The sequence below is a fragment of the Halomonas sp. A29 genome, from assembly GCF_046723295.1.
In the GTDB taxonomy this organism is placed as follows: Bacteria; Pseudomonadota; Gammaproteobacteria; order Pseudomonadales; family Halomonadaceae; genus Halomonas.
Genome location: NZ_JAXQPR010000010.1, coordinates 1 through 114,534 on the forward strand (window position 1 = coordinate 1; position 114,534 = coordinate 114,534).

Annotated in this window: 102 protein-coding genes and 2 tRNA genes (1 of these 104 only partly in view); 51 read left to right on the forward strand and 53 right to left on the reverse strand. The window is 62.7% G+C overall.

All coding sequences use genetic code 11. The features are described 5' to 3' along the window. Positions 1-575: 575 nt before the first annotated feature. Positions 576-1,172 carry a hypothetical protein gene (locus SPH52_RS18270; protein WP_411796489.1) on the reverse strand — a complete coding sequence of 199 codons (597 nt, stop codon included), beginning with the start codon at positions 1,170-1,172 and terminating at the stop codon, positions 576-578. A gap of 674 nt (positions 1,173-1,846) precedes the next feature. Between SPH52_RS18270 and SPH52_RS18275 the strand changes: the two genes are divergently transcribed. Together SPH52_RS18275 and SPH52_RS18280 are read left to right on the forward strand one after the other, a co-directional pair. Further along, entirely contained in the window at positions 1,847-2,509 is a 663-nt protein-coding gene (locus SPH52_RS18275; RefSeq protein ID WP_411796490.1) for a histidine phosphatase family protein, read from the forward strand. Positions 2,510-2,517: 8 nt separating this feature from the next. Beyond that, the gene (locus SPH52_RS18280) at positions 2,518-4,665 is read left to right on the forward strand and encodes a putative bifunctional diguanylate cyclase/phosphodiesterase (RefSeq protein WP_411796491.1); all 2,148 of its coding nucleotides are present in this window, start codon (positions 2,518-2,520) and stop codon (positions 4,663-4,665) included. Positions 4,666-4,876: 211 nt separating this feature from the next. On the opposite strand, the gene SPH52_RS18285 is transcribed toward SPH52_RS18280, so the two are convergent. The 4 genes from SPH52_RS18285 to SPH52_RS18300 all read right to left on the reverse strand — a co-directional run bounded on the left by SPH52_RS18285 (position 4,877) and on the right by SPH52_RS18300 (position 7,051). After that, complete coding sequence (locus SPH52_RS18285) at positions 4,877-5,239, reverse strand: DUF1304 domain-containing protein (protein WP_411796492.1); 363 nt, start codon at positions 5,237-5,239, stop codon at positions 4,877-4,879. 149 nt (positions 5,240-5,388) lie between these two features. After that, positions 5,389-6,231 carry an alpha/beta fold putative hydrolase EstX gene (estX, locus tag SPH52_RS18290; protein WP_411796493.1) on the reverse strand — a complete coding sequence of 281 codons (843 nt, stop codon included), beginning with the start codon at positions 6,229-6,231 and terminating at the stop codon, positions 5,389-5,391. Between the two features lie 106 nt (positions 6,232-6,337). After that, positions 6,338-6,631, reverse strand: coding sequence for a YciI family protein (locus tag SPH52_RS18295; RefSeq protein ID WP_411796494.1), 294 nt, complete (start codon positions 6,629-6,631; stop codon positions 6,338-6,340). 93 nt (positions 6,632-6,724) lie between these two features. Further along, on the reverse strand, positions 6,725-7,051 hold the full coding sequence (locus SPH52_RS18300; protein ID WP_411796495.1) for a DUF6678 family protein: 327 nt from the start codon (positions 7,049-7,051) through the stop codon (positions 6,725-6,727). Between the two features lie 718 nt (positions 7,052-7,769). Between SPH52_RS18300 and SPH52_RS18305 the strand changes: the two genes are divergently transcribed. Beyond that, the gene (locus SPH52_RS18305; RefSeq protein ID WP_411796496.1) at positions 7,770-9,149 is read left to right on the forward strand and encodes an NCS2 family permease; all 1,380 of its coding nucleotides are present in this window, start codon (positions 7,770-7,772) and stop codon (positions 9,147-9,149) included. Positions 9,150-9,398: 249 nt separating this feature from the next. Next, positions 9,399-10,400: a cytochrome-c peroxidase gene (locus SPH52_RS18310; RefSeq protein ID WP_411796497.1), complete on the forward strand. Its 1,002-nt coding sequence runs from the start codon at positions 9,399-9,401 to the stop codon at positions 10,398-10,400. A gap of 82 nt (positions 10,401-10,482) precedes the next feature. Here SPH52_RS18310 and SPH52_RS18315 read toward each other — a convergent pair whose 3' ends face one another. From SPH52_RS18315 to SPH52_RS18340, 6 genes are all read right to left on the reverse strand, one after another. Then, the gene (locus tag SPH52_RS18315) at positions 10,483-11,478 is read right to left on the reverse strand and encodes an adenosine deaminase (protein ID WP_411796498.1); all 996 of its coding nucleotides are present in this window, start codon (positions 11,476-11,478) and stop codon (positions 10,483-10,485) included. 60 nt (positions 11,479-11,538) lie between these two features. Further along, positions 11,539-13,233 carry a thiol reductant ABC exporter subunit CydC gene (gene cydC / locus SPH52_RS18320; RefSeq protein ID WP_411796499.1) on the reverse strand — a complete coding sequence of 565 codons (1,695 nt, stop codon included), beginning with the start codon at positions 13,231-13,233 and terminating at the stop codon, positions 11,539-11,541. Then, the gene (gene cydD, locus SPH52_RS18325; RefSeq protein WP_411796500.1) at positions 13,226-14,917 is read right to left on the reverse strand and encodes a thiol reductant ABC exporter subunit CydD; all 1,692 of its coding nucleotides are present in this window, start codon (positions 14,915-14,917) and stop codon (positions 13,226-13,228) included. The genes cydC and cydD overlap by 8 nt, the downstream gene beginning before the upstream one ends. 4 nt (positions 14,918-14,921) lie before the next feature. Then, positions 14,922-15,932, reverse strand: a complete 1,011-nt coding sequence (gene cydB / locus SPH52_RS18330) for a cytochrome d ubiquinol oxidase subunit II (protein WP_411796501.1) — start codon at positions 15,930-15,932, stop codon at positions 14,922-14,924. Positions 15,933-15,934: 2 nt separating this feature from the next. Further along, a complete protein-coding gene (locus tag SPH52_RS18335; protein ID WP_411796502.1) occupies positions 15,935-17,347 on the reverse strand; it encodes a cytochrome ubiquinol oxidase subunit I in 1,413 nt (470 codons plus the stop codon). Positions 17,348-17,676: 329 nt separating this feature from the next. After that, positions 17,677-18,663: a calcium/sodium antiporter gene (locus SPH52_RS18340; RefSeq protein ID WP_411796503.1), complete on the reverse strand. Its 987-nt coding sequence runs from the start codon at positions 18,661-18,663 to the stop codon at positions 17,677-17,679. A 144-nt stretch (positions 18,664-18,807) separates the two neighbouring features. Between SPH52_RS18340 and SPH52_RS18345 the strand changes: the two genes are divergently transcribed. From SPH52_RS18345 to SPH52_RS18405, 13 genes are all read left to right on the forward strand, one after another. Continuing rightward, the gene (locus SPH52_RS18345) at positions 18,808-20,154 is read left to right on the forward strand and encodes a PqiA/YebS family transporter subunit (protein WP_411796504.1); all 1,347 of its coding nucleotides are present in this window, start codon (positions 18,808-18,810) and stop codon (positions 20,152-20,154) included. After that, positions 20,151-21,827 (forward strand): intermembrane transport protein PqiB, encoded by a 1,677-nt coding sequence (gene pqiB, locus SPH52_RS18350; RefSeq protein WP_411796505.1) that lies wholly within the window; start codon positions 20,151-20,153, stop codon positions 21,825-21,827. The genes SPH52_RS18345 and pqiB overlap by 4 nt, the downstream gene beginning before the upstream one ends. 57 nt (positions 21,828-21,884) lie before the next feature. Beyond that, a complete protein-coding gene (locus SPH52_RS18355; RefSeq protein WP_411796506.1) occupies positions 21,885-22,472 on the forward strand; it encodes a membrane integrity-associated transporter subunit PqiC in 588 nt (195 codons plus the stop codon). Between the two features lie 61 nt (positions 22,473-22,533). After that, positions 22,534-23,052 (forward strand): helix-hairpin-helix domain-containing protein, encoded by a 519-nt coding sequence (locus tag SPH52_RS18360; RefSeq protein ID WP_411796507.1) that lies wholly within the window; start codon positions 22,534-22,536, stop codon positions 23,050-23,052. A 166-nt stretch (positions 23,053-23,218) separates the two neighbouring features. Next, positions 23,219-24,535 carry a DEAD/DEAH box helicase gene (locus tag SPH52_RS18365; protein WP_411796508.1) on the forward strand — a complete coding sequence of 439 codons (1,317 nt, stop codon included), beginning with the start codon at positions 23,219-23,221 and terminating at the stop codon, positions 24,533-24,535. Between the two features lie 93 nt (positions 24,536-24,628). Then, positions 24,629-25,177 carry a hypothetical protein gene (locus tag SPH52_RS18370; protein ID WP_411796509.1) on the forward strand — a complete coding sequence of 183 codons (549 nt, stop codon included), beginning with the start codon at positions 24,629-24,631 and terminating at the stop codon, positions 25,175-25,177. Continuing rightward, positions 25,167-26,381 carry an MFS transporter gene (locus SPH52_RS18375; RefSeq protein WP_411796510.1) on the forward strand — a complete coding sequence of 405 codons (1,215 nt, stop codon included), beginning with the start codon at positions 25,167-25,169 and terminating at the stop codon, positions 26,379-26,381. The genes SPH52_RS18370 and SPH52_RS18375 overlap by 11 nt, the downstream gene beginning before the upstream one ends. A 94-nt stretch (positions 26,382-26,475) precedes the next feature. Continuing rightward, a complete protein-coding gene (locus SPH52_RS18380) occupies positions 26,476-27,231 on the forward strand; it encodes an ABC transporter ATP-binding protein (protein ID WP_411796511.1) in 756 nt (251 codons plus the stop codon). Between the two features lie 16 nt (positions 27,232-27,247). Next, positions 27,248-29,611, forward strand: coding sequence for an ABC transporter permease (locus SPH52_RS18385; protein WP_411796512.1), 2,364 nt, complete (start codon positions 27,248-27,250; stop codon positions 29,609-29,611). A 36-nt stretch (positions 29,612-29,647) separates the two neighbouring features. Then, positions 29,648-30,856, forward strand: coding sequence for an efflux RND transporter periplasmic adaptor subunit (locus SPH52_RS18390; RefSeq protein ID WP_411796513.1), 1,209 nt, complete (start codon positions 29,648-29,650; stop codon positions 30,854-30,856). Positions 30,857-30,932: 76 nt separating this feature from the next. Next, positions 30,933-31,985: an asparaginase gene (locus tag SPH52_RS18395; protein WP_411796514.1), complete on the forward strand. Its 1,053-nt coding sequence runs from the start codon at positions 30,933-30,935 to the stop codon at positions 31,983-31,985. Between the two features lie 73 nt (positions 31,986-32,058). Then, a complete protein-coding gene (locus tag SPH52_RS18400; RefSeq protein ID WP_411796515.1) occupies positions 32,059-32,295 on the forward strand; it encodes a DUF2789 domain-containing protein in 237 nt (78 codons plus the stop codon). 117 nt (positions 32,296-32,412) lie between these two features. After that, complete coding sequence (locus SPH52_RS18405; protein WP_411796516.1) at positions 32,413-33,933, forward strand: diguanylate cyclase; 1,521 nt, start codon at positions 32,413-32,415, stop codon at positions 33,931-33,933. A gap of 93 nt (positions 33,934-34,026) precedes the next feature. On the opposite strand, the gene yegQ is transcribed toward SPH52_RS18405, so the two are convergent. After that, positions 34,027-35,442 (reverse strand): tRNA 5-hydroxyuridine modification protein YegQ, encoded by a 1,416-nt coding sequence (yegQ, locus tag SPH52_RS18410; protein WP_411796517.1) that lies wholly within the window; start codon positions 35,440-35,442, stop codon positions 34,027-34,029. A gap of 335 nt (positions 35,443-35,777) precedes the next feature. On the opposite strand from yegQ, the gene queC reads away from it, so the two are divergent. Genes queC through SPH52_RS18430 form a run of 4 tightly spaced genes read left to right on the forward strand, consistent with a single transcriptional unit; the run spans position 35,778 to position 38,339 of the window. Then, positions 35,778-36,542, forward strand: a complete 765-nt coding sequence (gene queC, locus SPH52_RS18415) for a 7-cyano-7-deazaguanine synthase QueC (protein ID WP_411796518.1) — start codon at positions 35,778-35,780, stop codon at positions 36,540-36,542. Further along, complete coding sequence (queE, locus tag SPH52_RS18420) at positions 36,542-37,186, forward strand: 7-carboxy-7-deazaguanine synthase (protein ID WP_411796519.1); 645 nt, start codon at positions 36,542-36,544, stop codon at positions 37,184-37,186. Before queC ends, queE begins: the two co-directional genes overlap by 1 nt. Continuing rightward, positions 37,186-38,031, forward strand: a complete 846-nt coding sequence (locus tag SPH52_RS18425; protein ID WP_411796520.1) for a 6-carboxytetrahydropterin synthase — start codon at positions 37,186-37,188, stop codon at positions 38,029-38,031. Before queE ends, SPH52_RS18425 begins: the two co-directional genes overlap by 1 nt. Then, positions 38,028-38,339, forward strand: coding sequence for a YkgJ family cysteine cluster protein (locus SPH52_RS18430; RefSeq protein WP_411796521.1), 312 nt, complete (start codon positions 38,028-38,030; stop codon positions 38,337-38,339). Before SPH52_RS18425 ends, SPH52_RS18430 begins: the two co-directional genes overlap by 4 nt. Positions 38,340-38,346: 7 nt before the next feature. Here SPH52_RS18430 and SPH52_RS18435 read toward each other — a convergent pair whose 3' ends face one another. Genes SPH52_RS18435 through SPH52_RS18445 form a run of 3 tightly spaced genes read right to left on the reverse strand, consistent with a single transcriptional unit; the run spans position 38,347 to position 43,430 of the window. Further along, on the reverse strand, positions 38,347-42,282 hold the full coding sequence (locus SPH52_RS18435) for an AAA family ATPase (protein ID WP_411796522.1): 3,936 nt from the start codon (positions 42,280-42,282) through the stop codon (positions 38,347-38,349). Positions 42,283-42,312: 30 nt separating this feature from the next. After that, positions 42,313-42,948, reverse strand: a complete 636-nt coding sequence (locus SPH52_RS18440; RefSeq protein ID WP_411796523.1) for a tRNA-(ms[2]io[6]A)-hydroxylase — start codon at positions 42,946-42,948, stop codon at positions 42,313-42,315. Positions 42,949-42,950: 2 nt separating this feature from the next. Continuing rightward, the gene (locus tag SPH52_RS18445) at positions 42,951-43,430 is read right to left on the reverse strand and encodes a DUF1289 domain-containing protein (protein WP_411796524.1); all 480 of its coding nucleotides are present in this window, start codon (positions 43,428-43,430) and stop codon (positions 42,951-42,953) included. A 252-nt stretch (positions 43,431-43,682) separates the two neighbouring features. Between SPH52_RS18445 and acnB the strand changes: the two genes are divergently transcribed. From acnB to SPH52_RS18465, 4 genes are all read left to right on the forward strand, one after another. Beyond that, the gene (gene acnB / locus SPH52_RS18450) at positions 43,683-46,286 is read left to right on the forward strand and encodes a bifunctional aconitate hydratase 2/2-methylisocitrate dehydratase (RefSeq protein WP_411796525.1); all 2,604 of its coding nucleotides are present in this window, start codon (positions 43,683-43,685) and stop codon (positions 46,284-46,286) included. Between the two features lie 371 nt (positions 46,287-46,657). Then, a complete protein-coding gene (locus SPH52_RS18455) occupies positions 46,658-47,266 on the forward strand; it encodes a porin family protein (RefSeq protein WP_411796526.1) in 609 nt (202 codons plus the stop codon). Between the two features lie 137 nt (positions 47,267-47,403). Next, positions 47,404-47,892, forward strand: coding sequence for a ribonuclease E activity regulator RraA (gene rraA / locus SPH52_RS18460; RefSeq protein ID WP_411796527.1), 489 nt, complete (start codon positions 47,404-47,406; stop codon positions 47,890-47,892). Between the two features lie 99 nt (positions 47,893-47,991). Next, positions 47,992-49,863, forward strand: coding sequence for a glycerophosphodiester phosphodiesterase family protein (locus SPH52_RS18465; RefSeq protein ID WP_411796611.1), 1,872 nt, complete (start codon positions 47,992-47,994; stop codon positions 49,861-49,863). 37 nt (positions 49,864-49,900) lie between these two features. Here the strand turns inward: SPH52_RS18465 and ggt are convergent, their stop codons facing one another. After that, positions 49,901-51,670, reverse strand: coding sequence for a gamma-glutamyltransferase (ggt, locus tag SPH52_RS18470; protein ID WP_411796528.1), 1,770 nt, complete (start codon positions 51,668-51,670; stop codon positions 49,901-49,903). Between the two features lie 166 nt (positions 51,671-51,836). Further along, the gene (gene ppsA / locus SPH52_RS18475; RefSeq protein ID WP_411796529.1) at positions 51,837-54,209 is read right to left on the reverse strand and encodes a phosphoenolpyruvate synthase; all 2,373 of its coding nucleotides are present in this window, start codon (positions 54,207-54,209) and stop codon (positions 51,837-51,839) included. A gap of 276 nt (positions 54,210-54,485) precedes the next feature. Here ppsA and SPH52_RS18480 point away from each other — a divergent pair, with 276 nt between their 5' ends. Both SPH52_RS18480 and SPH52_RS18485 read left to right on the forward strand, forming a co-directional pair. Next, positions 54,486-55,319: a pyruvate, water dikinase regulatory protein gene (locus SPH52_RS18480; RefSeq protein ID WP_411796612.1), complete on the forward strand. Its 834-nt coding sequence runs from the start codon at positions 54,486-54,488 to the stop codon at positions 55,317-55,319. A gap of 19 nt (positions 55,320-55,338) precedes the next feature. Continuing rightward, positions 55,339-56,121 (forward strand): DUF3750 domain-containing protein, encoded by a 783-nt coding sequence (locus tag SPH52_RS18485; protein WP_411796530.1) that lies wholly within the window; start codon positions 55,339-55,341, stop codon positions 56,119-56,121. Between the two features lie 16 nt (positions 56,122-56,137). Here SPH52_RS18485 and SPH52_RS18490 read toward each other — a convergent pair whose 3' ends face one another. From SPH52_RS18490 to SPH52_RS18515, 6 genes are all read right to left on the reverse strand, one after another. Beyond that, a complete protein-coding gene (locus tag SPH52_RS18490; protein WP_411796531.1) occupies positions 56,138-57,358 on the reverse strand; it encodes a CaiB/BaiF CoA transferase family protein in 1,221 nt (406 codons plus the stop codon). 100 nt (positions 57,359-57,458) lie between these two features. Then, positions 57,459-58,640: an acyl-CoA dehydrogenase gene (locus SPH52_RS18495; protein ID WP_411796532.1), complete on the reverse strand. Its 1,182-nt coding sequence runs from the start codon at positions 58,638-58,640 to the stop codon at positions 57,459-57,461. A gap of 71 nt (positions 58,641-58,711) precedes the next feature. Next, complete coding sequence (locus SPH52_RS18500; RefSeq protein WP_411796533.1) at positions 58,712-60,133, reverse strand: MATE family efflux transporter; 1,422 nt, start codon at positions 60,131-60,133, stop codon at positions 58,712-58,714. Positions 60,134-60,206: 73 nt separating this feature from the next. Next, complete coding sequence (gene mmsB, locus SPH52_RS18505) at positions 60,207-61,103, reverse strand: 3-hydroxyisobutyrate dehydrogenase (RefSeq protein ID WP_411796534.1); 897 nt, start codon at positions 61,101-61,103, stop codon at positions 60,207-60,209. 53 nt (positions 61,104-61,156) lie between these two features. Further along, the gene (locus SPH52_RS18510; protein WP_411796535.1) at positions 61,157-62,311 is read right to left on the reverse strand and encodes an enoyl-CoA hydratase/isomerase family protein; all 1,155 of its coding nucleotides are present in this window, start codon (positions 62,309-62,311) and stop codon (positions 61,157-61,159) included. Between the two features lie 36 nt (positions 62,312-62,347). Continuing rightward, complete coding sequence (locus SPH52_RS18515) at positions 62,348-63,514, reverse strand: acyl-CoA dehydrogenase family protein (RefSeq protein WP_411796536.1); 1,167 nt, start codon at positions 63,512-63,514, stop codon at positions 62,348-62,350. A 224-nt stretch (positions 63,515-63,738) separates the two neighbouring features. Here SPH52_RS18515 and SPH52_RS18520 point away from each other — a divergent pair, with 224 nt between their 5' ends. Beyond that, positions 63,739-64,179, forward strand: a complete 441-nt coding sequence (locus SPH52_RS18520) for a MerR family transcriptional regulator (RefSeq protein WP_411796537.1) — start codon at positions 63,739-63,741, stop codon at positions 64,177-64,179. 111 nt (positions 64,180-64,290) lie between these two features. After that, entirely contained in the window at positions 64,291-65,994 is a 1,704-nt protein-coding gene (locus SPH52_RS18525; protein WP_411796538.1) for an AMP-binding protein, read from the forward strand. A gap of 72 nt (positions 65,995-66,066) precedes the next feature. Here SPH52_RS18525 and gcvA read toward each other — a convergent pair whose 3' ends face one another. Further along, entirely contained in the window at positions 66,067-66,954 is an 888-nt protein-coding gene (gene gcvA, locus SPH52_RS18530) for a transcriptional regulator GcvA (protein ID WP_411796539.1), read from the reverse strand. A gap of 121 nt (positions 66,955-67,075) precedes the next feature. Here gcvA and SPH52_RS18535 point away from each other — a divergent pair, with 121 nt between their 5' ends. Both SPH52_RS18535 and SPH52_RS18540 read left to right on the forward strand, forming a co-directional pair. Continuing rightward, entirely contained in the window at positions 67,076-68,569 is a 1,494-nt protein-coding gene (locus tag SPH52_RS18535; RefSeq protein WP_411796540.1) for an aldehyde dehydrogenase family protein, read from the forward strand. Between the two features lie 73 nt (positions 68,570-68,642). Next, positions 68,643-69,923 (forward strand): NAD(P)/FAD-dependent oxidoreductase, encoded by a 1,281-nt coding sequence (locus tag SPH52_RS18540; protein WP_411796541.1) that lies wholly within the window; start codon positions 68,643-68,645, stop codon positions 69,921-69,923. Between the two features lie 33 nt (positions 69,924-69,956). Here SPH52_RS18540 and SPH52_RS18545 read toward each other — a convergent pair whose 3' ends face one another. Next, positions 69,957-70,445: an Lrp/AsnC family transcriptional regulator gene (locus SPH52_RS18545; protein WP_411796542.1), complete on the reverse strand. Its 489-nt coding sequence runs from the start codon at positions 70,443-70,445 to the stop codon at positions 69,957-69,959. A gap of 333 nt (positions 70,446-70,778) precedes the next feature. Here SPH52_RS18545 and nhaC point away from each other — a divergent pair, with 333 nt between their 5' ends. Beyond that, the gene (gene nhaC / locus SPH52_RS18550) at positions 70,779-72,302 is read left to right on the forward strand and encodes a Na+/H+ antiporter NhaC (protein WP_411796543.1); all 1,524 of its coding nucleotides are present in this window, start codon (positions 70,779-70,781) and stop codon (positions 72,300-72,302) included. 128 nt (positions 72,303-72,430) lie between these two features. Here the strand turns inward: nhaC and SPH52_RS18555 are convergent, their stop codons facing one another. Further along, the gene (locus SPH52_RS18555; protein ID WP_411796544.1) at positions 72,431-73,351 is read right to left on the reverse strand and encodes a LysR family transcriptional regulator; all 921 of its coding nucleotides are present in this window, start codon (positions 73,349-73,351) and stop codon (positions 72,431-72,433) included. Positions 73,352-73,521: 170 nt separating this feature from the next. On the opposite strand from SPH52_RS18555, the gene SPH52_RS18560 reads away from it, so the two are divergent. Both SPH52_RS18560 and SPH52_RS18565 read left to right on the forward strand, forming a co-directional pair. Then, complete coding sequence (locus SPH52_RS18560; protein WP_411796545.1) at positions 73,522-74,862, forward strand: aspartate aminotransferase family protein; 1,341 nt, start codon at positions 73,522-73,524, stop codon at positions 74,860-74,862. 36 nt (positions 74,863-74,898) lie between these two features. Further along, complete coding sequence (locus SPH52_RS18565) at positions 74,899-76,389, forward strand: CoA-acylating methylmalonate-semialdehyde dehydrogenase (protein WP_411796546.1); 1,491 nt, start codon at positions 74,899-74,901, stop codon at positions 76,387-76,389. Between the two features lie 93 nt (positions 76,390-76,482). Here SPH52_RS18565 and SPH52_RS18570 read toward each other — a convergent pair whose 3' ends face one another. From SPH52_RS18570 to SPH52_RS18585, 4 genes are all read right to left on the reverse strand, one after another. Beyond that, positions 76,483-77,061: a hypoxanthine-guanine phosphoribosyltransferase gene (locus SPH52_RS18570; RefSeq protein WP_411796547.1), complete on the reverse strand. Its 579-nt coding sequence runs from the start codon at positions 77,059-77,061 to the stop codon at positions 76,483-76,485. Between the two features lie 49 nt (positions 77,062-77,110). Continuing rightward, positions 77,111-78,124, reverse strand: a complete 1,014-nt coding sequence (gene nagZ / locus SPH52_RS18575; protein WP_411796548.1) for a beta-N-acetylhexosaminidase — start codon at positions 78,122-78,124, stop codon at positions 77,111-77,113. A gap of 119 nt (positions 78,125-78,243) precedes the next feature. Then, the gene (locus SPH52_RS18580; RefSeq protein WP_411796549.1) at positions 78,244-78,762 is read right to left on the reverse strand and encodes a L,D-transpeptidase family protein; all 519 of its coding nucleotides are present in this window, start codon (positions 78,760-78,762) and stop codon (positions 78,244-78,246) included. Then, entirely contained in the window at positions 78,762-79,430 is a 669-nt protein-coding gene (locus SPH52_RS18585; protein WP_411796550.1) for a TetR/AcrR family transcriptional regulator, read from the reverse strand. Before SPH52_RS18585 ends, SPH52_RS18580 begins: the two co-directional genes overlap by 1 nt. Positions 79,431-79,628: 198 nt before the next feature. Between SPH52_RS18585 and lexA the strand changes: the two genes are divergently transcribed. Both lexA and dinB read left to right on the forward strand, forming a co-directional pair. Beyond that, positions 79,629-80,276 carry a transcriptional repressor LexA gene (gene lexA, locus SPH52_RS18590; protein ID WP_411796551.1) on the forward strand — a complete coding sequence of 216 codons (648 nt, stop codon included), beginning with the start codon at positions 79,629-79,631 and terminating at the stop codon, positions 80,274-80,276. Between the two features lie 141 nt (positions 80,277-80,417). After that, complete coding sequence (gene dinB, locus SPH52_RS18595) at positions 80,418-81,467, forward strand: DNA polymerase IV (RefSeq protein WP_411796552.1); 1,050 nt, start codon at positions 80,418-80,420, stop codon at positions 81,465-81,467. A gap of 2 nt (positions 81,468-81,469) precedes the next feature. Here dinB and SPH52_RS18600 read toward each other — a convergent pair whose 3' ends face one another. Both SPH52_RS18600 and purU read right to left on the reverse strand, forming a co-directional pair. Continuing rightward, a complete protein-coding gene (locus tag SPH52_RS18600) occupies positions 81,470-82,141 on the reverse strand; it encodes an energy-coupling factor ABC transporter permease (RefSeq protein WP_411796553.1) in 672 nt (223 codons plus the stop codon). Positions 82,142-82,174: 33 nt separating this feature from the next. Continuing rightward, on the reverse strand, positions 82,175-83,029 hold the full coding sequence (gene purU, locus SPH52_RS18605; protein ID WP_411796554.1) for a formyltetrahydrofolate deformylase: 855 nt from the start codon (positions 83,027-83,029) through the stop codon (positions 82,175-82,177). Positions 83,030-83,274: 245 nt separating this feature from the next. Between purU and SPH52_RS18610 the strand changes: the two genes are divergently transcribed. Next, positions 83,275-84,858, forward strand: a complete 1,584-nt coding sequence (locus SPH52_RS18610) for a ribonuclease J (RefSeq protein WP_411796613.1) — start codon at positions 83,275-83,277, stop codon at positions 84,856-84,858. A gap of 120 nt (positions 84,859-84,978) precedes the next feature. Here SPH52_RS18610 and SPH52_RS18615 read toward each other — a convergent pair whose 3' ends face one another. From SPH52_RS18615 to mobA, 6 genes are all read right to left on the reverse strand, one after another. Continuing rightward, positions 84,979-85,269 (reverse strand): H-NS histone family protein, encoded by a 291-nt coding sequence (locus SPH52_RS18615; RefSeq protein ID WP_111412080.1) that lies wholly within the window; start codon positions 85,267-85,269, stop codon positions 84,979-84,981. A 152-nt stretch (positions 85,270-85,421) separates the two neighbouring features. After that, positions 85,422-86,435, reverse strand: coding sequence for a GTP 3',8-cyclase MoaA (moaA, locus tag SPH52_RS18620; RefSeq protein WP_411796555.1), 1,014 nt, complete (start codon positions 86,433-86,435; stop codon positions 85,422-85,424). Further along, the gene (gene moaE, locus SPH52_RS18625; protein WP_411796614.1) at positions 86,419-86,886 is read right to left on the reverse strand and encodes a molybdopterin synthase catalytic subunit MoaE; all 468 of its coding nucleotides are present in this window, start codon (positions 86,884-86,886) and stop codon (positions 86,419-86,421) included. Before moaE ends, moaA begins: the two co-directional genes overlap by 17 nt. A gap of 5 nt (positions 86,887-86,891) precedes the next feature. Beyond that, entirely contained in the window at positions 86,892-87,701 is an 810-nt protein-coding gene (gene moaC, locus SPH52_RS18630) for a cyclic pyranopterin monophosphate synthase MoaC (protein ID WP_411796556.1), read from the reverse strand. A gap of 55 nt (positions 87,702-87,756) precedes the next feature. Then, positions 87,757-88,335 (reverse strand): molybdopterin-guanine dinucleotide biosynthesis protein B, encoded by a 579-nt coding sequence (gene mobB, locus SPH52_RS18635; RefSeq protein ID WP_411796557.1) that lies wholly within the window; start codon positions 88,333-88,335, stop codon positions 87,757-87,759. Then, complete coding sequence (gene mobA / locus SPH52_RS18640) at positions 88,335-88,964, reverse strand: molybdenum cofactor guanylyltransferase MobA (RefSeq protein WP_411796558.1); 630 nt, start codon at positions 88,962-88,964, stop codon at positions 88,335-88,337. Before mobA ends, mobB begins: the two co-directional genes overlap by 1 nt. Positions 88,965-89,107: 143 nt before the next feature. Between mobA and SPH52_RS18645 the strand changes: the two genes are divergently transcribed. Beyond that, a complete protein-coding gene (locus SPH52_RS18645; protein ID WP_411796559.1) occupies positions 89,108-89,689 on the forward strand; it encodes a cupin domain-containing protein in 582 nt (193 codons plus the stop codon). A gap of 7 nt (positions 89,690-89,696) precedes the next feature. Here the strand turns inward: SPH52_RS18645 and SPH52_RS18650 are convergent, their stop codons facing one another. The 7 genes from SPH52_RS18650 to SPH52_RS18680 form a co-directional block, all read right to left on the reverse strand. Next, the gene (locus tag SPH52_RS18650) at positions 89,697-90,938 is read right to left on the reverse strand and encodes a uracil-xanthine permease family protein (protein ID WP_411796560.1); all 1,242 of its coding nucleotides are present in this window, start codon (positions 90,936-90,938) and stop codon (positions 89,697-89,699) included. Positions 90,939-91,080: 142 nt separating this feature from the next. Next, positions 91,081-91,710, reverse strand: a complete 630-nt coding sequence (gene upp / locus SPH52_RS18655) for a uracil phosphoribosyltransferase (RefSeq protein ID WP_411796561.1) — start codon at positions 91,708-91,710, stop codon at positions 91,081-91,083. A 116-nt stretch (positions 91,711-91,826) separates the two neighbouring features. Continuing rightward, positions 91,827-92,510 carry a uracil-DNA glycosylase gene (gene ung, locus SPH52_RS18660; protein ID WP_411796562.1) on the reverse strand — a complete coding sequence of 228 codons (684 nt, stop codon included), beginning with the start codon at positions 92,508-92,510 and terminating at the stop codon, positions 91,827-91,829. 23 nt (positions 92,511-92,533) lie between these two features. Beyond that, complete coding sequence (gpt, locus tag SPH52_RS18665) at positions 92,534-93,013, reverse strand: xanthine phosphoribosyltransferase (protein ID WP_411796563.1); 480 nt, start codon at positions 93,011-93,013, stop codon at positions 92,534-92,536. 7 nt (positions 93,014-93,020) lie between these two features. Beyond that, a complete protein-coding gene (locus SPH52_RS18670) occupies positions 93,021-93,566 on the reverse strand; it encodes an adenine phosphoribosyltransferase (protein WP_411796564.1) in 546 nt (181 codons plus the stop codon). Between the two features lie 22 nt (positions 93,567-93,588). Continuing rightward, positions 93,589-94,890, reverse strand: coding sequence for an NCS2 family permease (locus SPH52_RS18675; protein WP_411796565.1), 1,302 nt, complete (start codon positions 94,888-94,890; stop codon positions 93,589-93,591). Between the two features lie 204 nt (positions 94,891-95,094). Then, the gene (locus tag SPH52_RS18680; RefSeq protein WP_411796566.1) at positions 95,095-95,724 is read right to left on the reverse strand and encodes a riboflavin synthase subunit alpha; all 630 of its coding nucleotides are present in this window, start codon (positions 95,722-95,724) and stop codon (positions 95,095-95,097) included. A gap of 436 nt (positions 95,725-96,160) precedes the next feature. Between SPH52_RS18680 and SPH52_RS18685 the strand changes: the two genes are divergently transcribed. From SPH52_RS18685 to SPH52_RS18700, 4 genes are all read left to right on the forward strand, one after another. Beyond that, entirely contained in the window at positions 96,161-97,252 is a 1,092-nt protein-coding gene (locus SPH52_RS18685; protein WP_411796567.1) for a methionine ABC transporter ATP-binding protein, read from the forward strand. Then, on the forward strand, positions 97,233-97,886 hold the full coding sequence (locus SPH52_RS18690) for a methionine ABC transporter permease (RefSeq protein ID WP_411796568.1): 654 nt from the start codon (positions 97,233-97,235) through the stop codon (positions 97,884-97,886). The genes SPH52_RS18685 and SPH52_RS18690 overlap by 20 nt, the downstream gene beginning before the upstream one ends. Positions 97,887-97,911: 25 nt before the next feature. Then, positions 97,912-98,727: a MetQ/NlpA family ABC transporter substrate-binding protein gene (locus tag SPH52_RS18695; RefSeq protein WP_411796569.1), complete on the forward strand. Its 816-nt coding sequence runs from the start codon at positions 97,912-97,914 to the stop codon at positions 98,725-98,727. 92 nt (positions 98,728-98,819) lie between these two features. Beyond that, a complete protein-coding gene (locus SPH52_RS18700) occupies positions 98,820-99,299 on the forward strand; it encodes a GAF domain-containing protein (RefSeq protein WP_411796570.1) in 480 nt (159 codons plus the stop codon). Between the two features lie 57 nt (positions 99,300-99,356). Here SPH52_RS18700 and SPH52_RS18705 read toward each other — a convergent pair. From SPH52_RS18705 to glpK, 3 genes are all read right to left on the reverse strand, one after another. Further along, positions 99,357-99,433, reverse strand: a tRNA-Val gene (locus tag SPH52_RS18705). Between the two features lie 18 nt (positions 99,434-99,451). After that, positions 99,452-99,528: transfer RNA gene (locus SPH52_RS18710), tRNA-Val, on the reverse strand. Between the two features lie 145 nt (positions 99,529-99,673). Beyond that, the gene (glpK, locus tag SPH52_RS18715) at positions 99,674-101,161 is read right to left on the reverse strand and encodes a glycerol kinase GlpK (RefSeq protein WP_411796571.1); all 1,488 of its coding nucleotides are present in this window, start codon (positions 101,159-101,161) and stop codon (positions 99,674-99,676) included. A gap of 150 nt (positions 101,162-101,311) precedes the next feature. Here glpK and SPH52_RS18720 point away from each other — a divergent pair, with 150 nt between their 5' ends. The 3 genes from SPH52_RS18720 to SPH52_RS18730 all read left to right on the forward strand — a co-directional run bounded on the left by SPH52_RS18720 (position 101,312) and on the right by SPH52_RS18730 (position 104,870). Next, on the forward strand, positions 101,312-102,070 hold the full coding sequence (locus tag SPH52_RS18720) for a DeoR/GlpR family transcriptional regulator (protein WP_411796572.1): 759 nt from the start codon (positions 101,312-101,314) through the stop codon (positions 102,068-102,070). A 161-nt stretch (positions 102,071-102,231) separates the two neighbouring features. Beyond that, positions 102,232-103,734: a glycerol-3-phosphate dehydrogenase gene (gene glpD, locus SPH52_RS18725; protein WP_411796573.1), complete on the forward strand. Its 1,503-nt coding sequence runs from the start codon at positions 102,232-102,234 to the stop codon at positions 103,732-103,734. 65 nt (positions 103,735-103,799) lie between these two features. Then, on the forward strand, positions 103,800-104,870 hold the full coding sequence (locus tag SPH52_RS18730) for an endonuclease/exonuclease/phosphatase family protein (RefSeq protein ID WP_411796574.1): 1,071 nt from the start codon (positions 103,800-103,802) through the stop codon (positions 104,868-104,870). A 9-nt stretch (positions 104,871-104,879) separates the two neighbouring features. On the opposite strand, the gene SPH52_RS18735 is transcribed toward SPH52_RS18730, so the two are convergent. Further along, complete coding sequence (locus tag SPH52_RS18735; protein WP_411796575.1) at positions 104,880-106,259, reverse strand: class II fumarate hydratase; 1,380 nt, start codon at positions 106,257-106,259, stop codon at positions 104,880-104,882. Between the two features lie 302 nt (positions 106,260-106,561). On the opposite strand from SPH52_RS18735, the gene SPH52_RS18740 reads away from it, so the two are divergent. Beyond that, positions 106,562-107,053, forward strand: coding sequence for a hypothetical protein (locus SPH52_RS18740; RefSeq protein WP_411796576.1), 492 nt, complete (start codon positions 106,562-106,564; stop codon positions 107,051-107,053). Here SPH52_RS18740 and SPH52_RS18745 read toward each other — a convergent pair. Further along, entirely contained in the window at positions 107,041-107,820 is a 780-nt protein-coding gene (locus SPH52_RS18745; protein ID WP_411796577.1) for a helix-turn-helix domain-containing protein, read from the reverse strand. The genes SPH52_RS18740 and SPH52_RS18745 overlap by 13 nt on opposite strands. 233 nt (positions 107,821-108,053) lie before the next feature. Here SPH52_RS18745 and SPH52_RS18750 point away from each other — a divergent pair, with 233 nt between their 5' ends. From SPH52_RS18750 to SPH52_RS18760, 3 genes are all read left to right on the forward strand, one after another. Next, the gene (locus SPH52_RS18750) at positions 108,054-109,055 is read left to right on the forward strand and encodes a diguanylate cyclase (RefSeq protein WP_411796578.1); all 1,002 of its coding nucleotides are present in this window, start codon (positions 108,054-108,056) and stop codon (positions 109,053-109,055) included. A 123-nt stretch (positions 109,056-109,178) separates the two neighbouring features. Then, the gene (locus SPH52_RS18755; protein WP_411796579.1) at positions 109,179-109,550 is read left to right on the forward strand and encodes a phasin family protein; all 372 of its coding nucleotides are present in this window, start codon (positions 109,179-109,181) and stop codon (positions 109,548-109,550) included. A 138-nt stretch (positions 109,551-109,688) separates the two neighbouring features. Then, complete coding sequence (locus SPH52_RS18760; protein WP_411796580.1) at positions 109,689-110,234, forward strand: carboxypeptidase-like regulatory domain-containing protein; 546 nt, start codon at positions 109,689-109,691, stop codon at positions 110,232-110,234. Positions 110,235-110,241: 7 nt separating this feature from the next. Here the strand turns inward: SPH52_RS18760 and hda are convergent, their stop codons facing one another. Together hda and SPH52_RS18770 are read right to left on the reverse strand one after the other, a co-directional pair. Beyond that, positions 110,242-110,943, reverse strand: coding sequence for a DnaA regulatory inactivator Hda (gene hda / locus SPH52_RS18765; RefSeq protein ID WP_411796581.1), 702 nt, complete (start codon positions 110,941-110,943; stop codon positions 110,242-110,244). Next, on the reverse strand, positions 110,940-112,016 hold the full coding sequence (locus SPH52_RS18770; RefSeq protein ID WP_411796582.1) for an AI-2E family transporter: 1,077 nt from the start codon (positions 112,014-112,016) through the stop codon (positions 110,940-110,942). The genes hda and SPH52_RS18770 overlap by 4 nt, the downstream gene beginning before the upstream one ends. A gap of 159 nt (positions 112,017-112,175) precedes the next feature. Here SPH52_RS18770 and purM point away from each other — a divergent pair, with 159 nt between their 5' ends. Together purM and purN are read left to right on the forward strand one after the other, a co-directional pair. After that, complete coding sequence (gene purM / locus SPH52_RS18775) at positions 112,176-113,252, forward strand: phosphoribosylformylglycinamidine cyclo-ligase (RefSeq protein ID WP_411796583.1); 1,077 nt, start codon at positions 112,176-112,178, stop codon at positions 113,250-113,252. Further along, on the forward strand, positions 113,249-113,974 hold the full coding sequence (gene purN / locus SPH52_RS18780; RefSeq protein ID WP_411796584.1) for a phosphoribosylglycinamide formyltransferase: 726 nt from the start codon (positions 113,249-113,251) through the stop codon (positions 113,972-113,974). Before purM ends, purN begins: the two co-directional genes overlap by 4 nt. Positions 113,975-113,978: 4 nt before the next feature. Here purN and dcd read toward each other — a convergent pair whose 3' ends face one another. Continuing rightward, a protein-coding gene (gene dcd / locus SPH52_RS18785; RefSeq protein WP_411796585.1) for a dCTP deaminase crosses the window boundary here: on the reverse strand, positions 113,979-114,534 show its 3' portion. Its footprint extends 11 nt past the window's final position; 556 of the gene's 567 nt are visible here — the last part of the coding sequence; its start codon lies beyond the right edge, outside the window — the gene reads right to left on this strand; it ends in the stop codon at positions 113,979-113,981.

Below are 114,534 nucleotides of genomic sequence, written 5' to 3' on the forward strand. Positions count from 1 at the left end.
CCGACGGGCGCGTCACCTTGAACGAGTAGTCGGTACCGAACTCATCGGTCACGACAGGAATCACACCCAGAATCTCAACGAAGGCTGTTTGGTCCCAAGAGAACATGTGTAAGCGCCTAACGCCTGCAGCTGCGGCAAATTGCGAGCGAAGCGAGTAATTTGTCCGACAGCCTGCACTTGTTAGGCAATAAATAATTCATGTTCAATTGAAGCACTATGCGTGCCCCTCCCGTTCACTTCCCCATCTGCGCACCTGGGCATAATCTGGTGCAGTATCTGGGGCCTCCCAGTAGACGAATACTGAAATTTTATCCGGAAGCTCGGCGCCTCGCGACTCGTACCACTCAACTAGAAGATTACAGAATCCATCATCGATCATTGCGCGTCTCATAGCGTCGAATTCAGGCTTTTCCAATGACTGTATTGTGGCTTCACTCTCACGCCATGTAACCACAATATGATGTGAAATTCGGCTCATAGTATCGATTGCCTAACGACAAGCTTTGGGGCGGCTGGAGCGTAGCGTAAGCCGTCCCAGGCGCGATAGCGGCGACAACAGCGCCTTGTTAGGCACTTCACTGCTCATGAATTAAGGCTTTCTGGATGTTTAACTGCTTACTAATACCTCGCAATATCTGTGCAGAGTTATCGCCAATGTTAAGAGGGTGTTCATAAGTTACTTCTTTTGATCTTGCTAGGCGAGAGTTAAAGTCAACCAAGGCATCATAAACTTCTTTGAATTTTATAGCTATTTGTCGGTCAGCAAATATCTTATCTGGACTGATTCCGGCGGCATCGCAACTTTTCATGAAGGTTGAAATTTCTTTTGATAGCGCCTGAATGTTCGCTAAAGAAAAGTCTTGCTGGGAGGCGGCAATCAAATACTCAGACATTTTTTCCTGTAACTTTTCACCTTCGCCACTAGCAGCCTCTTTTTTGTTGAATTTTTTGTAAATAAAGTAACCACCAACAGCCAATGCTGTCACCGCTCCTACCGCAATTAATACTTTTCCATTCCCAGATTTAGCTGCCTGTTCCACGCCCCCTTTCAGGTGGTATACGATCTTCCCAGCATTGTCTCTAATCACCCCCCCAAACAGATGTAATTGTCCTGATTTCAATCCGGTTTCAACCCAAGTGGGAACATTAAAGATTACGTTAATATTGCTCATATTTTTCTTTGCCTAACAGTGCTTGGACCGCGCGTCCTGATATTGGATGAACACCCCTGCGCGTTCAACAATGTTATCTGGCGCGCTCCTTCTCTTCCAACTCGTTGATTTTTCTAGCATCTAATTATAGCTCGGCCACCTATACAGAATTCGCGCACATGCTCGATTTGTCGGAGCCAATATACTGTATGCACATCTTCTTATTTATAGAAATTACGTAAAAAAGCACGCATCTGAGCCCAAGCTCAGGGAGTCGAAATCACTTCGTTTGAAGTGCGACAACAACCGGACCGAGAAGAGCCGCGATGTAACGCATGCGCTGGCAAAGGTTTGTCGGGGTACGTAGCCCGCTGTGCTGAGCCGTGAATTCCAGGGACGCTACCGCCCTGCTGGCAAAATGGATGACGTTTTCCATCATCCCTAATGCGGCATCCCTGAGTACGTCTTGGTTACGTAAGCCATCTTCTGCGGCTTTTTTCTCAACGTAACCGAGAGAAACGTTGAGGGCAACGCCAACCAAAGCACGACACCAAGGCAGCACTATTGGCGCAAGCGCACCCAGCCATCAGCTTGATCTAGGTCAAAGAATATCGTTGCCTATACCTAAGGTGGCTAGTGAGTATTAGATTTCTCATGCAATATTGAATCATTACAAACGATAACTAGGGTCGACCGTGCTCCCTCTGCCCGCTTTGCTTCGACAGCCGTTGCACTATTGCCGCCTGCCGTTGGCGTGCCTGCTGTGTCTCGCCAGCCTGTTCACCTGGGCAGATGAGCACGTAGCGGTCGAGCCCAGCGCCGAGCTGTTGGCTTCCCTTCACCAGGGTGGCTACGTATTCTACATGCGCCATGGGCCAACTGACACGACACTTCCCGACCGGGTACCGGTCGACTTCGACGACTGTGCTACCCAGCGGCCGCTGAGCGACGAGGGTCGTGAATTCATGGCCACTGTCGCCGAGCACATGGCGCGGCACGCCTGGCCCATCGTGGAGCCCATTCTGGTCAGCCCCTTCTGCAGAGCCCAGGAGACCGCTCGGATCCTGTTCCCGAACAAGCCCCAGCAGATCGATGAGCTGCTGCGCTATACCGCCGCGATGACGGACGACGAGAAGCGGCCCGTGATCGAGCACACTGACAGGATGCTCTCGTTGCCGGTCGAGAACGGCGCCAATCGCATGATCGTGGCACACGGGCCCAATCTCGCCGACCTCATGGAATACTTCCCAGCCGAAGGCACCCTGGTGATCTTCTCGCCGCTCGGTGAGGCGGGCTATCTCTACCGTGCCAGCATTCCACCGGAGCTGTGGCCATCGCTGGCCTCCCAAGCACCGTAAGGTTGCCCATGAAGTCGAACCGGCCGCTCATCTGGATCTTTCTTCTTCCCACTCTGGTGGTTCTGATCCCTGCCCTGCTGTTCGGTCTTACCGCGGTGCAGGTGCTCAAGGAAAGGATGACTCAGAACCACGCCACTCAATCGGCGGACATGGCCGCTCTGCTGCAGGCCGCCAACTACACCCAGAGCCTGGACGAGCTACATCAGGGCGTAGTGGACATGCTGCAGCAGGCCGACCGGGGCGAGCTGTCGGCGCTTGCCAGCTATCGGCTGCATTCGCGCTTCGTCAACGAGCTTGCCACCCTGGGCGGGCAGATACAGGCGTTGACCGAAACGCCGCTGATGATCGATTTGAACCACGGCAGTGCCCAACACTTGCGCGAGGCCTTCGAGGGCTATCGACGCTTCATCATCATGGCCGGCGACATCGCCACCGTGGATGCCACCCGAGCCCGACATTACCTGGACGAGGCACAGCATGAATTCCTGCGCTTCTCCATGCTCACGGGGCACCTTTCGTCCAAGCTGGCGCAGCGCAGCGGCGAGCGCACCAGCGATGCCTATCAGGACACTCTTGGGCACTTCAACATGCTGCTATTGTTTGGCGGAGCGATCCTGGCACTGATGCTGGTCGCCGCCTTTTACTCCGCCCGGATCCTGAATCGTCACCTGCTGATCATCGCCGAAGGGCTGCTCGCGCTTTCCCATCCCCACCGTGAGGTTCCCGAGCTGCCGCGAGTCCAGCGTCTTGCCGAACTGGGGCGAGGCCAGTTGCAGCAGCTTGCCCTGGCGGTGCTGCGGCTGCGTGAAAGCGAAGCACGTCGACTGGTGGCCGAACGCAAGGCCCACCAGTTGGCCCACTTCGACGGCCTGACGGAACTGCCCAACTGGCGCATGATGAGCGAGCATCTGGCGCATTCGTTGATGCTGTGCCAGCGCAACGGCCAGCATGGGGCGCTGATCTACCTGGATCTCGATCTCTTCCAGCAGATCAACGACAGCTACGGCCATCGTACCGGCGACCGCTTGTTGCGCGAGGTGGCCCAGCGACTGCGCACCTTCCAGCAGGAGGGGTGTATTGTAGGGCGACTGGGCGGCGATGAGTTCCTGCTGGTCGTCGACTCGCTGCCGGAGCAGGCGGACAGGGCGGCCAACCGGATCGAGGAGCTGGCCGAGAGGATCCGCCTCGCCATCGTCGCACCCTACTCCCTCGACGGTCTGCAGCACTATCTCTCGTCGAGCCAGGGGATCGCCATCTTCGACGGTACGGGCGACGTGGAGACGCTATTCAAGCTCGCCGACGCCGCCTGCCATCGCGCCAAGCTCGCAGGGCGCAATACCGTCCGCTTCCACGATCCGGAAGTTCAGGCCGTGATGGAGGCGCGCAACGAACTGCGCCGCGACTTGCGCCTGGCCCTGGAGCGCAGCGAGTTCCGCCTCGTCTACCAGCCCCAGGTCGATACCCAACGCAAGGTGGTCGGTGTCGAGGCGCTGGTACGCTGGCAACACTCGTCTCGCGGTATGGTGTCGCCGGCTGAGTTCATCCCCCTGGCCGAAGAGAGCGGCCTGATCGTTCCGCTGGGCGACTGGGTGCTGGAGCAGGCCTGCCATCAATTGGTGGCCTGGGGCAATCAGCCGGGCTCCGCCCATCTGTCGGTGGCGGTCAACGTCAGTGCAAGACAGTTCCACGAGCCGGATTTCGTCTCCCGCGTCGAGCGTATCCTTGCCGTCAGCGGGGCCGATCCCACGCACCTCAAGCTGGAATTGACCGAGAGCAGCATCATCGATGACATCGAGGCCGGCATCGCCAAGATGCAGCAATTGAAGGCACGTGGCATCAGCTTCGCCATGGACGACTTCGGTACCGGCTACTCTTCCCTGCAATACCTCAAGCGGCTGCCGTTGAACCAGGTCAAGATCGACCAGAGCTTCGTTCGCGACCTGCTGCTGTCCCGGGATGACAGAGCCCTCGTGCGCACCATCATCGCCATGGGAACCGCGCTGAAGCTCGAGGTGGTGGCCGAAGGAGTCGAGACCGCGCAGCAGTTCGACTGGCTCGTCGAGGCGGGTTGTCACGTGTTCCAGGGCTATTACTTCTGCAAACCGCTTCCTATCGACCAAATCGAGCTGCCATTCACCTCAATCCCGGTGAGCTGAACCGGGATCTGGCGTCGCGCTAGGCTTTGTACGAAAAGTCGGCGAGCGATGGCCAGACAAGGCAAAAATCGGCGATAAGACGGAGTTTACGGGGTGTAAATGAGTACTTTGAGCCGATTTTTAACGCCGTATGGGCGAGCGCAGACAGTTTTCGTACAGAGCCTAGAGCCTTGCCCTGATCAGCTAGCTTTTCAGGGTCAAGCGCAGTCTGTTACGCAGCCAGGAACAGCAAAACGAGACCAAGCGCGGCGGGAACGGCCTGAATGAGGAGAATCTTCTTGTTCGCCGTCAGGCCGCCGTAGACCCCAGCGATGAAAACGCAAAGCAGGAAGAAGACTTTGATGGAGAACCCTGCTTGGCCAAGGGCAAGGCCCCAGAAGAGGCCAGCAGCCAAGAAACCATTATATAGACCTTGATTTGCCGCCAATGTCTTCGTTTGCGCTGCGAAGTTAGCGCTCAAACCAAAGGCCTTTCTCCCCAGTGGCTTGTCCCAAAAGAACATCTCCAAGACGAGAATGTAGACGTGCAAGATTGCGACTAAAAACACAACGACACTGGTGGCTATGCTAAGCACTCGGTGCTGCTCCTTAGAGGTTGGGCTGAAGAGGAAGCAATACTACTAAGCATCAGCGCGGTTTCGATAACGCTTTGCTCACCGGAAAATAGCGAGCGCGAGCGAGTTATTTTTCCGGTGCAGCAACTTGTTATACGGTGCGCCCATAGCTATGACGTTTGCCCCTTGATCGCTTGGATAATCTTCGGCCAGTCTTCATGATGCAACTCATGCCCTGTGCCTTCCAGCGTCAGCATTTTTGAACCACGAATCTCATCTTTCAGTGCCAACCCATGCACATAAGGAAGTACAGGATCCTCGGTTCCGTGAATGATCAAAGTTGATACAGCTATCTCATTTAATCTCCCAAGCCATTTTTCCCCACCACCTAAAGTAGTGTGGTTGAATGTTGTCAGGATATTTGGCGTACGGTCAAAATTTAACTCAGCAATCTTTTGTATCTTCTCAGCGTCAAAAACATGCGCAGTACCTGAGTTGATTCGCCACGCTCCAACTTGATACTCCACCACAGCATCTCGATCAGACCAATCTAATGATTCCGCCCGTTGATGATATTCGATGATTGCAGAATCAAAAGGGGGCATATCGGGATCTGTCTCTGCAAGACGCTCTGAAGAAATCAGCGTCAAACTCTTTACACGCTGCGGATACTTGAGAGCAACAAGCTGGGCAAGGTAGCCTCCCAAAGATATACCAACTAAGTGTGCAGCCTCCATACCATAACCATCAATGACTCGAACCACATCATCTGCTAATTCTTCAACAGAATATGGAGCCTGACCTGGCTCATAGCTAGTTGATTTTCCGGTATCACGATGGTCGTACCGAATCACATAGCGGCCCATTGCGGCTAGTTGGGAGCAAAACTCATCAGGCCACCATACCGCCGACGACATTGCCCCCATGATCAGAACAATTGGCTCATGGACCGGGTCGCCGAATGATTCGGTATAAAGTGAAATCTCGTTATCAATAACTACCTTTTCTTTCATACTTAATCAGCCTTTGGATTTACGTACAACGCCCGGCTCTGAGGCAGGCAAAAGTGGAGGCCGTTTTTTTGACCGGAGCTTTTGACTGTCCGACAGCAGCTGATTGTTATATGAAATTTGCAAGCGACTCAAAACCTTGTCCTACCTTGCTTGGAACAAACTCAGTCACTTCGTAACTTGCCACATCAGCTTTGAAAAAAGGATCTTCTTGCAAAATGGCATCCAATTTTTCTCGGTTTTCTGCATGGGCGAGTATTACTCCTCCGGTTCTTGGGACTTTACGGCCGGAAGCGATAAAATTCCCTTTTTCGTAATACTTTTCCAGATATGCAATGTGGTCATTTATGTGCTTATCCACTTCTGATAATTCTACTTTGTACGCTAGAGATACTACGAACACTGAACTCTCCTTTTCATATAACGCCCGCAGCACGCGCGGACTTGTAGTGTAGGCGCAGCCGCAACGGAAAGGCCGTCGCCGTGCCTGCGATTGTTAGAACCTCCGATACCCGATCACTCGCACAGAGGTCTCGTAAACTTCAATTTCAAATCCAATGCGACGGCAAATATCTACAACCTCGGTTAAAGTTAGCCCTTCTTCTTTAGCTCTCGGATGCATTTCGCACCACTCTATGAATTTGTGCTCACCCAAGCGGAAATGATAGGTCCAATCGCCGTCCCAGCCATCTGGTGGATAGACAAAACCATTAGTGGCCTGAGTTTTCCAATAGGGAGCCCTTTGGCCATAGCCAGACATTATTTGCTGTAGCTCATTCCACTTAGTGTTATTGGCCAAACCCACAAGTTTCTGATTCATCATTAGCTCTAACAGTGATTGGACCGTACGTCCTGATATTGGATGAACACCCCTGCGCGTTCAACAATGTTATCTAACACACTTCATCTCTCCTAACCCATTGATTCATATAGCGCCAAAGCATAATTCGGCCACCTATGCACAATTCGCGTGCATGCACGTTTTGTCGGAACCAATATACTGTATGCATATCTGCTTATCTAAAGAAGCCAGTTATAAAAGCGCACACCGACCCCAAGCTTATGAAGGTGAAGGTCTGCGATGGAACGCATGTGCTGAACAAAGGGTTTGCTGTGGTGCGTAGCCCGCTGGGTTGAGCTGGAATTACAGGGACGCTACCGCCCTGCTGGCAGAATGGATGACGATTCCCATCATCCCAAATGCGGCATCCCTGAGTATGTCTTGGTTACTTAGCCATCTTTTGCGGCTTTTTACCTACCGTAACCAAGCGAAACGTTGAGGGCAACGCCTAGGCGGGATCGGCCTGCCGCACCCTAGGCAACAACCGCAGTGAGCTGAGCCCCTCTCCAGAGTCTTGTCCCCGCCCTCTGCCGTCTCACCCCCTCTCCAGCCCTCTCCCACCTGCCTCTACGACGTTAGTCGCAACCCACCTGTCCAATCGGTCAAATATTGTCTAGGCTGTGTCTGGACATGCTTGACCATTCGGTCAGAAATGCCAAATAGAAACTGACAACGCATCCAACAACAACGGACACCGACTATGGAACCGACCTCCTCTTCCCTGGCCGACAGAACAGAAGGCCAGCCCTCCCGGCAGGTCCTGGGTCAAGGTAGCTGGCTGGATACCTACTTCGGCGCAAGCCGGCGTGGCTCCAGCGTGCGTACAGAAATTCTCGCGGGTATCGCTACCTTCCTGGCCTCGATGTACATCATCGTGGTCAACCCGGCGATCCTCTCCCATGCCGGCATTCCCTTCTCGGCGGCGCTATCCGCCACCGTGCTGATCAGTTTCATGAGCAGCCTGGCCATGGGGCTGTATGCCCGCAATCCGATCCTGGTGGCACCGGGCATGGGCATGAACGCGCTGTTCACCTATACCCTGGTGCAGGGTGCGGGGCTGTCGTGGGAGGTGGCGCTGGGCTGCGTGTTCTGGTCCGGCGTGCTGTTCGCCACCCTGGCGATGTTCAACGTGCGCGAGGCGATCATCAATGCGATACCGCCCTCGCTGCGCTATGCCATTACCTGCGGCATCGGTCTGTTCATCACCTTCATCGGTTTCAAGAATGCCGGTTTCATCGTCGGCAGCGACGCGACCCTGGTCACCCTGGGCAGCATGGATGCCTCGCTGATCACCTTCTTCATCGGCATGATGGCCACCGCCATCCTGGTGATCATGCGCTTCAACGGCGCGCTGATTCTGGGCATTGCCCTGACCACGCTGCTGGCAACGCCCATGGGTCGCCTGTGGGGCGGCGATGTGGTGGTGGAGTGGAGCGGCTTCGCCGCCTGGCCGGACTTCAGCGCGGTAATGCAGGTGGATATCTGGGGCGCGCTCAAGGTCGCCTACCTGCCGTTCATCTTCGTGATGCTGTTCACCAACTTCTTCGATGCGCTGTCGTGCTTCATGGCGCTCTCGGAGTCGGCCGACCTCAAGGACAAGGACGGTAACCCGCGCAACCTCAAGCGCTCGATGACCGTGGACGCCTTCGCCTCGATGATCGCCGCTCCGCTCGGCACTAGCGCGGCACAGACCTTCATCGAATCCGGCGCCGGCGTGGCCCAGGGCGGCCGTACCGGCCTGGTGGCGGTCACCATCGCCTTCCTGTTCCTGCCGTTCCTGTTCCTCTCGCCGTTGCTGTCCTTGGTGCCAGGCATCGCCACGGCGCCGGCCCTGGTGCTGGTCGGTCTGTTCATGCTGGCACCGATCAGCAAGATCGATTGGACACGCTTCGAACAGGCCTTCCCGGCCTTCCTGGCCATCATCCTGATGCCGCTGACCTACTCGATCACCCTGGGCATCGCCTTCGGCTTCCTGAGCTTCGTGCTGATCAAGCTGGCCACCGGCAAGTTCGAGGACATCAAGCCGGCCATGTGGGTCTCCGCCGCCCTCAGCGTGGTGATGCTGGTCACCACCCACTGATGCCACGGGGCCGGCATCTATGCCGGCCCCGTTCCCCGCCTCGTTGGATAGCACTCGAAACCACACTCAGGAACCTGTGAACAAGCGTTCGTTGGCATGAAACTGACGGAACGAACCAAACTTTGACCTGCCTCAATGAGTGCCCCATTCCGACCATTTCACTTGGTTGATATGGCTCAAGAGGCAACCGTAACCTGACGTTGCAATTCAGGCTAAACCGTCTCTAGCTTGCAACCCAGGGGATTCGTCATGACACATCACGCTCTCGTTCGGCCGGCTCGACTCGCCGCCGTGGTATCGCTGAGCGCCGCTCTGGCGGCTACTGGTGCCACCGCCGACGACGGCCTCGGCAATTACCGCGACCGCTTCCAGCCACTGCCCCACCTGCCGCCGATCCCGGCGGAGAACTCCCTGACCAAGGAAAAGGTCGAACTCGGCAACATGCTGTTCTTCGAGCCGCGTATCTCCTCCAGCGGCGTGATCAGCTGCGCGACCTGCCACAACCCGGCGCTGGGCTGGAGCGACCGCATTCCGCGCGCCACCGGCCACGACGGCCAGATCGGGGAGCGCAACACGCCCACCGTCCTCAACTCGGGTTTCCTCGGCTCACAGTTCTGGGATGGTCGCGAGCCCGATCTCGAAGGCCAGGCACTTGGTCCGATACAGGCCGATATCGAGATGGCCATGGCCCTCGACATGGCACTGGAGCGCCTGGAAGGATTCCCGCTCTACCAGGAGAAGTTCGCCGAAGCCTTCCCCGGGGACGAGAATCCGATCAACAAAGACAACCTGGCCATGGCGATAGCCAGTTTCGAGCGCACGCTGAATACGCCGAACTCACCGTTCGATCGTTACCTGCGGGGCGATATCAACGCGCTGAACCAGCAGGAAAAGGATGGCATGGTGGCCTTCGCCGACAACGGCTGTATCGCCTGCCATAGCGGCCCGGCGTTCACCGACAGCAACTTCTACGCCATCCAGGTGCCCGGCTCCACCGACGTTGGCCGATACGAGGTCACCGGCAACGAAGCCGACATGCACAAGTTCCGCACGCCCACTCTGCGCAACGTCGGCGTGACCTATCCGTACATGAACAACGGGGCCACCGAAACCCTGGAGGAAGCCGTGGCGATCATGGGTCGGGAAATGCTCAACCGCGAGTTCGACGATACCACCATCGCCGACATCACCGCTTTCCTGCATACCCTGACCGGGGAAATGCCGGACTTCGAGGTACCCGCACTGCCGTAAGCCCGCCCAGAGCAGGGCCCATTCGGGCAGCGACACTACTTGCCACACCGCGCCCCCGGCTTTGCTGGGGGTTTTCGTTGGCTCAGACGCTGGCAGCCAGTTGCTGACGCAGCTCAAGCCGGCGCCTGTCGCTCACGAAGGCGGATTCGATGGCGGTGCCGGCAAGTTGGATGAAGGTCTCGCGCGACCAGCCGAAGGCGTCATGGCAGGCCACGAAGTTGTCCAGCATGCCACCGCCGAAGTAAGCCGGGTCGTCCGAGTTGATCGTCAGCCTCAGCCCGGCATCGAGCAGTTGGGGCAGCGGGTGATCCTCGATGCGCTCCACCACCTTGAGCCGCACGTTGGAAAGCGGGCATACGGTGAGCACGACACCCTCGTCACGCAGCCGTGCAACCAGTTCCGGGTCCTCCAGGCAGCGCACGCCATGGTCGATGCGGCACACATCGAGCAGGTCGAGGGCTTCGCGAATGTACTCGGGCGGCCCTTCTTCCCCGGCATGTGCAACCCGGGGAATGCCCAGCATCTCGGCACGCTGGAACACCTCGCGGAATTTCGACGGGGGATGGCCACGCTCGGCGCTGTCGAGCCCCACCGCATCGAGCATTTCCCAATAGGGCGCGGCGCTTTCCAGCACCTGCATGGCCTCAGCGGACGGTCGGTCACGCAGGAAGGCCATGATCAGTGCCGTGGATATGCCCAGTTCGCGCTCGGCCTCGCGCTGGGCCAGGCTCAACCCCTCCATCACGACATCGAGTTCGACCCCCCGAGCCAGGTGTGCCTGGGGGTCGAAATGCATCTCCACGTGCACCACGCCCTCCTGATGGGCACGGCGGAAATAGTCCATGGCCAGGTCATGGAAATCCTCGGCACGCTTGAGCACGCTCATGCCCTGGTAGTACAGCTCGAGGAAGGAAGGAAGGTCCTGGAAGTCATAGGCCGCACGCACCGCCTCGACCGAATCGTAGGGCAGCTCGATCCCGTTGCGCCGGGCCAGAGCGAACATCAGTTCAGGTTCCAGCGAGCCCTCGATGTGCAAATGAAGTTCGGCCTTGGGCAGCCGCTTGAGAAAGTCGCGCATGATGCACCTCATCGCCTTTATTTCCATATCCTGATGGATACACGGCATTTGCGCAAACGGTCAGCCTACTGGCATAAGCCGCCTCGTCTGAGTAATCCCAGGCGGGTCGAATATACCGCCGTCGAGCTGGTGCACCAGATAGATCACGCTGCGCCCCTTCAGCCACTGGTCCAACCGCGGCGCCAGCCGCGATACGGTGCCTTCATCCAGGCCGGCGAAGGGTTCGTCGAGAATGACCAGCCCCGGGTCGCGCAGCCACAGCCGTGCCAGGGCCAGGCGCCGCGCCTGCCCTCCGGAAAGCGCCCGCCCTCCTTCGCCGACTTGCGTGTCCAACCCGTGCGGCAGGGATTCGGCCCACTCTGCTAGTTCGACCCAGGCCAGCGCCTGCCACAGCCGGGATTCGCTGGCACCAGGTGCCGCCAGCCACAGGTTGGCCGCCAGGCTGCCCTGGAACAGGTCGATGCGCTGGCTCAGAATCGCGACGCGTTCACGCAGCGACTGTTCCTCGATCCTCTCGAGGGGTATGTCGCCAACCGCGATCTCGCCTTGGCTGGGAGGCAGGCGCCGGGTCAGCAACGCCGCCACGCTACTCTTGCCCGCACCGGAGACGCCGGTAAGTGCCAAGCGTTCCCCCGCCGCCAGGGCCAGCGTGACATTCTGCAGCGCTGGCGATAGCGCCCCGGGATAGTGCAGGCTCACGTCGGTGAGCCGTACGGACAAGGCACCCTCGGGCAGACTGTCATGCCTCCTGCCGGACTCGCTAGTTGCCTGTTCTACCGCGTTGAGCCGCTCGGCCGCGCCACGGGTTGCTCCCAAGTGGGTAAAGGCCACCGGCAGCAGGGCCAGCGCTTCGCCGAGCGCCAGCACCGCCAGCGGCAGCATGACCATTACGGCACCGCTGATCGTGCCCTGCTGCCACGCCGCCGCCGCCAGCCATAGGGTCGCCACCATGCCCAATCCGACCACCAGGTTCACCAAGGCGCTGCCGAAACCCGCCAGCCTGCCGGTACGACGCTGGTCATGCCGTAGCGCTTCCTCGTGCTGATGAAAGCCACGGCGATGCCAGCCTCGGCTGCCGTAGGCCTCCAGCTCCGCCATCCCTTCCAGGGACTCGATGGCCTGGCTACGCAAGCGCTGCAGATGCTCTACCTGACGCCGACTCGCGGCCATGCCTAGCCACGCCTGGCCAACGGTCAGCCATATCCAGGCGGGCAGCAGCAGCGCGGCCAATGCCAAACCTGCCGCCGGCACCCACAGCGCCAGGAAGACGCAGACCAGCACCACCGCCACCAACGCCACCACAGGCGGCGCCAGCAGGCGCAGGTAGAGGCTGTCGAGGGTATCGATGTCGGCGGTCAAGCGGTTGAGCCAGTCGCTGGCGCGTTGGCGGGCCAGGGTGCGATCGTCAAGCCGGGCCATGGCGGTGAAGAGACGGCCGCGGAGGTCGGCCAGCAGGCGCAGCACGGTATCGTGGTTATAGAGCCGTTCCAGGTAGCGCGCCACGGTGCGGCTGACGGCGAAGAAGCGGATCCCGCCGCCGGGCACGTAGACATCAAGGCTCGCGGCCAGCCCCATAGCCAGGGCAATACCGGTGAGCGCACTGGCGGCAATGAACCACCCCGATAACGCCAGCAGGCCGACCGCCGAGAACAACGTGGCTGCTAGCAACGCCACGCCAATGACAAGTCTCTGACGGCGGCGCCCGAACAACCGTAGCCAGGGAGTCAGCGTCGCCCTCAACGATTCGTCACTCATACCCTCGCCCTTCCGTCAGCTCGTGGCTGAATCGCCCAGCTTCGATCACCAACCTCCGGCTTGCCATGGCCATCAGCGCAGGGTGATGGGTGGAGATGACCAGCGTTCGGCCCTCCTCGACCAGCCTTCGCAGCGACTCGATGACCCGCGCTTCGGTCTCCTCGTCAAGGCTCGCGGTCGGTTCGTCCAGCAGCACCAAGTCAGCGCTCGAGAGAAATACCCGGGCCAGCGCCAGGCGCTGAGCTTGCCCGCCTGACAGCCCCGCGCCGCGCTCCCCCAGCCGGGTATCGATCCCTTGAGGTAGCGCGGCCACTAGTTCGGCCAAGCCGGCACACTCGAGCGCCGCTTGCAGATCGGTATCGCTGGCCTCGGGTGCGGCCAGGCGAAGGTTGTCGGCCAGGCTGCCATGGATCAGCACGGGGCGCTGATCCATCCATGCGATATTCAGCCCGGCTTGCGTGCGTCGTTCCCCCTCGTCGGGCGTCACGAAGCCCGCCAGCAGCTGCAGCAACGCCGACTTGCCGGCCCCGGAAGGGCCACTGACGACCAGCGTCTCGCCGGCTGCCACTGCGACGCTGAGCGGCCCCAGCACTCGGCCACGCCCAGGGTGGGCCAAGGCAACGTCGGTCAACGCTACCAGCCTGTCCGCAGGCAGCGGCTGCTCGTTCGGGCCGACAGCCGTTCTCAGCGGCTCGCCAAGCAGCGCCAGCATGCCATCGGCGGCACCCAACGCCGCCGCCCTGTCGTGGTAGTGCTGCGCCAGGGTTCGCAGTGGCTGAAAGAATTCCGGCGCCAGCAGCAGCACCAGCAAGCCACTGAACAGCGTAAGCTCCTCCGCCGGGCCGAAGTCGATATATCCCAGCAGGCCGAAGCCCACGTAGATCGCGACCACGGCAATTGCCACCGAAGCGAAGAACTCGAGCACCGCTGAGGAGAGAAAGGCCACACGCAGCGTCCGCATGCTCAGGCGCCGATAGCGATCCGCCGCCTCATGGACCTCAACGCTGGCTTCACGGGTGCGATGGAAGAGCTGTAGGGTAGCGATCCCACGTACACGGTCGAGGAAGTGGCCTGAGAGACGACTGACGGCAGCAAACTGTTCCCGGTTGAGTCGCTCGGCGCCCATCCCTACCAAGGCCATGAACAGCGGTATCAGGGGTGCCGCCAGCAGCAGGAACAGGGCCGCCAGCCAATCGAGCCAGAACACCACGACGAGAACCAATAGCGGAATGGCCACGCTGAGCCGCAGTTGCGGCAGGAATCGAGCGAAGTAACCGTCCAGCGCCTCAACCTGCTCGACCAGTTGGCTGGCCAGCCCACCGGTGTGACGAGAGCCTGCCCGCACCGGCCCCATGGCGGCAAGATGGTCCAGCAGTTCACCACGAATCGACTGGCGAATGCGCAGGCTCGCCTCCTGGCCAGCCACTTCCTGGCCCCAGTGGCACAGCGCCCTTGCTATCAGCACGCCAATCAGGGCGAAGAAGGCCCAGCTCAGTGCCGCCAGGGAGTCGCCTGAGACCAGCAGGCGGCTGACAATCCAGGCCAGCAGGGTCATCTGAGCGATCGTCAGCGCGCCGACGGCGACCCCGGCGATGGCCGCCAGGCTCAACCAGCCGCGCTGGCTGGCGGCATGGACCGCCAGCCAGCTACGCGGCACCAGGGCCGAACGGGAGTTGGGCGTCATGGGCTCAGTGATAGCCCTCGCCGGCCCGCACCTTGCCGCGGAACACCCAGTAGGACCAGAAGGTATAGACCAGCACGAAGGGCAGCACGAAGAGCACGCCGATCAACAGGAAGAGTTGCGATTCGGGGGCCGAGGCGGCATCCCAGATGGTGTAGTTGGGCGGCACCAGCCAGGGCCACTTGCTGACGATAAGGCCCAGGTAGGTGAACAGGAACATGCCGAGCGTGGCAATGAACGGCAGCAGCTCACGTTGGCGCCGCACCGCCCAATACACGCCGTACATGCACAGCAGTGTCAGGGCCGGCAGGATCCAGATCACCTGAAGATGGCCGAACCAGCGATCCCAGACGACCTCGTTCACCAGCGGCGTCCAGATGCTGATGATGCCGAAGATCACCAGCACCGCCAGCAGCAGCGGCGTCGTCAGCTTGTAGGCCCAGGCCTGAATGTAGCCTTCCGACTTGAGAATCAGCCAGGTGGTGCCCAGCAGCGCGTAGCCGATCATGATGCCGATACCGGTGAGCACCGTGAACGGCGTCAACCAGTCGAAGGCGCCGCCGACGAAGACGCCGTCCTGGGTCTCGAAGCCCTGGATATAGGTACCCACCACGGCACCCTGGGCAAAGGCGGCCACCGCCGAACCGCCACTGAAGGCCAGGTTCCACAGCCTCCGCCCCCGACGGTCGCGGCGCGACTTGAAGCGCAGCTCGAAGGCTACGCCGCGAAACACCAGCCCTGCCAACATCAGGAACACGCCAATGTACAACGCCGGCAAGAACACCGTGTAGACCAGTGGAAAGGCCCCCAGCAACCCGGCTCCCCCCAGCACCAGCCAGGTCTCGTTGCCGTCCCACACCGGTGCCACCGTGTTCATCATCACGTCGCGGGCATCTTCGTCGGGAGCGAACGGGAAGAGGATGCCGAGCCCCAGGTCGAAGCCGTCCATCAGCACGTACATCATGATGCCGAAGCCGATGATCAGCGCCCAGATCAGGGACAGATCGAACATTTCCATGGTCAGACTCCCTCCTTGGTTGGATCATCGTCATACGGGGTGTGGGTCGCCGACCACGGCCGCTTCGGGGTCTCGAAATCGTCGATCACCTTCTCCTCGTCCTTGGGTTGCATGCCGTAGCGGATGACCCGCGTCAGGTAATAGGTCCCGGCGTAGAAGATGATGCCGTACACAAGGACGTAGCCGATCAGGGTGAACAGCGCCATGCCGCCGGTCAGCGAGGGCGTTACTCCTTCGGCGTGGGTCATGATGCCGTAGACCAGCCACGGCGCCCGCCCCGACTCGGTGGTGATCCAGCCGGCAAGCACGGCGATGAAGGGCGTGACGGACATCAACCTCAGCATTTGCAGGTAGGGTCGCGAGTGGTAGACCCTTCCGCCACGCCTCAGGTACAGCCCCACCAGCGATACCGCGATCATCAGGAAGCCGAGGCCGACCATGACCCGGAATGCCCAGAACACCAGCGCTACCGGCGGCTGCTCTTCCGGCGGCGCCTCGGTGATGCCGGGGATCTCACCGTACAGCTCATGCGTGAGAATCAAGCTCGCGGCATAGGGGATGCCGATCTCGAAGCGGTTCTGCTGCGCCGCCTGGTCGGGCCAGGCCGCGACCAGGAACGGCGCGCCCTCGCGGGTCTCCCAGTTACCCTCCATGGCGGAGAGCTTGACCGGCTGGTACTCCAGCGTATTGAGCCCATGGAGATCGCCGACGAAGGCCTGGGTCGGGGTCAGTACCAGCAGCATCCACAGGCACATCGAAAGCGCCTTGCGGTTCGCTTCCACGTCGCGGCCGATCAGCAGATACCAGGCACTGACACCGGCAACGACGAAACTGCCGGTGATGAACGACGCTATGGCCATGTGGGCGAAGCGATACGGGAAGGAGGGGTTGAATATCGCCTCCATCCAGGAGGTGACACGGAAGGTTCCATTGGCGAACTCGACCCCGGCCGGCGTGTGCATCCAACTATTGGCCGCCAGAATCCAGAAGGTCGAGATGAAAGTCCCCAACGCGACCATGGCAGCGGCGAACAGGTGCACTCCCTGCGGCACCCGGCCGCGACCGAACAGCAGCACACCGAGGAAGGCAGCCTCGAGGAAGAAGGCGGTCACCACCTCGTAGCTCAGCAGCGGTCCAATGAAGTTGGCACTTGCCTGGGAGAAATTGCTCCAGTTGGTACCGAACTGGAAGGACATCACGATGCCGGAGACCACCCCCATGCCGAAGGCGACGGCGAAGACTCTGGTCCAGAGATAGGCCAGGCGATCCCATGCCGGATTGCGCGTCTTGTAGAACAGTGCATGCAGAACGGTGATGTAGGACGCCAGGCCGATGGTGAAGACCGGGAAGATGGCGTGAAAGGAGACAACGAAGGCGAACTGCAATCGCGATAGCAATACGGGATCAAGCTCCATGACGTACCTCTTGGCTGCGAAAGAGTCAACGTCTCAAGGGATGCGAAAGCACACAGGGTGCCGTTGTTGTGCTTCCGACCACGTCCTTCCTGGACATGTCGTGACGCATTTCACCTCGACACTCGGCTAGGGTTTTCCCAGAGCCTAGAACAGTGAGACACGCAGGGCACCGTCGCTTACAAAAGCCTACGCGCCATAACACTGCCCCAGGTCAATACTTGCCAACATGTCTTGTGCTTGTACCTGTCAAGACTACAAGAGCCCGGGCGCCGAGTCCCCGCTTCTTGCTGTGTCGGGTTGTCGCAGCGCTCCCCTCTACAAGTCCTTCCCTACAGCGCCCCAGCACTGCGTACGACCAGTTGGACCATGAACACGGTGTAACCGATGAACAGCGCCAGCAGCATCGCGCCTTCGAGCCTATTGATCCGTCCCGGGCGCCCCTTCCAGCCAATCGCGAAGACGGTCATCAGCAGCGTCATGACGGTCATCAGGCTCCAGTCACGCAGCAGTACCTCACCCCCCACTTCGATGGGATGAATGACCGCGGCCAACCCGACCACGCCCAGCGTGTTGAACAGGTTGGATCCCACCACGTTGCCCACCACCAGATCGTGTTCGCCCTTGCGCAACGCGCTGAAGGATGATGCCAGCTCCGGCAGCGAGGTGCCGACGGCGACGACGGTCAAGCCGATGATCAGGTCGCTGACGCCAAAGCCGATGGCGATCTCCACCGCCCCCCAGACCAGCACGCGCGAACTCAGCACCAACAGGGCCAGCCCGACAAGCGTCCAGACCACACCGCTGCGCAGTGTCATCGGATGGGCCTGCAGGCTCTCTTCGGTTTCGGTAGCCAGCGTATCGGCGCTCGAGCGACGCGCCTGCCAGATGCTGAAACCGATCACCACCGCCAGCAGCGCGAGTAACAGGCTGCCTTCGAGACGCCCGATCAGCCCGCCCCACATCAGCAACGCCGACAAGAATGTCACCGCCACCAGAATTGGCAATTCACGCCGGATCACGCTGGAGTGCACCGCCAGCGGCGTGATGACCGCCATGAGCCCCAGGATCAAACCGATATTGGCGATATTCGAACCATAGCCATTGCCCAGCGCCAATCCCGGGTTGCCCTGGCCCGCCGCCAGCGAAGACACCATCAGTTCAGGCGCCGAGGTACCGAAGCCGATGACCAGCATGCCCACCAGCAGCGGCGACACGCCGAGACGGCGGGAGGTCGCTGCCGCACCATCGACGAAGCGCTCGGCGCTCCAGACCAGCAGCACAAGACCTGCCACCACAGCCATCACGGGAAGTAACAATTTCGTCTCCTCAGGGGAACATTCAGGGTCGAATGTTTGTATATGGTACGCATGGCGTCAACGTGTCACACTTCAGCATGCCCCCAGCTCATGCGAGCGGATGGGCACTCCTCGCTTCATTACCGTCGTCGGGTCGTCACTCAAGTGTTCAACCAGCCCCTTCGCTTCCTGCCCGCCCCTGGCGAACCGCGGGTGGACCAGACCCCGCCAGAGGTGCGCACCTCACGACGACGCCTGCGTGCCTGCCACGAGTGCGACTGGCTGGTGGCCTTGCCACCATTGCGGGCAGGGCAACGAGCGGAATGCCCACGCTGCGGGCACGTCCTGGCCACACGCCACCATCGCCCGGCCCAGCGCAGCATGGCACTGGCCATGGCGGCCATGGTCGCACTGTTGCTGGCGATCTCCTTTCCCTTCGTCAGCTTCAGCGTCAGCGGTTTCGGCAACCGTATCGAGCTTACCCAGACGGCAACCACACTGATCGGCTTCGATCAGCCGCTGGTAGCCATTGCCGTGATCATGACGATCGCCGTGCTGCCCGGCATCTATCTGTTAGGCGTGATGTGGCTGCAACTGGGTCTGCTGCAGGAGCAGCCCCTGCCGGCCAGCCGAGGCATTGCCCGCACGCTGGCTCATCTTAACCCGTGGATGATGGCCGACGTCTTCATCATTGGTGCGCTGGTCAGCCTGTTCAAGGTGGCGGATCTGGCCCAGATCGAGCTGGGGATATCCTTCTGGGCCTTCTGCGCCTTCGCCCTGCTGCTGCTGGCCACCACCCAGTCCATCGACTCGGACTGGATGTGGTTCTCGTTGGCCGGTGAACCGCTGGCCCCCGAAGGAGCCCGCACCGGAGCGACAGCCGCCAGCCAGGGCCTGACTGGCTGCCCCACCTGCGGGCTGGTCAATCACCTGGGGGCCGACAGGCGCGGACACTGCCGACGCTGCGGCGAAAGGCTGCATGCACGCCTGCCGCACAGCCTGCAGCGCACCTGGGCGCTGCTTGCCGCCTCCGCACTGATGTACATCCCGGCCAACGTCTATCCCATCATGACCACTACCAGCCTCGGGCATAGCGCTCCCTCCACCATCATCGGCGGAGTGGTGGAACTGATCCAGATGGGTTCCTGGCCGGTTGCCGCGGTCATCTTCGTGGCCAGCGTGATCGTTCCGGTGGGCAAGCTGGTGGCACTCGCCTGGCTCTGCCTGGTGGTCAAGCGCAGCAACGAGCTAAACGCCGGCAGCCGCACGCGGCTGTATCGCCTTACCGAGTTCATCGGGCGCTGGTCGATGGTGGATGTCTTCGTGGTCGCCATCCTGGTGGCGCTGATTCGCGCCGGCTCGCTGATGTCGATAACCCCCGGCCCTGCCGCCCTGGCGTTTGGCGCCGTGGTGGTATTGACCATGCTGGCCGCCATGACCTTCGATCCCCGACTGATCTGGGACACGCCCCTGCCGCGTGAATCCCGTGAAACGCAAGGAACCACTGGATGAGCGATACCCCTCGCGACAACGAGGCCTCCCGCGACATGCATCGTGCCAAGGCCACGCCGCAGCGACGCCTGTCGCCCATATGGATCGTGCCCATCGTGGCCATGCTGATCGGGCTCTGGCTGGTCTATGACAATTACCGTAGCCGTGGCCCGCTGATCACCCTGACCATGAGCAATGCGGAAGGCATCGAGGCCGGCAGCACCCTGATCAAGACCCGTAACGTCGAGGTAGGCCGGGTGGAGCGCGTGCAGCTCTCCGAAGACCTGTCGCATACCGTGATCACCGCGCGTATGTCTCCCGATACCGATGCCATGCTGACCGAAGGCAGCCGCTTCTGGGTGGTCAAGCCGCGCATCGGCCGTGAGGGCATCAGCGGATTGGGCACCGTGCTCTCCGGCGCCTTCATACAGCTCCAGCCGGGCAGCGGCGAGCCCGGCGTGCGCGAGTTCGCGGTCAGCGATCTTCCCCCCGTGGCACCGGCCGATGCCCCCGGGCTGCGTATCAACCTGGTCAGCCAGCTCGGCAACTCGCTGCGCGCCGGCGACCCCGTGACCTACCAAGGCTACACCGTGGGCCGCGTCGAGGAAGCCAATTTCGACGCCGATACCCGGCGTATGACCCAGCGCATCTTCATCGAGAGCCCCTACGACCGCCTGGTCACCGACAGCACTCGCTTCTGGTCGGCCAGCGGCATCGACCTGCGCCTCGATGCCGACGGCATCCGTGTCAACGTGGAATCCCTCGAAGCCCTGCTCGGTGGCGGCGTCACTTTCGGCGTGCCCGAGGACCTGCCGCAAGGCGGTCCGGTGGAGAACGACACCACCTTCAACCTCTACCCCGACGAAGAGAGTGCCCGCCAAGGCACCTTCAACCGCTACCTGGAGTACGTACTGCTGGTGGAGGACAGCGTACGCGGCCTGTCGCGTGGTGCCCCGGTGGAATTCCGTGGCGTGCGTATCGGTACCGTGGCGGCCGTGCCCTGGCAGTTCACCGCCGAGCAGCCGGGCACACGCAACGGCTTCGCCATTCCGGTGCTGATTCGCATCGAACCGCAACGACTCGGCATCGAGAACCAGCAGGTCGACCTCGAGGAGTGGGACGAACGCTTCAAGCGCCTGTTCGGGCTCGGTCTGCGTGCCTCGCTCAAGTCGGGCAACCTGCTCACCGGCTCGATGTTCGTCGACATCAACTTCTATCGTGACGAAGCGGAGGACTACCTGGCGGAGAACTTCAGCGAGCGCACTGTCTTCCCCACGACATCGACCGGCTTCGCCCAGATCGAGGCCCAGGTCACCGCTCTGCTGGAGAAGCTCAACGCGCTCGAGATCGAGCCGCTTCTCGCTGGCCTGGACCGCAACCTGACCGCCTCCGAAGCCATGCTGGGCGAGGTACGCGAGCTCAGTGCCTCACTGCAGGGCATGCTCGACGACCCGGGGACACGCAACCTGCCGGCCAATCTCAACGCCTCGCTGGAGGCGCTGCGGGAAACCCTGGAGGGCCTGTCACCGGATTCCAACGCCTATCGCGAGCTGACCGCCACCGCCGAACGGCTGGAGCGACTGATGCGCGATCTGCAGCCGGTCACGCGTACGCTCAACGAGAATCCCAGGGCGCTGCTGTTCGACAGTCTCGACGCCGTGGATCCGACACCGCGCGCACCGCGACGCAACTGATGAGGTCCGTCCAATGAATCGCTATGCTGTTGTCATTGCGTCGAAAGGGAGCGCTGCATGAGGTGGATGACCTGGCTTGCCCTGCTGGCAGGCACGCTGTTGCTTGCCGGCTGCGCCTCGCCCACGGCGCCGGCCAACCGTTACATGCTGCCCGATAGCGGCACCACGCTGTCGGGTGGCAGCTCCGCTGCGGGTCACTTGCTGGTCGTGCAGCCGCCGCGCCTGGCGCACTATCTGGATACCGACGGCATCGTGCTGCAACTCGACGACATCACGCTCAACGCCGCCCGCCAGCACCTCTGGGCCGAGCCGTTGGGACGCCAACTGGAACGCGGCCTGCGCGCCAGGCTGGCCGAGCGCCTCCCCGACACCCGGGTCATGCGCGACGAGGCCAGCCTGGGTCGCAGCGAGGCTCTGCGTCTGCGCCTCGAAGTCGACCGCTTCCAGGGGCGTCATGACGGCCTGGCCATCGTCAGCGGCCAATGGCAGCTGCTGGCACCGGACGGGCGTCTGCTGGCCATGGAGCGCTTCCATACGGAGACGGAACTCGACGACGACGGTTACCCTGCCCTGGTTCGCGCACTGGGCAGCAGCTGGGACCGGGTGGCCAGCGACATTGCCGCGGGTATCAGGCAGGCGCGCTGAACCGTACCTGCATGGCCATCCTGGTCTAGTCTGATAAACGAACCGACCACAAGGAAGTCACATGCCGGCCAGCCCTGCCATGCCCAGCCAGGCGATACCTGATCGCGATACCGCCCTGGCGCTGCAAAGCCTCGCCCAACGACTCGAGCGAGAACTGCTCGCCGCGCTGGAGTCGACCTCCCCCCAAGCTGCCGTTGACCGGCTGGAGGCGATCTGCGCGTACCGCGACCAGCTTGCGGAGACGCTCCGCCGTATCGTCCCTGACTTGGAGCAGTCCGTGCTGGAAAGCCTGCGCCTGGGCCTGGATCGGTACGCCTGCGATCTCTACCAACGTGGCGGCTGGGAGCATCTGGACGAGACCAGGCGAACCACCCTGCTGTCACGACACGCGAGCGGACTCATGCAGATCAAGGGGGTCGGTGCGGCGAGCGCCCAGATCCTTTTCTCTCATGGCATCAGCGACCCCGAACGGTTTCATCGACTGACGCCGGAAGCGCTCGACCAGATCGAAGGTTTGAATGCCTCCGTGCTAGCCCGCCTCAAGGGCAACCTCGAAGCTGGCCAAGGGCAAGAGACATAAGTGAACGGAAAGCTGCAACGCGAGGAATAAGCTGGCATAATACCTCCACGCGGCGATTCGTGGTCCCTCCTGCCGCGCCCCTGAACCGAATTTCTCACGTCTTGGCCCGGGACTGGTCATGTGCAAGCTGCTCATGGCACGGCGAGGACGTATCTGCGGAGACCGCATGACCCTTTTTTCCGAACTCGGCCTGCGGGCCGAACTGCTGCGTGCTGTCGAAGCACAAGGCTACACCGTACCGACCCCGATCCAGCTCCAGGCTATTCCCACCGTACTCAAGGGTGGCGATCTGCTGGCCAGCGCTCAGACCGGCACCGGCAAGACCGCCGGCTTCACCCTGCCGATGCTGCAGCGCCTGGCCGACGGCCCGCGCCCCGGTCAGCGTCACGTACGTGCACTGGTGTTGACACCCACCCGTGAGCTTGCGGCTCAGGTAGGTGAGAGCGTCGCCGACTACGGCCGGCATCTCACCCTTAAGAGCCACGTCATCTTCGGTGGCGTTGGCCAGCAGCCTCAGGTCGACGCCATTCGCCCCGGCCTCGACGTGCTGGTGGCGACCCCTGGACGTCTGCTCGACCTGCACCAGCAGAAGCACGTGGATCTATCCCGAGTGGAGATCCTGGTACTCGACGAAGCCGACCGCATGCTCGACATGGGCTTCATCCACGACATCAAGAAGATCCTGCGGGTACTGCCCGCAAAGCGTCAGAACCTGCTGTTCTCGGCCACCTTCTCCGACGAGATACAGACCCTGGCCGACAAGCTGCTCGACAATCCCGACAAGATCTCGGTGGCGCGCCGCAATACCACGGCAGAAACCGTCGACCAGGCCGTCTATCGCGTCGATCGGGAGAAGAAGCGCGAGCTCCTGGCTCACCTGATCACCCGGCACGCCTGGCATCAGGTGCTGGTCTTTACCCGCACCAAGCACGGCGCCAACCGCTTGGCCGAGCAGCTCTCCAAGCAGGACATCCCGGCCATGGCGATCCATGGCAACAAGAGCCAGTCGGCACGCACTAAGGCGCTGGCAGCCTTCAAGAGCGGTGACCTGCAGGTGCTGGTGGCGACCGACATCGCTGCCCGCGGCCTGGACATCAGCGAACTGCCCCATGTGGTCAACTTCGAACTGCCCAACGTCGCCGAGGATTACGTGCACCGTATCGGTCGCACCGGCCGTGCCGGCAGCGAGGGCCAAGCCGTTTCCCTCGTCTGTGTCGACGAGCACGGTCTGCTGAAGGGCATCGAGCGGCTGATCAAGCGCGATCTGCAAAAGCACATCGAACCCGGATTCGAGCCCGACCCCAACGCCAAGCCCGAGCCGATCGAGAACGGCCGCAACCGGCGCGGTGGGCAGGGCGGCCAAGCTCGTCAGGGCGGCAACAATCGTAGCCAGTCGGGCCAGCGCAGTGCTGGCAACACGACCGGCGGCGATGCCCAGGCTCCGCGTCGCCGCAGCCGCGGTCAGCGCACTCGTCGAGCCTGAGCGGTTCGCTTAGGGAAGCTTGGCGGTTGGCGAGGGATATGGGATGGTATACGGCCCATAAAACCTCACCTGACGATGCAAGGAGGCTCGAGCATGCTTAAATGGCTGACCGGAAAGCAACCCATTCCGGTCTGGGTCATCAAGCAGATCGATGATGGCCTGCTGCATCTCTGCGGCCAGGGTAGCATCGAGCCCCGAACCAAGCGCAGCAGCGTCATCGAGGACCTTCATGCCGGGCGCTTCGAGGGCGCCGTCAACATGTCCAGCGGCGGCCTGGTGCTCAATGCACGGTTGTTCGCCGCGCTGGTGCCTCTCGAAGCCCTGCAGTTGGATGCCCAGGGGCACGCCCACTGGCAAGGACGCATCTGGCACGTCGCCCAGGCACCGCAGCGCTGCTGGACCTTCGAAGGCCGCCTGATCGCCCAACGCCAAGTGCTGGGCGATCAGGAACAGTTGGTCAGCGTCGAGGACGTTTCGGATATCCGGCGCCAGGTCCAGCAGTCCGCCGATCCAGGACAGGTTAACTTCGATTCCCGCGGCGTCAACGAGCACCCTTTGATCGCTCGCCGCGATGAAGACGACGCTTCCGCAAGGCAAACAGCCAACAGGAGAACCGGCAAGTGGCGAGGCCATGACGACTGACATCCGCCCCGACCCTCGACGCGTTGCCCTCTTTCTATTCCTGATGGTGCTGGTGGGTCTCAACCTGAGACCCGCCCTCTCTTCACTTGCCCCGCTGCTGGTGCGCATCAAGGCCGAAACCGGTCTGACGCCTCTTGCCATCGGAGCCCTGACCACACTGCCGGTACTCTGCCTGGGAATCTTCGCCCCCCTGGCCCCCTGGCTGGCCAAGCGCATGGGGCCCGAGAGAACCCTGAGCCTGTCTTTGGGCATACTGATCCTCGGCCTGTTGCTGCGCGGCGTGCCAGCCGTACCGTTGCTGTTCATCGGCACCCTGTTGGCAGGCGCCGCCATCGGCATCGCCGGTACCCTGCTCCCGGCGCTGGTCAAGCGTGAGCTGCCCGGCGGAGCGGATCTTATGACCGGGGTCTATACCATGGCCCTGTGCCTGGGGGGCGCCCTCGGCGCCGGCCTGAGCATTCCCCTGGCCAACCTGCTGGGGGGCTGGCGTTTCAGCCTGGTCAGTTGGGGTCTTCTGGCCGGACTGGCCTTGCTGGCCTGGGTCGCACTCATGCCGCGCACGCCGCGCCCCATCGCCACGCCCCCTGCAGGTGGCAGCATGCGCGAACTGCTCGCTCAGCCACTGGCATGGCAGGTAATGCTGCTGATGGGCACCCAGTCATCATTGGCCTATATCGTCTTTGGTTGGCTGCCGACGCTGCTGCAGGCTCGCGGGTACAGTGAATCCGAATCCGGCTGGATGATGGGTGCTTCGGTCATGGTACAGCTGATATCCGCCTTGGGAGCGCCGTGGCTGGCACGCTTCAGTCGCGACCAGCGGCCGGCCCTGCTGCTGGTGCTGGGCTGTGTCGGCGCCGGCCTGTGGATCCTGTTACAGGCCGATGCCAGCTGGCGTTGGCTCGGAGTGGCACTCCTGGGGCTGGGCCAGGGCGGCAGCTTCAGCCTCGCCCTGACCCTGATCGTGCTGCGCACGGCCAATTCACGTCTGGCCGGCAAGCTCTCCGGCCTGGCCCAGGGCGGTGGCTATACCCTGGCGGCCATGGGCCCCCTGGCCGTTGGCGTGCTGCTGCAGCTCGAAGTGAGTATGAACGCACTCACCCTGGTGCTGTTGCTGATCGTGGCGGCTGCGGTCGTCTTCGCCCTGCTGGCCGGGCGCAACCGGCGCCTGGATATCAGCGAAGATGGCAGGCTCATCACTCGATAGGCTTTTGCATTTCGTTGACCTCGATCAAGCGTATAAGAGTAACGCGGCATGCTAGCCTAGCGGATAACGGCCCCCACCAGGCGACCCATACGTCATGTCAGAAGTGGTGTTCCAGACCCGAGGTTTGAAGCGTTTCTACCAGATGGGTGAAGTCACCATACAGGCGCTCCGCGGCGTCGACCTGGAACTGTTCAAGGGCGAACTGGTGGTAATGCTCGGCGCATCTGGCTCGGGCAAGTCGACGCTGCTCAATATCCTCGGTGGCCTTGACAGCCCCAGCGAAGGTTCATTGCTTTACCATCCAAGCTACCAACCTCATTCCTCCATTGCGCCTTCGTCACCGCAGCACGAGTTAGACCTGGCAAAATCGAGCCAGCGGGAGCTGACCCGGTTTCGCCGCCATCACGTAGGCTTCGTGTTTCAGTTCTATAACCTGATCTCGAGTCTCACCGCGCGGGAGAACGTCGCCATCGTCACCGACATCAGCCGCAACCCGCTGACCCCGGAAGCGGCCCTTGCACTGGTGGGCCTGGAACATCGCCTCGATCACTTTCCCTCCCAACTATCGGGCGGCGAACAGCAGCGTGTCGCCATCGCCCGAGCCGTAGCCAAGCAGCCCGACGTTCTGCTGTGTGACGAGCCCACCGGGGCGCTCGACTTCCAAACCGGCATACGCGTGCTCGAGGTGCTCGAACAGGTCAATCGCGACACCGGCACCACGGTGGCGATCATTACCCACAACGAAGTGATAGGCGACATGGCCGATCGCATCATCCGCCTGCGGGACGGCCGGGTGGATCATTTGCACGTCAACGCCAGCCGCCGCAAACCGCAAGAGCTTCGCTGGTAATTCGGCGACGCCTACGATGCAGACTCTCCACCGCAAACTCTATCGCGACCTCTGGCGCCTCAAGGGGCAGGCGCTGGCCATTGCCATGGTCATTGCCAGCGGTGTCATGACCCTGGTCCTTGCCGTGACCACCCTGGAGTCGCTGTCCGGCGCCCGGGACCGCTTCTACGCCAGTCATCACTTCGCCGAGATTTTCGTCGAGGTAAAACGGGCGCCCCTGGGCATGCTGGAGCAACTGCAGCGGCTCGATGGCGTCAATCTGATCGAGCCCCGGGTTCGCGCTGCGGTACGCCTGGCGGTTCCCGGCTACGGCGACCCCGTACGCGGCCAACTGTTGTCGTTGCCCGACGGACGTCAGCCGCTGCTCAACCGCCTTCATTTGTTGGCGGGCAACCTGCCGGAAGCCGGGCGTGACGATCAAGTGGTAGTGTCGGATGCCTTCGCCGAAGCGCATGGCCTGGCACCCGGGGACGAGCTGGAGGCAATCGTCAATGGTCGCCGCACGCGACTGACCCTGGCAGGTATTGCTCTGAGCCCTGAATTCCTCTTCCAGGCCGCTCCTACCGACCTGATGCCAGACTACCGTCGCTATGCCGTGCTATGGATGAACCAGCGCGCCCTCTCCCGGGCCTATGGCATGGAGGGGGCATTCAACAGTTTGACCCTGACGGTTCAGACAGGGACCAGTAAGGCTGGTGTCATGGATGCCCTGGACCTGGTTTTGGCCCGCTATGGAGCACTAGGCGCTCACACACGTCATGACCAGCAATCGCATCGTTTCATCGAAGAGGAACTGAACCAGCAGCGCATTATGGCGACCGTGCTGCCGGCGATATTCCTGACGGTGTCGGCATTTCTGCTCAATGTGGTAATGGGACGCATCATCCAGACCCAGCGTGAGCAGTTGGCCGTGCTCAAGGCCTTCGGCTACCGTGATGGCGAACTGGCCCGCCACTACAGCCTGCTGGCGGGATTGATCGTACTGGTCGGCTGGGCGATCGGCGTGGCACTTGGCGCCTGGGCGTCCAGCGGCCTCGCGGCGGTCTACCGTGAGTATTTCCGCTTCCCGGAGATGCCCTTCGGCGTACCGGGCTGGGCATTGGCTCTTTCGCTGATGGTAACGCTGAGTGCCGCACTGGCCGGTACCTGGCATGCGGTATGGCGAGCGGTAAGCCTCCCGCCAGCCGAGGCCATGCGTCCACCCGCACCACACCGCTTCCGACGCAGCTGGCTGGAACGCCTGGTCCCGGCAGCCCTGCTCGGCAACGAGGGACGCATCGTGGTGCGCAACTTGGCTCGATATCCAACCAAGGCTGGCTTTTCGGTAGTGGGAATAGCCCTCTCTGCCGGGCTGTTGATGATCGGCGCCTACCAGCTCGCAGCAGTAAACGAGATGATCGATCAGCAGTACCGCAAGGTATTGCAAATGGATGTCGAGCTCACCTTCAATGAACCTGTTGCGACAAGCGCAATCGGTGAACTTCGGCATCAGCCTGGCGTATTGGCGGTGGAGGCTTGGCGGCATGTGCCCGTGACCCTGTTACATGGCCATCGCCAATACCGCACCAGCCTGTTGGGCATGGAACCCAACCCGAGGCTGCGTCGCGTACTCGATGTGAGCGGCCGCCCACAGCAACTACCCGAGACGGGTGTCATGCTGACGCGTCATCTGGCCGAGATGCTGGATGCCAGGATCGGCGACGAGTTGGAAGTCGCCATCATGGAGGGCCGCCGCGAGCGTGTTCAACTGCCCTTGACGGCCTTGGTGGAGGAACCGCTCGGTGTGGGCGCCTACCTGCGCCGCGACACCCTCAATGCACTGATGCGCGAGAGCCCTGCGATCAACGGTGCCTGGCTGCTGGCAGACACGGCGTACACGGGCGAACTGCATGACGCACTATGGGAAATGCCCAGCGTGGCTTCGATCGGGCTGCTGGCAGAGGCCGAGAGGGGCATTCGCGAATACATGGATGAGACACTGTTGCTCGTCGCGACGATCTTCGTTGGCATTGCCTCCTCGATTGCCTTCGGCGTGATCTACAACAATGCCCGCATCGCCTTTGCCGAGCGGGCCAGGGAGCTGGCGACGCTGCAGGTGCTGGGTTACACCCGTCTGGAAGTGGCACGCATACTGCTGGGCGAGGTTGCCCTGCTCACCCTGGCGGCCATTCCGATGGGCTGGGCCTTCGGCATCGTTTTCATACGCCTGCTTCATCAAGCCTTCAGCAATGACTTGTTCCGTTTACCGCTGGTCTACACAACACAGCTCTTTGGCTTCGCCGCCGCCGGTGTCCTGGTCACTTCGCTGATTGTCGGCGTCCTGGTGTACCGGCGCCTCGGTCGTCTCGATAAGTTGCGTGTACTCAAGGCCGTGGAGTGATGAGCTCATGAGCCGTCTTTACGAGAGGTTGAACGAATGAGCGCACGGCGCACTTGGCCCCGTTACGTGGCTTGGGGCATAGCGGGTCTCGGACTGCTAGGTCTGCTGGTCTGGGCGTTGCGTCCCTCACCGGTTCCGGTCAATGTGGCACGAGTCACGGTGGGTCCGTTCGTCGACTCAATCGTCGAAGAGGGCCGCACTCGCCTGCGCAACACCTGGAATGTCTCGGCTCCCATCACGGGTTACCTCCAACGCGTCACTCTAGAGGTCGGTGACAGCATCGAGGAAGGCCAGGCACTGTTCCAGCTCGAACCAAGCCCAGCCCCAGCGTTGGACGTGCGAACCCGTCAGCAGGCCGAAGACAACCTGCAAGCCGCTCAGGCGCGTTTCCAGGCCGCTCAAGCCAATCTCGAGACGGCCCGGGCCGATCGACGCTTCGCTGAATCGGAATACCAGCGCTACCAGCAGCTGCAGCAGCGTAATCTCATCTCTACTGCCGATCTAGAGCAGCGTCAGAACCAGCGTGACCGGCTTCGAGCGCAGGAAAATTCGGCGTCTTCAGGCGTCGAAGTGGCTCGCTTCGAAGTGGAAAGCGCTCGCGCACTGCTGGCAATAGCCAGCGGACAGCGCAGCGAGGCTGATCAGCCTCAGTTGCAAGTTCGCGCACCGATATCCGGGCTTGTGCTGACACGCTACCGCTGCTGTGAAGGCAGCGTCTCCGCTGGAGACCCGATACTCGAACTCGGTAGCCTCAACGATCTCGAGGTCCAGGTCGACTTACTTTCCATGGATGCCGTGAGATTGCGCCCTGGCATGGCCGTCAACATCACCGGATGGGGCGGTGAGCCGCTGACAGGCGAGGTCAGGCGCATCGCTCCTTCCGGCTTCACCCGCACCTCTGCATTGGGCGTGGACGAGCAGCGAGTGCCGGTGACCGTGGACTTCTCCGCTGGGCTCGACCTGGCCGCACTCGGCCTTGGCAGTGGCTTTCGCGTGGATGCCGAATTCCTGATATGGGAAGCAGATCAGGTCTTGCAGATCCCTACCAGCGCACTGTTTCGCCATGATAGAGAGTGGACAGTGTTCGTAATAGAAGAGGGACGGGCTACACGCCGCATGGTGGAGTTGGGCCGTCGCCAAGGGCTCGTTTCTCAGGTGCGCGCCGGGCTTAACGAGGGCGAAATCTTGATAACGCATCCGGGCGATAGAGTCGCAGAAGGTGCAAGGGTTGTGATTGACGAGTGAGATGCTAAACGAATCTCGGTATCATTGCCTCCGCACCCCTTTGGTGCCTCCTTGAACATCATTGCCAGGATCTGCCATGAACGAGTCTCCCTTCGTCGATCGCCCCGTGCTGGTGCTCTATACCGGCGGCACCCTGGGCATGGTACCCAGTGCCGAAGGGCTCGCCCCGGGTGGGGATATCGAGGCAAGGATCAGGCATGCCTTGGCCGGCCTGCCACCCAGTCGCCAAGCACAGCTCCCTCGCTTCACGCTCCAGTCGGTAGACGACCCCATCGACTCGAGCGCAGCCAACCCCAGCGACTGGCAGCGCCTGGGCGGGCTCATTGCTGAAAGCGTACGCAAACATGCCGGGGTGGTCGTGCTGCATGGCACCGACACACTATCGTGGACCGCTTCGAGCCTGGCCTACCAGCTCCAGGGGCTGGATCGCCCCGTGGTCGTCACTGGCGCCATGCAACCGCTCGAAGCCGAAGGCAGCGACGCGCTCGACAACATCGAACTGGCCCTGCGCTGCGCCGCCAAGCCGGAACTGCAAGAGGTCGCAGTGGCCTTCGCCGGCCGGCTGCTGCGCGGCGTTCGCACGCGCAAGACCCACAGTGAGGCCGACGACGCCTTTGCCAGCCTCAACTATCCCGTGCTTGGCGAACGCATCGACGACGATGTGATCCTCTATCCTGGCCGCGGTCTCGAAGCCCAGCAGCGCGGGGCGCCACGCTTCGAACTGCCGGATTACTCGACGCTGGCCGATGGCGGCGTGGTCAGATGCGTACTCTGGCCCGGCATCCAGGCCTGGCAATTGAACGCCTGGCTCAGCGATCCCCGCGTACGCGGTGCGCTGCTCGAGGTATGGGGCGGAGGCAACGTCCCACCGGACCCCGAGCTGATCGGCGTTCTGGCCAGAGCCAGCGGTGAAGGCAAGCTGATCGCCGCGATCAGCCAATGCCCCATCGGCGGCATCGCCCCCGGCCATTACGCTGCCGGGCAAGGACTGCTGCAGGCCGGCGTTCTCTCGGGCGATGCGATGACGCCCGAGGCCGCCATGACCAAGCTTGTCCACCTGCTGGCACAGCCACTTGACGACCAGGAGCGTCGCCGGCGCTTCCTGACCCCCTTGGTGGGTGAGCGTTGAGCGGCTGACTTCCTGCTGCAGTCAGACTAAGTTGAACATGATGAACCGAAACCGCTGGCCCAGGAGTTGCGACATGGAGCATCCCGTGCATCCTTTTACCGAGCTCTTCGAACAGCTCGGTCTATCCGCCGACGAAGCCTCGATTCAGGCCTTCATCGAGCAACATGCTCCGCTACCTCCCACCATGGCGCTCCACGAAGCCCCCTTCTGGAGCCCTTCCCAGGCCGAATTCCTCGAGGCGGCGCTTGAGGATGACGCCGACTGGGCGGAAGTCGTCGACCACCTGGATGCATCGTTGAGGAAGCAATAAAACCTCAAACGCTTGCTCGATAGCCGTTCTGATAGGCTTGGCCGGGGACAACAAGAATCAGCATGGGCGGGGAAAAATATGCCGATCGATAGGATATCGATAGCGGAATCTTCTGGCGTGGGCGATCCCGCCAGTCTGCAACTACCACCCTTGCCCGAAACCCTGCGCACCCGCCTGGCCGAGTGCCGTACCCTGCCCAGCCTGCCGGCAGCCGCGGCACGGGTAATTGCCATTGCGCGCTCCCCCGATCCCTGCCTGACCGACTATGCCCGAACCATCGGCCAGGACCCTGCACTTACCCTGCGGCTTCTCGCCATGGCCAACAGCGTTTCTTATTCGCGAGGTGGAAACCCGGTCTCCACCTGCCTGGATGGTGTCTCACGCATCGGGCTGGATGCGACCCTGGCAATAGCCTTGAGCTTTGGTCTTCCCCGCCCCGGCGCCAGTGCCGTCCTCGAACACGAATATCTGTGCCAGCGTGCCATCATCGCCGCCACAGCCACACAGGAGCTGGCCCAGCACCTCTGTCCGCACGAGGCCCCCCAGCTGTTCACCACCGCTCTGTTGCAGGATATCGGCATACTGGCGTTCGAAGCCCTGGATGGCGAAGCGTATGCCACGCACATCCCCGATCTCCGCCAGCACCAGAAGCTCAGCGAGGCAGAGAAGGAGCGCTACGGCTGCGACCATGCCCTGGTCGGCTCATGGCTCGCCGCGAGCTGGGGAGTGCCCGGTTCTATCGCAGCCGGCATCATCGACAGTCATGGCCCGTTGGCCGATGGAGATGCACGCAAGCTCTGCCTGCGCCTCTCCTGTCGTATCGCCGACTGCTGGCTGGCGGCCGACTCGGCCTCTGCTTTCAGCGCCCTGCTACGCCAGCTCGCCTCTATCGCCTCGCTGGACATCGTCATGCTGATGACAGTGATGCAGGAGCTACAGCATCGCTTGCCTTCACTGGCACGCCTGTTCGAGATCACTTGCCCACCCGCCATCGACAGCACCCACCTGCTGGCCGAAGCCAAGGAACTGCTGTTCGAACAAAACCTGAAAATGACCATACGGCTTGCCGAGCAGCAGCGAGAGCTGGAAGCCCTGCATGCCAGCCATGTCGTTCTGGACGAACAGCATCGCATCGACCACCTTACCCAGTTGGCCAACCGCCCCTGGCTGGAGAAGCGCCTCGCGCAGCACTTCGACTGCGCCAAGCGCGCCCGCCAGCCGCTCTCGGTAATGTTCATCGACCTCGACCATTTCAAGCGTATCAACGACCGTTTCGGTCACCGCTTCGGCGATGAAGTGTTGATCCACTTTGCCGCAGCGCTCAACAACATGGTTCGCGAAAGCGATATCGCCGGACGCTACGGTGGCGAAGAGTTCCTGGTGATCATGCCCAATACCCACCGGGAGCAGGCCAGCATCCTGGCCCAACGCATTCGCGAGTACCTCGCCAGCCAGCCGCTGACGCAGGCCGATGGCGAACCGCTGCACGTTACCGCGTCGATCGGTATCGTCGACCTGGAAGACGGTGAGTTCGAAGATGCGGCAACTCTGGTCGATGCCGCCGACAAGGCCATGTACGGGGTAAAGCATGGCGGCCGGGACGGCGTGGGTCACTACGAGGATCCTGATGACTCCTGAGAGCGTCTCCCCAGAATGACCAGAAAGAGAGAGGGCGGCTTGCTGGCCGCCCTCTTTCCGTTGCTGACGCTACGTCTTGTCCTGTAGCGCTGATCAGCCCTTCAGATCGCGCATCAGCAGTGCGAACTCGATGCGCTCCGGCGCGATGGCCTCACCCGGTACCGGGATCCGCACCACATGACCCGAGCCCGGCGCGGCCTGCACCGATTCGCCGTGCTTGTTCTCGATGTGCTCGAGAGTGAAGCGACGGTTGCCGCCGGGCAACATCAGCTCCATGCCATCCCCCACCTCGAAGCGGTTCTTGACGTCGACTTCCAGCAGGCCGCGACCGGGATCGTAGCCGACGACTTCACCGACGAACTGCTGGTGCACACCGACCGAGTTGCCGCGCTCGTAGTTCTGGTACTCGTCGTGGACGTGGCGGCGATAGAAGCCTTCGGTATAACCGCGGTTGGCCAGGTTGTCGAGTTCGTCCATCAGGCGCATGTCGAACGGCCGTCCGGCCACCGCATCGTCGATGGCGCGGCGATAGACCTGGGCGGTGCGCGCCACGTAGTAGTGCGACTTGGTCCGCCCCTCGATCTTGAGCGACGTCACACCCATTTCGGTGAGCCTGGGAACGTGCTGCACCGCGCGCAGGTCCTTGGAGTTCATGATATAGGTGCCGTGCTCGTCCTCGAAGACCGGCATCAACTCGCCGGGGCGAGTGGCGTCCTCTATCAAGGCGGACAGTTCGTCCTGCCCTTCCACACCACCAGCCGTCGCCGTGCTGTAGGTGGTACTGCCGCCGCCCGAGGCAATCAGGCCACCTTGACCGGGCGTCCAGATACCACTGGCCGCATGGGCCGCCGCCGAGTTGGCCGGCACCAGGTCGCCGGTCTCATCCTGGGCCGCGGCCACGGTGTTGTACTGCCAGCGGCAGGCGTTGGTGCAGGTGCCCTGGTTGGGGTCACGGTGATTGAAATAGCCGGAGAGCAGGCAGCGCCCCGAATAGGCGATACACAGCGCGCCGTGGACGAAGGTCTCGATCTCGAGCTCGGGGCACTCGGCACGGATCTCGGCGATCTCCTCCAGCGACAGTTCCCGCGACAGGATGATGCGGCTGATACCCTGCTTGTACCAGAACTTTGCCGCGGCCCAGTTGACCACGTTGGACTGCACCGAGAGGTGGATCACCTGCTCGGGCCAGCGCTCACGGACCATCATGATCAAACCCGGGTCGGACATGATCAGCGCGTCGGGGCCGGCCTCGATCACCGGCTCCATGTCGCGCAGGTAGGTCTTGAGCTTGCTGTTGTGCGGCGCGATGTTGGAGGCCACGTAGAACTGCTTGCCCCGCTCGTGAGCGTAGGCGATGCCGCGGTGCAGATTGTCGATCTTGAAATCGTTGTTGCGCACACGCAGCGAATAGCGTGGCTGGCCGGCATAGACGGCATCGGCGCCATAGGCGAAGGCGTAACGCATGTTCTTGAACGTCCCCGCCGGGGAGAGCAGTTCGGGAGCTTTCATGTGAGGTCACCGTTGTCAGGACGATGGCGAGTCACTGCCTGAAAACTAGCTGCGCTCGGCCATACGGCGTTAAAAATCGACTCAAGGTACTCATTTACGTCCCGTAAACTCCGTCCTTTCGTCGATTTTTGCCTTGTCTGGCCTTCGCTCGCCGACTTTTCAGACAGCGCCTGGGCGCTGATATGGGGCTGGATTATAGCAGCACGAGTGCTTTGCCAGCACCACCAAGCCACGTGCACTTGTTTTTCCGCTCAAGTAGAATGACGCGCGCCGGACCGGATCCCGGCGCCCGCCCATAGACGGGAGTGATAAATTCTCCGACTCAGAGTCTCACTATGCCCAACGCTTCCTCCAACGCCACCGTGGTGATCTATTCCGGCGGCATGGATTCCTTTACCGTCCTGCACCGTGCCCTGCGCGAGGGGCGAGAGGTTCATACCCTCTCCTTCGACTATGGCCAGCGTCATGTCCGTGAGCTGGAGGTGGCCACCAGGGTCTGTCGTACGCTCGGCGTACCGCATCAGGTGGTCGACATCCGTACGATCCATGGCCTGATCGACAACTCGGCGCTTACCGATGCCAGCCGCGACATGCCGGAAGGCAACTATGGCGAGGAGAACCTCACCGCCACGGTAGTGCCCAACCGCAACATGGTGCTGCTGTCGCTGGCCATCGCCAAGGCTGTGAACATCGGCGCCGCACGAGTCGACTACGGCGCCCACGGCGGCGACCACGTGCTCTACCCCGATTGCCGCCCCGAGTTCGTCGAAGCCATGAACGGGGTGGCCGGTATCGCCAACTTCGAGCCGGTCGAGATCCATGCGCCTTACCTGCGCTCAAGCAAGGCCGAGATCCTTGCCGACGGCCTGGCCATGGGGCTCGATTATGCCGATACCTGGACCTGCTACCGCGGCGAGGCACTGGCCTGCGGTCGCTGCGGCAGCTGCCGCGAACGGCTGGCTGCCTTTGCCGCCAACGGCGTGGTCGATCCTCTTGGCTATTTACAGCGGCCCGATACCGCCGCCACACAGCGGCCCGATACCGCCGCCACACAGCGGCCCGATACCAGCGTCGGCGGCTCATCGAGAGGTGACGGCTGATGTATCACGTGAAAGAGGCGTTCTACTCGCTGCAGGGTGAAGGGGCCCGCGCCGGGCGCGCCAGCGTCTTCTGCCGCTTTTCCGGCTGCAATCTATGGTCGGGGCGCGAGATGGATCGGGCCAGCGCCGCCTGCCGCTTCTGCGACACCGACTTCATCGGCACCGATGGGCAGAACGGCGGACGCTTCGTCGATGCCGACGCGCTCGCCACGCACCTGAAAGCGCTATGGCCCAATCACGACGGTGCGGCCACGCCCTATGTGGTATTCACCGGCGGCGAACCACTGCTGCAGCTCGACGAGACACTGATCGACGCCATGCATTCGCATGGATTCGAAGTGGCGGTGGAAACCAACGGTACCCTGCCGGCTCCCGCCGGCATCGATTGGCTTTGTGTCAGCCCCAAGGCTGCCACCTCTCTTGCGCTGACGGCCGGCGACGAGCTCAAACTGGTCTACCCTCAGGCAGAGGCTCCCCCCGAGCGCTTCACCGATCTCGACTTCCGCCACTTCTTCCTGCAACCCCTGGACAGCGCGCCGCTCACTGACAACACCAATCACCTGGACAAGACCGTGGCCTATTGCCTGTCCCATCCACAGTGGCGGCTGTCGCTACAGACCCACAAGATCACGGGAATCGACTGATGACACTATTCGTCAATCGGCTGACCCAGCTCGATGCTTCGCTCTGGTGCCCTCAGCGCGGTTTGATCGGCGTCAGCTGGTTCGTCGATGCCGAACTCGACGGCGAACTCGGCGAGGACGGCATGCTGTTCGACTTCGGCCAGGTCAAGCCGTGGATCAAGTCACGCCTGGACGCCGGTGCCGATCATACGCTGCTGGTACCGACCCGTGCCCCCGGCATCAGCATCAGCGAATGCAGCGAGGGGATTTGCGTACGCACCTCTCTGCCCTACGCGATGGAAGTGCGTGCACCTCGCCAGGCCTTAACCTTGCTGCCCTGGCAGGAAATCACCCGCGAGCGGCTCGCCGACACTCTCGCGCGGGAATTGATGAAACGCCCGCCCCCCCGTATCAGCGACATACGCCTACGGCTGCGTGCAGAAGTCATCGAGGGTGCCGCCTTTACCTATAGCCATGGGCTCAAGCACCACGCCGGCAATTGCCAGCGCATCGCCCATGGTCATCGCTCACGCCTGCACGTGTGGCAACGCGGCGAACGCTGCCTTGCCCTGGAAGAACAGTGGACCGGCTACTTGAACGACCGCTACCTGGTCGACAAGAGCGATATCGTCAAGCAGGTCGAGCCCGAGATTCGACCCAGCCTGACCAGCCGCTACCGCGCCGAACAGGGCCGTTTTCAACTGCGCTTGCCACTGGAGCGCTGCATCGTGCTCGACACACCGACCACGATCGAGTACATCGCCGCCTGGTTGGCACGACAGATCGCAGAAGAGACGGGAAAACCCACCCGGGTGCAGGCGTTCGAGGGGATCGACAAGGGCGCGTTTGCCGAGGCCAGGCCGTGAGCACCGGCTGCGCGAGCCAACCGCACATCGCGGCACTGGGCGCTCCCGAGGAGCAAGGCTGTCGCCCCGGCTGCGGCGCCTGCTGCATTGCGCCTTCGATCAGTTCACCGATACCCGGCATGCCTCACGGCAAGCCGGCCGGGGTGCGCTGTGTGCAGCTCGACGCAAACAACCTTTGCCGCCTATTCGGCAATGAACGCCGGCCCGCGGTGTGCGAGCGATTCGGCTTCGACCGCGAACTGTGCGGGGTGAACCGCACCGAGGCATTGCAGCGAATCGCCTTCCTCGAGTGCGGCACCTCGACCTGAGCCAGGTTCAACCGTTGCCGACGGCTATGCGTCCTGCCGCATTGCTCGACTGAGGCAGTTGGCGGTCAAGCAGGGTACGCCAGCGAATCAATACCGGCGCATCGCTGTGGCTCACGCTGTCGAGCAGGCTTCGGAACTGCTCGCGCATGTCTTCATCATGGTTGTCGACCAGCGTCAACCATGCCTCCAGCGCACCCAACTCCTGATGGCGGTTTTCGTGCAGGCGCGCGCACTCAAGCGCCTGTTCCACCAACAGCCGTACCTCATTCGCCGGGCGGCCGAGGCGGTGGCGCACACGGGCGAGCTGAACTGCCAGCTCAGAGACGAACAGGGTGCTGCGCTCGCGAGCGATCATCAAGCACTGGTCAAGGTAATCCTCGGCCCGCGGGAGCTCGTCCAGCGCCAGGCAGGCGTCGCTGTACCACAGCGTGGGGCGGTGATAGCGATCACGGCCGGTTATCTCACCAAGCTCCTCCTGCGCCAGCTCCATCATCGGCAGGCCATCACGATCGCCGGATAGCGCCCGACGCCAGCCAAGAATACCCTGGGCCGATACTTGCCAGAGGTGCAGGTCGGGAGTCTCGGTCAGGGCTACGGCCTGCTCGGCGCGGCGCGCCGCCAGGTGCACATGGCCGAGCTGCCGGTAGAGCGCAGCGGCAAACAGCAGCGCCATGGCCAGCGAGCCGGGATGACCGATCCGCTCGGCCAGGCGAATCGCTGCCTCGACCTGCTGCTCGGCACGTCGGTAGTCGCCGCGCAGGCAGATCGCCCAACCCTGGAAACAGGCCGCGGCCACCTGGGGATGTTCGGAGAAAGGCAGCCACTCGATCATCATCGGCTGCTCCAGCGGCGCAATCTCGTCGAGATGCTCATACGCCTGCCGGATACGACCCGCCCAGTACTCGCAGTTGGCGCGGGCATAGTCGGCCAGGCGCTGGTAACGCGGGTCCTCGAGTCGGCCGGCAATGTTGGCCAGGTTGGCGGCAAGCGAGAAGGCGTCGGCATGGGCATGGCGCTGGCTGCAGCCAACCCACAGCCCCCACTTGACCAGGAAGGCCTGCTCCAGGTCTTCGGAGTCCTCGGCATGACAGCCTTCGTGCTGCACCAGTAACTCACGGGCCCGTACGAAGCTTTCGTGTGCGGTCGGCGAGCCATGCCCCTCGAGAGCGAAGGCGGCCTGGCCGCGGACGGTCAGCAGGCTGATCTCGCGCTCCGCCTGATTCTCGACGTGACGCAGGCTGGCCAGGCCGAAGTCGGCCATCTTCAGCGCGGTGCGGTTGGCGCTGACCTTGAGTGCCTCACGCGCCGCCAGCTCGAAGTAGCGTGCTCCGCGGGCATAGTGACCGCTGCGCCGCAGGTGGGTGGCGAAGTCGCCCGGGTGGCGACCGATCCACATCGGGAAGCGCTCCTCGATGAGACTCACCACCTGACGATGGATACGCACCCGCACGTCGCGCGGACAGGAAAGGTAAGCGGCTTCCTGCAGCAGCTGATGGCTGAACTGATATTCGCGACAGCCCCCCTCGCCTCCGGCGGGCTCGATGATCTCGAGCCGGCGCATCTGCTCCAGGGCCCGGTTGAGCTGAGTCATGTCCCAGCCGCTGCACTCGACCAGGAAATCGAGGCGGAAGCGACGCCCCAGCACCGCGGCAACGTGCGCCACCTCGCGGTCACCGTCGAGCTGATCGATACGCCCGGCCAGCAGTCCCAGTAGCCCGCGCGGCAATTCGTCGAGATGGACGCTACGCCCCTCCCGGCGATCCATCTCCAGGCGTCGGCAGATCTCCTGCATGTAGAGCGGCACGCCATCGCAGCGTTCGATGATCTGTCCACGCAGGCGTGGGCTGAGATGCAATCGGTAGCGCCTGGCCAGTTGCGAAAGCAGGCGTGACGACTGCATGGCATCGAGATGGCTGAGCGTCACCTGCTGGTCCCAGTGCAGGCGCGTGGGCAGGGCCTCGCGTCCATGGTGACTGGCGACCAGGAGGAAGGCGCAGTTGATCGGCAAACGTGCCTGCAAACCGGCCAATACGCGGAACGAGGGTTCGTCGAGCCACTGCAGGTCGTCGATCATCAAAACCTGGGTACGCTCGACAGCCTGCCGCTCGATGGCCCGGCACAGCAGCAGCACGACCAGATCCACCGCCTCGCCGCTCTTCGCCAATTGCGCCACTTCCGGCGACTCCCTGACTCCCAGCGCCTCTTCCAGCAAACCCAGCTGTTCCGGGCTCAGCTTGAGTTCGCATTGGCTGATCAGACCCTCGAGCCCGGCCTTGTCGAACTTGCCATCGAGCCGCCAGCGCAGCAGCGTGCGAGCTACGCCATAGGGCTCCAGTACCGACAGGCGGGTGGTGGGCTGCCAGCAGATGGCCGCGTCACGGCTGAGTTCGAGCTGGCGGAAGCCGACCATCAGCGCCGACTTGCCCATGCCTGAAGCGCCACGCACCAGCACACTCTGGCGCAGGCCGATGCCGGCACGCGCCAGGGCATCGCGCAGCACGCGCAGCGACGCTTCACGCCCCACCAGGCTCGGCGGCATGGCATCACGACCGCCTTCGTTGTGGCCCAGCACCAGAGCACGCAGCCTCACGCGACCGTCACTCGCCACCAGTCGCGAGGAAAGACGCGGCTGCAGGTCCAGCGCCGGCGGCATGTGCTGGCTTGCCTCTTGGGAGATGACCAGCTCACTGCCCTCGGCGGCGGACATCAGGTCCAGTGCACCTTGGGTCACCTGACCCAGCGGGTCGACCAGTTGGCGCTCGGGCAGGTAGACGACGCGGCCACTGTTGAGGCCAGCCGCCAGTTCAATGCGTGGCGCCTCGCCTTCGCCGCTCCAATGGCGCGCCACCTCGTCGGGCAGCACACGCCGACAGTGTTCATAGAGCGCCACCAGTTCGGCTAGCTGATGCGCCGGACCATGAGTGCCGAAGCAGGCCAAACCCAGGCCACCGGTCGCCCCGGGCAGCCAGAAGCCTCCCAGGTGATGACACTGCTGCTCCAGCCAGCGCATCAGTTCGATCTGCAGTGCCAGGCAGGCACGGGTCTCGTCGCGGGCAGAAAAATCGCCTTTCACTCGTAGGCGGATCGCCATCACCGAGAGCTGCCGCTGTTCGATCTCGTCCTCACGCAGCGGCGAACTTCCGGCCGCCAGCGTGCGCGAGAAGGCGCCCTGCGGCGACAGGCTCTGCAGATCGGGGTTGCCGTCCGACCAATGACGCGCCAACTGCAGGAAATTGGGTTCGGGCTGCTGGCCGGAGAGTGCCAGCAGTTGCAGGTAGGCGTTGTACTGCTCATGGGCAGCCGCCAGCTGACCCTGCTCGGCAAGCTGACGCACCAGGCGCTCGTGGAAAGGCCCATAGCCGGAGAAACGACTGACCAAGGTCTGCAACAGCGTGTCGGGCACATCGTCGTTGCGCTCGAGCACGCCCTCGGCAAAGCGGATCACCCGCTGGCGCCACTCATTGCGCAGCTGTACCAGCCAGCGCTGGAATTCCGTGCATGCCGGTAGCTGCAGTTCCTCTACCAGATCGCCTCGATAGCGCCGCAGCAACTGGTCGAGAGTCGCAACATCCTGCGCGCCTTCGAGCAACTGCTGAAGTTCGTGCAGGTCGAAGCGCCAGCCCTCGGGCCGACGGAAGGCAATGGTCTGACGTGACACGACCAGCACGCGCTCGGCCTCCTCGCCCAGCGATTGGCGCAGGCAATGGAGGGCATGGCGCAGGTTGGTGCGTCCCGAGGAGAGGCCCTGGTCGGGCCACAGCAGCTCGGCCAGGCTGGCCCGGTTGACCGGCTGTTGGTGCAACAGGAGATAGACCAGCAGCGCCTTGACCTTGTCATAGCTGAACTGGGTCAGTACATCATCACCCAGTGCCAGCGAGAACTGGCCGAACAACGCCAGGTGATCACACTCACTGTTATGCACGATAACTGAAGCGTCCTGCATGACGGAACCCTGCATGGCAAAGTGGCGGTATCAAGCCGGCACGCCACTATGGAAACGAAACGCCGTGTCCGGCGTGACTATTAGTTGTGCTTCGCATTCGGCAAAGAAATCCACTCGCTTGTCAATGGGATCCGACGAAAGATACCGAGCCAGCATGAGGTAATCTTCGTAGTGCCTGCCCTCGGACTTGACCAGCGAGCGATAGAATCGGGCCAGCTCTGGATCGAGGTGAGGGATCAGCCTGGCGAAACGTTCGCAGCTTCTCGCCTCGATGTAGGCCCCTATGATGAGAATATCGACCAGTCGCTCCGGTTCTTGAGGACGAACGTGCCGACGTAGACCTTCGGCGTAGCGGGAAGCGCTGATATGGCGGTATTCGATGCCCCTCGCTTCCATCAGCTTGACCACCTGCTCGAAATGCAGCAGCTCCTCGCGGGCAAGCTGCGACATCTTGGTCATCAGCAGCGGCTGGTCAACATAGCGATAGAGCAGGCTCATGGCGGTCGAGGCGGCTTTCTTCTCACACTGGGCGTGGTCGATCAGCAGCAGTTCGGGATTGTCCAGCGCCCACTCGACCCAGGCATCCGGCGTGGGGCAGGCGAGGAAGGCGAGCAGGCCCTGCGGCAGCTCGACGTCATGGTGGGTCGCTTCGAGGGTCTCGGACATTTTCAGGCTCGGCATTCTGGATCGGGCAGGCAACGATGGGGAGTCTGCGTCGGGTTTATGCGGCGACGCTCGTTCGCCTCATCCAGCAGTTGCTCGCTGAGGCGTGCGTGCAGCTCGGCAGCACTGAGCCCGGCGACGCTCTGCTGCGGCACCAGGCCATAGCGATGCAGCTCGCGGATTCGATCGCGGCCGACCCGCAGCAGTTCCACCGCCCGCGACAGGGGCGGCTGCTCGGGACGAAAGCGAATGCGATATCGCTTGAGCTGGGCTTCCAGGCAGGCTTCGTCCGCCACGTGCAGGAAACGTCCGGCGACCCGCTCGCGCAAGGCATCCAGCTCCGCAATACGCCTATCACGCTGCGTGGCGGTCAAGGCCATCCACCCCACGATCTCGTCGTCCGTTCGCTGGCAGCCCCGGCACACCGGATCACCCAGCGTCGTCGAGCAGAGCCCCACGCAGGGCGAGGCGACACGTGCGCACATCCCACTCTCCCGTTGGTCATTCGGCCAATGGTAACGCGCCCTGCCTTGGGTGGCACCCTGTAGTTCAGCAAACATCGCGACGACCAAAGTCTAGGCCCCGCCTCAACGGGCCAACTTAACATTGTCGACAGTTTCCCGTAGAATCGCGCCACCCAGTGACTACGGTTGTTTTTCCCGCCAAGGCAGTTATTTCGCCGATGTTCATCGCCGTACCGAACTGCTTTGGGCAATACACCAGATGAGGGCCCCAACGTGCTTGAAGCCTATCGCCAACATGTCGAAGAACGCGCCGCCGAGGGCGTCCCGCCGAAGCCCCTGAATGCCGAACAGGTTTCTGCGCTGGTCGAACTGCTGAAGAATCCGCCGGCCGGCGAAGAGGAGTTCATTCTCGACCTGCTGACCAATCGCGTTCCGCCGGGTGTCGACGAGGCCGCCTACGTCAAGGCCGGCTTCCTGACAGCCATCGCCAAGGGCGAGGCACAGTCCCCACTGGTCGACAAGACCCATGCCGTCAAGCTGCTGGGTACCATGCAGGGCGGCTACAACATCGCTACCCTGGTCGAGCTGCTGGATGACAGCGAGCTGGCCAAGGAAGTCGGCGAGCAGCTCAAGCACACCCTGCTGATGTTCGATGCCTTCCATGACGTGGAAGAGCGTGCCAAGGCCGGCAATGCCGTGGCCAAGGATGTCATGCAGTCCTGGGCCGAGGCCGAGTGGTTCCTGTCCAAGCCGGCACTGGCCGACAAGATCACCCTCACCGTCTTCAAGGTGCCGGGCGAAACCAACACCGACGACCTCTCCCCCGCTCCGGACGCCTGGTCGCGCCCCGACATTCCGCTGCATGCCAACGCCATGCTCAAGAACGAGCGTGAAGGCATCGTGCCCGAAGTACCGGGCACCACCGGCCCGCTCAAGCAGATCGAGGAAGTGAAGGCCAAGGGCTTCCCGGTTGCCTACGTCGGCGACGTGGTCGGTACCGGTTCTTCGCGCAAGTCGGCCACCAACTCGGTGCTGTGGTTCTTTGGTGACGACATTCCCAATGTGCCCAACAAGCGTGCAGGCGGCTTCTGCTTCGGCGGCAAGATCGCCCCGATCTTCTTCAACACCATGGAAGATGCCGGCGCCCTGCCGGTCGAGATGGACGTCTCCAATCTCGAAATGGGCGACGTGATCGACGTCTACCCCTACGAAGGCAAGGTGTGCAAGCATGGCACCGATGAGGTGGTCTCCACCTTCGAACTCAAGACCCAGGTGATCCTCGATGAGGTGCGCGCTGGTGGTCGTATCCCGCTGATCATCGGCCGCGGCCTGACCGGCAAGGCACGCCAGTCACTGGGCCTGCCCCAGTCAGACGTGTTCCGCCTGCCCGAGCAGCCCAAGGACACCGGCAAGGGTTTCACCCTGGCCCAGAAGATGGTCGGCAAGGCCTGCGGCATGGAGGGCGTGCGCCCGGGCATGTACTGCGAGCCGAAGATGAGCACCGTGGGCTCCCAGGACACCACCGGCCCGATGACCCGCGACGAGCTCAAGGACCTCGCCTGCCTCGGCTTCCAGGCCGACCTGGTCATGCAGTCGTTCTGTCATACCGCGGCCTATCCGAAGCCGGTCGACGTGGAAACCCACCACACCCTGCCCGACTTCATCATGAACCGCGGCGGCGTCTCCCTGCGTCCGGGCGACGGCATCATCCACAGCTGGCTGAACCGCATGCTGCTACCCGACACCGTCGGCACCGGCGGCGACTCGCACACCCGCTTCCCGCTGGGTATCTCCTTCCCGGCAGGCTCCGGTCTGGTGGCTTTCGCTGCCGCCACCGGTGTCATGCCGCTGGACATGCCGGAGTCGGTGCTGGTGCGCTTCAAGGGCAAGCGTCAGCCTGGCGTCACCCTGCGTGACCTGGTCCATGCCATCCCCTACTACGCCATCAAGCAGGGCCTGCTGACCGTCGCCAAGGCCGGCAAGAAGAACGCTTTCTCGGGTCGCGTGCTTGAGATCGAAGGTCTTGAGGATCTCACCGTCGAGCAGGCCTTCGAACTCTCCGACGCCTCCGCCGAGCGCTCCGCCGCAGGTTGTACCATCACCCTGTCCGAGGAGAGCGTTGCCGAGTACCTGAACTCCAACATCACCCTGCTCAAGTGGATGATCGCCAATGGCTACGGCGACCGCCGCACCATCGAGCGCCGCATTCAGGGCATGGAGGAGTGGCTGGCCAACCCCAGTCTGATGCGCGCCGACAAGGACGCCGAGTACGCCGAGGTGATCGAGATCGACCTGGCAGAGCTCAAGGAGCCGGTACTCTGCGCGCCGAACGACCCGGACGACGCCCGCCTGCTCTCCGAAGTGGCTGGCGAGAAGATCGACGAGGTGTTCATCGGTTCGTGCATGACCAACATCGGCCACTTCCGCGCCGCCGGCAAGTTGCTAGAGAAGCAGCCGGCCGGTAGCCTGAAGACCCGCCTGTGGCTGGCACCGCCGACCAAGATGGATCAGCACCAGCTGACCGAAGAGGGTTATTACGGCATCTACGGCCGCGCCGGCGCGCGCATGGAGATGCCGGGCTGCTCGCTGTGCATGGGTAACCAGGCCCGCGTTGCCGCCAAGAGCACCGTGGTTTCCACCTCTACTCGCAACTTCCCCAATCGCCTGGGCGATGGCGCCAACGTCTATCTGGCGTCAGCGGAATTAGCGGCGGTGGCCGCGGTGGAAGGTCGTCTGCCGAGCGTCGAGGAATACCAGCGTTACATGGGAGAATTCGACGCCATGGCCGGCGAGATCTATCGTTACATGAACTTCCATGAAATCGAGGAGTATCAGAACGCTGCTTCCAACGTGATTCCGATCGCTCAGGAAGCCTGATATCCCAGGTTCTGATAGAATCAAGTTCGACTCCGATGCTCGCAACATCGATAGTGCCTCTGCCAGGCACCTGAGCCGATGAACGAAGCGCCCCACTGGGGCGCTTTTTTTGTGCCTGCCCCATTCTGGCCGTTGCCCTCTTCGTTGCCGCCTCGCTACGTTATTTTACTCAGCCCGCCTTGAGAGCGACTGACCCCGAGTCTAAGTTTAGAAAGCCTACATGCGTTCGGTTCGGTTCGGTTCGGTCGGTATCGGCTGCGCATGACAAGAAAGAGGGATTTCAAGGCTGGCCTTTCCAGTAAGCCAACTTGCCGCGCGCAAGGCTGCAAGTTGCCGGACAAGGCCCAAGGGACTTTTCAAGGAGTCAGAACATGTCAACCAGAACGCTCCTCACCACAGCCATTGCATCCGCTTCGCTACTCGTTGCCGCCGGGGTTCAGGCACAAGCCGGCCAACCCCATGAGCGGTATGCCTACCTGGGCCTCGGCATCGGGTTCAGCTCACTGGAGAACGACCGCGAGGACGTGGACAACTTCATCGAAAGCGGGGGCCGCAACTTCAGCATCGACGACGATGACAACGTCTGGAAGGGTTTTGCCGGTTACCAGTTCAACCGTTACCTGGCCGCGGAGATATTCTATGCCGACCTGGGGCGTGTACGTCTGCGCGGCACCGACGGCGCAAGCACCAACCTGGAATCCAACGCCTACGGCGCCAGCCTGGTCGGCCAGTTGCCGATCACGACCTGGTTCATGCCATTTGCCAAGATCGGCGCTGCCAATTGGGAGACGGAAGTGAAAGGCAACCTGGGTGACTCCGAACTCGACCTGCAGGACAATGACGGCTTCGATCCGGTCTACGGCCTTGGCGCCCAGTTCAACTTCAATCCGGTGCTGATTCGCGCCGAGTACGAGCGCTACGATTTCGACAGCGACTACACCATCGATACCTTTACCGCTTCGGTAGGGCTTCGTTTCTAGTTCAGTTTTCCTGCCCCTGCTTCAAGTTGCCGACACCGGGTCCCACCCGGTGTCGGCCGGCCTGCGACGAATCGACGAGGGCCGGGCCGAACGAACCATGGCATCATCCCGACCATCCCCTCAGCAAGGAGCTTCCGATGAGCGCAATCATCACGCCTGACATTTGCGATGCCCACCCGGACGTGCAGGTACTCGACCCGATCTTCGTCAGCTTCGGCGGTCGTGAGGCGTTCTGCGGGCCAGTGCGCACCATCAAGTGCTTCGAGGATAATTCCCTGGTCAAGCAGGCCGTCAGCGAGCCTGGTGAAGGCTCTGTCCTGGTGGTCGATGCCGGCGGCTCCCATCGCTGCGCCATGCTCGGCGACATACTGGCGGAACAGGCCGTGGACAACGGCTGGTCGGGTGTCGTCATGTATGGCTGCGTACGCGATGTCGATATCCTTGCCGAGACCGATCTTGGCGTCCAGGCGCTCGGTGCGCACCCGCGCAGAAGCGAGAAGCGCGGCGAGGGGAGCCGCGACATACCGGTCACCTTCGCCGGCGTTACCCTGCGCCCGGGCCAGTGGCTCTATGCCGACAACAACGGCATCGTGGTGGCCGAAGAACGGCTGCCTCTCGACACTTGAGCCCTCCTAGCGCTCACTGACATCTCCGTGGTACTTGCCCATCAGGCGGCTGCAGTGCCACGCTAATGTCATGGACCTTCATCGTGAGACTACATGTCGATGACGTCACTAGGCGTGGATGTGCTGCGCAGCCTGCGAGAGCACCTGCGTCCGCTGGTGGCGTATCATCTCTTCTTCACTCTGCTGGCCTCGAGTCTGCTGCTGCCGACCGTGGCCTGGACCCTGACCGCCCTGCTCAGGCGCTTCGACCGTCCTGTGGTCACCAATGCGGCGTTGCTCGACCTGTTGCTCAGTCCAGGCGGAATACTGTGGCTTCTGGCGGCCATAGGACTGACCTTCCTGGTTCTCTACCTGCAGCAGGCCGGCATGATCCTGGTGGCGGTCAAACGTCGCGACAACCATTATCAGTTGGCGTTCATCGCCCTGTGGCAGATCCTGCGTCGGCTACCCGCCCTGGCCGGACTGGTCGTTCTGCAGGTAGGTGCACACCTGCTGCTGCTGCTGCCCGTCGTGCTGCTGCTAGGCTGGCTCTACGAACTGATCATCGGCGGCCTCGACCCTTACTACGTGCTGCGCATGCGTCCGCCAGCGCTATGGCACTTCTTGGCGACCGCTGCGCCGCTGGTCCTGGCCTGGGCCTTGATTGCCGCATGGCTCTACGTGCGCTGGATCCTCGCGCTGCCGGTGGTCACGCTGGAGAACCTTTCAGCGTTTGCCGCCCTCAGGCGCAGCCGAGAGTTGACCCGTGGCCACCGGGGCAGGGTCGCTCTGGTGGTGATTTCCGTCCTGCTGGTCATCGTTGCTCTGCCCTTCCTGGCCAGCACGCTCTTCGACCGTGTCTTCACCCCCATGCTGTGGTGGCTACCGGAGCGCAATGCGGTTCTGATTCCCGCCATGCTGGCCTACGTGACCGGCTATGTGCTGGCAACACTTGCCATCACCTTCATTGGTATCGCGGCGAACGCCCTGCTCTCGGCCTGTCTATACTTGCGCCTGGCCCATCGCGAACCACGCCCTGCTCCGCCGCCACCCGGTGCGCATCCGGGCCGGCTCGCCTGGGGCGTCGAACTTGCCGTGCTGCTGTTCGCACTGGCCCAGGCCTGGTGGATCGTCAACAGCTTCGAGCTGCGCGACGACGTCACCATCATCGCGCATCGCGGCAGCTCGATGGCCGCCCCCGAGAACACACTGTCGGCAATCAGGCAGGCCAACGAGGATCGCGCCCACTACGTGGAGATCGACGTGCGGCTGACGGCCGATGGCGAGGTGGTGCTCTATCATGACCGCAGCCTCCGACGACTGACCGGCGACCCGCGCAACTTACAGGACATGACCCTGGAAGAGCTACGCGACTTCGATGTCGGTAGCTGGTTCGGCGATGCCTTCATCGGTGAGCGCATTCCCACTCTCGGCGAGGCCTTCGCCGCGGTACGCGGTAAAAGTGCCCTGATGATCGACATGAAGCCGGACCCGGGAGCGGAAGTCGAGCTGGTAGAGGCCGTGCTTGACGCGCTACAGCGCGAAACCGAAGCAAGACGTGAGTGCCTGGCCCGGGTGACACCGGCACAGGCCGCCCGCTGCGGCAGCCCAGACGTCAAGGGTGAAACGCGCCTGGCGGTGATGTCGGCTAATGTGCTGGATATGGTCAAGGAGCGTGAGCCGGAGCTGCGAGTCACGCTGCTGGCCCAACTGGTGATGCCGGGAACTCTCGATCGACGCAGTTTCGACGCCCTTGGGCTGCGCCACAACCGTATCACCGACAACGAGATCCGGCTGGCTCGTGAGCTGGGTTACGAGGTGCACGCCTGGACGGTGAACGACCGGGCGCGCATGTCACAGATGATCGACCTTGGCGTGGATGCCATCATCACCGATTACCCGGATCGCCTCGCCGAACTCATTCGCGACCGCCGCGAACTGAGTGACGGGGCGATTCTGCTGGTGAAACTGCGCAACTGGCTACGCCGCTGACCGTGGCGCCCTGGCGGGCGCCACACGAACAGGCTGGCTAGTCGCCCATCACCACACCTTCACGACGCGGATCGGCGCCGCCGAAGAACCCCTCTGCGGTACGCTGGATCGCCTGCAGCCCGCTCACCAGCTCGCGCTCGCTGGCCTCGTGGCCGAGTTCGTTGAGCGCCTCGAGCGTCTCAGCCGGGAAACGTCCCTGCTCGAGGTAGGCCGGTCCTCCGAGCGTGATGGCGTGAGGCAGGTTGAGCGCCTCTTGCGCATCCAGCCCCCAGTCGAGCATGGCTACCAGAGCCTTGGCGGTATAGTGGATGATGGCAGCACCACCCGGCGAGCCGAGGCTGGCCACCAGCTCGTCACTCTCCCGGTCGAAAACCAGCGTCGGGCTCATGCTCGAACGCGGCCGCTTGCCAGCCTCGACGCGGTTGGCAATCGGTGAGCCGTCGGCATCAAGCGGCCGGAACGAGAAGTCGGTAAGTTCGTTGTTCAGCAGATACCCGCCAGCCAGACCGGTACCGCCGTCGGCCAGGATACGTGAACCGAAAGCGGCCTCGATGGTGGTGGTCATGGCGACGGCATTGCCCTCCTCATCGATGATGCTGATGTGGCTGGTGCCATATTCTGGCTGGTTGGGCTGAATCGCCCAGGCCGTTTCCACTTCGCCGGGATTACCTGGCTCGGCGCCGTCGGGACCCACGCTTTGCTCTCCGATCAGCCTGGCACGCTCGGCCAAGTACCCTTCGTCGAGCATGCTGTTCCAGTCACCGCCGGGAGGGTTGACGAAATCAGGGTCGGCGATGAACTTGTCGCGATCGGCGAAAGCCAGCCGCGACGCTTCAAGGAAACGGTGCAGCCATTCGGTACCGGGCAGGTCTTCTTCCATCGGCTCGTCGAGCGCCGGCAGCTGCTCCAGGATGCCAAGGATCTGCATGATGGTGAGATGCCCCGAGGACGGCGGCGGGAAACCGCAGATTCGGTAATCCTGCCAGTCGGTACACAGCGGATCGCGCGCCTTTGCCACGTAGGTGGCCATGTCCTCCAGGCTGATCGCCCCGGGGCGCCCGGGGTGGCCCTGCACTCGCTGGACGAGATCAGCGGCGATCGAGCCGGTGTGCAATGCCTTGCTGCCGTGTTCGGCAATCTCGCTCAGGACCGCGGCGAGCGCTGGATTCTGCAGACGATGCCCCTGAGGCAGCGGCTCGCCCTCCTCGGTGTAATAGAACTGGCTGGCAAGCGGGTCGTCACGCAGTCTCTCCTCGGCGGCGAGGCTGGTGTGCAGCCTCGGGCTGACCTCGAAGCCCTCCTCAGCCAGGGTAATGGCAGGTGCAAACAGATCCGCCCAGGGTAGCTTGCCATGCTTTTCGTGGGCCATCTCCAGCATGCGTACGGTTCCGGGTACGCCGACCGAAAGACCACTGGCCGCCGCGTCCATGAACTCGAGAGGCTCGCCCCCGCCATTGAGGAACAACGACTCGCTGGCGGCACGGGGGGCGACTTCACGTCCGTCGTAGGCCTTCACCTCGCTGCCATCGTAGTGCATCAGGAAAGCACCACCGCCAATGCCGCTCGACTGGGGCTCCACCAAGGTGAGGACCATCTGCACGGCGATGGCGGCATCCACTGCCGAGCCTCCGGCCTTCAGCACCTGGTAGCCGGCGTCGGTGGCCAGCGGATTGGCTGCCGCCACGGCAAAGCGTTCAGTGGCCCAGCCTGGCTTTTCGTTGTAGCCGGATGCGGCTTCCGGCTCGATGGCCGGGGCTTCGTATTGAAAGGCAACCTCGGCACTCCCCAGCAACGGCGTGCCCAGCATGCAAACTGAAGTAACGGTAACTAACCAGCATCGACGAAAAGAAACTGATTGGGTATCCATGAGCGAGCCCCTAGGTAACTCCATGTAAGAGGTGTACAGCATAGGCGAAAAAAAGCCCGATTGACGACTCTCAATCGGGCTCAGATTGTAACTCTAGGAAAAATTTCTAGGAGAGCGTCTCACCCGCCAGCATGAACCAGGTTTCCAATACCGCATCGGGATTGAGCGAGACGGAATCGATGCCCTGCTCCATGAGCCATTTGGCGAGATCAGGATGGTCGGACGGCCCTTGGCCACAGATGCCGACATACTTGCCCTTGGCCTTGCAGGCCTGGATCGCCATGCTCAGCAGCTTGAGCACCGCCGGGTTACGCTCGTCGAACAGGTGCGCCACGATGCCCGAATCACGATCCAGGCCCAGCGTTAGTTGGGTCAAGTCGTTGGAACCGATGGAGAAACCGTCAAAGTGCTCGAGGAACTCCTCGGCCAGCAGCGCGTTGGCCGGCAGCTCGCACATCATGATCACCTTGAGTCCGTTGTCACCACGCTTGAGCCCATTGGCGGCCATCAGCTCGACAACCTCGCGGGCCTCTTCGGTGGTGCGTACGAACGGCACCATGATCTCGATATTGTCGAGCCCCATCTCGTCGCGTACGCGCTTGAGCGCCTGGCATTCCAGTTCGAAGCAGGGGCGGAAGGCATCGGAGATGTAACGCGAGGCACCGCGGAAGCCCAGCATCGGGTTCTCTTCGCCCGGCTCGTAGAGCTTGCCACCGATCAGGTTCTCGTATTCGTTCGACTTGAAGTCGGAAAGTCGCACGATCACCCGCTGCGGGTGGAATGCTGCCGCCAGAGTAGAAATGCCCTCAACCAGTTTGTCGACGTAGAAGTCCACGGGGCTGGCGTAGCCGGCGGTGCGCAGGTTGATGGTCTGCTGCAGGTCCAGCGGCAGGGTGTCGTACTCCAGCAGCGCCTTGGGGTGCACGCCGATCATGCGGTTGATGATGAACTCCAGGCGCGCCAGACCGATACCGGCATGCGGCAGGCTGGCGAAGCTGAAGGCGCGATCCGGGTTGCCGACGTTCATCATGATCTTGAACGGGATCTCGGGCATCGAGTCAACGCTGGTGACACGACGGTCATAGTCCAGCAGCCCTTCGTAGACGTGACCGGTATCGCCTTCGGCACAGGAAACCGTAACGTCGCGGCCGTCCTCGAGGATCTCGGTGGCGTCGCCGCAGCCCACCACGGCAGGTATGCCCAGCTCGCGGGCGATGATCGCCGCATGGCAGGTGCGCCCACCGCGATTGGTCACGATCGCCGAGGCGCGCTTCATGATCGGCTCCCAGTCGGGATCGGTCATGTCGGTCACCAGCACGTCGCCGGCATTGACCTTATCCATCTCTTCCGGCGTGAACACGAGCTTCACCGCCCCGCGGCCGATGCGCTGGCCGATGGCCCGGCCACTGACCAGGGTGCGTCCCTTCTCCTTGAGGTGGAAGCGCTCGAGCTTGCCGCCCTCCTGCTGAGACACCACGGTCTCCGGGCGGGCCTGGACGATGTAGAGTTCACCGTCGTCGCCATCCAGAGCCCATTCGATATCCATGGGACGTCCATAGTGCTGTTCGATGGTCACCGCCTGGCGTGCCAGGGCCATGACCTGATCGTCATCGATACAGAAACGAGCGCGGTCCTGCAGCGGTACGTCGACCGTATCGACCGACTTGCCGGCACTGGCATCATTGCTGTAGATCATCTTGATCAGCTTCGAGCCCAGGTTGCGGCGCAGCACCGCCGGCCGGCCGGCGGCCAGGGTCGGCTTGTGCACGTAGAACTCATCGGGGTTGACCGAGCCCTGTACCACTGTCTCTCCCAGGCCCCAGGAGGCAGTAACGAACACCGCGTCGCGGTAGCCCGATTCGGTATCGAGGGTGAACATCACGCCCGACGCGCCGGTCTCGGAGCGCACCATCTTCTGCACACCCGCCGACAGGGCCACGTTCTCGTGGGCATAGCCGCGATGCACGCGATAGGAGATGGCGCGGTCGTTGAACAGCGAAGCGAACACTTCGTGCACGGCCCGCTTGATATTGTCGAAACCCTCGATGTTGAGGAAGGTTTCCTGCTGCCCGGCGAAGGAGGCGTCGGGCAGGTCCTCGGCGGTGGCTGAGCTGCGTACCGCCGCCTTGAGGTTCGGGTGCTGGCTGAGCAATTGTTCGTAGGCGCTGCGCAGATGCTCCTCGAAGGCCGGCGGCAGCGGGGTATCGATCACCCACTGGCGAATCTCGGCACCCACGCGGGAAAGCTCGGTGACGTCATCCACGTCGAGCCGCGACAGCGCCTTGTTGATCCGTTCGTTGAGGCCTTCATGTGCGAGGAATTCGCGGTAGGCATGGGCGGTGGTAGCAAAACCGCCAGGGACGGTGACGCCGGCTCCCGAAAGGTTGGAGATCATCTCGCCGAGCGAGGCGTTCTTGCCGCCTACACGTTCCACATCATCCATGCCGAGCTGATCGAACCACAGGATGTAGTCTTCCACGTAACCCCCTTATGTTCGTTGCCCAGGTTTTTCCGTAACGGTTTTTCCGCAACCTGGCCTTCAGGCGAAAAGCGCAATGCTGCCCACCTTAAACGCAAGCGGCCATATTCGCCATTGGTCTAACATCGAAGTCAGTGGAGGTTTTTTACAACAATGGGCCGATTTCCGCACTTTCTGTAGTCGGGAACAGCCCCGGGGAGCAAGAACCACGCCTTGCCGTCGACGGCAAGAGCCCTGACAATGGCACTTCCACCTGCAAAGGACTCCGCCGCCGCCATGCCCCGCACCGCTTTCTTCATCTCCGACGGGACCGGCATCACCGCCGAAAGCCTGGGTCGCAGCCTGCTTGCTCAGTTCGAGAACGTCGAGCTGCGCATGCTCACCAAGCCCTATATCGATACCATCGAGAAGGCGCGCACCCTGGTCGAGATCATCACGGGTACCGCGGCGCGCGATGGCGAGGAGCCGATCATCATCGACACCATCGTCGACGAAGCCATCCGTGAGGTGATTCGCAGCGCGCCCGGCTTCAAGATCGACATCTTCTCGACCTTCCTCAAGCCGCTGGAAAAGGAGCTCGGCACGCACTCGAGCTATACCGTGGGCCGCACTCACTCCATCGGCCAGGACGAGGTCTACATGGACCGCATCCACTCGGTGCACTTCGCCCTGGACAACGACGATGGCGCCCGCACCCACCAGTACGACCAGGCCGACGTGATCCTGGTGGGCGTGTCGCGCTGCGGCAAGACACCGACATCGCTCTACCTCGCCCTGCAGTTCGGAATCCGCGCCGCCAACTATCCCCTCACCGAGGACGATCTCGACGAGGACGGCAGCCTCAAGCTGCCGCGGGTCCTTGCCCAACACCGCCACAAGCTGTTCGGGCTGACCATCGACCCCCGCCGGCTGGCCGCCATTCGCCATGAACGACGCCCCAACAGCCGCTACAGCTCACTGGATCAATGCGTCCAGGAAGTGGAGCAGGCCGAAGGGCTCTACCGCCAGATGCATGTCCCCTATATCGACACCACACGCTTCTCGATCGAGGAAATCTCCACCCGCATGATCGCCGAGACGGGGCTGACGCGGCGCTTCTCGCCGCGTTGAGCGGGAGAGAACCTCACCCATGCTCAAGCTGCTCGTCGGTGTGTTGATCCTGCTGTCGCTGCTGGCCGGCGGGCCGCTCTACATGTGGGGTTTTGGCGGCATCGACACACGCGGTGACTGGCGCAGCGCCGATCGCAGCAGCCTGGGGCTGGCCCCCGATCCGAGCCAGACCCACCAGGCGGTGGTCCAGGTCTATTCGGCCCGAGCCTTCAACTGGCGCGGCATCTTTGCCGTGCACGCCTGGGTGGCAACGAAACCGGAGGGCGCCGCGCACTATACCGTGCACCAGGTCACCGGTTGGGGGCGCCCTGCTCTCACTTCGCGCATCGGCGGCCCCGACCGCGCCTGGTTCGGAAGCGCACCTACGCTGCATGCCACTTTTTGCGGCAGCAAAGCCGAACGGGCCATCGAACGCATCGAGGCGCTGCTGCCCGAATATCCCTATCGCGACCACTACCGTGCCTGGCCTGGCCCCAACAGCAACACCTTCGTGGCCTGGTTGATACGCGAAGTACCGGAGCTGGATGTGGCGCTGCCTTCCAGCGCCATCGGCAAGGACTACCTGGGCGACAGCGTGCTGGCACGCACTCCCAGCGGCACGGGCATGCAGGTTTCGCTAGGCGGTGTGCTGGGCGCCGCCGTCGGGCTGCGAGAAGGGGTCGAGCTCAATCTCGCCGGTCTGGTGCTCGGCATCGACCCGACCGCACTCGGTATCAAGCTCCCGGGCATCGGCACCCTGGGGCTGCTTGCTCCTGCCTACGGCCGGTCACAGGGAGAGTGTCCACCCATGGCAGCCGGCTAAGCGGCTCGCCCACGGGCTAGCGAATGATGCCCTCGCGGCGCAGTCGCTGGATGTCTTCGGCGGTCAGACCCATCTCGGTGAGGATCGCATCGCTGTCCTGGCCCAGCCGTGGTGGTGCCATCTCGCTCATGGCGGGCTGGCTGTCGAAGCGCAGCGGGCAGGCCACCTGGGGCACCTCGAGCTCGCCGCGCTTGAGCGTGCGCCGCATGCCGCGGTGCTTCACCTGGGGGTCGTCGAAGACTTCCGCGATGGTATTGATCGGCCCGGCGGGAATGCCGCGCGCCTCCAGTTCGGCCAGCCATTCATCACGCTGGCGAGTCATGAAGATCGCCTGGATCAGGGGCACCAATACGTCACGGTTGCCTACGCGGGCGGAATTGGTGGCATAGCCGGGATCGTCGACCCATTCGGGATGGCCCAGCAGTTCGGCCAAGCGCGTGAACTGGCTGTCGTTGCCGACGGTCAGCACCAGGTGCCCATCGGCACAGGCAAAGGCCTGGTAGGGCACGATGTTGGGATGGGCATTGCCGTGGCGTTCGGGCGAGACACCGCTGACCAAAGCGTTGAGGGCCTGGTTGGCCAGTGCCGCTACCTGAACGTCGAGCAGTGCCACATCTACATGACGCCCCACTCCGGTACGTTCGCGCTCATGCAGAGCCGAGAGCACGCCGATAGTGGCGTAGAGTCCGGTCATCACGTCAGTAATGGCTACGCCGGTTTTCATCGGCATGCCATCCGGCTCGCCGCCGATGCTCATCAGCCCGCCCATGGCCTGGATCATGAAATCGTAGCCGGCGCGGTGCGCGTAGGGGCCATCCTGGCCAAAGCCAGTGATGGAGCAACCGATCAGCTTGGGATTGAGGGCCTTGAGACTGGCGTAGTCGAGGCCGTACTTGGCCAGGCCGCCAACCTTGAAGTTCTCGAGCACGATGTCGGCACCCTCGGCGAGCTGGCGAATCAGCGCCTGGCCCCGCTCGCTTGCCACGTCCACTGCCAGCGACTGCTTGCCGCGGTTGGCGCACAGGAAATAGGCCGCCACCCGCTCGAGACCGTCACTCCCTGCCCCCAGGTCTTCGTCAAGCCACGGCGGACCCCAGCCACGGGTGTCGTCGCCGCGCTCGGGGTGCTCGATCTTGATCACGCGCGCCCCGAGGTCGGCGAGCAATTGGCCAGCCCAGGGGCCGGCCAGCACGCGCGACATGTCGAGCACCGTGATACCTTCCAGCGGACCGCTCATCCTGACTCCTTGCACTCCCGTCGCTGCTGCGTCGTCAAGCCCATCTCATAAACTTCCCCCGCCGCTCCTCGCCAGAGGTAGCATTGGGGTCTTGGCAAAGTTAGTTGGCAAAGGCCTGAATGCCGGTCTGCGCCCGACCCAGAATCAGCGCATGCACGTCATGGGTACCCTCGTAGGTATTGACCGCCTCGAGGTTCATCATGTGGCGAATCACATGGTACTCGTCGGCAATGCCGTTACCACCATGCATGTCGCGGGCGACGCGGGCGATATCCAGCGCCTTGCCACAGTTGTTGCGCTTGATCAGCGAGATCGCTTCCGGCACCAGTTGCCCCGCATCGATCATGCGGCCCACTCGCAGCGCCGCCTGCAGCCCCAGGGCGATCTCGGTTTGCATATCGGCGAGCTTCTTCTGGATCAGCTGGTTGGCGGCCAGCGGACGACCGAACTGCTTGCGGTCCAGGGTGTACTGGCGGGCGGCATGCCAGCACGCCTCGGCGGCGCCCATGCTGCCCCAGGCAATACCGAAGCGGGCGCGGTTGAGACACGAGAACGGCCCCTTCAGTCCGGTGACACCGGGCAGGCGCTGCTCATCGGAAACTTCCACGTCCTGAATGGCGATCTGGCCGGTAATGGAGGCGCGCAGGCTGAACTTGCCGTCGATCTTGGGCGCGGAAAGCCCCGCCATGCCCTTCTCGAGGATGAAGCCACGGACCACACCCTCCTCGTCCCTGGCCCAGACCACGAAGACATCGGCAATCGGCGAGTTGGTGATCCAGGTCTTGGTGCCGTTGAGGCGCCAGCCGCTGTCGGTGCGCACGGCACGGGTGGACATGCTGCCCGGGTCGGAGCCGTGGTCGGGCTCGGTGAGCCCGAACGCTCCCACCCACTCGCCGGTGGCCAGCTTGGGCAGGTACTTCTCGCGCTGGGCCTCGCTGCCGAAAGCGTGAATGGGGTACATCACCAGGCTCGACTGCACGCTCATGGCACTGCGGTAGCCAGAATCGACGCGCTCCACCTCGCGGGCGATCAGGCCGTAGCTGACGTAGTTCATACCGGCACAGCCATAGCCGTCGATGGTTGCACCCAGCAGACCCAACTCGCCCATCTCATTCATGATTTCGCGGTCGAAGCGCTCATGGCGATTGGCCTCGAGCACGCGCGGCATCAGCTTGTCCTGGCAGTAGTCGTGAGCGGTCTGCAGGACCATGCGCTCATCTTCGTCGAGTTGGTCGATCAGGCGGAACGGGTCTTCCCAGGTAACGGAAGTGATCTGGCTCATGGCGGCTCTCCTGAAAAATTTCTACATTTTCATGAAATGTAGACCAAATAGAGGCCACTGCCAACCCTTCATCACGCTTTTTTCTCGACAGAGCCACTCGATGCAAGCCCAGGCTCGACCGCGCGCATGGCATCGAGCCGTATGTACAGCGTACGCCACGCCACCAGCCCCACCAGCACGTTGGCCGCGAACAGGCCGATAAAGATGCCTTGGGTTCCACCAATCACTCCGCCCAGCCAGGCCAGCGGCACGGTGAGCAGGAACAACCGAATGACCGATAGACGCATGGCGCGCGCGGGTTCGTGCAGCGCATTGAACGAAGAGACGGCCAAGATGACCACGCCTTGGGCGCCAAGACCCAGCGGTACCCACCACAGGAAGCTACGCAGCACTCCCCCCATCTCACTATCTGCCGTGTAGCCGGCAACCAGCCAGGGCGACAGCAGCTGCAGCAATAGCCATACCCCGAGCTGCCACGCCAGCACGAAGATGAAGCAGCCGAAGATGGCCCGCCGCACACGCTCGTGCTGCCCTGCCCCGACGTTCTGGCTGACTAGCGGCGGCAGCGTCATCGACAGCGCCAGCACGACGATCTGGGCGATGGCCTCGATACGCGTGCCGACGCCATAGCCTGCCACCGCATGGTGGCCGTGGCCGGCGACGATGCGGGTCACCAAGGCCAGGGCCAGCGGCGTAAACACGCTGGTAATGGCGGCGGGCAAGGCAATTCGCGACAGTTCACGCCAGGAAGTCATCAGGCCGGCCGCGGTAAGACAGCGCAGCTCGAGGCAGTCGCGCAGCTCACGCTGAAGGAACAGCGCCGCGGTCATGGCCCCCCAGCTCAGCACCGTGGCCAGGGCCGCCCCCTGAACGCCCAAGGCCGGGAACGGCCCTACGCCGAAGATCAGCAGCCAGTCGAGCAGGCCATTGAGCAGTGCCGCCAGCGCCATCATCAGGCCGGGTATCAAGGTGTTGCCCTGGGCGCGCAGCACGCTGTTGAGTACCCGCGGCACGATCACCACCGCTGCACCCAGATACCAGATACCCATGTAGTCGTGGATGTGCGGCATAAGTGCCGCATCGGCCCCCAGCAGCCGGAACATCGGCTCGAGCGTGACCAGACCGAGCATGCTCAGCAGCACCCCGACCACCAGCGCCAACAGTGCAGCATCGGTAGCACGCCGTCGCACGGTTTCGATATCGCCCTGGCCCAGGCGACGCGCCACCACCGCTGAGGTGCCGATGCCCAGACCGATGGCCAGACTGATCACCGCGAACACCACCGGGAAGGTGAACGATACCGCCGCCAGCGGCGCCGGCCCCAGCCTGGCGATGAACCAGGTATCCACCAGGTTGAAGCTCATCATGGCGATCATGCCGCCGACCACGGGCAGGCACTTGCGCAGCAGGGTCAGGGCGATGGGGCCTTCGAGCAGTTCACGGCGCATGGGGCGACGCCCACCGGAGCCGAAATGTGAAGAAGCGGGTTTCATGAAACCTCTGAAAACAGAAAGCGGGCACATGATTGTGCCCGCTTACAGGGGAAGCGCCAAAGCCCGTCTAGCGCTATTCGCCCGCCCGGTAGAGCTTTTGAATACTGGAAAAATCCAGACCGCCGTTGCCCTGGGCCGCATGCAGCGCGAACAGGTTGCGCGCCTGGGAACCCATCGGCACCGTGGCCTTGCACCCCAGCGCCAGCTCCCAGGCCAGCCCCAGATCCTTGGCCATCAGGTCGGTCAGGAAACCACCTTGGTAGTCGCGTGAGGCGGCGGAGCCTTCCATGACCCCGGGCCAGGGGTTGTAGACGTTGAGCGCCCAGTTGCCGCCGCTGCTCTGCTTCATTATTTCGGAGAGCACGGTCGGGTCGAGGCCATTCTTGACGCCCAGGGCCAACGCTTCGGCGGTGCCGCTCATGAGGATGCCGAGCAGCATGTTGTTGCAGATCTTGGCCACCTGGCCGGCGCCGATCTCGCCGGCATGAAAGATGTTCCTGCCCATGGCTTCGAGTACCGGCCTGGCCTGTTCGAAGCCGGCCTGGCTGCCGCCGACGATGAAGGTCAGGATGCCGGCCTGGGCGCCGCCCACGCCACCGGATACCGGCGCATCGAGATAGGTCAGGCCGCGCTCGGTGGCTGCGGCACCCACGACTTGAGCATCTTCCGGCGAGATGGTGGAGGCGTCGATGATCAGCGGCTTGCCTTCCAAGGCATCGAACAAGCCAGGTGAATCCTCGCGACCGAGATATAGACGCCGCACATGCTGGCCGGCCGGCAGCATGGAGATGACCACCTCGGCCCCGCTGGCCGCGCTCTGGGCACTGGCGCAAGCGTGGGCACCGGCTTCCTCGAGCCGCTTCATGGCAACCTCGACCAAGTCGAAGACGCTGACCTCATGACCGGCCTTGACCAGGTTGTGGGCCATTGGGGCGCCCATGTTGCCCAGGCCGATAAAGGCGATTTTCATGCGAGCTGCTCCTGATTGTCGTTATCGAAAGTGAGTGACTTGGAGTAAAGCGTTCAGTGGATTCGTTTGCCACTGCCGAGGTCGCGCAACGGGTGCTCCTCGCCGCTCCACAGCGGTGCCAACAGCGCTTGCAGGTCCGCCTCGGGCACGCTGGCAACACTCTCGTGAAGCCACTTGGGATTCTTGTCCTTGTCGATCAGCAGCGCCCGCACGCCTTCGGCGATATCGCCCTGCCGGCAGCACTGCACCGAGAGGTTGAGCTCGTCGCGGAAGGCCTCGGCCAGGCCAGTATGGCGGTGGCGCTCGAGCATGCGCCAGACCAGATGGGCGCTCAGCGGGCTGCCCACCTCGAGCCGCTTGCGGTTGACGCCAAGCCACGCATGATCGGTATCGTCCTGCAGGATACGCCTGACCGCCGCAGGCGCATCGACCTGGCCGGTGAGGGCCTGGATATGATCGAGCAGCGGCCACACCTGGGCGGCCGGCGCCTGAGAGCGCGCTTCGAGTTCATCGAGGACACGCTGCACGCCGGCCTGGAGATCGCGTGGACTACGCGAACCATAGTCGGCTCCGCCCAAGGCCTCCAGCACCGCATCGCGGCGCTCGCGCGGCACGAAGTGGTCGGCCAGTCCCAGGTCCAGCGCATCGCGAGCATTGAGCTGGGCACCGGTGATCCCGAGATAGGCCCCTACACCAGGCGGCATGCGGTTGAGGAACCAACTGGCGCCGATGTCCGGGTAGAGACCGATGGTGATCTCGGGCATGGCGATCAATGTGGTTTCGGTCACCAGGCGCCGCGAGGCCCCCGCCATCAACCCCAGGCCACCGCCCATGACGATGCCGTCGCCCCATACCAGCACCGGCTTGGGATAGGTGTGAATGCGGTAGTCGAGGCGATATTCCGTGGTGAAGTAGGTTTCGGCGTAGAGGCTGTCGCGGCCGGCACCGCGATTGTCGCCCTCCTCGATCATCGAGCGGTACAACGCGACCACGTCCCCACCGGCGCAGAAGGCCTTCTCCCCGGCCCCCTCCAGCCACACCGCAACGATGCTGCGGTCCACCGCCCATGCCTCGAGCTTGGCGTCCAGTTGCCGGGCCATGTCCAGCGTCAGTGCATTGAGCGACTTCGGCGAGTTGAGGGTGGCGATACCGATCCTTCCGCCATCCCGGGTCGTCAGCTCATCGAAGATGACCGCAAGTTCCGTCATTCCCGCTGTTCTCCTCTGGTTATTGCAGCGTCATGGTTATTGCAGCGCTTCGATCACGCCATCCGCCAACAGGCGGCGAGCCACGATCACGCGCATGATCTCGTTGGTGCCCTCGAGGATCTGGTGCACACGGGTATCGCGTACCATGCGCTCCAGGGGGAACTCCCTCAGGTAACCATAACCGCCATGCAGCTGCAGCGCCTCGTTGCAGACATTGAAGCCCATGTCGGTGGCGAAACGCTTGGCCATGGCGCAGTAGGCGGTAGCCTCCGGGTCGCTCTGATCGAGCCGCCAGGCGGCCTGACGCACCATCAGCCGTGCCGCCGTCAGCTCGGTGGCCATGTCGGCCAGCTTGAACTGCAGCGCCTGGAAATGCGCCAGCTCGCGGCCGAACTGCTTGCGCTCCTGCAGATAGTTGCGTGACAGCATCAGGGCATGCTGGGCCGCTCCCAACGAACAGCTGGCGATATTCAGGCGGCCACCGTCCAGCCCCTTCATGGCCAGCTTGAAGCCTTCTCCCTCCTCGCCCAGACGGTTGCCTACCGGCACACGCACCCCATCGAAGCTGACCAGGCGAGTGGGCTGGCTCTTCCACCCCATCTTCTCCTCGTTCTTGCCATACTCGATGCCCGCGGCATCCGCCGGCACCAGGATCGCCGAAACCCCGCCGGCACCGCTGTCGGATGCGCCGGTGCGCGCCATGACCACCAATACATCATTGGCACCGGCGCCGGAAATGAACATCTTGGAGCCGCTGATGACATACTCGTCACCGTCGCGCACGGCCTTGGTGCGCAGGCTGGCCGCGTCGGAACCAGAACCGGGCTCGGTCAGGCAATAACAGCCAAGGCACTCGCCGCTGATCAGTCGCTCGACCCAACTCTCACGTAGCGCCTCGTTGCCCCAACTGGCCACCATCCAGGCCACCATGTTGTGGATGGTAAGATAGGCCGTCGTCGAGATGCAGCCCTGCGAGAGCTGCTCGAAGATCAGCGAGGCGTCAAGGCGCGACAGTCCCAGGCCACCGCGTTCTTCGGGAATGTAGATACCAAGGAAGCCCGCCTCACCGGCCCGGCGGATGACATCGACGGGAAAATGAGAGGTAGCATCCCATTCGGCAGCGTGCTCGGCCAGCTCCGCCCGCGAGAAGTCCGCGGCGGCCTGAACGAGCGCCTTCTGGTCATCGGTTAGGGAGAAATCCATTACGGTGTCCTCTACGTTTTTTGGCGGTCCATTCGTCCAGCAGAGTTGGGTGACAGGGCCATCGAAGCCGGGGCTCAATGCCAACCAACCTAGCACTTGCTAGGTTTTATCGCATACATCCCTTGGTCGACAACCACTTTACGTTAACGTCAACGTCGTCTAGTGTTGCGGTTATGTGGAGGGACCCCGCATGACGGCCCCTTCCAACCCATAGGAAACGAATAATGAGCACATCCAAAGCGGAAGCCACCACCCCGGTCAACGGCAGCCTGCCGCGGCATCGACGCACCTATTCCATAGGCGAGCTGGCCCGGATGTTCGAGGTGACGCCGCGCACCATCCGTTTCTATGAGCAGGAAGGGTTGCTGGCGCCGGAGCGTCGTGGCCAGACCCGTATCTACCACGAGAAAGACCGCGTTCGTCTCAAGCTGACCTTGCGCGGCAAGCGCCTGGGCTTCTCTCTCGCCGAAATCCGCGAGGTCATCGAGATGTACGACGCCATGCCCGACGGCAACGCACGCCAGCTCAAGCGTCTATTGGAGATTCTCGCCGACAAGCGTAACAACATGGAACGCCAGTTGGAGGACATTCGCCTGATGCAGCGCGAACTCGACGACGTGGAGATGCGCGCGCGCGAGGTCCTGGAGCGTCTCGACCAGCACTGACCGAAATGGCGCCGCGCCCTCACCGCACCGCAATAAGGGTGGGCATCCACCGGCAATCGCCTATTACAAACGGACTCTACTGCAAACTGCCACAACAAGACGGGTAACACGATGACACGCCAAGCATTACAAGCACGCGTCCCGAACAGTTACGTCAGCGGCATCAGCAACACCCCGCTGAAGGGGCAAACCATTGGCGATTGCTTCGACGATACGGTGGCGCGCTTTGCCGACGGCGAAGCCCTGCTCAGCCTGCACCAGGGCCTGCGCTACACCTGGAGGGAGCTGCAACAGGCGGTCGACCAGGCAGCCCGTGCCATGCTCGCGCTGGGCGTGAAGAAGGGCGATCGGGTGGGCATCTGGTCGCCCAACTGCGCCGAGTGGACCATCACACAGTTCGCAACGGCCAAGATCGGCGCCATCCTGGTCAACATCAACCCCAGCTACCGCACTCACGAGCTGGAGTACGCGCTGAAGCAGTCCGGCACCTCGACGCTGATCCTGCAGGGCCAGTTCAAGACTTCCGACTATGTGGCCACCCTGGCGGAGCTGGCACCCGAGCTGCGTGACGGCACACCGGATAACCTTTCCGCTGCCAAGCTGCCCGAGCTAAAGCGCGTGGTGTGCCTCGATGCCGAGCGTGCGCTGAGCGGCATGTACAGCTGGCAGAGCATGCTGGCGCACGCCAACGAGGTCTCAGCTGAACATCTGGCCGAGATCCAGTCCACGCTGCAGTTCGACGAGCCGATCAATATCCAGTACACCTCGGGAACCACCGGGGCTCCCAAGGGCGCCACCCTCTCCCACCACAATATTCTCAACAACGGCTTCTTCGTCGCCCGCACCATGGGTTTTACCGAGAAGGATCGCCTGGTGATCCCGGTGCCGCTCTACCACTGCTTCGGCATGGTAATGGGCAACCTCGGCTGCATGACCCACGGTGCCACCATGATCTATCCAGGCGACGGATTCGAGCCTGAAGCCACCCTCAAGGCGGTCGCCGACGAGAAGGCCACGGCGCTGTATGGCGTACCGACCATGTTCATCGCCGAGCTTGAGCATGCCAACTTCGCCCAGTACGACCTCTCCACCCTGCGCACCGGCATCATGGCGGGCTCCATCTGCCCCATCGAGGTGATGCGCAAGGTCATCGACAAGATGCACATGGAAGACGTCACCATCTGCTATGGCATGACCGAGACCAGCCCGGTCAGCACCCAGACCAAGACCGACGCTCCCTTGGATAAGCGCGTGACCACGGTGGGTACCATTCATCCCCACCTCGAAGTCAAGCTAGTCAGCCCCGAAACCGGCGCCGTGGTGCCACGTGGCGAGACCGGCGAGCTGTGCACCCGCGGCTACAGCGTGATGCTCGGCTACTGGAACAACGAGGAGGCCACCGCCAAGTCGATCGACAGCGCCGGCTGGATGCACACCGGCGACCTGGCCGCCATGGATGAGGACGGCTACATCGCCATCGTCGGGCGCATCAAGGACATGATCATCCGCGGCGGCGAGAACATCTACCCGCGCGAGATCGAGGACTTCCTCTATACCCACCCGGCCATTTCCGACGTGCAGGTGATCGGCGTGCCCGACGAGAAATACGGCGAGGAGGTGATGGCCTGGGTCAAGCTGGCGGACGGGCAGCAGCTCAACGCCGACGAGCTCAAGGAGTTCTGCAAGGGCAAGATCGCCCACTACAAGATCCCGCGCTACGTGAAGTTCGTCGACGAGTTCCCGATGACCGTTACCGGCAAGATCCAGAAGTTCAAGATGCGCGAGGAAGCCACCCACGAGCTAGGCCTGGCCTGAACGCCTGGCGACTCCGCATCCGCCCGTCCGTCACCGCGCCCCTGCTCCGCCAGGGGCGCTTGCCGTTTACCCTCACGTCGTGCGCTCGCCAATCCAGTCGATGAAGGCCCGCACCTTGTAGAGGTCGGCCATGTGTTCGGGATAGGCCATGTAGTAGGCATCCCGGCTCTTCAGGCTGAAGGGCCAGGGAATTGCCAGCTTGCCCTCGTCGATCTCCTCCTGGGCGAGAAAGCGCGGTACCAGGGCCACCCCGCAGCCGGCCTGCGCTGCCCGTAGCGCCATATAGAAGGTATCGAAGCGCGGCCCATGGTAGCTGTGCTCGGTGTACTGGCCCTGGGCATCGAACCAGTCGTGCCACGCCTCCGGACGGGTGGTGCTCTGCAGCAGCACCAGTTGGGTCAATGCCAAGGGCTCGTCCACGCTCATCCCTTCCAGCGCCCGCGGCGAGCAGACCGGCACGATCTCCTCGTCGAGCAGCTTGATGCACTCGGCCCTGGGCCAGGCTCCGTGACCGAAAAAGAAGGCCACCTCCACCCGCTCCTGCTGCATGTCGAACGGCTCGACGCGATTGCTGATATTGAGGTTGATGTTCGGATGCCGAAAGCGGAAGCCGTTGAGCCGCGGTATCAGCCAGCGCGCACCGAAGGTGGGCAGGGTTGCGACGTTGAGCACGTCGGCTTCACCACCATAGGACTGCATATAGCGCGTCGACATTTCGACCTGGGAGAGGATCTTGCGCGCCTCGCTCAGGTAGATCGCCCCCTCGGGCGTGAGGTGCAGGCGCCGCCGGATACGCCGGAAAAGCGGGTGCTCCAGGATCGACTCCAGTTGAGCAACCTGCTTGCTCACGGCGCTCTGGGTCAGGCTCAGTTCGTCCGCCGCGCGGGTGAAGCTCAAATGACGGGCTGCCGCTTCGAAGCACTGCAGCCCGGCCAGTGAAGGGAGGTGTCGTCGACTCATGAAGCCTACATAACATGAAATTAAGGAATGATATTTGTCGCAATCATCGCTTGTTGCCACTCGCTGGGGCTAGCAATACTGGGTGCCACGGCATGCATTGATAATAACGATAGGAGAAAGAATGATCGAATCCCTGATGCAGCGTCTCGGCGTGGCGCCCGAACAGTACCGGCACGGTGAGATCGCGGTCTCAACTCCCATCGATGGCAGCGAAATCGGTCGCGTGCGCATCGCTACCCCCGATGAGGTCGATACGGCCATTGCCAACGCCCAGCAGGCCTTCGAGGCCTGGCGTCAGGTGCCCGCCCCGCGCCGCGGCGAACTGGTGCGTCTGTTCGGCGAACAGCTGCGCCGTCACAAGGAGGATCTCGGCGCCCTGGTGACCTGGGAGTGCGGCAAGATCCTCCAGGAGGGGCTCGGCGAGGTGCAGGAGATGATCGATATCTGCGACCTGGCCGTGGGTCAGTCGCGCCAGCTCTACGGTCTCACCATCGCCTCCGAGCGACCCGGCCACCACATGCGCGAGAGCTGGCACCCACTCGGCCCGGTGGGGCTGATCACCGCCTTCAACTTCCCGGTCGCACCCTGGGCCTGGAATGCGGCGCTGGCGCTGGTATGCGGCGACAGCCTGTTGTGGAAGCCCTCCGAAAAGACGCCGCTCACGGCCCTTGCCTGCCAGGCGTTGCTCGAACGCACCATGGCCGAATTCGGCGACGATGCACCGCAGTATCTCAGCCAGGTGATCATCGGCGAGCGCACCGCCGGCGAGCAGCTTGCCGACGATCCCCGCATTCCCTTGATCAGCGCCACCGGCAGCACCCGCATGGGTCGCGAGGTAGGCCCCCGGGTTGCCTCCCGCTTCGGCCGCAGCATTCTCGAGCTGGGCGGCAACAACGCCATGATCCTGACACCCAGCGCCGATCTCGACATGGCCGTGAGGGCCATCCTCTTCTCGGCGGTGGGCACCGCCGGCCAGCGCTGTACCACTCTGCGCCGCCTGATCGTGCATTGCTCCATCAAGGCGGACGTCGTGGCCCGCCTCAAGCAAGCCTATGCCGGCATCAGCATCGGCGACCCGCTCGAGGGCAATCTGATCGGTCCGCTGATCGACCGCCAGGCCTTCGACACCATGCAGCGGGTACTGAACGAGGCACGCGAACAGGGTGCCACGGTATTCGGCGGCCAGCGCCAGCTCACCGAGCAGTATCCCGAGGGCTACTACGTGGCGCCGGCCATCGTCGAGGTCGACGGCCAGAACGACCTGGTACGGGACGAGACCTTCGCGCCGATTCTCTACGTCATCGGCTACGAGCAGCTCGGTGAGGCCATCGCGCTCAACAACGACGTGCCCCAGGGCCTCTCCTCCTGCATTTTCACCACCGACGTGCGCGAGGCCGAGACCTTCGTCTCCGCCGTGGGCAGCGATTGCGGCATCGCCAACGTCAACATCGGTCCCAGTGGCGCGGAGATAGGTGGTGCCTTCGGCGGCGAGAAGGAAACCGGCGGCGGCCGCGAATCGGGCTCCGACGTGTGGAAGAGCTACATGCGCCGCCAGACCAATACCGTCAACTACTCCCGAGAGCTCCCCCTCGCCCAAGGCATCAGGTTCGATTGACCCTGCCGTGTCATTGGCCTCGGCGCAGCGGCGCGCCGAGGCCTTCCCAAGCGCGCCCAGTACGGGAGGCACCATGAAGGAACGCTGTCTCTGGCACGACACCTCAATAGAGCCGCCCCTCGAGCTGGGCGCGCTGCAGGGCGAGCACACCACCGATGTGCTGGTGATCGGCGGCGGCATCACCGGGCTCAGCACCGCCCTGCACCTGGCCGAAGCGGGCGTCAGCGTGAGCCTGATCGAAGCGGGCGACGTGCCCAGCGGCGCCTCGGGGCGCAACGTCGGGCTGGTCAACGCCGGCTTGTGGATCCCGCCGGACGACATTCGCAAAGTGCTTGGCGAGGAGGTCGGCGAACGCGCCAACACCATCCTCGGCAGCGCGCCTGCAGTCGTCTTCTCGCTGATCGAACGTCACGGCATCGAATGCCAGGCGACCCGCACCGGCACACTGCACCTGGCCCATAACGGCAAGGGCGAGCAAGAGCTGGAGCGACGTACCGAACAGCTGCAGCGACGCGGCGCCCCGGTAGAGCTGCTGGAAGCGGACGACTGCCAGCGGCTCGTGGGCACCCAACGCATCCGCCGCGCCCTCCTCGATCACCGCGCCGGCACGCTCAATCCCACCGCCTATACCCGCGGGCTGGCGCGTGCCGCCAAGACAGCCGGCGCACGCCTTTTCATGCACAGTGCCGCCACAGGGGTCAACCGAGTCGGTGAAGAGTGGTGGGTCAGCAGTGCCCTCGGCAGCGTCAAGGCTCGGCGACTGGTACTCGCCACCAACGCCTATACCGAGGATCGCTGGAACGAAATCCGCCGCCACTTCTTTCCCGGCTATTTCTTCCAGGTTGCCTCCCGGCCGCTACCCGAGGAACTGGCCGGCGACATCCTGCCCGAGCGCCAGGGCGCCTGGGACACCCGCATGGTACTGAGCAGCATGCGCCGCGACGCCGAGGGCCGCTTGATCCTCGGAAGCCTCGGCAAGGGAGAGGGCAAGCCCGCCGCCTTCCTGCGCTGCTGGGCCAACCGCATACAACGCCACTATTTTCCCCAGTTGGGCAGCGTCGAGTGGGAATGCAGTTGGAGCGGGCGAATCGGTTTCACGCCCGACCATACGCTGCGCCTGTTCGAACTCGCGCCTGGGGTACTCGGGGTGTCGGGCTACAACGGTCGCGGTATAACCACCGGCACCGTGGTGGGCAAGGGCTTTGCCCAGTACCTGATCAACGGCGACGACAGCGCCCTCCCCCTGCCGATTGGCACCCCCAGGCCGATACGCGCCAGGTCGCTGCGGAGCTCAAGCTATGAAGGAGGATTTACGCTCTACCACACCGGGCAGTGCCTGCGGGTGCTGATCTGAACTAGCCATGCTCTCTAGCGAGGCATCGGAAAGCTACCGCTCGGGAAAGGCGTCAATGGGAATTGGCACCGTCACTTCATCCTTGACGAGTTCCATCACCACGAAGGAGTGCGTCTGGTGAACATTCGGCAGCCGGCCGATCTGCTGCACAAGCACAGCACGGTAATGAGCGATGTCGTGGGTCCGCACCTTGAGCAGGTAGTCGAAATTCCCCGCCACCATGTAGCAGCCCTGCACTTCGGGGATAAGGCGTACCGCCTGGTTGAAACGCTCCAGGGCATCCTCGCTGGTCTTCTCCATGGTCACCAGTACCACCAGCACATGGCCTGCACCAAGCTGGGCCGGGTCCAGGTCGGCACGATAGCCGCGAATAATCCCGGCCTGCTCGAGCCGGCGCACGCGCTGGGCACAGGGCGTCTTGGTGAGATTGACGCGGCTGGCCAATTCCACGATGGAAAGCCGCCCATGCTCCTGCAGTTGATTCAGGATACGGCGGTCGATGCGATCCAGCTTGGTAGCCATAATGCCTACTTATAAGGTTTTCAAAGGACAATAGTAAATGAATCTAGCGTTATTTGGAGCCTATTCCTAGCCATTCTGGCCAATACTGAGCCTGTGAGACCTAGGAAGTAATGGAACCCTCATCAAGCCCGCATGCCTTGTTTGCTGCAATCACTGCCAATGGCAGATAGCGCATCATCTGAAAAATTTGGAGGTAATCACTGCCAGAACGAGACGATATACGGAGATTCCAGCCGTCGACTCGAGGCGATTCATGAAAGAGCGGATCGTCAGGTTGGACATCGCTCAAATAACGAGATGAGAAGCAACGCGTATCAACCCCAGGGTAATGACATGACAAGTCCAAAAGATTCAACAGCTTTCAAGCCGCCTGGCCTCATTCTGGCTCTGACTCCCGTCGTCCTGACACTGCTGGTATTGGCGGTTCAGCTATTCTATTTCGGCGATTTCACCCCTCACATTCCCCTTGCCATCGGTTTGGCGATCACGGCGCTGGTGGGGGTCAAACTCGGCTTTCGCTGGAAACAGATCGAAGAAGGTGTCTTCCACGTCATCCACGTATCGCTGCCCTCCGTCTCGGTGCTGATCTGCGTGGGCATGATCATCGGCGTGTGGATCGCCAGCGGCACGGTACCGACCCTGATCTACTATGGCCTGACGATTCTCTCGCCGACTATCTTCCTGGCAGCGGCCATGCTGCTCTGCTCGATCGTGTCGCTGGCGCTGGGTACTTCATGGGGTACGGTCGGCACGGTCGGTCTGGCCCTGATGGGCATCGGCGCAGGCTTCGACATACCGATGTACTGGACCGCCGGTGCGGTGGTATCGGGCGCCTTCTTCGGCGACAAGGTCTCGCCGCTGTCGGATACGACGAACCTCGCCCCAGCAGTCACCGGCACGGACGTCTTTTCCCACATCAAGAACATGATGCCGACGACGATCCCGGCGATGCTGATCGCCTTCGCCATCTACCTGGCGGCGGGTTTCACCCTGATCGACGACAATAACGCCTCCTTCGAACGGATCGATGCCATCACCGCGGCGCTGCAGGCGAACTTCACCATCTCGGCCTGGCTGCTGCTGCCGGCGGTGCTGGTCATCGTACTGGCGGTCAAGCGCATGCCGCCCATCCCGTCGCTGTTCGCCGGCGCCCTGGCCGGTGCGGTTACCGCCATGGTCGTGCAGGGAGTCGGCGTGCATGACGTGCTCACCTATGCCAACAGCGGCTACTCGATCGACACCGGCGTCGCCGCCATCGACAGCCTGCTCAACCGCGGTGGCATCCAGTCGATGATGTGGACCATCTCGTTGGTACTCATCGCCCTGGGCTTTGGCGGTGCGCTGGAGAAGACCGGCTGCCTGGAAGCTATCATCCGCGCCATCATGACCAAGGTGCGTAGCTTCGCCGGGCTGCAGACCTCGGCCGTACTGACCTCGGTTTCCACCAACCTGGTCGCCGGCGACCCCTACCTCTCCATCGCCCTGCCCGGCCGCATGTATGCCCCCACCTACCGTGGCATGGGTTATTCGACCCTGAACCTGTCGCGCGCCATTGAGGAAGGCGGCACGCTCATCTCGCCCCTGATTCCCTGGAACGCTGGTGGTGCCTTCGTGATCAGCGCCCTGGCGCTCGGTATCGCCGACGGTAACGTCGAGAACCTGCTCTACATTCCGCTGGCCTTCGCCTGCTGGCTGTCGCCGGTGATCGGTCTGATCTATGCGCAAACCGGCCTGTTCTCACCGCGAGCCAGCGAGGAAGAGCGCCAGCTCTGGCGGGAACAGGGCGAGGCCATCGCGACCGACCTCGGCGCCGCTGGCGAGGCTTCGACAAGCACCGCCCCAGCGCGGGCAAGCTGAGTCAGTGCCCCGGCGTCGGCCGGGGCCATGCCATCGACCCAGCAGGCTTGGCCTGCTGGGTTTCACGTTTATCGGTTACTGCCATTGCACCCGGCGCACGACGCTCTTCACTCGGTAGCCTGCAGCCCTCACTCACCGACCATGCGACGGAGCTCCTCGAGGTAGGTCTCCAGCACCAGGTTGGGCGGGGCTCCCTTGCGGGTAATGGCGCTGTAGTGGGTGAGATAGTGCCAACGCTCGGGATTCAGGGCGCGCATCCGACCACAGTCCACCCAGCGCTCGGCATAGTGGGTCGGCAGGTAGCCGATGTAGCGATTGGAGAGGATGAGAAAGGCGATGCCCTCTCTGTCCGTTGCCGAGGCGGCGGCCCTGAGCGGTTCATGCAGCGCCTTGACCTCAGGGGTCTGGGCATAGGCGGGTACCACGGCATCGCAGTTTGCCAGCTCTCGCTCGGTCACTGCCTCGCTCTCGAACAAGGGATGCCCGGAGGCGCAGTAGAGCTGCGAGGTTTCCGCATACAGCGCAAGGTAGTCGAGCCCCGGCAAGTTCTTGAGTGCCGGTATCACCCCGGTATGCAGGCGGCCGTCCAGCACCGCCAGTTCGATGTCACTGGGCGGAATCATGCGGATGTTGATGCGCACATCCGGGCCGCGCTCCTTCAGTGCGCTAAGGGCGTTGGTAATGTGCATCTGCGGCATGGTCACCAGATTGTCGGTGATGCCGATGTTGAGCTCGCCCTTGAGCCAGGCATGCAGGCCATTGACCCGGGTGCGGAACCCCTCTACCGCGGCCAGCAGCTGCATGGTGGCCTCATAGACCTCGGCGCCCTCGTCGGTCAGCGAGAAGCCGCTGCGCCCGCGCTGGCATAGCCGCAAGCCGAGCCGGGTCTCGAGATCGTTCATCGCCATGCTGATGGCGGCGCGGCTGATGTTCAGCTCCACCTCGGCGGCGGAAAAGCCGCCGCACTCGACCACCTTGCGGTAGATCTTCAGCAGGCGCAGGTCGGCATCGCTGGGCTGAGCCGAGAGGGCCTCCTTGCGGCGTGACATGAGCACTCCCCCTCCTTCATGACGTATGAATTCGAGAGTATCGCCGCCGGGCGACAAAGTTAAGTAATCGCTTGCATGAAATTAAAAACATCTGGATTTAACTTAGCATCGAGCCGGACTAGCCTGCTTGCAAGAGACCAACAACAGCAATGCCAACAGAGGGTACTGACATGACAGCTCGAGAGACCCTGCACGCTGGCCTGAGCCAGGAGCAACTGGACGCCTACTGGATGCCCTATACCGGCAACCGTCAGTTCAAGCGTGACCCTCGGATCATCGTGGGTGCAGAGGGCAGCTACTTCACCGATGCCGACGGTCGCCGCATATTCGATGCTTTATCCGGCCTGTGGACCTGCGGCGCCGGCCATGGCCGTCCCGAGATCACCGAAGCCGTGGCTCGACAATTGAAGCAGTTGGATTACGCCCCGGCTTTCCAGTACGGTCACCCCAAGGCCTTTGAGCTGGCCCATCGCATTCGCGGGCTGACCCCGCGAGGTCTCGATTATGTATTCTTTACCGGCTCCGGTTCGGAAAGCGCCGACACTTCGCTGAAGATCGCCCGCGCCTACTGGCGCAAGAAGGGCAAGCCGACCAAGACCAAGCTGATCGGCCGGACCAAGGGCTATCACGGCGTCAACTTCGGCGGCATCAGCCTGGGCGGTATCGGTGCCAACCGCGTGCTGTTCGGCCAGGGCGTCGATGCCGACCACCTGCCCCACACCCTGCTCGCCGAGAACGCCTTCACCAAGGGCATGCCCGAGCGCGGTGCCGAACGTGCCGAGGAACTGCTGGAGCTGATCGCCCTGCACGATGCTTCCAACATCGCCGCGGTTATCGTCGAACCCCTGGCCGGATCGGCCGGCGTGATTCCGCCACCCAAGGGTTACCTGCAGCGGCTGCGCGAGATCTGCGACCAGCACGACATCCTGCTGATCTTCGACGAGGTCATCACCGGCTTTGGCCGCATGGGGTCCATGACTGGCGCCGAGGAGTTCGGCGTGGTGCCGGACATCATGAATGTGGCCAAGCAGCTGACCAACGGTGCGGTGCCCATGGGTGCCGTTATCGTACAGGGCGAGATCTATCAGACCTTCATGGAACAGGGCGGCCCCGACTACATGCTCGAGCTGCCCCACGGCTACACCTACTCCGGCCACCCGGTAGCCTGCGCCGCAGCACTGGCGGCCCTGGACGTGCTCGAGAACGACCGATTGATCGATCGCGTACGGGAAATAAGTCCGGTGTTCGAAGCCTCGTTGCACAGCCTCAAGGGTACTCGCTACGTCAGCGACATTCGCAACTACGGCCTTGCCGGTGCGCTGCAGATCGAGAGTTACCCCGGCGAGCCGGCCCGTCGCCCCTTCGAGATCGCCATGAAGTGCTGGGAGAAGGGCTTCTACGTGCGCTACGGCGGCGATACCATCCAGCTAGGCCTGCCCTTCATCGTCGAGCGCGACGAGATCGATCGGCTGGTGAATGTGCTGGGTGAAACCCTTGGCGAACTCGACTGAATACCACTAACACTCGTTTTACCTAGAGGTAATGCAATGACCACGCTCGGCCATCTGATCAACGGCGTACGCGTCAACAGCGAAGGGCGCACCCAGGATATCTTCAACCCCTCCACCGGCGAGGTCGGTGGCCAGGTCAGCCTGGCCAGCAAGGCCACCGTCGAGGAAGCCATCACCGCCGCCCAGGCCGCCTACCCGGCCTGGCGCAACACACCTCCGGCCAAGCGCGCCCGCGTCATGTTCCGCTTCAAGCAGCTGCTGGAGGAGCATGCCGACGAGATCTGCCGCCTGATCGGCCAGGAGCACGGCAAGATCGTGCACGACGCTCAGGGCGAACTGCAGCGCGGCATCGAAAACGTGGAGTATGCCTGCGGCGTACCGGAACTGCTCAAGGGCGAGCACAGCAAGAACGTCGGCCCGGGCATCGACTCCTGGAGCGAGTTCCAGCCACTGGGTGTGGTCGCCGGTATCACGCCCTTCAACTTCCCGGCCATGGTCCCGCTGTGGATGTACCCGATAGCCATTGCCTGCGGTAATACCTTCGTGCTCAAGCCCTCCGAGCGCGACCCGAGCTCGGCGCTGTTCATCGCCGAGCTCGCGCTTGAGGCGGGCCTGCCCGCCGGCGTGCTGAACGTCGTCAACGGCGACAAGGAAGCCGTCGACGCCCTGCTCGACGATCCGCGCGTGCAGGCCGTCAGCTTCGTCGGCTCCACGCCGATCGCCGAGTACATCTACGGCCGCGCCAGCGCCAACGGCAAGCGCTGCCAGGCACTGGGCGGCGCCAAGAACCACGCCATCGTGATGCCCGATGCCGACATGGACAACGTCGTCAACTCCCTGACCGGCGCCGCCTTCGGCTCATCGGGCGAACGCTGCATGGCGCTGTCCGTGGCCGTCGCCGTAGGCGATGCCGCTGCTGACGCCCTGATCGCCAAGATGCGGGAGCAGATGCAGGGCCTCAAGGTCGGCCCCTTCGCCGATGCCGGCAACGATTTCGGCCCGGTGATCACTAAGGCCCACCAGGAGAAGGTCTGCGGCTACATCGACAGCGCCGAGGCCCAGGGTGCCGAGATCGTCGTCGACGGCCGCGGCGTGCAGGTGTCGGGCTTCGAAAACGGCTTCTATGTCGGTGGCACCCTGATCGACCGTGTCACCCCCGAGATGACCTGCTACCAGGAGGAAATCTTCGGGCCGGTGTTGCTGGTGGTCCGCGCGGGCTCCATGGAGGAAGCCATGAAGCTGATCGACGACCACGAGTATGGCAACGGCACCTGCATCTATACCCGCGACGGCGAGGCCGCCCGCTATTTCAGCGACAACATCCAGGTCGGCATGGTCGGTATCAACGTGCCGCTGCCGGTGCCGGTCTCCTACCACAGCTTCGGTGGTTGGAAGCGCTCGCTGTTCGGCGACCTGGCCGCCTATGGGCCGGATGCCGTGCGCTTCTACACCAAGCGCAAGACCATCACCCAGCGCTGGCCGTCGGCCGGGGTCCGCGAAGGGGCACAGTTCTCGTTTCCTTCCTGAGTCACTAGCCTGAGTCCCTGAAACATTGATCTCTGTGCAAAAGAAAGCCCGGCCACCAGGCCGGGCTTGATCTTGGGGACTTGCTTGTGGAACCTAGAGCCCCTTGGGAGCGAAGATTCCCGGTGCGTTCCGCCAGTAGCCCTTGTAATCCATGCCGAAGCCGAACACGTAGCGGTCGACCACTTCGAGGCTGCAGTAATCGGCCTTGAGCCCCGGTACAGCCTTGCGGTCGTGGCGCTTGTCCACCAGCACCGCAGTGGAGATGCTGGCCGCACCTGCCTCGCGGCAGTAGGCAAGTATCGCGGCCAGGGTCGCACCCTCGTCGAGGATGTCGTCGACGATCACCACGTGGCGACCGGCCATGGGTATCTCCGGCGAAACCCGCCAGAACAGCTCCCCTCCGCGCAGGCCACCACGATAGCGAGTCGCATGGAGGTAATCGACCTCCAGCGGAAAACCCAGGCGGGTCAACAGGTGGCCGGTGGTGATCAGGCCACCATTCATCACGCAATAGAATACTGGCAGCTTGTCGCCCAGGTCGGTGGTGATCTGCTCGGCCATGCGGTCCAGCGCACGTTCGACCTGCTCATGGCTGATCAGGCAATCGGCGTTCTCCATGACATCGCGCATGGTGGTCAGGGATTCGTGAAAATCGGCTTCGAGCTTGGGCATGAAGGACTCGTCTCAACGCAGGTAAGCGAATAGGAAAAGGTAGGGCGGGTCAGAGCGAGGCCATGGCCTCGAGGCGTGCATGGACTCGACGCCAGCGCCCCAAGGCTTCGATCGCCCCGATGTCGGGGCGTGCCCGACCATAGCGCAAGCGCGCCGTCAGGCGTGTGGTTCGCCCCTGGCAGGCTTCCAGCGCCTCGAGCGCAGCGGCACGGTCATTGCACACCAGCACCATGTCGCAACCGGCATCCAGCGCCGCCAGGGCTCGCTCTCCCGGCGTACCGGCAAAGCTGGCACCCGCCATGCCGAGATCGTCGGAAAAGATGGTGCCCTTGAAGCCAAGCGACTCGCGCAACAAGCCAAGCCAGCTGCCGGAGAAGCCCGCCGGACGCGAATCGAAGGCGGAATAGATGACATGGGCCGGCATGACGCCATCAAGGCGTGTGGCGAGTTCGGCGAAGGGTATCAGATCATGCTGACGCAGCGCTTCGAGAGGGCGATCGTCAACCGGTAACTCCAGGTGCGAATCAGCCGCTACGCTGCCATGACCGGGAAAGTGCTTGCCCACCGCCGCCATGCCGGCTTCGTGCAGGCCGCTGATGAATGCGCCAGCCATGGCCGCCACGGCCCGAGGGTCGGAGGAAAAACTGCGATCGCCAATTACGCTGGAAATGCCGGTGTCGACATCGAGCACCGGGGCAAAGCTGAGGTCCAGCCCGCAGGCCGCCATCTCCATGCCCAGGAGCCAGCCGGCATCCAGGCACAGCCTCAGGGTCACTTCCGGCGTCGTGTCATAGTCCCGACCGATCCGTCCCATGGCGGGCAGGCGCGTCACTCCTTCTCGCAGCCGCTGGACACGACCGCCCTCCTGGTCGATGGCCAGCAGCAATTCGGGACGCACGCGCCGAATACCGTCGCAAAGCTCCCGCACCTGCCGCGCATGCTCGACGTTGCGGCCGAACAGGATGACACCCCCTACTTCGGGACGCTCGAGCAGTGCGCGCTCTTCCTGACGTAATGCGGTGCCTTCCAGATCGAGCATCACCGGGCCGAGGGTCTGGGTCATGATCGGTGTCCTTGGGGCCTGAAAGGGAGCTGATTCTAGACTAAAGCCGCTTGCGGCAACAGCCATCCATGACACACCGGTTCCAGGCTCTGCCTGAACCCGATTACCACCCTACTCGTTCATTCATGCAGCCAGACCGGCGTGCCCGGCAATGCCAGCGCGAAGACCTCCAGCAGCGCCTCGTCACGCATGCGAATGCAGCCATGCGAGCGCGGCTCGCCCATCGGCTGATCCGGCGGCGTGCCGTGTAGATAGATATAGCGTCTCTGGGAGTCGACGTCGCCGCCGCGATTGACATTGCGCTCGAGCCCGCACAACCACAGGATGCGAGTCAGTATCCAGTCGCGCCCGGGCTGGGCGTCGGCCAACGCCGCACTGTATACCTCGCCGGTGGGGCGTCGGCCGCGAAACACGGCGCCAACCGGCTGATCGGCACCGATTGCAGCCCGCACGTAGTGCCAGCCCAGCGGCGTGCATCCACTGCCCTCGCGCTGGCCCGTCCCCGCCAGCGCCGTCGACACCGGCCACTCCGCCAAGGGGCGCTCGCCCTGCCAGTGGACGAGGCACTGGCGACCGACATCGACCTCGAACCAGCGCCCATCCTGAGGCGGCAATGCGTCCAGTCGAGGCGTTCGCATCAGCTTGCCTTGGCCGGCTGCATGGCGGGAGGCGGCGGCAGAGGAGCGTTCATGGCAGCCACCACCACGGGTCGCAGGCGCCGTATCAAATCGCGTACAGAGACATGCTCGTGGTAATCCTTCTCGGCAATGTCACGCAGCGCATCGAGACCGGACAGCGTGAAGATCACCGTACCGAGGACGAAGTGCAGGCGCCAGAACCGCTCGGCATCGGGTAGCTCGGGGGTGGCGCGTCGCACTAGGTCGGTAAAGCGGGTGAAGACACTGCCGTACTCCTCCTGGATATGACGCCGCAGGTGCCCCTGGGCCTGGCTGTAGGCCAGCCCCAGCAACTTCATGAAGACCTTGAGGCTGTGCTTCTCGGCAGGCACCTCGAGCACGGTGCGTGCCATGGTTTCCAGCAGCTCCTCCAGCGGAATGATGCCACCGGCGTGACGCGCCTCGAGCTCATCCAGGGCATGGTGGAAGCGCACCGTGAAGGGATCGAGATAGCGCGAGAAGACCGCCTGGATCAGCGCCTTCTTCGAGCCGAAGTGATAGTTGACCGCGGCGAGATTGACGCGAGCCTTGCTGGTGATGGTGCGCAGCGAGGTTTCGGCGAAGCCGCGTTCGGCGAACAGCACCTCGGCAGTGTCGAGGATGCGCGTGACGGTATCGGTCTGGGCCATGATCACTTTCCACTGGAAACAACTGTTTTAAACATAACAAAAGTCTACGTCATTACGCATTATCGCTCAACGTATGGAAAACCGAGAGCGTTTTAAACGACCTAAGCAAGAGAGCCGCCCCCAAACATCACCTTTTACTGTATGGGCTTCCATGCTGTATACTTGACCAATACGGCAGTCACGCCATTGGAGTTAGCCATGACACGCCCTCTCACCTCGCGCCAGCAGAACGTTTATGACTTCATCGTCAAGACCATGAACGAACTCGGCTACCCGCCTACCCGTGCAGAAATCGCCCGCGCGCTGGGCTTCCGTTCGCCCAATGCCGCGGAAGAACATCTGCGCGCACTGGAACGCAAGGGCGTGATACGAGTGATTCGGGGCACCTCGCGCGGTATCCGCCTGCCGGCCCAGGAAGCCGACAGCACCGTCAGCGAGCCGGGCAACGAGGGGCTGCCCATCATTGGTGAAGTCGCCGCCGGTAGCCCCGTCCTTGCCGCCGAGCACATCGACCGCTATTGCCCCCTGCCCCCGGACTTCTTCACCCCGCGCGCCGATTACCTGCTCAAGGTTCGCGGCCTGTCGATGAAGGATGCCGGCATTCTCGAAGGCGACCTGCTGGCCGTGCACCGCACTGATCGCGTACGCGACGGCCAGATCGTGGTGGCACGCCTGGACGACGAGGTCACGGTCAAGCGCTTCCACCGCCAGGGGCATCACGTAGTGCTGGAGGCCGAGAACGCCGACTTTGCGCCTATCGAAGTGGATCTGCGCCACCAGGCGCTGGAGATCGAGGGCATCGGAGTGGGAGTTATACGCGGCGGCAGCGGCCAAGCTTTGGGTTGATCGCTTCCTGGCCTCGACCATACGGCGTTGGGGCTCTCCTCGGAATGCTCATTGACTTCAGTCAACTCCGCTTCCTCGTCGAGCTCCGCCTGGTCTGGTCATTGCCCAGAAAGCGCTCCAGCTGAGCGGAACAACGCACCAATGAACCGCAAGATTCTGCATGCCGATTGCGATTGCTTCTACGCCGCGGTGGAGATGCGTGACAACCCGGCGCTGCGGGAGGTGCCGCTGGCGATCGGTGGCAGCGCCGAGGGGCGCGGCGTCATCTCCACCTGTAATTACCCTGCCCGCGCCTACGGCATCCATTCCGCCATGCCTACGGCGCGGGCGCTGCGCCTGTGCCCACACCTCACCCTCCTCCCCGGCGACTTCGATCGCTACCGCGAAGCCTCGCGGCAGCTGCTTGAGATCTTTCACGAACTGACGCCGCTGGTGGAGCCGCTCTCGCTGGACGAGGCGTTTCTCGACGTCACCGCCGTGACCCGCTTCTCGGGCAGCGCCACCTGGATGGCGCGCTGGCTGAAGGAAGAGAGCCTCAAGCGTGTGGGGATCACCGTCTCGGTAGGCGCTGCTCCGTCGAAATTCCTGGCAAAGATTGCCAGCGACTGGGAGAAGCCGGACGGCCTTACCGTCATTGCCCCCTCCCAAGTGGACGATTTCCTCCGCGAACTCCCGGTGGCCAAGCTGCACGGCGTTGGCCCGGCCACGGCCAAGCGCCTGCACAGCCTCGAGATCGCCACCTGCGACGATCTCCGGCACATTCCGCTGGAACGTTTGCTGCAGGAGTTCGGCAAGTTCGGTCGGCGCCTGTTCGAGCTGGCCCGGGGCATCGACGACAGGCCGGTGCGTGTCGAGCGCGAGCGCAAGTCAGTCAGCGTGGAGACCACCTTCGCCACAGACCTGCCCGATATGGCGCACTGCCACACCCAGCTGTCGCCGCTGTGCGAACGCCTCGAGGCACGCCTTGCCCGCCATGGCCATCCTCCCATCGCCGGCATCTTCGTCAAGGTACGCTTCGACGACTTCTCCCTTACTACCCTCGACTCTCGCAGCGGCCTGCCGACTCCCGACACCTTTGCCTCACTGATGCAGCAGGCCTGGGCCAGACGCCAACGCCCGGTGCGCCTGCTGGGCGTCGGGGTACGACTGGCGCAGGACGACGCGCGGCGACAGCTCAGCCTGCCGCTATAGACTCACTTGGTATCGATATAGCGATGGTCGTTGAACGTTGCGACCCAACTGGGGTGATAGACCATCAGTACGCTGAGCAGCATGCCGGTGATAAAGGCTTCCGAGGGCATCAGCAGTGGCAGGAAGAGTGCGTACTCCTTGGCCAGGTAGATCGCCTCGGGATCGACGGCACCGAGCATCACCAGTGCCAGGCCAGCAAGGCCAGTACCCAGGGTAGCCAGCGCCGCACCGAAGAAACCGCACAGGAAGAGAAAGATCATCAGGTTATCGGGCAAGTAGCGATCCACGATGCGCCATGTCGACACCATGATCGCGATCGGTATCACTCCGGTAATCAGCACGTTGACGCCAAGCAGAGGCCAGCCGGCCTTGCCCAGCAAGACCAGCGAGAGGTTGGCCAGCAGGTTGCTCACCAAGGCCAGCGGCGCCTTGAAAATCAGTGTCATCAAAGCCGTCAGCATCAGGTGCAGCGTCAGCCAGTCGACCGACTGAGCCCTGAGCTGCCACAGCAACACGACAGCCACACTCGCCGCCAGCCAGCGGTGCTGCAGGGCACGATCGGCCAACAGAGCCTGCCAAGGACGCTGGGTCAGCGCCAGGGCCACTATCGACAGTGCGATCAGCCCGCAGGCGATAAGCAGCCAAGGGGCCAGAATCAGCTCTGAAAAGGTCATCGATGCACTACCTGCAAAGGTCAGCTGCCGAGGTCAGGCAAAGACAACGGTCTTGTTGCCATGAATCAGTACCCGGTCCTCCAGGTGCCAGCGCAAGCCGCGTGCCAGCACTGCCTTCTCCACGTCGCGTCCGAAGCGAACCAGGTCCTGCGGCGTATGGCAGTGGCTCACTCGATGTATGTCCTGTTCGATGATCGGACCGGCATCCAGCTCCTCGGTCACGTAGTGACAGGTAGCACCGATCAGCTTGACTCCCCGTAAATGGGCCTGATGGTAGGGCCGTGCACCGGCAAACGAAGGCAAGAAGCTGTGATGGATGTTGATCACCCTGCCGGCATAGCGTTGGCAAAGCCGCGGCGGCAGAATCTGCATGTAGCGAGCCAGCACCACGGTATCGGCCTCCAGTGCCTCGACATGTCGTTCCATCTCGTCGAAGGCTGCGTTCTTGTCGTCGGCAGCGACCGGCACGTGGTAATACGGCAAGCCATGCCACTCGACCATGCTGCGCATGTCGTCGTGGTTCGAGATCACCCCGACGATATCCCCCTCCAGCTCACCGGCCGTCCAGCGATACAGCAGGTCGACCAGACAGTGCGACTCGCGTGAGACCATGACCACTACTCGTGGACGATAGCGGGTGTCGCGCAGCGCCCAGTCCATGTCGAACTCGCGGGCTACGGGCTCGAACGCCTCCTTCAGCTCGGCAGCCGTCATACCAATGGAGTCGGCGAATATCTCGTAACGCATGAAGAAGCGCCCGGCTTCCAGGTCGGAGTGCTGGCTGGCTTCCGTTATGGAACCACCGTGGCCGGCGATGAAGCCGGAAACCCGGGCCACGATGCCACGGCGGTCGGGACAGGAAACAACGAGACGATAGTAATGAGACATGGACCCAACCTGGTGCGTACGGTATTCAGAGAGCACGCATTGTAGCGAACTCATCAGATACGGGACACGTCCAACTCCCAACTCGCTGCCGGCATCGCATTTGTGGTGGGTCGCGACGTTCCCGTATAGTGAAGTTTCCATTGCCTGGTCATGATTTGCCGATGTTTTCGACTCACGCCACCATTCGTCCCCGCCGCCGCTCCCCGCTTCACTTCCTGCCACTGGGGGGCTGCGGTGAGATCGGCATGAACCTGGGGCTCTACGGACTTGGGAATGAATGGATCGCCGTCGATTGCGGCATGATGATCCGCCAGGATCTGCCGGACACACCGCTGCAGGTGCCCAGCCTGGAGACACCAGAAGCACTGGGCATTCGCCCCACGGCCTTGGTCCTCACCCATGGGCACGAAGACCATATCGGTGCAACCGCCTGGCTATGGCCCAGATGGCAATGTCCCATATACGCCACGCCGTTGGCGGCCGGCCTGTTGCGGGCCAAGTTCCACGAGCGCGGCCTTGCCGTCGACGCCATTCAGGTGGTCGAACCCGGCGAAGCGTTGGAGAGCGGCCCTTTCACCCTGCGCTATCTTCCCGTGACCCACTCGATCCCGGAAAGCTGTGCCCTGCTTATCGTTGCCGGGGACTATCGCGTACTGCATACCGGCGACTGGAAGCTCGATCCGGAGCCATTGATCGGCCCGCCGGTAAAGGATTCACTGTTTCGCGCCCTGGCGCCGGTGGATCTGGTGGTCGGCGACTCCACCAACGCTCCCATGCCTGGCCATTCACGTAGCGAAGGCGAAGTGGCCAGGGCGCTCGAGCATCGTCTCGCCCAGTGTGCGGGGCGCGTCGTGGTGACCTGCTTCGCCAGCAACCTGGCCCGCGTACTGGCCGTAGCCCGAGCTGCCGAGCGCTGCGGCCGCCGTGTCAGCCTGATGGGCCGAGCCATGGAGCGCATGGTGGCGGTGGCCCGCGGTCTTGGCTACCTGGAAGACATGCCGGCTCTGGTACCGGTCGGCGATCTTGGCTATCTGCCGCCTTCGGAAATCCTGGTCATTGCCACCGGCAGTCAGGGCGAACCTCGCGCCGCCCTCAGTCGACTGGCAAACGGCCGGCACCACAGCTTCGAACTGATGGCGGGCGATACCATCCTCTTTTCGGCCAAGGCAATTCCCGGCAACGAACGTCAGATCGAGCGCCTCAAGCATGCCCTGAGCCAGCTCGACGTAGCGGTATGGGACGAGTTCAATCACCCCGAGCTTCACGCCTCGGGGCACCCCGGCCAGGACGAACTACGCACTTTCTATGGCTGGATAAAACCGCGCCATTTGCTGCCGGTCCATGGCGAACGTCGTCACCAACAGGCACACCAGGAGTTGGCGGAATCGATGGGGATACAGGCGCCATTGGCGCCGGTCAATGGCGACCTGATCCGGCTCGATGGCGATGGCCTGAGCCTGGAGTCGCGTCATCCGCAGCGTCCTTGCATCGTCAGTCAGAATGCCGTCACTCCCTTGCCAGGGCTGACGGCGGAGCGAGGATCATCGCGCCATGGCATTCTGCATCTCGCCCTGTCGATCACCCCGACCCGAACGGGCTGGACACGAATTGGCCGCCTGATGATGGACGCCCACCGCGTCAGCGCCATGGATGAAGACAGCTTTACCGAGTGGCTCGACGAGCGTTTGGAGGAAGTCGAAGCGGAAACCTTGGCTGAACTCCGGATCGCCCTGCAGCCTCTTATCACGTCCTGGCTGGGGCAACACCTGCGTCAATTACCAGACGTCCACCTTCAGTTGATTGCCGTGGAAGCGCCGGCTTATCGTTGAACACGCTCGTGCCTTGGTCGGCCAGACGTAAGGAGAGGTACGGGTAGCAGGTCGAAGGTGACACTTCGTGCATCACCCCCGACCCGAGTTGTGCAAGCAGACGATTCGTGCCGTTCAGGCTCACGAACCGCTGGCGTTCTTGGGCGGACGACCACGTCGACGACGCGGCTGTTCCCCCACGAGATCTTCCACGGAGAGACCGGCATCACTCATGGCCTCACGGATCTCAGCCAGTTTCTTTTCCTTGTCCGCTTCTTCCTGTTTGCGGAGCTTCTCCTCTTCATTTTTCTGCTCGATGACCTCGCCGATCACATCGGAGAGCTTGTGCAGCTGCTCCATGCTCAACTGGCGAGCCGCAGCCCGAGCCACGTTCTTGTTACGGGCGATGCGCTCCAGGGTTTCGCTGGACATTGGCCTCCTCCATGCAAGAAAACGACGAGTAAGCCTCGAGGCTCACTCGTCGAAAGTATATGCCGATTTGCCGAATTGGCAAGAAAAGACCTTTACAACGCAGGGCAGAATATTGCGAAAGAAAGTGAGCAAAAGCGAGTTTCTGCCGGCGCTCAGCCGCCGGTCATGTTCATGAAGCGGACGATCTGGACATCGCCATCGGTGGTGAAATAATGGCGCTCGGGCTTGAGCGGAAGGGCTGCGACGATGGCGCGCTTCAGGGCATCGAGGTCGCCTGGATGCTGACGCAGCACGGCGCGCAAATCGACCGAGTGCTCATTGCCCAGGCAGAGCAATAACCTTCCTTCAGCCGTGACACGCACCCGATTGCAGCTGGCGCAGAAGTTATGGCTATGAGGAGAAATGAAGCCAATGCGACTGTCGCTGTCGACCATGCGGTAATAGCGTGACGGTCCAAGCGTCGATTCCGCAGTGGGTATCAGCTCGTGGCGTTGCTCGATGAAGGCCTTCACGTCATCGCTCGAGCAGAAGGTTTCGGCGCGAGAGTGGTCGGAAACATCCCCCAGCGGCATCTCCTCGATGAAACTCAGGTCGACTCCTTCGGCCCTGGCGAACTCGACCAGGTCGAGTACTTCGTCGTCATTGCGCCCCTTGAGGATGACGGCATTGAGCTTGATCCGCTCGAAGCCGGCTTCCTGCGCCGCACGCAACCCGGCCAGCACTTGCTCCAGGTTACCGGTGCGGGTCAGTTCACGAAAACGCTGTGGGTCGAGCGTGTCCAGGCTGATGTTGAGCCGATCCAGGCCAGCCTCGCGCAGGCGCCCAGCGTACTTGACCAGCCCTGCTCCGTTGGTGGTCATGGCCAGATCGCGCAATCCCGGAAGCGTACTGGTCTGCTCGATCAGTTGGTCGATACCGCGTCGCACGAGGGGCTCTCCACCGGTCAGGCGGATTTTCTCCACGCCCATTTCGACGAACGCTCGCGCCACCAGTCCCAACTCTTCCAACGTCAGGATCTGTGCCCGAGGCAGGAAGGTCATCTCTTCGCTCATGCAGTAGACGCAGCGAAAATCGCAGCGATCGGTGACGGAGATCCGCACATAGCGAACTCTTCTGCCGAAGCCATCGATCAATTCAGACGGCAAGGTCTCAGGGGATTTTGTCATTATCGCTCTCCCAGCGTCTGGCATCCCGTTGGTCGGATTCGCGCTCGGCAACCCAGTAGTCCCCGGTAATGCTGTGTTCCTTCTTCCAGAAAGGCGCACGGGTCTTGAGGTAGTCCATGATGAAGTCGCATGCCTCGAAGGCCGCACGGCGGTGAGCACTGGCAACCACCACCAATACGATAGGATCTCCCGGCGAAAGACGTCCAACGCGGTGGATGACACGCACTCCCTGAAGCGGCCAACGTGACTCGGCTTCTGCGACGATCTCCCCCAAGGCGGCTTCCGTCATGCCAGGGTAGTGCTCGAGCGTCAAGGCGTTCACGTCGGGACGTTCGTTGAAGTCGCGCACAAGCCCGGTGAAGCTGACCACCGCCCCCACGTCCGAGCGCCCCTCCAGCAACTGATGCTGCTCGCTACCTGCATCGAAGGGAGCCTGCTGAACCCGGATCATACTCATCAGCCTCCGGTTACCGGTGGGAAGAACGCCACTTCATCGTCATTGGTGATCGGCGTTGGATCCAGCGCCATGACTTGATTCACAGCACATAATATCCGCCCTTCGCTCAATCGCGCGAAGCGCGCATCGCGCTTCAGCAGCGCACTCTTCAATCCTCCTACATCGGTGCTAGGCAGGCTGTCCAGCGGCAGAGTGAGTTCGCTGATGCCGAGCCGTTCACGCAATTCGGCCAGGAACTTGACCCTGACGCAGGGCGAGTCGATATCGCAGCGACTGCCTACCGATACCTGGCCGGAAGTGCCCTCGCCGGTAACGATCGGAGCCGCTGCGGCGCTCGTCTCGCGCCGATAGTCGCCCGACTTCCCACCACGCTTGGCATCGAGATGAATCGCGCCGATCTCCATGTCCTTGTCCACCGCCTTGCACATGTCGTAGAGCGTGAGGCAAGCCACCGAGACCGCTGTCAGTGCCTCCATTTCCACTCCAGTACGGCCGTTGAGGCGGCAGGTAGCGACCACATCGACCCGGAAATTCTCTTCGTCCAGATGAAATTCGATCGCTACCTTCGACAGTGACAAGGCATGGCACAGCGGAATCAGCTCATGGGTACGCTTGGCAGCCTGGATGCCGGCAATGCGCGCGGTGGCCAGCACATCACCCTTGGGCAAACCACCTTCGCTGAGTAGAGCCAGCGTTTCGGGTTTCATCTGGATATAGCCGGAAGCGGTCGCCTCGCGACGGCTCTCGGCCTTGTCGGCGACGTCGACCATATGGGCCTCGCCGCGCTGATTGAGATGGGTCAGGCTCATATGAGGCAACCTCGGAATCGGTTAATCGGATGCTTTGTCACGGAGGGAAGAGCCCTCAGACCAAGCTACGGACTGTGCGCTCCGTCGGCCAGCGCGACGGCCAGCTGGCGACCCATTCGGCGATGGCATCCAGATCGTCCAGAGCGAGCCAATCGACTCCGGCCGGCACGCTGACCGGCGGATGGCTGGCCACCGCCTTGACCCAGGGGTCCTCAGCCACACGCAGCGTCTTGCCGAGCGCCTCGCGGTACAGTTCGAGCTTGGGCAAGGGCCATGCCTTGAAGCCTTCTACCAGTATCAGGTCCGGGTGTTGGGGACGCATCGCCTCGATCAGCTGCGCGAGGTCGGCCTCTTCTTGCTCAGGTGTTTCCATCATCATGGCCCACCTGGCCCGAGAGGCAACCAGCATCGGTGTTGCACCCGCCTGGCGCAGGCGATGACTGTCCTTGCCCGGCTGATCGACGTCGAAGCCGTGGTGAGCGTGCTTGATCACCGCCGTTCGCAACCCGCGCGCTGCCAGGCGAGGCAACAGGCTCTCGAGCAGCGTGGTCTTGCCAGTCCCACTCCAGGCGGCAATGCCGAGTAGCGGCAGTGCATCGTCAAGCTTCAGCGGGGCGTGCTCCGGTCGTGACATCAGGGTCGACTCTCCTCGTTCAGGCGCGCCTCCAGGCGCCGCTTGTCCTCTTCGGTATTGAGATTGCCGAAGGCTTCAGGGCAATCGCTGAAATCCACCGTGGTCCAGGCGTGGCGCTCGAACCAGCGGCCGACCTTGCGCTCTCCCGCCGCGAGGGAGGCATGCAGGTCACCTGCCAAGACCTTCTCGAGCAGCACCACGACCGGGTGCAGACGCTCTCCGTCATGGGCCACGGCGATGCGGTGGCTACCGATGCCCGCCGCCATCCTGTCAACCAGATCCAGCGGCAAAGACGGCATGTCGCAAGGCACGACCAGCACCCAGGGGGTCGAGGCGGCACATAGCCCGCTGTAGATACCCATCAGCGGCCCTTGAAAGCCGCCCTCGCTGTCGGTCACGACACGATCGGCCAGATCCCGGTAGCCTTCCAGGTGACGATTTGCGCTGATCAATACTTCAGCTACCCTGCCCACCAGACGCGCCTGAACATGGTTGGCCAGCGCAACTCCACCCAGCAGTTCCAGCCCCTTGTCGCGTCCGCCCATGCGGCGGCCCTGCCCGCCGGCCAGGATCAGGCCGGTGATATCGGTCAGTGGGTGCACAACGCTGGTGGCGGGTCGATCGAACATATCCACCATGATGCCTTAGCCAGCACGCCGGTGCCATGGCCTGGGAGCCAATCGCCTCCATGCCATGATCCGGATCATCTTATGCAACAGGGCAGTAGCGGGTATCATGTGTCAAACAAATCGAACGGACCCTGGACCTGACAATGCAAGGATTTGATGTGGGGACCCGTCTGCGCGAGTTGCGCAAGGCACGCAAGCTGTCCCAACGCGAGCTGGCCAAGCGAGCCGGCGTTACCAACAGCACCATCTCGTTGATCGAACAGAACAGCGTCAGCCCTTCGGTCAGCTCATTGAAAAAGATTCTCGATGCCCTGCCGGTATCGATCAGCGCCTTCTTTGCCGGCGACGAGCCCTCTCCGCCACGCGCCTTCTATCCCGCCGAGGAGCTCACCGAGATTGGCGACGGTCACCTGTCATGGCGCCTGGTAGCGGCACGCCGCCCCGATCGCAGCATGTCGATCATTCATGAGCGCTACCCTCCCGGAGCCGACACCGGCGATGAAATGCTCGAGCACGAAGGCGAGGAAGGAGGCGTGGTCGTGGCCGGCGAGATCGAACTCACCGTGGCCGGCGAGGCCCGGCTGCTACGCACAGGCGACGCCTACTACTTCGACTCACGCCTGCCCCACCGCTTTCGCAACGTGAGCGATGAAGAGTGCGTGATCGTCAGCGCCAACTCCCCACCGACCTTTTCGGAAGGCGGCAGGGAGATGCACCACGCTTGAGAGAGGCTCACTCCTCTTCGGCGCGGGGCAATACCAGGTTCAGTACGATGCCCACCAGGGCTGCCAGGCTCACGCCCTGCAGCGTGAACTGACCGCCACCGAACTGCATGCCGCCGATGCCGAACACCAGGATCAGCGACACCACGACCAGGTTGCGCGGCGCGGTCAGGGAATGGCCGGCACGCACCAGAGTATTCATGCCCACTACCGCAATGGAACCGAACAGCAGGGTCATGATGCCGCCCATCACCGGCCCGGGAATGGTCTGCAGCAAAGCGCCGAGCTTGGCGACGAAGGCCAGACCAACGGCGATGCAAGCTGCCGCCACCATGATCCTGGGATCGAACGCCCGGGTCAGGGTGACCGCCCCGGTCACCTCCGAGTAAGTGGTGTTGGGCGGGCCACCGAACAGCGCCGCGGTCGAGGTCGCCAGGCCATCACCCAACAGGGTGCGGTGCAGCCCCGGCTTCTCCAGGTAGTTCTTGCGCGTGACCGAGCCGATGGCGATCATGTCGCCGATATGCTCGACGGCGGGCGCGATGGCCACTGGAATCATGAACAGGATCGCCGCCCAGTGGAAACTCGGTGCAGTGAACGCGGGAATGGCCAGCCAAGCCGCCTCGCGTACCGGGGTGAAGTCCACCAGCCCCATCAACAGCGCCAAGGCATAGCCCACCAGGATACCGCCCATGATCGGCACCAGCCGCAGCAGGCCACGGCCGAACACAGCCAACACCAACGTGATCAGCAGGCTGATCATGGAGAGGAAGATCGCCGGGCCATAGCCGATATGGTCGCTGGTCTCTCCGGTGGCCATGCTGACCGCTACCGGTGCCAGCGCCAGGCCGATCACCATGATCACCGGCCCCACCACCACCGGCGGCAGCAGGCGATGCAGCCAGGCAGTACCCTTGAGCCGCACCGCCTGGGAGATGGCCACATAGACCAGCCCTGCCGCCATCAGGCCGCCCATGGTGGCGGGCACGCCAAAGTTGGCCACCGAACCCTGGATCGGTGCGATGAAGGCAAACGACGAAGCCAGGAAGACCGGCACGGTGACCTTTGTGACACCGTGGAACACCAGGGTGCCAACCCCAGCGGTGAACAACGCCACGCTGGGGTCCAGGCCGGTCAGCAGCGGCACCAGCACCAGGGCGCCGAAGGCGACGAAGAGCATCTGCGCCCCGGTCAGGATCACCCTTGGCAAGGAGTCGGCCGGCGCCTGCGCAGTCGCCACGTGTTCGTTCATGGGAAGCTATCCTTCTTTTGTGTCGTTGGTTCGAATGAAGGCATCCTGCCCAGAAAAACGCCCCTGGATACAATCTCAGGGGCGGCATCTTGCCGTTTTTGCCACTTGACCTCGCCGAGCGCAGGCAGGTTAAGGGCAAAAATTACCTCGTGCCGAAGATCTTGTCTCCTGCATCACCGAGGCCCGGCACGATATAGCCATGCTCATCGAGGTGATCGTCGACGGCAGCGGTGTAGATCTCGATGTCGGGGTAGGCATCCTGTACTCGCTTGATGCCTTCGGGAGCCGCCACCAGCACGATCACTTTCATCTGCTGGCAGCCGCGCTCGCGCAGCATGTCCAGGGTCGCCACCATGGTGCCCCCGGTCGCCAGCATGGGATCGATGACGATGGCCATGCGTTCGTCGAGGTCACCGGCGAACTTGGCGAAGTACGGCACCGGTTGGAGGGTTTCCTCGTCACGATAGAGCCCTACTACGCTGATCCGTGCGCTCGGGATCAGGTCGGTTACGCCATCGAGCATGCCGAGCCCGGCACGCAGGATCGGCACGATGGTCACCTTCTTGCCCTTGAGCAGCTTCACCGGAATCGGCTTGCCGCTCCAGCCGTCGATATCCTGCTCTTCCAGCTCCAGGTCCTGGGTCGCCTCGTAGGTGAGCAGCTTGGCCAGCTCACCGGCCAGCTCACGAAAGCTCTTGGTGCTGATGCCGGCTTCGCGCATCAGCCCCAGCTTGTGCTGGACCAGCGGGTGTTGGATGGCATGGACGCTCATGGAGGACCTCTTGGCGTGGGTGGAAGTGGCGACCTGAGTCGCAAGGACGACTCGCGCGCATTTTACCTGCAACCCGCGAGCAGGTTAAGGCATGTCCGCCACGCAGGCTCAACGCCTCAGGGTGTCGCGGGCAATTGCCAGTCGATCGGCTCGCGCCCATTCGCCTCGAGGAAGGCATTCGCCCGGGAGAAATGGCGGTTGCCGAAGAAGCCCCGGTGCGCCGAAAGCGGCGACGGGTGCGGGGACTCCAGCACCAGGTGCCGCGCAGTATCGATCAGGACCTTCTTCTGCCGGGCATGACTGCCCCACAGCAGGAACACGCAGGGTTCGGCATGGGCATTGATGACCTCGATGGCACGATCGGTGAAGGGCTCCCAGCCCTTGCCGCGGTGCGATCCGGCGTTGCCCTGCTCTACGGTGAGAGAGGTATTGAGCAACAGCACGCCCTGCCGCGCCCAGTACTCCAGATTGCCATGAGCGACCGGACGGCAGCCGATGTCGGTAGCCAGCTCCTTGTAGATGTTCACCAGCGACGGTGGTGCCGGCACGCCCGGCAGCACCGAGAAGCACAGCCCGTGGGCCTGATTGGGGCCATGGTAGGGATCCTGCCCCAGAATGACGACCTTGACCCGCTCCAGCGGGGTCAGCTCGAAGGCCCGGAACCAGTTCGAGGAGTGCGGGTAGATCACCTTCCTGGCGGCCTTCTCGGCCGCCAGGAAGTCGCGCAGCGCCTGCATGTAGGGGGCTTCGAATTCGCCCCCCAACCAACGCTCCCAGCTTTCTGGCAATGGACAGCTCATGGTTCGCTCAATCCGGATAATGGCTAGCGCTTGACCTGGTCGACCAGCGGTTCGACGTAGGCCACTCCCATGTCCCATGGAAACTGGATCCAGCAGTCCTGGGCCACCTCGGTCAGGTACTGATCCACCAACGGGCGCCCCTCCGGCTTGGCGTAGACGGTGACGAAGTGTGCCTTGGGCAGCAGTTCGCGCACCTTGCGTGCGGTCTTGCCGGTATCGACCAGGTCGTCGACCAACAGCCAGCCATCACCGTCGTGATCCACGCCCTTCATGACATCCAGCCCGCCCTGGTCCATGTGGTCGTAGCTGCTGATGCAGACGGTGTCGATCAGGCGCACGTTGAGCTCACGGGCGAACAGCGCCGCCGGAATGAGGCCGCCCCGTGTGATCGCCACGATGCCCTTGAAGTCGCGCTCGACCAGGCGATGGCAGAGCTCGCGCACGTCGCGATGAAGCTGATCCCAGGAAACGGTGAAGTGCTGATGATAGCGGGCATTGCTCATGGTGATGTCACTCGTCCTCATTGAAGGAGCAGACCGCAAAGACGCCGAAGCCGGCCTCGCGAATCTTTGCCGACCCGCCGATCTCCGGCAGGTCGATGATGGTAGCGGTCTCCACCACCTGCCCTCCCGAGCGGGTGATGAGCTTGGCAGCGGCCAGCATGGTGCCACCGGTGGCGATCAGATCGTCCATGATCAAGATCCTGTCACCCTGGCGGAAGGCATCGGAATGCAATTCCACCTCGGCCTGTCCGTACTCCAGCGTATAGGTCTCGCTGATGGTGCGAAACGGCAGCTTGCCCTTCTTGCGTACCGGCACGAAGCTGCAGCCCAGCTCGTAGGCCACCGGTGCTCCGATGATGAAGCCGCGCGCGTCGATGGCGGCAATCGCATCCAGTTCCATGTCCTGGTAGCGATGCACGAAGCTGTCGATCAGCTTGCGGAAGGCTGAGCTGTTCTGCAGCAGCGGGGTGATGTCGCGAAAATTGACCCCCTGCTGCGGCCAGTCGGGGACAGTTCGGATCACGGACTTGATGTAGTCGCCGTAAATGCTCATCGCAGCTCTCGGTGAGGAAGTGTCAGTCTAGGAACAGGAACTTCAATACGAACAGAATCGCCAGCACGACCACGGCCGGATTGAGGTCACGGAAGCGGCCGGAGAGGGTCTTGATAGCAGCGTAGCTGATGAAGCCCAGCGCAATGCCCTCGGCGATGGAGAAGGTCAGCGGCATGGCCAGCGCGGCGATCAGCACGGGGGCGGCGTCGGTGGGGTCGTCCCAGTTGGCGTGGGCCAGGCTGCCGGCCATCAGCACCGCGACGTAGAGCAGCGCACCGGCGGTGGCATAGGCCGGGATCGAGCCCGCCAGCGGGGCGAAGAACAGGCTGATCAGGAACAGTGCGGCCACTACCACCGCGGTCAGGCCGGTACGCCCGCCTGCCGCGATACCGGCAGTGGACTCGATATAGCTGGTCGTGGTCGAGGTGCCCAATACGGCACCCGCCATGGAAGCGCCACTGTCGGACATCATGGCGCGGTTCAGGCGTGGCAGCTTGCCATCCTTGTCGAGCAGCCCCCCCTTGTGAGCCACGCCTACCAGCGTGCCGGAAGTGTCGAACAGATCGACGAAAAGGAAGGCGAAGATAACGCTGAGCATGGCGATGTCCAGCGCGCCCCACAGGTCCAGCGCCATGAATGTCGGCGCGATGGAGGGCGGCATCGACATCAGGCCGCCGTACTGGTTGTGCCCCAGGACCATGGCCAGCACGGTCACGCCGAGGATGCCGATCATCACCGCTCCGGTGATGCGCAGGTAGGCCATGGCCGTGATGGCAAAGAAGCCCAGCAGCGCATAGATGGCGGCAGGCTCGGAGAGGTCGCCAAGCGCCACGTAGGTGGCCGGGTTGGCTACCACGATGCCGGCGTTCTTGAGTGCAATCATGGCCAGGAACAGGCCGATGCCGGCGGCAATGCCCAGGCGCAGGGAGAGCGGGATGGAGTTGATGATCCACTCTCTCACCTTGAAGATACTGAGCAGGAAGAAGCAGAAGCCGGAGAGAAATACCGCTCCCAGTGCCGCTTCCCAGGTATAGCCCATGCCAAGTACGACGCCGTAGGTGAAGAAGGCGTTGAGGCCCATGCCAGGGGCCTGGGCAATGGGGTAGTTGGCCCACAGGCCCATGATCAGACAGCCGACGGCCGCGGCAAGGCAGGTCGCGACGAACACTGCGCCGTAGTCCATTCCCGCCTGGGAGAGAATGCTGGGGTTGACGAAAATGATGTAGGCCATGGTCAGGAAGGTAGTGATCCCGGCAATGACCTCGGTCTTCACGCTGGTATTGTGTTCTGTCAGCTTGAAGTGTCTTTCGAGGAGGTTCTTCATTTTTGACGTTCCTGCGCACTAGGGCTGGTATTCGGCCAGGGAGCGAGAAAAGCCGCACATGGTACCCAAAGGCGATCGACGATGCGAGACTGCCCCTGAACGCCATGCCGCGGCACGGTTCGCTCTGTATAAGCAAACTCTGCGCCATGCGCCAGCGCGGCTACCAACGCAGGCTTGACGAAACGGTCATTTGAATCGGGAAATTCAGGCGCCGCGCGTTGCGAGTACGCGCTCGACCGTCTCGACGATGGCCTGGGTCTGGGGGTCGATCTCGATGTTGACCCGGTCGCCCGGCACGCGATCGACCAGAATGGTGCGCTCCAGCGTCTCCGGGATCAGGTCGACGCAGAAGCGCGGGCCATGATCGGCCGTGGCACGCCGCACCTCGCCTATCGTCAGGCTGATGCCGTCGACACCGATATAACCCTTGTCGAACAGGAAGCGCCCCAGCGCATGGGGTACCTGGAACCAGAGTCGCCGGTTGTTGGGTGCCTGGTCCAGCTCGACCAGCTCTGCCATGGCCATGACGTGCCCGGACATGGCATGGCCGCCGATCTCGTCACCGAAGCGCGCCGCCCGCTCGATATTGACGCGGTCCCCTTCGCGCAGTGCACCGAGATTGGTCACACGCAGTGTTTCACGCATCAGGTCGAAGCTGACCCGCTCACCGTCCACGGCGGTGACAGTAAGACAGACCCCATTGTGAGCCACCGAGGCGCCGAGCTCGAGCCCTGCGCGCAGGTGCTCGGGCAGGCTCACCACATGGGTGCGGAATGCCTCCGCCTCCCCGATGGCAACGATCTCGGCCGTCCCCTGAACGATGCCTGTGAACATGACGCCTCCTGGGCAGCCCCGGACACGGGGTGAGAGTAGATGGATTTCGCAGTGTAAGAATTCGGCAACGCAACGTCCATTGGCAGCCACCGGCATCCGCACGAGCGAATCAAGATGAAACCATGCGATTGGCCATTTATTCAGCAAGATCTACCGAAATTACGCGGCAAAAACCTGCACATCCACCGCCCGCATTGACAGGGTACGCCTTTGGTCCTAATATGCCGCATCACATTTTAGGCGCCGATTTGTACCCGGATTGCGGGCGCCCATGTCGATGGAAGATGGTGATTCCGTTTCCCAACGACGTGAAGTGCAGCTAAAAGGGTGTGTCCAGCGTTGATGGCCACCCGTCAGGGTGGCCTTTTTTCGTTCCGGCCAACCCTCCGGCTATCGCTGCGCCCGCCCCACCGGGGACGGCCTCTCAGGAAGCCAGATGATCACGCTACGCAACGTTTCCAAGACCTACCAACTCACCGGCCCCAGGAGCCGGCTACCGTTCGCCGCCCGACGACGCGATACTTCGTCCCGGACGATCGAGGCGCTCAGGAACATCGATCTGCACGTCCCCCAGGGCAGTATCCATGGCGTCATCGGCCTTTCCGGTGCCGGCAAGTCGACCCTGATCCGCTGCGTCAACCTGCTCGAACGACCGACGAGCGGCAGCGTCATCGTCGACGGCCAGGAGATGACCGACCTCTCCGCCGCCGCGCTCAATCAGGCACGACATCGCATCGGCATGATCTTCCAGCATTTCAATCTGCTGACCACGCGCAATGTCTTCGACAACGTCGCCCTGCCCCTCGAGCTGATGGGCATGAAACGCAGCGCTATTCGCGAGCGCGTGCTGCCGCTGCTCGAGCTGACCGGGCTTTCCGACAAGGCGCGCCAGTACCCGGCACAGCTTTCCGGTGGCCAGAAACAGCGCGTGGCCATTGCCCGGGCACTGGCCAGCGAACCTCGCGTGCTGCTGTGCGACGAGGCGACCTCGGCACTCGACCCGCAGACCACCGGCTCGATTCTCACCCTGCTGCGTGAGATCAACCAGAAGCTCGGCCTGACCATCCTGCTGATCACCCACGAGATGGAAGTGGTCAAGTCGATCTGCCATCGGGTCAGCCTGATCTCGGACGGCGAACTGGTTGAGGAAGCCGAGGTCGGCGACTTCTTCACCGCCCCTCGCACCCGTCTCGGCCGCGAGTTCCTCAACGACTTCCTCCAGCTCGAGCCGCCCAAGGCCTTGGTGGAAAGACTCGAGGATGCCCCTGGTGATCACACCCACCCCGTGGTGCGCCTGGCCTTCTCTGGCGACGCGGTCTCGACCCCGCTGATCTCGCGGCTGGCGCGTGAGTGCGGCGTCGACGTGAGCATCCTGCAGGCCAAGGTGGAGTCGATCCAGGAGCGCACCCTGGGGCTGATGATCGCCGAGCTGCTCGGCACACCGGAGCAGACCCGCCGCGCCATCGACTACCTCGAAACCCATGATCTTCACGTGGAGGTGCTCGGCCATGTCCAGCGCGATGATTGACCTGATTCTGCAGGCGACCCTGGATACGCTCTACATGGTCGCCGTCTCGGGTGTGATTTCTGCCTTGCTCGGCGTACCGCTGGGTGTGATGCTCTACGTCACCCGCCCACGCCAGATCCTCGCGCGCCCGGCACTCAACCAGGCCCTGGGCATGGTGACCAACATTGGCCGCTCGATCCCCTTCATCATCCTGATGGTGGCGATCATCCCTTTCACGCGCATGGTCGTCGGCACCTCGATCGGTACCAACGCAGCCATCGTGCCGCTGACCATCGCCGCCATCCCCTTCGTCGCACGGCTGGTGGAAGGCGCGCTCAACGAGATTCCTCCGGGCCTGGTCGAAGCCGCCCAGTCCATGGGCGCCACCCCTCATCAAGTCATTACCAAGGTGCTGCTGCCGGAGGCCCGTGGCGGCATCATCACTGGCCTGACCATTACCGTGGTCACCCTGGTGAGCTACTCGGCCATGGCCGGTGCCGTGGGCGGCGGGGGGCTGGGCGATCTGGGCATTCGCTACGGTTATAACCGCTTCAACCCCACCATCATGCTGATCACCGTGGCCATCCTGGTGGTCATGGTGCAGGGCTTCCAGAGCCTGGGGGATTACCTGGTACGCAAGTCGGATCGCAAGTGACGCAACACCCAAGGAGAACGACACAATGCAAGCAACCCTGACCCGCCTGCTCGGCGCCGCCACCCTGGTCGGAGCTACTATTATTGCCGGTTGCGGCAATGACGATGGTGCCGCCGAGACCCGCTCGATCAAGGTCGGCACCATGTCCGGCCCGGAGTCGGAAGTCATGGAAGTGGCGGTACAGATCGCCAAGGATCGCTACGACCTCGAGGTCGAGATCATCGAGTTCACCGACTACGTCTCACCCAACGCGGCGCTGGCCGACGGCAGCCTCGACGCCAACGCCTTCCAGCACGAGCCCTACCTGCGCAGCATGATCGACGACCGCGGCTACGATCTCGCCGTGGCGGGTCACACCTTCGTCTATCCGATCGGCGCCTACTCCGACAAGCACGATAGCATCGAGGAGCTGCCGGAGCGCGCCATCATCGCCCTACCCAACGACCCCACCAACGGCGGTCGTGCAATGATCCTCATGCACAATGCCGGGCTGATCCAACTGGACGATCATGAAAACCTCGAGGCCACGCCGGTCAACGTGGTCGAGAACCCACACAACTTCCGCTTCCGTGAAATCGAGGCGGCTCAGCTGCCGCGCGTGTTGCCCGATGTCGACCTGGCCTTCATCAACAACACCTTCGCCCAGCCGGCTGGTCTGCGCCTGGATGAGGCACTGATCAAGGAAGGCCCAGAGTCGCCCTACGTCAACCTGATCGCCGTGCGCGCCGGCGACGAAGAGCGCGAAGAGATCCAGCAACTGGTCTCTGCCTACCAGAGCGAAGAAGTCGCTGCCAAGGCACTGGAATTGTTCGACGGTGGCGCGGTTCCCGGCTGGCAGTAATGCGGCCAGGGGAGACGTGACGACGACGGGCCGGCGCATGCGTCGGCCCGTCGTCGTTTCTGTCACGCTTGAATCTCGTTTCAGGAGACGACATGACACATCCCGACTATCCCCTGCTTGCCCGCCAGCTCGACGCACTGCTGGATGATAACGACTGGCTGGTCAACACCGCCCAGACCTGCGCCTTCATCATGCAACAGGTACCGGACCTCAACTGGGCGGGTTTCTACCTGCAACGCCAACCCGAGCTGCTTACCCTGGGCCCCTTCCAGGGCAAGCCCGCCTGCAACCCCATTCCGTTCACCAAAGGCGTCTGCGGCGCCGCCGCCCGCAGCCGTGAGACCCAGCGCATCGACGACGTGCATGCCGTCGCCGACCATATCGCCTGCGACGCCGCTTCGAACGCCGAGCTGGTAGTCCCGATTCTGCGAGAGGAAGCGCTGTGGGGCGTTCTCGACCTGGACAGCCCGCAGCCCGGCCGCTTCGGCGAATCCGACCAGGCAGGCATTGAGGCGCTGATACGCGTGTTCGTAACACGTACCGACCTGCCCGACTTCCTGGCTTCGCGCTGACGAAGGACGCATAGCAGAACGCCCCGTGGCATTGAGCCACGGGGCGTTCCAGAATGCTGGTAGGACCAAGCGGATTTGAACCGCTGACCTCCACGATGTCAACGTGGCGCTCTAACCAACTGAGCTATGGTCCTGAAAATCTTAGGGAAAGCTGGTAGGACCAGGCGGATTTGAACCGCCGACCTCCACGATGTCAACGTGGCGCTCTAACCAACTGAGCTATGGTCCTGCTTCCAACTTTCTGCGGCTGTTTTGCAACGCCTATTTGGCAACGTTCTATGCGAACGCTCGTGTGCAATAACAACCTGTTGCCACCTGATTTGCGCTGCGGCAACGGATGCATATCTTACCGATATCGCTTTCTTTTGCAAGCTTCAGGCACTGCTTTTTACACGCTCAACGGCTTCCAGCCAGCCCCGATAGAGCCGCTCACGCTCGGTTTCCGGCATGCCGGGCGTAAAGGTTCTCTCACAGCGCCACAGTTCGCCTATCTCCTCCAGATCACGGTACCAGCCGAAGCGCAGCCCCGCCATGTAGGCAGCACCCAGCGCCGTGGTCTCTAGCACCGTAGGCCGATCAACCTGTACGCCCAGCATATCGGCCAGGAATTGCACCAGCCACGAGTTGGCGGCCATGCCGCCATCCACTCGCAGCGTTCCTGGCGCCACTCCCATATCATCGCTCATGCACGCCTGCAGGTCGCGGGTCTGATAGCAGACTGCCTGCAACCCGGCGGCAACGATCTCGGCGATGCCGGTGTCCCGGGTCAGGCCAAAGATCGCCCCCCTTGCCTTGGGGTCCCAGTGCGGCGCTCCGAGACCGGTAAAGGCAGGGACCAGGTAGACGCTGTGGCCGTCGCGGGTTTGCTTGGCCAAGGCTTCGGTCTCGGCCGCCTCGCTGAAAAGCTTGAGACCATCGCGTAGCCACTGCACCGCAGCCCCGGCAACGAAAATGCTTCCTTCCATGGCGTAGGTGGTCTTGCCGCCCAACCGATAGGCCACGGTGGTCAGCAGACGGTTGCGCGATTCTGCCGGCTTGTCACCGGTATTGACGACCATGAAGCAGCCGGTGCCATAGGTGCTCTTGCCCATGCCCGGCTCGAAGCAGGCCTGTCCCACCAGCGCCGCCTGCTGGTCGCCGACCACGCCACCGATGGGCAGCTCGGCCCCCAGCCACTGAGCATCTGCGGTACCGAAGTCGTCACTGCTGTCGCGCACGTCCGGCAGCAGGCTATGGGGCACGTTGAAAAGCGTCAACAGCTCCTCGTCCCATTGCTGGGTATGGATATTGAACAGCATCGTGCGCGAGGCGTTGGTAGCGTCGGTGGCATGGACACGGCCGCCGGTCAGCTGCCACAGCAGGTAGCTGTCCACCGTGCCAAAGGCGAGCTCGCCACGTTCGGCACGCTCCCGGGCCCCCTCCACATTGTCCAGCAGCCAGGCCAGCTTGGTCGCCGAGAAGTAGGGATCGATCAGCAGGCCGGTGCGCGACTGGACGAGGGCGCCACGGTCCTGATCTCGCAGCTGCTGGCAATAATCGGCGGTGCGCCGGTCCTGCCAGACGATCGCGTTGTAGAGCGGACGGCCCGTCACCCGGTCCCACAGCAGAGTGGTCTCTCGCTGGTTGGTTATGCCAATACCGGCGACGGCATTCAGCGCTACACCCGACTCTTTCACCGCCTCCCGGCATGTCGTCAATACCGTGTCCCAGATATCCTGCGGGTCGTGTTCGACCCAGCCGTCGCGGGGAAAATGCTGGGGGAATTCCCGCTGTGCAACGCGGACCACATGGCCACCACGGTCAAAGAGAATGGCGCGCGAGCTGGTGGTGCCTTGATCGATGGCGAGAAGAAAGTCGGCCATGTTACGTCCCGTCGTTGTATGTTCGTTTATGATCACCAAGAGTACGCGAGTATGTTCGCAATGCTTTACGACTTTCGTAGAATAAAACTCTGATCGCCTGCCGATGGCGTGCCGAATCGCTTACACTCGCGTGATCGAAAGGGAGCCGACATGAACCAGCAACAACGACAAGATGCCATTGTTGATCTGGTGCGCCGCCAAGGCTACGCCAGTATCGAGCAGTTGACCGAGCACTTCTCCGTCACCCCCCAGACCATCCGCCGCGACCTCAATGCCCTGGCGGAAGAAGGCATGATACGTCGCGTGCATGGTGGCGCCGGGCTCGAATCCAGCACCGTCAACACCGCCTACAGCACACGCAAGAACCTCAACCTCGAAGCCAAGCGACGCATTGCCACCCTGGTTGCCAGGCATATCCCCGATCACGCCTCGCTGTTCATCAACATCGGTACCAGCAACGAAGTGGTCGCGGAAGCCCTGCTCGATCATCAGGGCCTCGAAGTGATCACCAACAACCTCAACGTGGCGGCCATCCTCCAGCACAAGGAAGACTTCAACGTCATCATCGCCGGCGGCCAGGTCCGCTCTCGGGACGGCGGCATCATCGGCGAGGCGACGATCGACTTCATCAACCAGTTCAAGGTCGATTTCGGCATCATCGGCATCAGTGGCATCGACGAGGACGGCTCACTGCTGGAGTTCGACTACCAGGAGGCACGGGTCGCACAAGCGATCATCCATAATTCCCGCCAGGTCTACCTGACCGCCGACCACTCGAAGTTTCACCGCAACCCCGTCGTACGACAGGGCAACATCGCACAGCTGAACGCCCTGTTCACCGACCGCCAGCCACCCGAGCGCATCGTTCATCTCATGCAGGTCAACGACGTCGCCCTGCATATCGCCTGACCCTCCTGCAGCCGGCTGGACGCACTGCCGACGCCCATGCGTCGGCATTGTTGCCTCTGGACTCTTGATGTTCGCTTTCGATTGCTCTATGTTCGTTTTCAAACATCACTCGTTTGATCGGTTCCGCCCCCGCGGACCATGAGTTCGGAGCCTTCATTCCCATGGCGCAGACGTCTCGCAAGCTACTCGACATGTTCATCATCGGCGGCGGCATCAACGGCACCGGCATCGCCAACGATGCCGCCGGCCGCGGGTTGACGGTCGCCCTGTGCGAACAGGGCGATCTCGCGGGCGCCACGTCATCGGCCAGCAGCAAGCTGATCCATGGTGGCCTGCGCTATCTCGAGCATCGCGAGTTCCGCCTCGTCGGAGAAGCCCTGCGCGAGCGCGAGGTCCTGCTGCACAAGGCACCGCACATCATCTGGCCGCTGCGCTTCATCCTGCCGCACCGCTCACACCTGCGCCCTGCCTGGATGATCCGCGCCGGGCTGTTCCTTTACGATCACCTGGGCAAGCGCAAGAAGCTGCCCGGCTCACGCGGCGTTCGCTTCGATGCCGACTCCCCGCTGAAAGACGAGATGATGCGCGGTTTCGAATATTCGGATTGCTGGGTAGATGACGCTCGACTCGTGGTACTCAATGCGCTGCAAGCCCGTGAAGGCGGTGCGGAAATCCTGGTGCGCACGCGCTGTACGGGAGCACGGGAAGAGAACGGGACCTGGCGTATCGAACTGGAGGACGTGCGCAGCGGCGAACGCTTCGAGCGCCATGCGCGAACTCTGGTCAACGCCGCGGGCCCCTGGGTCGAGCAAGTGGTTCGCGAGCAGGCCGCACGCCCTTCACGCTACTCCATTCGCATGATTCAGGGCAGCCACATCGTCGTGCCACGCCTCAATGCCGACGATCGCGCCTATATCCTGCAGAACAGCGACCGACGCATCGTCTTCGTCCTGCCCTACGAGGACGACTTCAGCCTGGTCGGCACCACCGATCGACGCTATCAGGGCGATCCCGCCCAGGTGGCCATCGGCGAGGAGGAAATCGACTACTTGCTCGGCGTGGTCAATGAACATTTTCGCCGCCAGCTCGACCGTCGCGACGTCATCACGAGCTTCTCCGGCGTACGCCCGCTGTGCGACGACGAGTCGGCCGATCCTTCTGCCATGACCCGCGATTACACCCTGTCCCTGGATGATACCGGCGCCCCACTGCTCTCGGTGTTCGGCGGCAAGATCACCACTTACCGCAAGCTGGCGGAAGCCGCCCTGAAGCTGTTGGCGCCCACCTTGCCCGGCATGGGGCCCAGTTGGACCGCTACAGCCGCCCTGCCGGGAGGCGATATCGACAGCCAGGAGCACTTCATGACGCGCCTGCTGCACGATCACCCCTGGCTCGACGAGGCGCGTGCGCGCCGCTTCGCCCGCAGTTACGGCAGCCTGTGCCTGCGCTTCCTCGAAGGCGCCAGGAATGTGGAGGACTTGGGCGAGGAGTTCGGTGCCGGCCTCACCGCTGCCGAGGCCGACTACTTGGTCGACCATGAATGGGCACTCAGCGTCGAGGACATCCTGTGGCGGCGTACCAAGCTTGGCCTGCGCCTGACACCGCGTCAGGTGGAACGCCTCACGGCACACGTCGAAGCCCACCGCCAAGCGCTAGCAGCCTGAGGCTCTCATAGCGTAGGCTCCTGAAGGAGGAAAGGCCCGCACCCGGGCATGCCGCAGGAGACTCCATGGCCCTCTACTCGCTCGCGCTGGGCAGCGCGGTCGCGCTGCTGCTAGTTGCCACGTTGGTCGCCAAGATGCCGCTGCGTTGGTGGTGGATACGAGCCTGCGAGTTTCCTCGGCTGCAACTCGCGGCGGCCGCCCTCGTCTCCGCCCTGCTCACCTTGACCCTCCCCTCGCCCTGGCGTTGGCCGCTGCTCATAGCCAGCCTACTGGTCGTTGTCCTGCAAGCCCGCTTCATTCTACCCTGGACTCGCTTCTGGCCGGTCCAGGTGCAGGACGCCGAGCCGGGGCACCAGGACCGCTGCATCACACTGCTGATTGCCAACGTCCTGACGCCAAATCGTCGGGCCGCACGACTCATGGAAATCATTCGCCAGAATGATCCCGACATCGTACTCACCCTGGAGTCCGATGCTTGGTGGCAGGGCCAGCTCGACGCCGAGCTCGATGAGAAATGGCCCCATAGCGTCAAGATTCCTCTGGACAACCTCTACGGGATGCATCTGTACTCACGGCTGCCCTTGAGCGATACCCGTGTCGAATGGCTGATCCAGGACGACATCCCCTCCATCCACACCGAGGTCACGCTCAAGAGTGGCGACAGGTTGCGGCTGCATGCTCTCCACCCTCGCCCACCCGCCCCCAACGAAAGCGAAGAAACGCTTTGGCGCGATGCCGAGCTACTCCTGGTCGGCAAGACCATAAATGAAGAACCGGTTCCTACCATCGTGGCCGGCGACCTGAACGACGTCGCGTGGTCGCGTACCACACGGCTGTTCTGTCGCATCAGCGGCATGCTCGACCCTCGCCGGGGACGAGGAAGGTACAGCACTTTCCACGCCCGGTATCCACTGCTTCGTTGGCCCCTAGACCATATCTTCACCAGTGAACACTTCACCTTGAAAGAGCTGAAAAGACTCCCCTACTTCGGTTCGGATCACTTCCCCATTCTGGCATCGCTCTGCTTTCGACCCTCACGCCGCGATGAACACGACACTCCCGAGGCAGATGGTGACGAACGCAGTTGGGCACGCGCGACCATTCGCGAAGCCCGCACTCGAGAGCAGGAGACGTGAGCATCTCTCTCATTCCGGTATCCCGCCATAGGTCAGCTTGGCCGGATCGAGCAGGCGCTCGAGCTCCTCACGGCCCAAGTCAGTCTGCTCCTCGGCAACTTCGATGATCGGTCGCCCAGCCTGGTAGGCCTGTTTGGCAATGGCCGCGGCAGCGTCGTAGCCGATCACACCATTCAATGCCGTGACCAGGATGGGGTTGCGCGCCAGCGGCTCGGCCAGACTCTCCTCGCGTACGCGGAAGGTCGCGATGGCACGCTCGCCGAGCAGCCGCGCCGTATTGGCCATCAGCCCGATCGAAGTCAACAGATTATGGGCGATCAAGGGCAGCATCACATTGAGCTGGAAGTTGCCGCTCTGTCCCGCCACCGTCACTGCCGCATCCAGCCCGATCACCTGGGCAGCGGCCTGGGCCGCTGACTCCGGTATCACCGGATTGACCTTGCCCGGCATGATCGAGCTGCCCGGTTGAAGCGCCTCCAGCTCGATCTCGCCAAGCCCCGCCAAGGGGCCGGAATTCATCCAACGCAGGTCGTTGGCGATCTTCATGATCACGCAGGCCAGCCCCTTGAGCTGCCCCGACAGCTCCACGGCGGCATCCTGGGAGCCAAGACTGGCGAAGAAGCTGTCGTTGGGGCTCAGCGAAAGGCCAGTTTGTTCGCTCAGTTCCCGCGCCATGCGTTCAGCGAACTCCGTATGGGCGTTGATTCCGGTGCCCACCGCCGTACCGCCCTGGGCCAACCTGGCGAGGCGCACCATGGCACTATCGATACGCTCGATCGCCTGTCCGATCTGGCTCGACCAGCCCCCCAGCTCCTGCCCCAGGCGCAGCGGCATGGCATCCATCAAGTGAGTTCGCCCGGTCTTCACCACCCTGTCCAACTCGAGAGCACGCTCGTCGATGGTCGCGCGCAGCTGCACCAGCGCGGGACGCAGCCGTGCCGTTACCTCCAGTGCCGCGGAAAGGTGGATGGCAGTAGGAATGACGTCATTGCTCGACTGGCCCATGTTGACATGGTCATTGGGCCCGACCTTCAGCCCTTCACGGCTGGCGAGGTGGGCGATGACCTCGTTGACGTTCATGTTGCTCGAAGTACCCGAGCCAGTCTGGAACACGTCCACGGGAAACTGCTCGTCATGCTGGCCGTCGACGATTGCCTGTGCAGCCGCGACGATGGCCTCGGCCCGTTCATCATCGAGCAGCCCGAGATCCCGGTTCACCCTGGCCGCGGCCAGCTTGATGCGCGCAACGGCATGGATGAAGGCAACCGGCATTGGCTGGCCAGAAACCGGGAAGTTCTCCACCGCCCGCTGGGTCTGGGCGCCGTAGAGCGCCGAGCTCGGCACCCGAAGTTCACCCATGCTGTCGCGTTCGATACGATGTTCGCTCATGTCGTTCCCTCGCTTGGCCGTTCTTCCTTCACCATGGTGCCAAGCCTGGCGTCATGCAAGGCTCGTGCGTGCCGCATCGCCTCGTCATGCAACTGAATCAATCTTGACAGTTATCAACCTTCGTCCTCATGCGGGCATTGTCGAAGCGGAAACATGATAACTGTCGTTGCAGCGCCAAAGCCCCCTTCCTAAGATCGCTTTGCCTACTCACTCCAGGCAATAACGATAACGGCACGACTCAGCTAACAGCACTACCCATATAACGGCATTAACCAAGTAGAACAAAGCGGACGAAACTTCTCATGGATATGACCACCAGCCTGCTACTTCTGCCACACGAGCAACTCACTCTCGCCCATGCGCACGAAGCCGCCGAACTGCAGCGCTACCGTCGGCTGGCGCTCAGCTTTCTGCCGCACGCGCTCCAGACGAGCCGCTTGATGGCAACCCTGGGCCTGCAGAGCGAAAAGCGCCTCGATATGCTTCGCCAGGCAGCCAGGTGCCTGGAACTCGAAGCTTGCGTCAGTGAGAGGCCGATGTGTGCTTCGGATTTCGCCGTGGACCAGCGCCATTTTTTCGTCATCGACGACATCATGGGAGATCAGATCATCGAACAGGCCGTGCGCGCGGCAGTGGAATCGAAGAACTTCTTTGATTGGCTGCTGGACACCAATGCCACACCCGAGCTGCATCAGCCCCTATTGAACTTCGCCAGGGAAAAGGAAGGCGAGTGCAGGGTTCTGATCGAGTTCTGGGAGCAACATCGGGCTTACGTAATGGCTCAGCGAGCTTGATCGACCCGGCAGGCTCGAAGCCTCTTCTGCCGCCTGCCGGTAGAAGAGGCAAGCCGCTCCAGGCGTGCGATATCGAGAAGCTGGTATTCACGCCCACGGACTCGAAGCAGCCGTTGGGCCTGGTAGGTCGCAAGCGTTCTGCCGACGGTCTCCTGGGTGAGCCCCAGATAGCTGCCGATGTCGTTGCGCGACATCGGCAAGCGAAAGCACCTTGGCGAATATCCACGTCGACGGAAGCAATCCGATATGCCGAGCAGGAAACAAGCCAGGCGCGCCTCGGCAGTGCGGCTCAGCAACCGGTGCAGACGCAAGCGCTCTTCATGCATGGCGCGACTGATGTTGTGCTGAAGGTACCTGCGCAGCCTTGGCATCCTCTGCGTCAGTGCCTCGAATCGGTCGAAAGGGAGCTTGCACAACGTTGCGGTCTCGAGCGCGCTGACGGTGCCTGGGTAATGCCCCAGGCCGATGGCATCACAGCCGATGATGTCACCGGGAAGCCAGAGGGCGGTCAGAAGATTCTCGGCTCCTTCTGCCGTCGTTTCCTGTTTCAGACAGCCGGTGCGCACGGCATAGAGGCTATCGAACGGTGTCGCCTGGAAGCAGAGTACTTCTTTCTTCTCGAGCCGGGTGGGAGGGTAGACGATCTCATCGAGCAGCGCTGTCTCGTCAGGCGACAATCCTTGTGGAATGCACAGCGCATTCAGGTAGCACGAGAGGCAGCCGGAGGCCTGCGTCGCACCATGTTCCTCCCTGCCATGGTTCTGCATAGTGCGGCTCTCCTTTCCATGGAACACACCAGACAGTATAGGGAGCGCGACACAGCGCTGCAGTTTGAGTTGCCTCATGCTCCGATTAGAGCGAAGCGAATGCTCACCCTCCAATGTCATGACGAAAACCATGCTGCACGAAAAATTTCCGCCACCTAGTGTTAATGCTGCAGCGCCGCAGGCTCAGCGTTACCTCTGGGAACAAGAGGGGCGCAACCGAAGGGAACCTAGCCATGCATAAGACATCCTGGATGACGTCCGATATTCTCAGCCGGCTTAATGCCAACGCCGGTATGCTGCTGGTACGCAGCCTCTGGGAATATTGCCCCGAACACATGTTCATCGTCCGTGTCGAAGGCCCCGCCGATTTCATAATCGAAGCCATGAACCCGACGCGTACAGCCATGCTCGGCGATGAATCCGCCTTCGTCGGCAAACGCATCGAGCAATTGCTCCCGCCCCCCATGTGTCATGGTGTCATCGCCAACCTGAGCCGTTGCGTCGAGTGCGCCAGCCCCATTCGTTATGAAGAAAAAGGCGGGTACATCGACTGCAATGGGGAGTGTCAGCAAGGCCACTGGCAGACACTGCTGGTTCCCATTACCAATCAGGAGGGTTTCGTCACCCACCTTTTCGGTGTATCCCGCGACGTATCGCTACTGCCCGAGAAGCCGCTAAGCGCTTACCGCGACAGCAAGGAACTCGAGCGACGAGTGCATGAGCGTACGGCTGAGCTAGTCGCCACCAACGAGCACCTCACCCATCTGGCGACCCATGACCACCTGACCGATATCTACAATCGTCGCTACCTGCTGGAACTGGCCGAACTCGAGCTTCGCCGCGCCTCTCGCTACGAGCAGTCGCTATGTCTGATGATGCTCGATATCGATCATTTCAAGGAGATCAACGATACCGATGGACATCTCGTGGGGGATGACGCCCTGCGTAGCGTTGCCCGTACGATCCTGGCTTCGGTGAGGGAGTGCGACCTGGTCGGGCGCTATGGAGGTGATGAATTCATCATCCTGATGCCGGAGACCACGGCCGACGGGGCCCGAGAGATCGCCGAACGCCTGCGACGAACGCTGACTCAGACAAGCCCACTTACCATCAGTATAGGAATTGCCAGTCTGGCGCCTGACGACCGTTTCGTCGTTGACTTGATTCATCGCGCCGACATGCTGCTATTGCAAGCCAAGCGTAACGGACGTAATCGCATCGAGTGCATCGCCTGACAGAAAGCGACAGAGACTTACCGAAACTGTTATTGCAGTGCAAAAACATCTTTGCTATGTTGCATTGCAGCAGGACGGGTTTCCCCGTTCGTTCTCTATCGCGAACCCGGAGGTTCACAGGAAATGATGAAGACATTCAGCTTCGATTCCAAACCGTTCGAAGCCATGCTTCTCGGCCCGGCCCGTGCCTATGCCGCCTTGAGCATCGACTATACAGAAAAGCTCCTCGGCGCTCAGTTCGAGTCCGCCAAGGCCTATGCAGACACCAGCCTGGCCCAGGCCCGCGTGCTGCTCGACGTCCGCGATGCCGATGGCCTGCGCAGCTACGTCGAAGGTCAGCAGCAATTTGCCAAGGACATGACCGAGCGGCTCAAAGGCGATGCCGAAAAGGTCGTCTCCCTGAACCAGGATTTCATGCAGCAGAGCCAGAAGCTTGCAGAAAGCAGCCTGAAGCAGGCTCAGCAGGCCACTGCTAGCCAAGCCGCCAAGGCTTGACGCAGCAGCACGACTTAGCGTCTACCGGGGCCCGCCGAATACACTTCGGCGGGCCTTTTCTTTTTTCAGCCTGTCATCGGCCTCTCATCATCGTTTATGCTCGATGCGCACGGGCATGGAGCATGAGGACGCAATTGAATGAAAGCCTGGATACCCCTGGCCCTGCTGGGCCTGTTTCTCACCGGCTGCCAGATGATGGAGCCGGGCCCTCCGCCTGAGCGCATCGAAGTGATCGATGCGACCGAGCCCCGTCCCGATGCGGAAAAGCCTATCGAGCGTCCTGCTCAACCTCCCGGCCGCATCGCGCGCCAGGTGGCGTTTCCAGCTGCCGAGTATGCCGCTTTGCCAAAAAGCGGTACGGCAGCCATTACCGGCAGGCTCAGCCTCAACGGTGCCCCCGGTGCCGGGGAAACGATCTCCGTGGCTCCAGTCACGACCTACTCGGCCGAAGCAGCGGAACACGCACTGGCCGGCCAGGCCGTCGAACCGGCCGACCCACGTGCACGCGAATACACCCATACGACACGCACCGACGGCAATGGAAACTTTACCCTGCAGGGCCTCCCGGCCGGGGAATTCTACGTCTCGGGGAGCGTGGTCAACTCACGCGGACAGCGCCAGGTGATCCTGCGTCAGGTGTCACTGCGCAACGGCCAGCGCATCGAGGTCAACCTGAGCCGCTGACCTGTCATTACCAGCCCAGCGCCTGCTTGACGAAGGGAATGGTCAACTTGCGCTGGGCGGTCAGCGAGGCACGATCGAGTACGGCGAGTTCTTCGAACAGCTCGTCGAGGCGCCGCGGGCCACGATGCAGGATATAGCGCGCCACCTCGTCGGGAAGCTGCATTCCACGTACCCGGGCACGTAGCTGCAAGGCTTGCAGCCGCTCGCCATCGTCGAGCCGCTGCAGATGGAAAGTAACGCCCCAGGTCAAGCGTGACGCCAGGTCAGGCAGCTTTACCGGCAACTGGCGCGGTGCCACGTCGGCCGAGACGACGAGCCGCTTGCCGGCATCGCGCAAGCGATTGAAGGCATGGAAGAGCCCTTCCTCCCAGCGCCGCCGCCCGATGACGCTGTCCACGTCGTCGATGGCAACCAGGTCGAGGCGCTCGACCTCCTCGAGCATCAATGGAGGAAAGTGGCCCAGATCCTGCAATGGCAGATACAGGGCACGCAGGTCGCGATCCGTGGCCGCGTGGCAGGCTGCCTGCAGCAGGTGGCTGCGCCCGCTGCCTTGCGCTCCCCACAGAAAAAGGAACGGCTCACCTTCGGCATCGAGTTGACGCGAGAGGTGATCTACAAGGCTGGCGTTGGTGGCCGGCAGGAAACTGTCGAAGGTGGCATCGTCACGCAGCCCCACCCCCAACGGCAGCTGCGCAGGTGCTCGGCTCATGGTGCATCCTCGTCGCGACGGTCGCGCAGGCTGTCATCGTAAAGACTGCTTCGTTTGTAACGTTCGTTGAGCTCCCGCAAGAGTACCATGATCACCGCCGCGGCCGGCAGCGCCAGCAGCACACCGGTGAAACCGAACAGGTTGCCCCCCGCCAGCACGGCGAAGATGACCGCCACCGGGTGCAAGCCGATACGGTCCCCCAGCAGCTTGGGCTGCAACAGCACGCTCTCGATGATCTGGCCGATGACGAACACGATCACTACTCCCAGCAGCGCCAGCCAGCTGCCGAACTGGAAGAAGGCCACGATCAGCGCCACGCTGATGCCAACAATGAACCCAAGGAACGGCACGATACTGGCAAGCCCCGCCAGCAGGCCGATCAGCAGGCCAAAGCGCACCCCCATCACGGTCAACCCGACAGCATAGATGGCCCCCAACGTCAGCATGACCAGCAGTTGGCCACGCAGGAAAGCCGAAAGCACTTCGTCGCAGCGCAGGCTCAACCTCACCGCATCCGGCTCCAGGCGGCGCGGCACCAGGGCGCGCAGGTTGGACAGCAGCCTTTCCCAATCGAGCAGCAAGTAGAAGGTGACCACCGGGATCAGGGCAAAATAGGTCACCCAGGCCAGGAACGCTGCACCGGAGCGCCCTACCTGTCCCAGGAACTGAGCCAGGTAGCCGCCGGCATCCTGCCAGTGCTGTGCCATCGTCTGCTGCAAGTCATCCAGATCTGCCGCTACGTCCAGCCCTGTCCAACCCCGTATCTGAGGTGCCAGCACCGTCTCGACCCATTCGAAGATGCCTGGGATCAGTTGGCCGAACTGGCGTACCTGTTGGATGAGCAGTGGGATCAGCACCAGCAGCGCCACCACCAGCACCAACGCCAGGATCAGGAAGACACCGCATACCGCCAGCGTACGCGAAAGCCCCAGGCGCTGGAGCCGGTTGGCCAGTGGATCGCTCAGGTACGCCAGGATCATGCCGGCGATGAACGGCATCAACATCGTTTCCAACTGGAATAGCAGCCATACAACGACTACTGCGCCGATCAGGACCCACCATTCTCTACGCATCACACCTCCCTGCGTTATACGTTCACGGCGATGCGAGCCGTGCGTCGTGATGCTACAATTCTGGCCCGATCTTGCCCACTGCTTCGGCCAACAGGCGCCTTACCCGTCTGGCGCCAGCCACCGGACCACTAACCGCGTTTCTTCTGTACAGGACAGGCCATGACCGATTCCACCTCTCCCGACAACGCCAAGGCATCGCTGAGCTACAAGGATGCCGGTGTCGACATCGATGCCGGCAACGCCCTGGTCGACCGCATCAAGGGCGTCGCGAAGCGCACCATGCGCCCCGAGGTGATGGGCGGGCTGGGCGGCTTCGGCGCCCTGTGTCAGCTGCCCTCCGGCTATCGTGAGCCGGTTCTTGTTTCCGGCACCGATGGCGTAGGCACCAAGCTGCGCCTGGCCATGGACCTGGGCCGACATGACACCATCGGCATCGATCTGGTCGCCATGTGCGTCAACGACCTGGTCGTAGCCGGCGCCGAGCCGCTGTTCTTCCTCGACTACTATGCCACGGGCAAGCTCGATGTGGACATTGCCGCCGACGTAGTGGCGGGTATCGGAGAGGGCTGTGAGCGCGCCGGCTGCGCGCTGGTGGGCGGCGAAACCGCCGAAATGCCCGGCATGTACGAAGGCAGCGACTACGATCTGGCGGGCTTCTGCGTTGGCGTAGTGGAGAAGTCCGAGATCCTCGACGGCAGCAAGGTCGGTGAAGGCGATGTGCTGCTGGGTATCGCCTCCAGCGGAGCACACTCCAACGGTTATTCGCTGATACGCAAGATTCTCGAGGTCAGCGGCGCATCGCTGGACATTGCCATCGACGGTCAGCCGCTTGGCGACGCCCTGCTCTCCCCCACGCGCATCTACGTCAAGCCGCTGCTGTCATTGATCAAGGAGAGCGGCGTGCCGGTGCATGCCCTGTCGCACATCACCGGAGGTGGCCTGCTGGAGAACGTGCCCCGGGTACTGCCGGAAACCCTCGCCGCCCGCATCGACGTGAAGAGCTGGACTCGCCCTGCGCTGTTCGACTGGCTGCAGGAGCAAGGCAACGTGGCGGAACAGGAGATGTACCGCGTGCTCAACTGCGGCATCGGCATGGTCGTGGTCGTGCCCGCCGACAAGGCCGACCAGGCCCGCGCGCATCTGCAAGCCCTGGGCGAGACGGTCTATCGCATCGGCTCAATCGTCGCGCGCGGCGAGGGCGAGGAAGCGGTACAGTTGGAGAACCTCGAGGCATGAGCGAGAGCTACGCGGATACTCTCAACGACCTGACGCCTGAACCCACCGGCGCGCGTCGGGTCGTGGTATTGATCTCCGGCAATGGCAGCAACCTGCAGGCACTGATCGACGAACAGACCCATGACAGGCTGGGCGGAGAGATCGTCGCGGTGGTCTCCAACGTGGCGGACGCCTACGGCCTGCAGCGGGCTCGCGATGCCGGTATCGATGCCGTGGTCCTGCCCCATGGCGAATATGAGAGCCGCGACGCCTACGACGCCGCACTGATCAAGGTGATCGATCGCCACGAGCCCGACCTGGTGGTGCTGGCCGGTTTCATGCGCATCCTCAGCTCGCGCTTCGTGCAGCGCTTCCATGGCCGCATGCTCAACATCCACCCTTCACTGCTGCCCGCCTATCGCGGCCTGAACACCCACGCCAAGGCACTTGCCGATGGCGTGGCCGAACACGGCTGCAGCGTGCACTTCGTCACCGAAGAGCTCGACGGTGGCCCGGTGGCCATCCAGGCCGTGGTGAAGGTGAGCGAGGGCGAGACCGAAGCCAGCCTCAAGGAGAAGGTGCACGCCCGCGAGCACCTGATCTACCCCATCGCGGTGAAGTGGTTCCTCGAGGGGCGCCTGCGCCTCGAGGACGAGACCGCCCTGCTCGACGGCACCCCGCTACCGCCCGAGGGCCTACGCCTCTCCCACGCCGACGCCGCCGAAGAGCTCGACGAAGAGTAGAGAGTCAGGTGCGGGGCAGAGTCACTCCCCTCTGCCCCATATACTTGCCGCCGCGATCCTTGTAGGAAACCTCACACACCTCGTCCGACTCCAGAAACAGCATCTGCGCCACGCCCTCGTTGGCGTAGATCTTGGCCGGCAGGTTGGTAGTGTTGGAGAACTCCAGCGTCACATGCCCTTCCCACTCCGGCTCGAGCGGCGTCACGTTGACGATGATGCCGCAGCGAGCGTAGGTCGACTTGCCTAGGCAGATGGTCAGCACGCTGCGCGGAATACGGAAGTACTCCACGGTACGCGCCAGGGCGAAGGAGTTGGGCGGAATGATGCAGACATCGCCCTTGATGTCGACGAAGCTCTTCTCGTCGAAGGCCTTGGGGTCGACCACCGCGGAATGGATGTTGGTGAACACCTTGAACTCGTCGGCACAGCGTACGTCGTAGCCATAGCTGGAGGTGCCGAAGGAGATCACCCGCTGATCGTTCACGTAACGCACCTGATCGGCTTCGAAAGGTTCGATCATGCCTTCTCGCTCGGCCATGCGGCGGATCCAACTGTCGGGC

What these genes read in the sequence shown, in the direction of transcription:
- SPH52_RS18355 (WP_411796506.1), top strand. Translation starts at nt 21,885, where the DNA reads ATGAGGTGGATGACCTGGCTTGCCCTGCTGGCAGGCACGCTGTTGCTT.
- SPH52_RS18370 (WP_411796509.1), top strand. Translation starts at nt 24,629, where the DNA reads ATGCTTAAATGGCTGACCGGAAAGCAACCCATTCCGGTCTGGGTCATC.
- SPH52_RS18720 (WP_411796572.1), top strand. Translation starts at nt 101,312, where the DNA reads ATGAACCAGCAACAACGACAAGATGCCATTGTTGATCTGGTGCGCCGC.
- ggt (WP_411796528.1), bottom strand. Translation starts at nt 51,670, where the DNA reads ATGCTGGGCACGCCGTTGCTGGGGAGTGCCGAGGTTGCCTTTCAATAC.
- SPH52_RS18685 (WP_411796567.1), top strand. Translation starts at nt 96,161, where the DNA reads ATGATCACGCTACGCAACGTTTCCAAGACCTACCAACTCACCGGCCCC.
- SPH52_RS18650 (WP_411796560.1), bottom strand. Translation starts at nt 90,938, where the DNA reads ATGAACGAACACGTGGCGACTGCGCAGGCGCCGGCCGACTCCTTGCCA.
- pqiB (WP_411796505.1), top strand. Translation starts at nt 20,151, where the DNA reads ATGAGCGATACCCCTCGCGACAACGAGGCCTCCCGCGACATGCATCGT.
- SPH52_RS18360 (WP_411796507.1), top strand. Translation starts at nt 22,534, where the DNA reads ATGCCGGCCAGCCCTGCCATGCCCAGCCAGGCGATACCTGATCGCGAT.
- SPH52_RS18270 (WP_411796489.1), bottom strand. Translation starts at nt 1,172, where the DNA reads ATGAGCAATATTAACGTAATCTTTAATGTTCCCACTTGGGTTGAAACC.
- nhaC (WP_411796543.1), top strand. Translation starts at nt 70,779, where the DNA reads ATGACAAGTCCAAAAGATTCAACAGCTTTCAAGCCGCCTGGCCTCATT.
- SPH52_RS18380 (WP_411796511.1), top strand. Translation starts at nt 26,476, where the DNA reads ATGTCAGAAGTGGTGTTCCAGACCCGAGGTTTGAAGCGTTTCTACCAG.
- purN (WP_411796584.1), top strand. Translation starts at nt 113,249, where the DNA reads ATGAGCGAGAGCTACGCGGATACTCTCAACGACCTGACGCCTGAACCC.
- SPH52_RS18480 (WP_411796612.1), top strand. Translation starts at nt 54,486, where the DNA reads ATGCCCCGCACCGCTTTCTTCATCTCCGACGGGACCGGCATCACCGCC.
- SPH52_RS18675 (WP_411796565.1), bottom strand. Translation starts at nt 94,890, where the DNA reads ATGAAGAACCTCCTCGAAAGACACTTCAAGCTGACAGAACACAATACC.
- SPH52_RS18515 (WP_411796536.1), bottom strand. Translation starts at nt 63,514, where the DNA reads ATGGATTTCTCCCTAACCGATGACCAGAAGGCGCTCGTTCAGGCCGCC.
- SPH52_RS18425 (WP_411796520.1), top strand. Translation starts at nt 37,186, where the DNA reads ATGACACTATTCGTCAATCGGCTGACCCAGCTCGATGCTTCGCTCTGG.
- SPH52_RS18615 (WP_111412080.1), bottom strand. Translation starts at nt 85,269, where the DNA reads ATGTCCAGCGAAACCCTGGAGCGCATCGCCCGTAACAAGAACGTGGCT.
- queE (WP_411796519.1), top strand. Translation starts at nt 36,542, where the DNA reads ATGTATCACGTGAAAGAGGCGTTCTACTCGCTGCAGGGTGAAGGGGCC.
- SPH52_RS18585 (WP_411796550.1), bottom strand. Translation starts at nt 79,430, where the DNA reads ATGGCCCAGACCGATACCGTCACGCGCATCCTCGACACTGCCGAGGTG.
- moaC (WP_411796556.1), bottom strand. Translation starts at nt 87,701, where the DNA reads ATGAGCCTGACCCATCTCAATCAGCGCGGCGAGGCCCATATGGTCGAC.
- SPH52_RS18770 (WP_411796582.1), bottom strand. Translation starts at nt 112,016, where the DNA reads ATGCGTAGAGAATGGTGGGTCCTGATCGGCGCAGTAGTCGTTGTATGG.
- SPH52_RS18280 (WP_411796491.1), top strand. Translation starts at nt 2,518, where the DNA reads ATGAAGTCGAACCGGCCGCTCATCTGGATCTTTCTTCTTCCCACTCTG.
- SPH52_RS18690 (WP_411796568.1), top strand. Translation starts at nt 97,233, where the DNA reads ATGTCCAGCGCGATGATTGACCTGATTCTGCAGGCGACCCTGGATACG.
- SPH52_RS18520 (WP_411796537.1), top strand. Translation starts at nt 63,739, where the DNA reads ATGAGCACATCCAAAGCGGAAGCCACCACCCCGGTCAACGGCAGCCTG.
- SPH52_RS18545 (WP_411796542.1), bottom strand. Translation starts at nt 70,445, where the DNA reads ATGGCTACCAAGCTGGATCGCATCGACCGCCGTATCCTGAATCAACTG.
- purU (WP_411796554.1), bottom strand. Translation starts at nt 83,029, where the DNA reads ATGTCTCATTACTATCGTCTCGTTGTTTCCTGTCCCGACCGCCGTGGC.
- SPH52_RS18645 (WP_411796559.1), top strand. Translation starts at nt 89,108, where the DNA reads ATGCAAGGATTTGATGTGGGGACCCGTCTGCGCGAGTTGCGCAAGGCA.
- SPH52_RS18695 (WP_411796569.1), top strand. Translation starts at nt 97,912, where the DNA reads ATGCAAGCAACCCTGACCCGCCTGCTCGGCGCCGCCACCCTGGTCGGA.
- moaE (WP_411796614.1), bottom strand. Translation starts at nt 86,886, where the DNA reads ATGATCCGGGTTCAGCAGGCTCCCTTCGATGCAGGTAGCGAGCAGCAT.
- SPH52_RS18750 (WP_411796578.1), top strand. Translation starts at nt 108,054, where the DNA reads ATGCATAAGACATCCTGGATGACGTCCGATATTCTCAGCCGGCTTAAT.
- SPH52_RS18365 (WP_411796508.1), top strand. Translation starts at nt 23,219, where the DNA reads ATGACCCTTTTTTCCGAACTCGGCCTGCGGGCCGAACTGCTGCGTGCT.
- SPH52_RS18735 (WP_411796575.1), bottom strand. Translation starts at nt 106,259, where the DNA reads ATGAGCGAACATCGTATCGAACGCGACAGCATGGGTGAACTTCGGGTG.
- mobB (WP_411796557.1), bottom strand. Translation starts at nt 88,335, where the DNA reads ATGTCACGACCGGAGCACGCCCCGCTGAAGCTTGACGATGCACTGCCG.
- SPH52_RS18560 (WP_411796545.1), top strand. Translation starts at nt 73,522, where the DNA reads ATGACAGCTCGAGAGACCCTGCACGCTGGCCTGAGCCAGGAGCAACTG.
- mobA (WP_411796558.1), bottom strand. Translation starts at nt 88,964, where the DNA reads ATGTTCGATCGACCCGCCACCAGCGTTGTGCACCCACTGACCGATATC.
- nagZ (WP_411796548.1), bottom strand. Translation starts at nt 78,124, where the DNA reads ATGACCCAGACCCTCGGCCCGGTGATGCTCGATCTGGAAGGCACCGCA.
- SPH52_RS18305 (WP_411796496.1), top strand. Translation starts at nt 7,770, where the DNA reads ATGGAACCGACCTCCTCTTCCCTGGCCGACAGAACAGAAGGCCAGCCC.
- SPH52_RS18580 (WP_411796549.1), bottom strand. Translation starts at nt 78,762, where the DNA reads ATGCGAACGCCTCGACTGGACGCATTGCCGCCTCAGGATGGGCGCTGG.
- SPH52_RS18740 (WP_411796576.1), top strand. Translation starts at nt 106,562, where the DNA reads ATGGATATGACCACCAGCCTGCTACTTCTGCCACACGAGCAACTCACT.
- SPH52_RS18540 (WP_411796541.1), top strand. Translation starts at nt 68,643, where the DNA reads ATGAAGGAACGCTGTCTCTGGCACGACACCTCAATAGAGCCGCCCCTC.
- SPH52_RS18385 (WP_411796512.1), top strand. Translation starts at nt 27,248, where the DNA reads ATGCAGACTCTCCACCGCAAACTCTATCGCGACCTCTGGCGCCTCAAG.
- SPH52_RS18390 (WP_411796513.1), top strand. Translation starts at nt 29,648, where the DNA reads ATGAGCGCACGGCGCACTTGGCCCCGTTACGTGGCTTGGGGCATAGCG.
- cydC (WP_411796499.1), bottom strand. Translation starts at nt 13,233, where the DNA reads ATGAGTGACGAATCGTTGAGGGCGACGCTGACTCCCTGGCTACGGTTG.
- SPH52_RS18565 (WP_411796546.1), top strand. Translation starts at nt 74,899, where the DNA reads ATGACCACGCTCGGCCATCTGATCAACGGCGTACGCGTCAACAGCGAA.
- glpD (WP_411796573.1), top strand. Translation starts at nt 102,232, where the DNA reads ATGGCGCAGACGTCTCGCAAGCTACTCGACATGTTCATCATCGGCGGC.
- SPH52_RS18670 (WP_411796564.1), bottom strand. Translation starts at nt 93,566, where the DNA reads ATGAGCATTTACGGCGACTACATCAAGTCCGTGATCCGAACTGTCCCC.
- SPH52_RS18310 (WP_411796497.1), top strand. Translation starts at nt 9,399, where the DNA reads ATGACACATCACGCTCTCGTTCGGCCGGCTCGACTCGCCGCCGTGGTA.
- yegQ (WP_411796517.1), bottom strand. Translation starts at nt 35,442, where the DNA reads ATGAAAGCTCCCGAACTGCTCTCCCCGGCGGGGACGTTCAAGAACATG.
- SPH52_RS18510 (WP_411796535.1), bottom strand. Translation starts at nt 62,311, where the DNA reads ATGACGGAACTTGCGGTCATCTTCGATGAGCTGACGACCCGGGATGGC.
- SPH52_RS18730 (WP_411796574.1), top strand. Translation starts at nt 103,800, where the DNA reads ATGGCCCTCTACTCGCTCGCGCTGGGCAGCGCGGTCGCGCTGCTGCTA.
- SPH52_RS18535 (WP_411796540.1), top strand. Translation starts at nt 67,076, where the DNA reads ATGATCGAATCCCTGATGCAGCGTCTCGGCGTGGCGCCCGAACAGTAC.
- SPH52_RS18335 (WP_411796502.1), bottom strand. Translation starts at nt 17,347, where the DNA reads ATGGAGCTTGATCCCGTATTGCTATCGCGATTGCAGTTCGCCTTCGTT.
- SPH52_RS18490 (WP_411796531.1), bottom strand. Translation starts at nt 57,358, where the DNA reads ATGAGCGGTCCGCTGGAAGGTATCACGGTGCTCGACATGTCGCGCGTG.
- SPH52_RS18600 (WP_411796553.1), bottom strand. Translation starts at nt 82,141, where the DNA reads ATGACCTTTTCAGAGCTGATTCTGGCCCCTTGGCTGCTTATCGCCTGC.
- glpK (WP_411796571.1), bottom strand. Translation starts at nt 101,161, where the DNA reads ATGGCCGACTTTCTTCTCGCCATCGATCAAGGCACCACCAGCTCGCGC.
- SPH52_RS18435 (WP_411796522.1), bottom strand. Translation starts at nt 42,282, where the DNA reads ATGCAGGACGCTTCAGTTATCGTGCATAACAGTGAGTGTGATCACCTG.
- SPH52_RS18760 (WP_411796580.1), top strand. Translation starts at nt 109,689, where the DNA reads ATGAAAGCCTGGATACCCCTGGCCCTGCTGGGCCTGTTTCTCACCGGC.
- upp (WP_411796561.1), bottom strand. Translation starts at nt 91,710, where the DNA reads ATGAGCGTCCATGCCATCCAACACCCGCTGGTCCAGCACAAGCTGGGG.
- hda (WP_411796581.1), bottom strand. Translation starts at nt 110,943, where the DNA reads ATGAGCCGAGCACCTGCGCAGCTGCCGTTGGGGGTGGGGCTGCGTGAC.
- SPH52_RS18465 (WP_411796611.1), top strand. Translation starts at nt 47,992, where the DNA reads ATGACGTCACTAGGCGTGGATGTGCTGCGCAGCCTGCGAGAGCACCTG.
- queC (WP_411796518.1), top strand. Translation starts at nt 35,778, where the DNA reads ATGCCCAACGCTTCCTCCAACGCCACCGTGGTGATCTATTCCGGCGGC.
- SPH52_RS18555 (WP_411796544.1), bottom strand. Translation starts at nt 73,351, where the DNA reads ATGTCACGCCGCAAGGAGGCCCTCTCGGCTCAGCCCAGCGATGCCGAC.
- SPH52_RS18500 (WP_411796533.1), bottom strand. Translation starts at nt 60,133, where the DNA reads ATGAAACCCGCTTCTTCACATTTCGGCTCCGGTGGGCGTCGCCCCATG.
- gpt (WP_411796563.1), bottom strand. Translation starts at nt 93,013, where the DNA reads ATGAGCAATGCCCGCTATCATCAGCACTTCACCGTTTCCTGGGATCAG.
- dinB (WP_411796552.1), top strand. Translation starts at nt 80,418, where the DNA reads ATGAACCGCAAGATTCTGCATGCCGATTGCGATTGCTTCTACGCCGCG.
- SPH52_RS18495 (WP_411796532.1), bottom strand. Translation starts at nt 58,640, where the DNA reads ATGAGCCAGATCACTTCCGTTACCTGGGAAGACCCGTTCCGCCTGATC.
- SPH52_RS18485 (WP_411796530.1), top strand. Translation starts at nt 55,339, where the DNA reads ATGCTCAAGCTGCTCGTCGGTGTGTTGATCCTGCTGTCGCTGCTGGCC.
- SPH52_RS18745 (WP_411796577.1), bottom strand. Translation starts at nt 107,820, where the DNA reads ATGCAGAACCATGGCAGGGAGGAACATGGTGCGACGCAGGCCTCCGGC.
- moaA (WP_411796555.1), bottom strand. Translation starts at nt 86,435, where the DNA reads ATGACAAAATCCCCTGAGACCTTGCCGTCTGAATTGATCGATGGCTTC.
- SPH52_RS18315 (WP_411796498.1), bottom strand. Translation starts at nt 11,478, where the DNA reads ATGCGCGACTTTCTCAAGCGGCTGCCCAAGGCCGAACTTCATTTGCAC.
- SPH52_RS18445 (WP_411796524.1), bottom strand. Translation starts at nt 43,430, where the DNA reads ATGTGCGCACGTGTCGCCTCGCCCTGCGTGGGGCTCTGCTCGACGACG.
- lexA (WP_411796551.1), top strand. Translation starts at nt 79,629, where the DNA reads ATGACACGCCCTCTCACCTCGCGCCAGCAGAACGTTTATGACTTCATC.
- purM (WP_411796583.1), top strand. Translation starts at nt 112,176, where the DNA reads ATGACCGATTCCACCTCTCCCGACAACGCCAAGGCATCGCTGAGCTAC.
- mmsB (WP_411796534.1), bottom strand. Translation starts at nt 61,103, where the DNA reads ATGAAAATCGCCTTTATCGGCCTGGGCAACATGGGCGCCCCAATGGCC.
- cydD (WP_411796500.1), bottom strand. Translation starts at nt 14,917, where the DNA reads ATGACGCCCAACTCCCGTTCGGCCCTGGTGCCGCGTAGCTGGCTGGCG.
- SPH52_RS18375 (WP_411796510.1), top strand. Translation starts at nt 25,167, where the DNA reads ATGACGACTGACATCCGCCCCGACCCTCGACGCGTTGCCCTCTTTCTA.
- SPH52_RS18755 (WP_411796579.1), top strand. Translation starts at nt 109,179, where the DNA reads ATGATGAAGACATTCAGCTTCGATTCCAAACCGTTCGAAGCCATGCTT.
- SPH52_RS18700 (WP_411796570.1), top strand. Translation starts at nt 98,820, where the DNA reads ATGACACATCCCGACTATCCCCTGCTTGCCCGCCAGCTCGACGCACTG.
- cydB (WP_411796501.1), bottom strand. Translation starts at nt 15,932, where the DNA reads ATGGAAATGTTCGATCTGTCCCTGATCTGGGCGCTGATCATCGGCTTC.
- SPH52_RS18455 (WP_411796526.1), top strand. Translation starts at nt 46,658, where the DNA reads ATGTCAACCAGAACGCTCCTCACCACAGCCATTGCATCCGCTTCGCTA.
- SPH52_RS18300 (WP_411796495.1), bottom strand. Translation starts at nt 7,051, where the DNA reads ATGATGAATCAGAAACTTGTGGGTTTGGCCAATAACACTAAGTGGAAT.
- rraA (WP_411796527.1), top strand. Translation starts at nt 47,404, where the DNA reads ATGAGCGCAATCATCACGCCTGACATTTGCGATGCCCACCCGGACGTG.
- SPH52_RS18525 (WP_411796538.1), top strand. Translation starts at nt 64,291, where the DNA reads ATGACACGCCAAGCATTACAAGCACGCGTCCCGAACAGTTACGTCAGC.
- estX (WP_411796493.1), bottom strand. Translation starts at nt 6,231, where the DNA reads ATGAAAGAAAAGGTAGTTATTGATAACGAGATTTCACTTTATACCGAA.
- SPH52_RS18680 (WP_411796566.1), bottom strand. Translation starts at nt 95,724, where the DNA reads ATGTTCACAGGCATCGTTCAGGGGACGGCCGAGATCGTTGCCATCGGG.
- SPH52_RS18395 (WP_411796514.1), top strand. Translation starts at nt 30,933, where the DNA reads ATGAACGAGTCTCCCTTCGTCGATCGCCCCGTGCTGGTGCTCTATACC.
- ung (WP_411796562.1), bottom strand. Translation starts at nt 92,510, where the DNA reads ATGAGCTGTCCATTGCCAGAAAGCTGGGAGCGTTGGTTGGGGGGCGAA.
- SPH52_RS18400 (WP_411796515.1), top strand. Translation starts at nt 32,059, where the DNA reads ATGGAGCATCCCGTGCATCCTTTTACCGAGCTCTTCGAACAGCTCGGT.
- SPH52_RS18440 (WP_411796523.1), bottom strand. Translation starts at nt 42,948, where the DNA reads ATGTCCGAGACCCTCGAAGCGACCCACCATGACGTCGAGCTGCCGCAG.
- SPH52_RS18570 (WP_411796547.1), bottom strand. Translation starts at nt 77,061, where the DNA reads ATGCCCAAGCTCGAAGCCGATTTTCACGAATCCCTGACCACCATGCGC.
- SPH52_RS18610 (WP_411796613.1), top strand. Translation starts at nt 83,275, where the DNA reads ATGAACCTGGGGCTCTACGGACTTGGGAATGAATGGATCGCCGTCGAT.
- gcvA (WP_411796539.1), bottom strand. Translation starts at nt 66,954, where the DNA reads ATGAGTCGACGACACCTCCCTTCACTGGCCGGGCTGCAGTGCTTCGAA.